Source organism: Streptomyces sp. NPDC087428, from assembly GCF_044744085.1.
In the GTDB taxonomy this organism is placed as follows: Bacteria; Actinomycetota; Actinomycetes; order Streptomycetales; family Streptomycetaceae; genus Streptomyces.
Genome location: NZ_JBIUXR010000005.1, coordinates 1 through 113,405 on the forward strand (window position 1 = coordinate 1; position 113,405 = coordinate 113,405).

The 113,405-nt window shown below is 70.5% G+C and carries 98 protein-coding genes, 1 tRNA gene, 3 pseudogenes and 1 riboswitch (1 of these 103 running past the window's edge); of the genes and pseudogenes, 59 read left to right on the forward strand and 43 right to left on the reverse strand.

Annotated elements, in window-relative coordinates; genetic code table 11:
- The 9 genes and pseudogenes from ACIO3R_RS11650 to ACIO3R_RS11690 form a co-directional block, all read left to right on the forward strand.
- Positions 1-1,339, forward strand: a 1,339-nt coding sequence (locus ACIO3R_RS11650; RefSeq protein WP_402105289.1) for a transposase, incomplete at its 5' end; no start/stop codon positions are given.
- A gap of 81 nt (positions 1,340-1,420) precedes the next feature.
- Positions 1,421-2,296: an IS5 family transposase gene (locus ACIO3R_RS11655; protein WP_402105291.1), complete on the forward strand. Its 876-nt coding sequence runs from the start codon at positions 1,421-1,423 to the stop codon at positions 2,294-2,296.
- Positions 2,297-2,695: 399 nt separating this feature from the next.
- A complete protein-coding gene (locus ACIO3R_RS11660) occupies positions 2,696-4,945 on the forward strand; it encodes an MMPL family transporter (protein WP_402105292.1) in 2,250 nt (749 codons plus the stop codon).
- 105 nt (positions 4,946-5,050) lie between these two features.
- A complete protein-coding gene (locus tag ACIO3R_RS11665) occupies positions 5,051-6,250 on the forward strand; it encodes a sensor histidine kinase (RefSeq protein WP_402105293.1) in 1,200 nt (399 codons plus the stop codon).
- Entirely contained in the window at positions 6,247-6,927 is a 681-nt protein-coding gene (locus tag ACIO3R_RS11670; protein WP_402105295.1) for a response regulator, read from the forward strand. The genes ACIO3R_RS11665 and ACIO3R_RS11670 overlap by 4 nt, the downstream gene beginning before the upstream one ends.
- 461 nt (positions 6,928-7,388) lie before the next feature.
- Complete coding sequence (locus ACIO3R_RS11675) at positions 7,389-7,727, forward strand: hypothetical protein (protein ID WP_402105296.1); 339 nt, start codon at positions 7,389-7,391, stop codon at positions 7,725-7,727.
- A 512-nt stretch (positions 7,728-8,239) separates the two neighbouring features.
- A complete protein-coding gene (locus ACIO3R_RS11680) occupies positions 8,240-9,031 on the forward strand; it encodes a hypothetical protein (RefSeq protein ID WP_402105298.1) in 792 nt (263 codons plus the stop codon).
- Positions 9,032-9,171: 140 nt separating this feature from the next.
- Positions 9,172-10,672: pseudogene (locus ACIO3R_RS11685) on the forward strand (NF041680 family putative transposase).
- 113 nt (positions 10,673-10,785) lie between these two features.
- Positions 10,786-11,424, forward strand: coding sequence for a DUF2625 family protein (locus tag ACIO3R_RS11690; RefSeq protein WP_402105300.1), 639 nt, complete (start codon positions 10,786-10,788; stop codon positions 11,422-11,424).
- Here the strand turns inward: ACIO3R_RS11690 and ACIO3R_RS11695 are convergent.
- A protein-coding gene (locus tag ACIO3R_RS11695; RefSeq protein ID WP_402105645.1) for an IS5 family transposase occupies positions 11,374-12,227 on the reverse strand; the annotation gives its coding sequence in 2 pieces (ribosomal slippage) (positions 11,374-11,882 and positions 11,882-12,227; 855 coding nt in all). The genes ACIO3R_RS11690 and ACIO3R_RS11695 overlap by 51 nt on opposite strands.
- A gap of 47 nt (positions 12,228-12,274) precedes the next feature.
- On the opposite strand from ACIO3R_RS11695, the pseudogene ACIO3R_RS11700 reads away from it, so the two are divergent.
- The 4 genes and pseudogenes from ACIO3R_RS11700 to ACIO3R_RS11715 form a co-directional block, all read left to right on the forward strand.
- Positions 12,275-12,608 (forward strand): annotated as a pseudogene (locus ACIO3R_RS11700) (transposase family protein); the annotation flags it as partial.
- 189 nt (positions 12,609-12,797) lie between these two features.
- Positions 12,798-13,058, forward strand: coding sequence for a helix-turn-helix transcriptional regulator (locus ACIO3R_RS11705; protein WP_402105302.1), 261 nt, complete (start codon positions 12,798-12,800; stop codon positions 13,056-13,058).
- A 139-nt stretch (positions 13,059-13,197) separates the two neighbouring features.
- Entirely contained in the window at positions 13,198-14,130 is a 933-nt protein-coding gene (locus ACIO3R_RS11710) for a hypothetical protein (protein WP_402105304.1), read from the forward strand.
- The gene (locus ACIO3R_RS11715) at positions 14,115-14,471 is read left to right on the forward strand and encodes a hypothetical protein (protein ID WP_402105306.1); all 357 of its coding nucleotides are present in this window, start codon (positions 14,115-14,117) and stop codon (positions 14,469-14,471) included. Before ACIO3R_RS11710 ends, ACIO3R_RS11715 begins: the two co-directional genes overlap by 16 nt.
- A gap of 70 nt (positions 14,472-14,541) precedes the next feature.
- Here the strand turns inward: ACIO3R_RS11715 and ACIO3R_RS11720 are convergent, their stop codons facing one another.
- From ACIO3R_RS11720 to ACIO3R_RS11750, 7 genes are all read right to left on the reverse strand, one after another.
- The gene (locus tag ACIO3R_RS11720) at positions 14,542-15,675 is read right to left on the reverse strand and encodes a beta-galactosidase (protein ID WP_402105307.1); all 1,134 of its coding nucleotides are present in this window, start codon (positions 15,673-15,675) and stop codon (positions 14,542-14,544) included.
- 105 nt (positions 15,676-15,780) lie between these two features.
- A complete protein-coding gene (locus ACIO3R_RS11725) occupies positions 15,781-17,694 on the reverse strand; it encodes a beta-N-acetylglucosaminidase domain-containing protein (RefSeq protein WP_402105647.1) in 1,914 nt (637 codons plus the stop codon).
- A 253-nt stretch (positions 17,695-17,947) separates the two neighbouring features.
- Positions 17,948-20,224, reverse strand: a complete 2,277-nt coding sequence (locus tag ACIO3R_RS11730) for a DUF4838 domain-containing protein (protein ID WP_402105309.1) — start codon at positions 20,222-20,224, stop codon at positions 17,948-17,950.
- Complete coding sequence (locus tag ACIO3R_RS11735; RefSeq protein WP_402105310.1) at positions 20,221-21,249, reverse strand: aliphatic sulfonate ABC transporter substrate-binding protein; 1,029 nt, start codon at positions 21,247-21,249, stop codon at positions 20,221-20,223. The genes ACIO3R_RS11730 and ACIO3R_RS11735 overlap by 4 nt, the downstream gene beginning before the upstream one ends.
- Positions 21,246-22,028 carry an ABC transporter ATP-binding protein gene (locus ACIO3R_RS11740; protein WP_385343929.1) on the reverse strand — a complete coding sequence of 261 codons (783 nt, stop codon included), beginning with the start codon at positions 22,026-22,028 and terminating at the stop codon, positions 21,246-21,248. The genes ACIO3R_RS11735 and ACIO3R_RS11740 overlap by 4 nt, the downstream gene beginning before the upstream one ends.
- A 2-nt stretch (positions 22,029-22,030) precedes the next feature.
- Positions 22,031-22,897, reverse strand: coding sequence for an ABC transporter permease (locus ACIO3R_RS11745; protein WP_385031876.1), 867 nt, complete (start codon positions 22,895-22,897; stop codon positions 22,031-22,033).
- Positions 22,894-24,381, reverse strand: coding sequence for a sulfatase-like hydrolase/transferase (locus tag ACIO3R_RS11750; protein WP_385031874.1), 1,488 nt, complete (start codon positions 24,379-24,381; stop codon positions 22,894-22,896). Before ACIO3R_RS11750 ends, ACIO3R_RS11745 begins: the two co-directional genes overlap by 4 nt.
- 205 nt (positions 24,382-24,586) lie before the next feature.
- Between ACIO3R_RS11750 and ACIO3R_RS11755 the strand changes: the two genes are divergently transcribed.
- The 3 genes from ACIO3R_RS11755 (at position 24,587) to ACIO3R_RS11765 (ending at position 28,289) form a co-directional block, all read left to right on the forward strand.
- Positions 24,587-25,810 (forward strand): ROK family transcriptional regulator, encoded by a 1,224-nt coding sequence (locus ACIO3R_RS11755; RefSeq protein ID WP_402105313.1) that lies wholly within the window; start codon positions 24,587-24,589, stop codon positions 25,808-25,810.
- Positions 25,807-26,775, forward strand: a complete 969-nt coding sequence (locus ACIO3R_RS11760) for a formylglycine-generating enzyme family protein (protein WP_385031868.1) — start codon at positions 25,807-25,809, stop codon at positions 26,773-26,775. The genes ACIO3R_RS11755 and ACIO3R_RS11760 overlap by 4 nt, the downstream gene beginning before the upstream one ends.
- Before the next feature lie 46 nt (positions 26,776-26,821).
- Positions 26,822-26,916, forward strand: a riboswitch (TPP riboswitch).
- Positions 26,907-28,289 (forward strand): purine-cytosine permease family protein, encoded by a 1,383-nt coding sequence (locus ACIO3R_RS11765; RefSeq protein ID WP_402105316.1) that lies wholly within the window; start codon positions 26,907-26,909, stop codon positions 28,287-28,289. (Overlaps the previous riboswitch by 10 nt.)
- A 31-nt stretch (positions 28,290-28,320) precedes the next feature.
- Here the strand turns inward: ACIO3R_RS11765 and ACIO3R_RS11770 are convergent, their stop codons facing one another.
- Together ACIO3R_RS11770 and ACIO3R_RS11775 are read right to left on the reverse strand one after the other, a co-directional pair.
- The gene (locus ACIO3R_RS11770) at positions 28,321-30,036 is read right to left on the reverse strand and encodes an MFS transporter (protein WP_385031862.1); all 1,716 of its coding nucleotides are present in this window, start codon (positions 30,034-30,036) and stop codon (positions 28,321-28,323) included.
- Positions 30,037-30,177: 141 nt separating this feature from the next.
- Positions 30,178-30,831 carry a TMEM175 family protein gene (locus tag ACIO3R_RS11775; protein WP_385031859.1) on the reverse strand — a complete coding sequence of 218 codons (654 nt, stop codon included), beginning with the start codon at positions 30,829-30,831 and terminating at the stop codon, positions 30,178-30,180.
- Positions 30,832-31,172: 341 nt separating this feature from the next.
- On the opposite strand from ACIO3R_RS11775, the gene ACIO3R_RS11780 reads away from it, so the two are divergent.
- From ACIO3R_RS11780 to ACIO3R_RS11860, 17 genes are all read left to right on the forward strand, one after another.
- A complete protein-coding gene (locus tag ACIO3R_RS11780; protein WP_402105319.1) occupies positions 31,173-33,218 on the forward strand; it encodes an FAD-dependent oxidoreductase in 2,046 nt (681 codons plus the stop codon).
- Between the two features lie 371 nt (positions 33,219-33,589).
- Positions 33,590-34,666, forward strand: a complete 1,077-nt coding sequence (locus ACIO3R_RS11785; RefSeq protein ID WP_385031853.1) for a class I SAM-dependent methyltransferase — start codon at positions 33,590-33,592, stop codon at positions 34,664-34,666.
- A gap of 7 nt (positions 34,667-34,673) precedes the next feature.
- Positions 34,674-34,988, forward strand: coding sequence for a hypothetical protein (locus ACIO3R_RS11790; RefSeq protein WP_385031850.1), 315 nt, complete (start codon positions 34,674-34,676; stop codon positions 34,986-34,988).
- Positions 34,985-35,386 carry a nuclear transport factor 2 family protein gene (locus ACIO3R_RS11795; protein WP_385031847.1) on the forward strand — a complete coding sequence of 134 codons (402 nt, stop codon included), beginning with the start codon at positions 34,985-34,987 and terminating at the stop codon, positions 35,384-35,386. Before ACIO3R_RS11790 ends, ACIO3R_RS11795 begins: the two co-directional genes overlap by 4 nt.
- Positions 35,387-35,421: 35 nt before the next feature.
- Positions 35,422-36,549 carry an ABC transporter substrate-binding protein gene (locus tag ACIO3R_RS11800; RefSeq protein WP_402105321.1) on the forward strand — a complete coding sequence of 376 codons (1,128 nt, stop codon included), beginning with the start codon at positions 35,422-35,424 and terminating at the stop codon, positions 36,547-36,549.
- A 40-nt stretch (positions 36,550-36,589) separates the two neighbouring features.
- Positions 36,590-37,420: an ABC transporter ATP-binding protein gene (locus ACIO3R_RS11805; RefSeq protein WP_385031841.1), complete on the forward strand. Its 831-nt coding sequence runs from the start codon at positions 36,590-36,592 to the stop codon at positions 37,418-37,420.
- Between the two features lie 11 nt (positions 37,421-37,431).
- Positions 37,432-38,322, forward strand: coding sequence for an ABC transporter permease (locus ACIO3R_RS11810; RefSeq protein ID WP_385031838.1), 891 nt, complete (start codon positions 37,432-37,434; stop codon positions 38,320-38,322).
- Positions 38,319-39,083, forward strand: coding sequence for an SDR family NAD(P)-dependent oxidoreductase (locus tag ACIO3R_RS11815; RefSeq protein ID WP_385031834.1), 765 nt, complete (start codon positions 38,319-38,321; stop codon positions 39,081-39,083). The genes ACIO3R_RS11810 and ACIO3R_RS11815 overlap by 4 nt, the downstream gene beginning before the upstream one ends.
- 127 nt (positions 39,084-39,210) lie before the next feature.
- Positions 39,211-40,572, forward strand: coding sequence for a M20/M25/M40 family metallo-hydrolase (locus tag ACIO3R_RS11820; protein WP_402105323.1), 1,362 nt, complete (start codon positions 39,211-39,213; stop codon positions 40,570-40,572).
- The gene (locus ACIO3R_RS11825) at positions 40,569-41,828 is read left to right on the forward strand and encodes an Ohr family peroxiredoxin (RefSeq protein WP_385031828.1); all 1,260 of its coding nucleotides are present in this window, start codon (positions 40,569-40,571) and stop codon (positions 41,826-41,828) included. Before ACIO3R_RS11820 ends, ACIO3R_RS11825 begins: the two co-directional genes overlap by 4 nt.
- 76 nt (positions 41,829-41,904) lie before the next feature.
- The gene (locus ACIO3R_RS11830; RefSeq protein WP_385031825.1) at positions 41,905-42,726 is read left to right on the forward strand and encodes an IclR family transcriptional regulator; all 822 of its coding nucleotides are present in this window, start codon (positions 41,905-41,907) and stop codon (positions 42,724-42,726) included.
- A complete protein-coding gene (locus tag ACIO3R_RS11835) occupies positions 42,723-43,970 on the forward strand; it encodes a CaiB/BaiF CoA transferase family protein (protein WP_402105326.1) in 1,248 nt (415 codons plus the stop codon). The genes ACIO3R_RS11830 and ACIO3R_RS11835 overlap by 4 nt, the downstream gene beginning before the upstream one ends.
- Before the next feature lie 72 nt (positions 43,971-44,042).
- Positions 44,043-44,927: a cyclase family protein gene (locus tag ACIO3R_RS11840; RefSeq protein WP_385031820.1), complete on the forward strand. Its 885-nt coding sequence runs from the start codon at positions 44,043-44,045 to the stop codon at positions 44,925-44,927.
- Entirely contained in the window at positions 44,920-46,362 is a 1,443-nt protein-coding gene (locus ACIO3R_RS11845) for an MmgE/PrpD family protein (protein WP_402105328.1), read from the forward strand. The genes ACIO3R_RS11840 and ACIO3R_RS11845 overlap by 8 nt, the downstream gene beginning before the upstream one ends.
- The gene (locus ACIO3R_RS11850; protein WP_402105330.1) at positions 46,355-47,821 is read left to right on the forward strand and encodes a dihydroorotase family protein; all 1,467 of its coding nucleotides are present in this window, start codon (positions 46,355-46,357) and stop codon (positions 47,819-47,821) included. The genes ACIO3R_RS11845 and ACIO3R_RS11850 overlap by 8 nt, the downstream gene beginning before the upstream one ends.
- A gap of 133 nt (positions 47,822-47,954) precedes the next feature.
- Complete coding sequence (locus ACIO3R_RS11855) at positions 47,955-48,788, forward strand: HpcH/HpaI aldolase/citrate lyase family protein (RefSeq protein ID WP_402105331.1); 834 nt, start codon at positions 47,955-47,957, stop codon at positions 48,786-48,788.
- Positions 48,789-48,982: 194 nt separating this feature from the next.
- A complete protein-coding gene (locus tag ACIO3R_RS11860; protein ID WP_402105333.1) occupies positions 48,983-49,417 on the forward strand; it encodes a sec-independent translocase in 435 nt (144 codons plus the stop codon).
- Between the two features lie 45 nt (positions 49,418-49,462).
- On the opposite strand, the gene ACIO3R_RS11865 is transcribed toward ACIO3R_RS11860, so the two are convergent.
- The 3 genes from ACIO3R_RS11865 to tatA all read right to left on the reverse strand — a co-directional run bounded on the left by ACIO3R_RS11865 (position 49,463) and on the right by tatA (position 51,394).
- Positions 49,463-50,248 carry a hypothetical protein gene (locus ACIO3R_RS11865; protein WP_385031805.1) on the reverse strand — a complete coding sequence of 262 codons (786 nt, stop codon included), beginning with the start codon at positions 50,246-50,248 and terminating at the stop codon, positions 49,463-49,465.
- Positions 50,249-50,307: 59 nt separating this feature from the next.
- Entirely contained in the window at positions 50,308-50,886 is a 579-nt protein-coding gene (locus ACIO3R_RS11870) for a TerD family protein (protein ID WP_385031802.1), read from the reverse strand.
- A 226-nt stretch (positions 50,887-51,112) separates the two neighbouring features.
- Complete coding sequence (tatA, locus tag ACIO3R_RS11875; protein WP_385031799.1) at positions 51,113-51,394, reverse strand: Sec-independent protein translocase subunit TatA; 282 nt, start codon at positions 51,392-51,394, stop codon at positions 51,113-51,115.
- Between the two features lie 147 nt (positions 51,395-51,541).
- Between tatA and ACIO3R_RS11880 the strand changes: the two genes are divergently transcribed.
- Positions 51,542-53,053 (forward strand): LCP family protein, encoded by a 1,512-nt coding sequence (locus ACIO3R_RS11880; RefSeq protein WP_402105335.1) that lies wholly within the window; start codon positions 51,542-51,544, stop codon positions 53,051-53,053.
- A 53-nt stretch (positions 53,054-53,106) separates the two neighbouring features.
- The gene (locus ACIO3R_RS11885; RefSeq protein ID WP_402105337.1) at positions 53,107-54,474 is read left to right on the forward strand and encodes a hypothetical protein; all 1,368 of its coding nucleotides are present in this window, start codon (positions 53,107-53,109) and stop codon (positions 54,472-54,474) included.
- A gap of 10 nt (positions 54,475-54,484) precedes the next feature.
- Here ACIO3R_RS11885 and ACIO3R_RS11890 read toward each other — a convergent pair whose 3' ends face one another.
- Both ACIO3R_RS11890 and ACIO3R_RS11895 read right to left on the reverse strand, forming a co-directional pair.
- Positions 54,485-55,150, reverse strand: a complete 666-nt coding sequence (locus ACIO3R_RS11890; RefSeq protein ID WP_385031790.1) for a transglycosylase SLT domain-containing protein — start codon at positions 55,148-55,150, stop codon at positions 54,485-54,487.
- A 192-nt stretch (positions 55,151-55,342) separates the two neighbouring features.
- Positions 55,343-55,699 carry an ArsR/SmtB family transcription factor gene (locus tag ACIO3R_RS11895; protein WP_402105339.1) on the reverse strand — a complete coding sequence of 119 codons (357 nt, stop codon included), beginning with the start codon at positions 55,697-55,699 and terminating at the stop codon, positions 55,343-55,345.
- Here ACIO3R_RS11895 and ACIO3R_RS11900 point away from each other — a divergent pair.
- Positions 55,618-57,069: an SDR family NAD(P)-dependent oxidoreductase gene (locus ACIO3R_RS11900; protein ID WP_402105340.1), complete on the forward strand. Its 1,452-nt coding sequence runs from the start codon at positions 55,618-55,620 to the stop codon at positions 57,067-57,069. The two genes, ACIO3R_RS11895 and ACIO3R_RS11900, sit on opposite strands and share 82 nt — an antisense overlap.
- Positions 57,070-57,114: 45 nt before the next feature.
- Positions 57,115-57,702, forward strand: coding sequence for a histidine phosphatase family protein (locus ACIO3R_RS11905; protein ID WP_385031781.1), 588 nt, complete (start codon positions 57,115-57,117; stop codon positions 57,700-57,702).
- Positions 57,703-57,857: 155 nt separating this feature from the next.
- Here the strand turns inward: ACIO3R_RS11905 and ACIO3R_RS11910 are convergent, their stop codons facing one another.
- The 4 genes from ACIO3R_RS11910 to ACIO3R_RS11925 form a co-directional block, all read right to left on the reverse strand.
- Complete coding sequence (locus tag ACIO3R_RS11910; RefSeq protein WP_385031778.1) at positions 57,858-59,072, reverse strand: SGNH/GDSL hydrolase family protein; 1,215 nt, start codon at positions 59,070-59,072, stop codon at positions 57,858-57,860.
- Between the two features lie 216 nt (positions 59,073-59,288).
- A complete protein-coding gene (locus tag ACIO3R_RS11915) occupies positions 59,289-60,812 on the reverse strand; it encodes an FAD-dependent monooxygenase (protein ID WP_402105342.1) in 1,524 nt (507 codons plus the stop codon).
- 55 nt (positions 60,813-60,867) lie between these two features.
- The gene (locus ACIO3R_RS11920) at positions 60,868-61,566 is read right to left on the reverse strand and encodes a TetR/AcrR family transcriptional regulator (protein ID WP_402105344.1); all 699 of its coding nucleotides are present in this window, start codon (positions 61,564-61,566) and stop codon (positions 60,868-60,870) included.
- Between the two features lie 475 nt (positions 61,567-62,041).
- Positions 62,042-62,647, reverse strand: a complete 606-nt coding sequence (locus ACIO3R_RS11925) for a TetR/AcrR family transcriptional regulator (RefSeq protein ID WP_402105346.1) — start codon at positions 62,645-62,647, stop codon at positions 62,042-62,044.
- A gap of 62 nt (positions 62,648-62,709) precedes the next feature.
- On the opposite strand from ACIO3R_RS11925, the gene ACIO3R_RS11930 reads away from it, so the two are divergent.
- Positions 62,710-63,942, forward strand: a complete 1,233-nt coding sequence (locus ACIO3R_RS11930) for an MFS transporter (RefSeq protein ID WP_402105648.1) — start codon at positions 62,710-62,712, stop codon at positions 63,940-63,942.
- A gap of 1,430 nt (positions 63,943-65,372) precedes the next feature.
- Complete coding sequence (locus ACIO3R_RS11935; RefSeq protein ID WP_402105649.1) at positions 65,373-66,590, forward strand: tyrosine-type recombinase/integrase; 1,218 nt, start codon at positions 65,373-65,375, stop codon at positions 66,588-66,590.
- A gap of 118 nt (positions 66,591-66,708) precedes the next feature.
- Here the strand turns inward: ACIO3R_RS11935 and ACIO3R_RS11940 are convergent.
- Together ACIO3R_RS11940 and ACIO3R_RS11945 are read right to left on the reverse strand one after the other, a co-directional pair.
- Positions 66,709-66,782 (reverse strand) — tRNA-Pro (locus ACIO3R_RS11940).
- 49 nt (positions 66,783-66,831) lie between these two features.
- On the reverse strand, positions 66,832-69,465 hold the full coding sequence (locus ACIO3R_RS11945; protein WP_402105348.1) for an ATP-binding protein: 2,634 nt from the start codon (positions 69,463-69,465) through the stop codon (positions 66,832-66,834).
- Positions 69,466-69,574: 109 nt separating this feature from the next.
- On the opposite strand from ACIO3R_RS11945, the gene ACIO3R_RS11950 reads away from it, so the two are divergent.
- Both ACIO3R_RS11950 and ACIO3R_RS11955 read left to right on the forward strand, forming a co-directional pair.
- Positions 69,575-70,147, forward strand: a complete 573-nt coding sequence (locus tag ACIO3R_RS11950; RefSeq protein WP_385036004.1) for a DUF309 domain-containing protein — start codon at positions 69,575-69,577, stop codon at positions 70,145-70,147.
- Positions 70,110-70,574 (forward strand): hypothetical protein, encoded by a 465-nt coding sequence (locus ACIO3R_RS11955; RefSeq protein ID WP_402105651.1) that lies wholly within the window; start codon positions 70,110-70,112, stop codon positions 70,572-70,574. The genes ACIO3R_RS11950 and ACIO3R_RS11955 overlap by 38 nt, the downstream gene beginning before the upstream one ends.
- A gap of 27 nt (positions 70,575-70,601) precedes the next feature.
- Here ACIO3R_RS11955 and ACIO3R_RS11960 read toward each other — a convergent pair whose 3' ends face one another.
- Genes ACIO3R_RS11960 through ACIO3R_RS11970 form a run of 3 tightly spaced genes read right to left on the reverse strand, consistent with a single transcriptional unit; the run spans position 70,602 to position 74,690 of the window.
- The gene (locus ACIO3R_RS11960) at positions 70,602-71,828 is read right to left on the reverse strand and encodes an NAD(P)/FAD-dependent oxidoreductase (RefSeq protein ID WP_402105350.1); all 1,227 of its coding nucleotides are present in this window, start codon (positions 71,826-71,828) and stop codon (positions 70,602-70,604) included.
- Positions 71,825-73,237, reverse strand: coding sequence for an NAD(P)/FAD-dependent oxidoreductase (locus ACIO3R_RS11965; RefSeq protein ID WP_402105352.1), 1,413 nt, complete (start codon positions 73,235-73,237; stop codon positions 71,825-71,827). Before ACIO3R_RS11965 ends, ACIO3R_RS11960 begins: the two co-directional genes overlap by 4 nt.
- A 19-nt stretch (positions 73,238-73,256) precedes the next feature.
- On the reverse strand, positions 73,257-74,690 hold the full coding sequence (locus ACIO3R_RS11970; RefSeq protein ID WP_402105354.1) for an FGGY family carbohydrate kinase: 1,434 nt from the start codon (positions 74,688-74,690) through the stop codon (positions 73,257-73,259).
- Positions 74,691-75,011: 321 nt separating this feature from the next.
- Here ACIO3R_RS11970 and ACIO3R_RS11975 point away from each other — a divergent pair, with 321 nt between their 5' ends.
- Complete coding sequence (locus ACIO3R_RS11975) at positions 75,012-76,019, forward strand: hypothetical protein (RefSeq protein WP_385036008.1); 1,008 nt, start codon at positions 75,012-75,014, stop codon at positions 76,017-76,019.
- Positions 76,020-76,102: 83 nt separating this feature from the next.
- The gene (locus tag ACIO3R_RS11980; protein ID WP_385036009.1) at positions 76,103-77,632 is read left to right on the forward strand and encodes an amino acid permease; all 1,530 of its coding nucleotides are present in this window, start codon (positions 76,103-76,105) and stop codon (positions 77,630-77,632) included.
- Positions 77,633-77,692: 60 nt separating this feature from the next.
- Here ACIO3R_RS11980 and ACIO3R_RS11985 read toward each other — a convergent pair whose 3' ends face one another.
- Positions 77,693-78,460, reverse strand: a complete 768-nt coding sequence (locus ACIO3R_RS11985) for a sulfite exporter TauE/SafE family protein (protein WP_385033115.1) — start codon at positions 78,458-78,460, stop codon at positions 77,693-77,695.
- Positions 78,461-78,599: 139 nt separating this feature from the next.
- Between ACIO3R_RS11985 and ACIO3R_RS11990 the strand changes: the two genes are divergently transcribed.
- From ACIO3R_RS11990 to ACIO3R_RS12015, 6 genes are all read left to right on the forward strand, one after another.
- On the forward strand, positions 78,600-79,772 hold the full coding sequence (locus ACIO3R_RS11990) for a substrate-binding domain-containing protein (protein ID WP_402105356.1): 1,173 nt from the start codon (positions 78,600-78,602) through the stop codon (positions 79,770-79,772).
- Between the two features lie 102 nt (positions 79,773-79,874).
- A complete protein-coding gene (locus ACIO3R_RS11995; RefSeq protein ID WP_402105357.1) occupies positions 79,875-81,233 on the forward strand; it encodes an ABC transporter substrate-binding protein in 1,359 nt (452 codons plus the stop codon).
- A 47-nt stretch (positions 81,234-81,280) separates the two neighbouring features.
- On the forward strand, positions 81,281-82,276 hold the full coding sequence (locus ACIO3R_RS12000; RefSeq protein WP_402105359.1) for a carbohydrate ABC transporter permease: 996 nt from the start codon (positions 81,281-81,283) through the stop codon (positions 82,274-82,276).
- Complete coding sequence (locus ACIO3R_RS12005; RefSeq protein ID WP_385033127.1) at positions 82,273-83,148, forward strand: carbohydrate ABC transporter permease; 876 nt, start codon at positions 82,273-82,275, stop codon at positions 83,146-83,148. The genes ACIO3R_RS12000 and ACIO3R_RS12005 overlap by 4 nt, the downstream gene beginning before the upstream one ends.
- A gap of 39 nt (positions 83,149-83,187) precedes the next feature.
- A complete protein-coding gene (locus ACIO3R_RS12010; RefSeq protein WP_402105361.1) occupies positions 83,188-84,228 on the forward strand; it encodes a hydroxyacid dehydrogenase in 1,041 nt (346 codons plus the stop codon).
- Entirely contained in the window at positions 84,225-86,126 is a 1,902-nt protein-coding gene (locus ACIO3R_RS12015; protein ID WP_402105363.1) for a DUF2264 domain-containing protein, read from the forward strand. The genes ACIO3R_RS12010 and ACIO3R_RS12015 overlap by 4 nt, the downstream gene beginning before the upstream one ends.
- A gap of 43 nt (positions 86,127-86,169) precedes the next feature.
- Here ACIO3R_RS12015 and ACIO3R_RS12020 read toward each other — a convergent pair whose 3' ends face one another.
- From ACIO3R_RS12020 to ACIO3R_RS12050, 7 genes are all read right to left on the reverse strand, one after another.
- Positions 86,170-86,802, reverse strand: coding sequence for a lactate utilization protein C (locus ACIO3R_RS12020; RefSeq protein ID WP_385033136.1), 633 nt, complete (start codon positions 86,800-86,802; stop codon positions 86,170-86,172).
- The gene (locus ACIO3R_RS12025) at positions 86,799-88,340 is read right to left on the reverse strand and encodes a LutB/LldF family L-lactate oxidation iron-sulfur protein (protein WP_402105364.1); all 1,542 of its coding nucleotides are present in this window, start codon (positions 88,338-88,340) and stop codon (positions 86,799-86,801) included. Before ACIO3R_RS12025 ends, ACIO3R_RS12020 begins: the two co-directional genes overlap by 4 nt.
- Positions 88,337-89,104 (reverse strand): (Fe-S)-binding protein, encoded by a 768-nt coding sequence (locus ACIO3R_RS12030; RefSeq protein ID WP_363026556.1) that lies wholly within the window; start codon positions 89,102-89,104, stop codon positions 88,337-88,339. Before ACIO3R_RS12030 ends, ACIO3R_RS12025 begins: the two co-directional genes overlap by 4 nt.
- A gap of 234 nt (positions 89,105-89,338) precedes the next feature.
- Positions 89,339-90,070 carry a FadR/GntR family transcriptional regulator gene (locus tag ACIO3R_RS12035; RefSeq protein WP_385344064.1) on the reverse strand — a complete coding sequence of 244 codons (732 nt, stop codon included), beginning with the start codon at positions 90,068-90,070 and terminating at the stop codon, positions 89,339-89,341.
- A gap of 122 nt (positions 90,071-90,192) precedes the next feature.
- Positions 90,193-91,236: a S66 peptidase family protein gene (locus ACIO3R_RS12040; protein ID WP_385033145.1), complete on the reverse strand. Its 1,044-nt coding sequence runs from the start codon at positions 91,234-91,236 to the stop codon at positions 90,193-90,195.
- A gap of 52 nt (positions 91,237-91,288) precedes the next feature.
- Complete coding sequence (locus tag ACIO3R_RS12045) at positions 91,289-91,672, reverse strand: DUF4440 domain-containing protein (protein WP_402105366.1); 384 nt, start codon at positions 91,670-91,672, stop codon at positions 91,289-91,291.
- A 61-nt stretch (positions 91,673-91,733) separates the two neighbouring features.
- Positions 91,734-92,474, reverse strand: coding sequence for a class I SAM-dependent methyltransferase (locus tag ACIO3R_RS12050; RefSeq protein ID WP_402105368.1), 741 nt, complete (start codon positions 92,472-92,474; stop codon positions 91,734-91,736).
- A gap of 210 nt (positions 92,475-92,684) precedes the next feature.
- Between ACIO3R_RS12050 and ACIO3R_RS12055 the strand changes: the two genes are divergently transcribed.
- The 3 genes from ACIO3R_RS12055 to fusA all read left to right on the forward strand — a co-directional run bounded on the left by ACIO3R_RS12055 (position 92,685) and on the right by fusA (position 96,496).
- Positions 92,685-93,578 (forward strand): DUF2510 domain-containing protein, encoded by an 894-nt coding sequence (locus tag ACIO3R_RS12055; protein WP_402105370.1) that lies wholly within the window; start codon positions 92,685-92,687, stop codon positions 93,576-93,578.
- Between the two features lie 103 nt (positions 93,579-93,681).
- Positions 93,682-93,987, forward strand: a complete 306-nt coding sequence (locus tag ACIO3R_RS12060) for a hypothetical protein (RefSeq protein WP_402105371.1) — start codon at positions 93,682-93,684, stop codon at positions 93,985-93,987.
- Between the two features lie 421 nt (positions 93,988-94,408).
- Entirely contained in the window at positions 94,409-96,496 is a 2,088-nt protein-coding gene (fusA, locus tag ACIO3R_RS12065) for an elongation factor G (protein ID WP_402105373.1), read from the forward strand.
- 65 nt (positions 96,497-96,561) lie between these two features.
- On the opposite strand, the gene ACIO3R_RS12070 is transcribed toward fusA, so the two are convergent.
- Complete coding sequence (locus ACIO3R_RS12070) at positions 96,562-98,007, reverse strand: glyceraldehyde-3-phosphate dehydrogenase (RefSeq protein ID WP_385344084.1); 1,446 nt, start codon at positions 98,005-98,007, stop codon at positions 96,562-96,564.
- Between the two features lie 182 nt (positions 98,008-98,189).
- On the opposite strand from ACIO3R_RS12070, the gene ACIO3R_RS12075 reads away from it, so the two are divergent.
- Both ACIO3R_RS12075 and ACIO3R_RS12080 read left to right on the forward strand, forming a co-directional pair.
- Positions 98,190-99,113: an LLM class F420-dependent oxidoreductase gene (locus ACIO3R_RS12075; protein ID WP_385033166.1), complete on the forward strand. Its 924-nt coding sequence runs from the start codon at positions 98,190-98,192 to the stop codon at positions 99,111-99,113.
- Positions 99,114-99,246: 133 nt separating this feature from the next.
- A complete protein-coding gene (locus ACIO3R_RS12080) occupies positions 99,247-99,990 on the forward strand; it encodes a GntR family transcriptional regulator (RefSeq protein WP_402105375.1) in 744 nt (247 codons plus the stop codon).
- Between the two features lie 30 nt (positions 99,991-100,020).
- On the opposite strand, the gene ACIO3R_RS12085 is transcribed toward ACIO3R_RS12080, so the two are convergent.
- Together ACIO3R_RS12085 and ACIO3R_RS12090 are read right to left on the reverse strand one after the other, a co-directional pair.
- Positions 100,021-101,169, reverse strand: coding sequence for an RNA polymerase sigma factor (locus ACIO3R_RS12085; RefSeq protein ID WP_402105653.1), 1,149 nt, complete (start codon positions 101,167-101,169; stop codon positions 100,021-100,023).
- Between the two features lie 8 nt (positions 101,170-101,177).
- The gene (locus tag ACIO3R_RS12090; protein WP_385033172.1) at positions 101,178-101,585 is read right to left on the reverse strand and encodes a YciI family protein; all 408 of its coding nucleotides are present in this window, start codon (positions 101,583-101,585) and stop codon (positions 101,178-101,180) included.
- A 318-nt stretch (positions 101,586-101,903) separates the two neighbouring features.
- On the opposite strand from ACIO3R_RS12090, the gene ACIO3R_RS12095 reads away from it, so the two are divergent.
- A complete protein-coding gene (locus tag ACIO3R_RS12095; protein WP_402105377.1) occupies positions 101,904-102,833 on the forward strand; it encodes an adenosine kinase in 930 nt (309 codons plus the stop codon).
- Positions 102,834-103,072: 239 nt separating this feature from the next.
- Here ACIO3R_RS12095 and ACIO3R_RS12100 read toward each other — a convergent pair whose 3' ends face one another.
- Together ACIO3R_RS12100 and ACIO3R_RS12105 are read right to left on the reverse strand one after the other, a co-directional pair.
- Positions 103,073-103,747, reverse strand: coding sequence for a response regulator (locus ACIO3R_RS12100; RefSeq protein ID WP_402105379.1), 675 nt, complete (start codon positions 103,745-103,747; stop codon positions 103,073-103,075).
- The gene (locus tag ACIO3R_RS12105; RefSeq protein ID WP_402105381.1) at positions 103,744-105,387 is read right to left on the reverse strand and encodes an ATP-binding protein; all 1,644 of its coding nucleotides are present in this window, start codon (positions 105,385-105,387) and stop codon (positions 103,744-103,746) included. Before ACIO3R_RS12105 ends, ACIO3R_RS12100 begins: the two co-directional genes overlap by 4 nt.
- A 97-nt stretch (positions 105,388-105,484) precedes the next feature.
- On the opposite strand from ACIO3R_RS12105, the gene ACIO3R_RS12110 reads away from it, so the two are divergent.
- The gene (locus ACIO3R_RS12110) at positions 105,485-106,483 is read left to right on the forward strand and encodes a Bug family tripartite tricarboxylate transporter substrate binding protein (RefSeq protein ID WP_402105383.1); all 999 of its coding nucleotides are present in this window, start codon (positions 105,485-105,487) and stop codon (positions 106,481-106,483) included.
- Positions 106,484-106,534: 51 nt separating this feature from the next.
- Here the strand turns inward: ACIO3R_RS12110 and ACIO3R_RS12115 are convergent, their stop codons facing one another.
- Both ACIO3R_RS12115 and ACIO3R_RS12120 read right to left on the reverse strand, forming a co-directional pair.
- Positions 106,535-106,741: a hypothetical protein gene (locus ACIO3R_RS12115; RefSeq protein ID WP_402105384.1), complete on the reverse strand. Its 207-nt coding sequence runs from the start codon at positions 106,739-106,741 to the stop codon at positions 106,535-106,537.
- A gap of 506 nt (positions 106,742-107,247) precedes the next feature.
- A pseudogene (locus ACIO3R_RS12120) lies at positions 107,248-107,331 on the reverse strand (IS5/IS1182 family transposase); the annotation flags it as partial.
- Positions 107,332-107,379: 48 nt separating this feature from the next.
- Here ACIO3R_RS12120 and ACIO3R_RS12125 point away from each other — a divergent pair.
- Together ACIO3R_RS12125 and ACIO3R_RS12130 are read left to right on the forward strand one after the other, a co-directional pair.
- A complete protein-coding gene (locus ACIO3R_RS12125) occupies positions 107,380-107,628 on the forward strand; it encodes a hypothetical protein (RefSeq protein ID WP_402105386.1) in 249 nt (82 codons plus the stop codon).
- Between the two features lie 134 nt (positions 107,629-107,762).
- Positions 107,763-107,948, forward strand: coding sequence for a hypothetical protein (locus ACIO3R_RS12130; RefSeq protein WP_402105387.1), 186 nt, complete (start codon positions 107,763-107,765; stop codon positions 107,946-107,948).
- Positions 107,949-108,039: 91 nt separating this feature from the next.
- Here the strand turns inward: ACIO3R_RS12130 and ACIO3R_RS12135 are convergent, their stop codons facing one another.
- Together ACIO3R_RS12135 and ACIO3R_RS12140 are read right to left on the reverse strand one after the other, a co-directional pair.
- Positions 108,040-108,480, reverse strand: coding sequence for a VOC family protein (locus ACIO3R_RS12135; RefSeq protein ID WP_402105389.1), 441 nt, complete (start codon positions 108,478-108,480; stop codon positions 108,040-108,042).
- Positions 108,481-108,718: 238 nt separating this feature from the next.
- The gene (locus ACIO3R_RS12140) at positions 108,719-110,839 is read right to left on the reverse strand and encodes a phosphocholine-specific phospholipase C (RefSeq protein ID WP_402105391.1); all 2,121 of its coding nucleotides are present in this window, start codon (positions 110,837-110,839) and stop codon (positions 108,719-108,721) included.
- 449 nt (positions 110,840-111,288) lie between these two features.
- On the opposite strand from ACIO3R_RS12140, the gene ACIO3R_RS12145 reads away from it, so the two are divergent.
- Positions 111,289-111,543 (forward strand): hypothetical protein, encoded by a 255-nt coding sequence (locus tag ACIO3R_RS12145; RefSeq protein WP_385344107.1) that lies wholly within the window; start codon positions 111,289-111,291, stop codon positions 111,541-111,543.
- A 521-nt stretch (positions 111,544-112,064) separates the two neighbouring features.
- On the opposite strand, the gene ACIO3R_RS12150 is transcribed toward ACIO3R_RS12145, so the two are convergent.
- Positions 112,065-112,919, reverse strand: a complete 855-nt coding sequence (locus tag ACIO3R_RS12150; RefSeq protein ID WP_402105393.1) for a phosphatase PAP2 family protein — start codon at positions 112,917-112,919, stop codon at positions 112,065-112,067.
- A protein-coding gene (locus ACIO3R_RS12155) for a YihY/virulence factor BrkB family protein (protein ID WP_385033208.1) crosses the window boundary here: on the reverse strand, positions 112,920-113,405 show its 3' portion. Its footprint extends 468 nt past the window's final position; the window shows 486 of its 954 coding nt (coding positions 469-954); its start codon lies beyond the right edge, outside the window; it ends in the stop codon at positions 112,920-112,922.

Consider the following 113,405-nt stretch of genomic DNA (forward strand, 5'->3'; position numbering starts at 1 on the left):
CCTCGACCTCGTGCTGGCCCGTCTCAAGGAGGCCGGCCTGGTGCGCGAGCGCACCACGCAGCGCACCGACTCCACCCACGTCCTGGCCGCGGTGCGTGACCTGACCCGCCTGGAGCTGGTCACCGAGGCAGTCCGAGCCGCACTCGAAGAAGTCGCCGGTGTATCCCCTCACCTTCTGGACGAGCTGGTCGATGAGGAGTGGGGCCGCCGCTACGGTCGGCCGGTCCGTCTGGGCAAGAATCCCACCAAGCCCACGACCAGGATCCTGACCGCCGGGAACGATGCTGTCCGGCTCCTGGAACACCTCTACCGGCGCGAAACAGGCCGCACGTCCGGCCCTCGCGTCCAGGCCCTGCGCCAGATCATGGTGCAGAACTACCACCGTGACCAGGCAGGCCGACTGCGCTGGCGCACCGCCGAGAAGGAAGGCGGACCCGGGCTGCCGCCCTCGTCCCGGGCAGTCGTCTCGCCGTACGACACCTCGGCCCGCTATGCGAGGCACGGGCACATCATCAGCTGGAAGGGGTTTGCCGCTCATCTGACGGAGACGTGCGCTCCCGGCGGCCCGAATGTGATCACGGATGTGGCCACCACCGCGGCCACCACCCACGACAGTCAGGTTCTGCCCGGCATCCACACTCGTCTGGCGCGTCGTGGGCTGCTGCCCGCCGAGCACCTGGTCGACGCCGGCTACACGTCCCTGACCCACCTGGCACAAGCCACCCGTGAACACCAGGTCACCGTCTCCGGACCGCTGCGGAGCAACCCCACCCGCCAACACCGGCAGAACGAGGGCTTCGCCCGGGACGACTTCCACATCGACTACGACCGTCAGCAGGTCACGTGTCCTCAGGGCCAGGTCAGTGCGGGCTGGCACGGCCCTTACCCGACCTCGTCACCCACCGCGGCCCCGCTGATCGTGGCCAGGTTCACCAAGAGTCAGTGCCGTCCCTGCCCCGCCCGCACTCAGTGCACCTCCACCGCGGACAGTGCCCGAACCGTGGGTTTTCCCCCGCAAGAACTCCATGACCTGCAACTTCGCGTCCGCGCGGAGCAGCAGACGTCCGAGTGGAAGACCCGCTATGCAGTCCGCTCGGGAGTGGAGGGCACGGTCAACGAGTTCGCCCACGGACACGGAATGCGGCGCTGCCGCTACCGAGGACAGGGAAAGGCCCACATCCAGCACGTCCTGACGGCCATTGCCGTCAACATCGAGCGCCTCAGCGGACTGCCACCGGCCGAAGAAGCACCCACGTCCCGCCGACCGACTGCCTTCCAGCACTACCTCGACCAGCGCGAGATACCCCGGCCGAAGTCCTGGCGAACCCTGGGAACCTGACCGGCACCTTCAAGATCCCCGACAGAGTCAAGCTAGGCCGTGTATCGAAAATGGATCTCGGACGGTGAATGATCATGGTTCATGGGGCGGGGAGATCTCACGGACAAGCAGTGGGCGGTGCTGGAGCCGTTGTTACCGAATGGTGCCAGGGTGGGACGGCCGCCCGTCTGGCCTCGGCGGCAGTTGATCGACGGCATACGGTTCCGAGTCCGGACCGGTGTGCCGTGGCGGGACGTACCCGTCGAGTACGGACCGTGGGGCCGGGTCTACGACCTCTTCCGTCGGTGGCAGCGGAACGGCACCTGGCATCAGATCCTCACCCGTCTCCAATCCCTGGCCGACGCGAAGCGGGCGATCGTCTGGGACCTGAGCGTCGACTCCACGGTCTGCCGCGCCCACCAGCACGCGGCCGGGGCCCGCAGGCAGGGTGACTTGCAGAAGGAACCGCCTGGCGGCATCTTCACCGATCCCGCTGATCACGGACTGGGACGATCACGCGACGGGTTCACCACCAAGCTGCACCTTGCCATCGAGCAAGGTCAGAAGCCCATGTCGATGGTAGTGACCGCAGGGCAACGTGGGGACTCGCCGCAGTTCGAAGTCGTATTGGAGAAGGTCCGCGTGCCCCGAGTCGGGCCGGGCAGACCGCGCGTCCGACCGAGCCGGGTGCGGGCCGACAGGGCGTACGCCTCCCGCAGGAACCGTGCCTACCTGCGCCGCCGCGGGATCAGGTGCACCATCCCGGACAAGGCCGATCAGGCACGCAATCGTCGAAAGCTCGGTTCCCATGGCGGTCGGCCTCCGCTTTTCAACCCGGCCGACTACCGTGAGCGTCACGCGGTCGAGTGCGGGATCAATCGCCTCAAGCGGAACCGCGCCGTCGCGACACGGTACGACAAGCTCTCGGTCCGCTACGAGGCAACCGTCCTCATCGCAGCCATCAATGAGTGGCTGTGACCCACTGCTGCCCTCGCCCACCGGGTGCGGGTTCCGAGGTCACGCTGTGGGTTGTGCGGCCGGTAGGGACACGGTCGTCCTCGCGCGGGGGATCGGTGTTCCCGTGCGAGGACGACTCCGGCTTCACCGCTGAGCCCGTGTGGCTGGAGGGCCACTGGGTTCAGACGACCGGGACAGTCCAGTCCTGCTGCGCTGCCCACTGCTCGAAGGTGATGGTGGTCAGACCGTAGCGGGCGGCAGCACCGGTCATGTCTGTGCGGGCGGCGATGGGTGGCGACCGCCCGCAGCAACGCCTACTGCGGACGCAGTAGTGAACTGTCGGCAGCCGCACGAAGACGGGAAATGCCTGGCCGGACAGGGTGGAAGGGTTCCCCGAGTTTCGGATGTGGAGATCCTTCTGTGGCTGCATTTCTTGACCGACTGGGCCGATCGGCCTTCCGACGGCGCTGGCGCGTCCTGGTGCTGTGGGTGCTGGCGCTCGTCGCCGCGGGCGTGGCGTCGGCGCTGGCGCCGGCCGCTCCTGACGGCTCCCACTCGATGCCGGGGACGGAGTCGCAGCGCGCCTTCGACCTCATCGAGGAGCGCTTCCCCGCAGGCAGCACAGGCAGTGCTGCGTCCGAGGGGGCGAGCGCGAAGCTCGTGTTCGTGGCCCCGGAGGGCCAAAAGGTCACCGACCAGGAGAACCGGTCGGCCGTCGAAGAGGTTGTGGACCGGGTCGGCGGTCTCGATCAGGTGGTCCGGGCGGCCGACCCGTACGGCGCGGGCGCGGTGAGCAGGGACGGCACTACGGCGTACGCGTCGGTCACCTTTGAGGTGAAGGCGAAGGACGTCGACGACCAGGTCAAGCAGGGCCTTGAGCAGGCCGTCGAGGACGGCCGGGAGGCCGGACTGACGGTCGAGGTCGGCGGTTCGGTCCTGGCCGCCCAGCCGTCGGGCGGGGCGACCGAACTGGTCGGCGTCGTGGTGGCGGCCGTCGTCCTGCTGATCACGTTCGCCTCGCTGGCCGCGGCGGGGCTGCCGCTGCTGACCGCGCTGGTCGGCGTGGGGATCGGCGCCGCGACGATCATGGCGCTCAGCAGTGCACTGGGCCTGTCCAGTGCCACCAGCACGCTGGCGATGATGCTGGGACTGGCTGTCGGGATCGACTACGCGATGTTCATCGTCTCCCGCTTCCGGGAGGAGCGGGCCCGAGGGCTCGCGCCGCAGGACGCGGCCGGGGTGGCCGTGGGGACGGCCGGGTCGTCGGTGGTGTTCGCGGGCCTGACCGTGGTGATCGGCCTGGCCGGGCTGTCCGTGGTCGGCATCCCCACGCTGACCCAGATGGGGCTGGCCGCGGCCGGCACCGTGGCGCTGTCCGTCCTGGTCGCCGTCACGCTGGTCCCGGCCCTGCTCGGGATCTTCCCCCGCGCCGTTCTGGCACGCTCGACGCGTCGTTCCGCCCGCCGGGGCGGGCGGTCCGCGGGGGCGGGCGGGGGCGAGGGGAAGCCGAATCTGGGCAGTCGCTGGGCCCGCCTGGTGGTGCGCCGGCCCCTGCCGGTACTGCTGGTGGCGGTCGCGGCCCTCGGCGTGATCGCCCTGCCCGCCGCTCAGCTGGAACTGGGCACGTCGGGTGACGGGTCCAAGCCGACCTCGACCACCGAACGCCGCGCCTACGACGCCCTCGCCGACGGCTTCGGCCCGGGCTTCAACGGCCCGCTGACCATCGTCGTGGACGCCAAGGACGCGCAGGACCCCAAGGCCGCCGTGGCCGAGAGCGCCCGCCAGATCGGTGCCGTCGACGGGGTCGTGTCCGTGTCACCGGCGCGCTTCAACACCGCGGGCGACACCGCTGTCCTCTCCGTCACTCCCGCCACCGACCCGCAGGACGAGCGGACCAGCACCCTGATCCATACCCTGCGGAACGACCGCCCGGCGATCGAGGAGACCACCGGCGCCACGTTCATGGTCAGCGGCAGCACCGCCGCGAACATCGACAGCGACCAGAAGGTCCAAGGCGCCCTCGTGCCCTACCTCGCCCTGGTGGTGGGCCTGGCCTTCCTCCTGCTGCTGGTCGTCTTCCGCTCCGTGCTCGTCCCGCTCAAGGCGGCCCTCGGCTTCCTCCTGTCGGTCCTGGCCGCCCTCGGCGCGGTCGTCGCCGTGTTCCAGTGGGGATGGCTCGCCGGCCTGCTCGGCGTGCACCAGACCGGCCCCATCATGAACACCATGCCGATCGTCATGGTCGGCATCGTCTTCGGCCTCGCCATGGACTACGAGGTCTTCCTCGTCACCCGGATCCGCGAAGCCCACCTCAAGGGCGAACGCCCCGGCCAGGCCATCGTCTCCGGCTTCCGGCACAGCGCCCGGGTGGTCGCCGCCGCGGCCGTCATCATGATCTCGGTGTTCTCCGGCTTCATCGGCGTCAGCGAACCCATGATCAAGATGATCGGGTTCGGACTCGCGAGCGCCGTACTGTTCGACGCACTCGTCGTGCGGATGACGATCGTGCCCGCCGTCCTGGCCCTGCTGGGCAAGCACGCCTGGACGATGCCCCGCTGGCTGGAGCGCATCGTGCCCCGCGTCGACGTCGAGGGCCACGCCCTGACCCGCGACGAGGACGCCACACCCGCACGGCACGAGGCCGAGCAGCCGGAACTGCCCGTCCACCAGTGACAACCTGGAGGGGGCCGGCCACCCGGAAACGGGCCGGCCGGCCCCCTCCAGGGCGTTCCGCCGTCCCGCACGCACCACGAACCCCTTTACAAGGTGGAAGGCACGATGATCACGACCTGGCGGAGCTACCTGAGCCGGCACCCCCGCGGCGTCGACACCACGGTGGCCCTGGCACTGTTCCTCGTGGCCTTTCCCGGCAGCTTCGCCGACGTCGATCACCTGGCCGCCCCCGCCCACCGCTGGCTCGGCGTCCTCCTGGCCGGCATCTCCTGCACCGCCCTGCTCTGGCACCGCTCCCGGCCCAGGGCCGTCACCACCCTCGCCGTCCTGTGCGCGACCGCCACGGCCCTGGCCGGCTACGTGATGACGGTCCTGCTGCTCGCCCCGCTGATGGCGGCGCTCTACTCCCTGGCCGAACGCACCGACCGGAAGACGACCCGCAACCTCACGCTCGCCGCCGTCGTCCTGGTCGCCGGAGCCTGCGTGATCGGTGGTCCCGCCGGGGAATCCCTGGCACTCATGGTGATCGGCCCGATCGCCTACCTCCTCCTGCCGTCCGCCCTCGGCTCCACCACCCGCTTCCGCACCGCCTACCTCGACTCGGTACGCGCCCGCGCCGAACACGCCGAACGCACCCGCGAGGAAGAAGCCCGCCACCGCGTCGCCGAAGAACGCATGCGCATCGCCCGCGAACTCCACGACGTCTCCGCACACCACCTCGCCCTGGCCAACGCCCAGGCCACCACCGCAGCCCTCCTCATCCGCAGCCACCCCGAACAGGCCGAGAAGCTGGTCACCGCCCTCGGCGAGACCACCGGCACCGCCCTGCGCGAGATGAAAGCCACCGTCGGACTCCTGCGCCAGCAGGGCGACACGCTCGACGACCCCCTCCAGCCCGCCCCCGGCCTCGCCCGGCTCCCCGCACTCCTCGACACCCACGCCTCCGCAGGACTCACCGTCACGCTCACCACCCATGGAGAATCCCGGCCCCTCACACCCGGAGTGGACCTCACCGCCTACCGCATCGTGCAAGAAGCACTCACCAACATCGCCAAACACGCCCGCACCAGCACCGCCGACGTCACCCTCACCTACACCCACGACCGGCTCACCATCAGCGTCACCGACCACGGGACGGGCACCGGGACCGCCCCGGGCGAGGGCTACGGTCTCATCGGGATGCGCGAACGCGCCCTGTCCCTGGGCGGAACTCTGCACGCCGGACCCCGCCCGACCGGCGGCTTCGAAGTGACCGCCGAACTCCCCCTGCACCCCAGCCCCTCCCGCGAGGAGAGCACCCCATGACCATTCGCGTCCTGCTCGCAGACGACCAGGCCCTGCTACGGGAAACCTTCCGCATCCTCATCGACTCCCGGCCCGACATGGAAGTCGTCGCCGAAGCCGCCGACGGCGACGAGGCCGTCGCGCAGGCCCGCCGGCACCGTCCCGACATCGTCGTCATGGACATCCGCATGCCGGGCACCGACGGCCTCGACGCGACCACCGCCATCAGCGCCGACCCCGACCTCGCCGGCACCCACATCCTCATCCTCACCACCTTTGACACCGAAGAGCACGTCGCCCGCGCCCTGCGTGCCGGAGCCGGCGGCTTCCTCGGCAAGGACGTCGGCGCCGAAGGACTCCTCCACGGCATCCGCACCGTCGTCGCCGGCGAAGCACTCCTCTCCCCCCAAGCGACCCGCAACCTCATCACCCGCTTCCTCGCCGCCCCGCAGCCCGGCACCCACCCCGCAGCCCGAACGAGCCTGGCCACCCTCACCACCCGCGAACGCGAAGCCATGGCACTGGCCGCCGAAGGACTCACCAACACCGAAATCGCAGGTCAACTCCACCTCAGCCCCCTGACCGTGCGCACCCACATCCACCACGCCATGGCAAAACTCCACGCCCGCGACCGAGCCCAGCTCGTCGTCATCGCCTACCAGACCGGCCTCGTCCAGCCTCACCCACCCCGACGCTGAAATGTCGTCCGACGATCATCCGAAGACTGATGGTCGACACGTCCAATGAACCCGTGCGATCCGGGAGTTCGCGGCAGCGCGAACCCGATCAGACCCGATGCCCCTGTAGGCCGAGATCCATTTTCGATACACGCCCCAGCTTGTCTTTTAACCCGCTGCGTGCAGTGGTCCGAGGCCAGAGTGTCAGTGCCCGGTGATACCTGTAGGACGTGGAGGATGCGATTTCGGGTGCGATAACCGTCCTGCGTGGAGCCTTTCCGGCAGAGGTCCGTCACTGCCCTTTGGACAGGGAAGAGCTTCGGGTGTGGGAGCGTAGGCACGGGGTGGTGTTGCCGGAGCCAGATCGCACTTTCGTGACTGAGATCGCGAACGGTACCGACGATGGTCCGCCTGGCGAAGGTGGTCTGCTGCCACTGGGAGAGAAACCGGACAGCTGGGCCGTCTGGGAAGCGGACTGCTGGATGAGCCCGGAGCCGTTCGATGGCGCTGCCGTACGCGTGCCCGGCCAGCCCTTCCCTCTTGAGGAGGAGTGGCAGTGGGAGTACGACTACTACGACCACACCCGCCACTCGTCTCTGTTGCACGAGACCTACCAGCACGGCTCCGTGCTGCTGGGCAGCGACAGACCCGGTGAGTACTGGACGCTAGCGGTGACCAGGCCGCAACGCGGCCGGATGTGGTGGCTCAGAGACGGATGCGCCGCACCCTATGTCGACCGCCCGTCCGATCAGCCGGGGGGCGATTTCCTGCACTGGGTGAGGGACTGGCATGTCGGACAGCGCTGGTGGCGGGCCGAGTAGCGCTTCCACACCCAGGTCGCGGACTCCCGGACTGCGCCCGGTGCGTGCCGGTCACCGGGGGCGTGATGATCTATCTGCCCGGCCAGCGTTCCGCCCCGTAGACCGGTCCGGGCTGGGCGTCAGGGCCGGATGCGGCCGGTGGTGGGTCCGTACTGACCCACCCGGCGTCAGGTCAGCGTTGGGCCCAGTCGAGTCCGAGTGCGGCGAGCGCGAGTTTGGTCCGCCGGCTCTTGCTGACCGCCAGCGGCGTCTTTGGCGGGCGGACCGCGGCCCCGTTCTCCGCCCGCCGGGTTTCACTCGCCGAAGTGGCATCCCACGCAGACGCGGCAGCAGCGGCACGCGGGGCACTCCTGTCGCCGGAGCGTACTCCGGGACCAGACATGTGACCTGTTCGCTGCTTTCCAACTCGGCACGATGCAAGGGGAGACGACCGATACTTGCAGGCCGGAAATCATCTTGCGTGGTAAGGGATGAGAGTCGGAAAATGCAGCTCCGTCTTACGGGGGAGCTTCATGGATATCGGCGAGATTGCGCAGCGTTCCATCGAGATCATCGTCGCTCAGGGAAGCGCGGCGGTAAGCAGTCTGGTGTTCGACACGTTGAGCGCGGGGCCGGAGAGCGAATCAGCGGCCGTGGCACTGCGGGAAAGCCCCGAGGACCCCGCCACCCAGATCACCGCCTCACGCGCTCTGGAACGGATCCTGGAGGACAACCGGGGCCTCGCTCGCATGCTGGAGACAAAGCTGGAACAGCTGCAACCGGAAAACAAGGCGATCAGCTTCGGAGCGGGTCATGCCGGTCTTGTGAGCCAGACGGGCAAAGGCAACAAGAGCCATATCGGCAACAAGACCACGAAGCGAGGTGGGGCGTTCTGGGGCATCGTGGCCGCGGTGGTAGTGATCATCGGGGGCGGATCGACTCTGCTGGTCGTCCAGAACGACTCGGAGCCGACCCTCCAGGAGCAGGCGCAGAAGGCAGCTCTGGACTTCGCCCTCGCTACTTCCCGCGGAGATGTCGTCACCATGTGCGGACTTCGCTCTGAGGGATTCGACCTGAATCCGTGCATGACCGCGGAAGACATGGAGAGCGCACAGGCGGAAGTTGCTGAGGACAAGGGCGGGGACTGGGAGGACACCGAGCGTTCAGGGCTCACGAAGGACTGGGAGATATCGGACTCGAAGTTCCCCAGCGACAACCGCGCGCTCATCAGCCTGGACCACACCAAACCCCCTATGTCCATGGTGGTGGACTTGACACACGAGACCGGCGCCTGGCGGGTCACCAACGTCGACAGAAGCCGCTAGCTTGATCTTTAAGCTGTGGGTCCGAACGGCTTGTCGTACTTGGTCACTCGGACTGGTAACTGCCGTACATGCGGGCAGCCTTCGGCTGAGCATGTGATCCGACCAAGGAACACACATCGCTCAGCACGAAGGCCGTGAGGATGAGTCTGTCGCACGACACAGTCCCGGGGGATCCGTTTGCGGAACTGTCACGCTTCCGGGGTGCGTTCTACTCCTGCCTGACCAGGCGTGCAGATGCCTTGTTCGAACTCGCGGACGCGGTGTTGTGCGCCGATGGTCCGGTCAGGTCGCTGGTGGAACTCTCGCTGGTCGGCGAACACCGACGCGGGCACGGCGGGCTCTACGACGCCCTGTCCGCGGGCCGGGTCGAGGTGGGCCGGCTACGGCGAGCGCTCGCGGCGGTGGAACTCCCGCGGGCGGCGGACGGCCGGCTGGTCCTGGCCGCCGACCTCACCTGCTGGCTGCGGCCCAGCGCGCACACCTCGCCGCAGCGCATCCTGTGCCACACCTACGGGCGGGGCAAGGACCAGCACATCCCGGTGCCCGGCTGGCCCTACTCGGTGATCTGCGCACTCGAAACCGGCCGCACTTCCTGGACCGCACCACTGGACGCAACTCGTCTGGCGCCGGGAGACGACGCCGCCACCGTGACCGCCAGGCAGATGCGCGACCTCGTCGAACGCCTCCAGGAGGCCGGGCAGTGGAACGACGGCGACCCGGACGTCCTGATCGTGGTGGACGCCGGATACGACGTCCCCCGCCTCGCCTTCCTGCTGAAGGACCTGCCGGTGCAGGTGCTGGGCCGGATGCGCTCGGACCGCGTCCTGCGCCGCGCTGTCCGACCTCGTGAGCCCGGCCTGCGGGGCCGGGCGCCCCGCCACGGCGGCGAGTTCGTCTTCGGTGACCCCGCCACCTGGGGCCCACCCCACACAGGATCGGTGACCGAGACCCGCCTCTACGGAACCGCGACCGCCCAAGCCTGGGACCGCTTGCACCCGAGACTGACCCACCGCTCGGCCTGAACCGCACAACTGGGCGCCCTGCCGGTGATCGAGGGCACCGTGGCTGCGGGTCGACCACCTGCCCAGCGGCGCGACACCGAAGCCGGTCTGGCTGTGGTGGTCGGGCACCGACGCCACCGCCACCCAAGTTGATCTGCTCTGGCAGGCTTTCCTCCGGCGCTTCGACATCGAGCACACCTTCCGCCTGTTCAAGCAGACCCTGGGCTGGACCTGCCCGAAGACCCGTACTCCCGAAGCCGCGGACAGGTGGACCTGGCTGATCCTCGCCGTCTTCACCCAGCTCCGGCTCGCCCGCCCACTCGCCGCCGACCTGCGTCGGCCATGGGAGAAACCCAGCCCGCCCGAACGGCTCACTCCCGCCCGGGCCCGACGCGCTTTTCGGCACATCCGCTCCAAAGCGGCCTGCCCGGCCGGAGCACCAAAACCCTCACACCCCGGCCCAGGACGACCACCCGGCATCAAGAACAAGCAGCCGACCACCCGCTACGACGTGCACACCATGGGCAAACCAGACGCCACGAAACGACGGACCAAGAAATCAACAACCCCACGACCACGCCGCACTGGTTATGAGGTCATCTCGATTGGCGGGTGGTTCGTCAAAGTGCCCTGCCGGTGAGGGTGCAAAGTGCGGGTGCGACGATGCGGGCATGCGTGAACTGAGCCAGCTGCTCGACGTTGAGGAACCGGCCTGGCCGGAACTCAGGCAGACACTCGAAGCCGGGCCGGTGTGTGCTTCCGGCCGACAGCGACCTGGGCAGGGCGTCCCTTCTCCAGTTGCAGGTTACGGCCAGGTCATACCTGGGCGCGGTGGTACTGCACTGCGGCGGTCTGCTGGTGGATGACGGATGGCTGCGGGTCTTTGGCAGCCCCGTGGACGGAGCTGCGCATGGGGTGCCGGGTCTGGCTCGGGCCAATCAGTTCCCGGGAGCATTCGACTCCGAGTGGCGAGCGGATACGGGCCTGGTGGTGGCACATGACGTGCTGGGTGGTGTCTTCGCTCTCAACGGCGGAGATCCCGCCAGCGCTGGCCGCCCTGGAACCCCGGGAGAGATGGTCTACTTCGCCCCGGATTCGCTCCGCTGGGAGGCTCTGGGCGTCGGCCACTCGGTGTGGATGGCCTGGCTGGTGTCCGGGGCGCTTGATGAGTTCTACGCGGATCTTCGCTGGGCCAGCTGGCAGGACGACGTCCGGGCGCTGAACAGCGATCAGGGCTTGTCTACATTCCCGCCGTTGTGGTCTGCCGAGGCACGCCAGGATCTCTCCGAGACCAGTCGTCGCGCCGTGCCCATGACGGAGCTGCTCGGCGTCGCCCGGGACTCATGCCGACAGTTCGATGGGGTTGATCCGGGCTTTCTCGGCGCCGTGTGACCTGGTCGGCCGCTCCAGCCGGCGGTAGCAGATCAGGGCGGCGGCGATCCCCGCGAAAGCCAGGAAGTGTTCCGCCTTGCGCTCGTACCGGCGGTGCAGGCGGCGGCATCCGGCGAGCCACGCCACCGTGCGCTCCACCGGCCAACGGTGGCGGCCAAGCTGCTGGGAGGACTCGATGCCCCTGCGGGTGATGCGCGGAGTGATGTTCCGGGCCCGGAGCCACCGGCGCAGGTGATCGTAGTCGTAGCCCTTGTCACCGTGGAGCTTGGCGGGCCGTCGCCGACGAGGTCCGCGCCGGGACCGGATCGGCGGGATACCCCGCACCAGAGCCTCCAGGCCCTGACTGTCGTGGGTGTTCGCGGCGGAGATGCCGATGGACAGGGGCAGACCGGTCCGCTCAGTGATCAAATGGATTTTTGATCCCTTCTTGCCGCGATCTACGGGATTCGGACCCGTGAGGTCCCCCCTTTTGCTGCCCGCATGCTGACCGAGTCGATCGCGCACCGTGACCAGTCCAAGGCGCCGCGGGCGCCGAGTTCGTCCAGGACCAGGCGGTGGAGCTTGCCCCACACCCGGGCCCGGCTCCACTCGGTGAACCGCCGGTGCGCAGTCGGCCCGGAAGGACCGAAACCCTGCGGCAGTTGCCGCCACGTGCAGCCCGTCGTGGCCACGAACACGATGGCCGCCAGCACCTGCCGGTCCCCATACCTGCGTCGGCCGCCACCTTGAGGTCGTACCGGAGCAGCCGGAACCACCCGCTGGAACAACTCCCACAACGCATCCGGCACCAGACGCTCCACCATCGCCATCACGGCCACCAGCCTAGTGATCAAGCCAGTTGAGATGACCTCTAAGGGCATCGCCCGCACTTCCAAGGTCCACACACGACTGACCGCCGCGCGTACTCACGGCATCGTCGAAGCACTCACCGATGCGTGGCTCAAGTGCTGGGTGGACATGGCGCACCACGGAGCCGAAGGACCCGTACGGGTCCCGTTCCGGGGTCGCCGCCTGAAGCGATGGAAGCGCCATCACAACAGCAGCCACGCCAAGATCCGCTGCCTCGGCGAGCAGGCTATGACGACTCTCAAGGGCTGGCGCCTCCTGCGGAACTCCGCTGCGGCACCAACCGGATCACCGTCATCGTGAAGGCCGTCCTCGCCCTTCATCACGCATCAACGTGAGATTGGAAAAGGCTCGCTGCTGAGTTCGCCGGGTCCGAGGCACAACGATGCTAGGCGGGACGTTACTCGGCGCCTGAACGTCATCGAACTAAAAATAGAGACCCCCGCATACCACAAAAGCATGGTACGTCCAAACCGCGACTCGTCAGGGACTCTACAGTCGGTCGATTCGACAGGCAGGAGCGCACCATGGACGAGAGCAAGACCCACGTGCCCGAAATAGCATTCCTCACGTTGCACAAGGCAGCGGTCTATCTCGGTATCTCTCCCAACACCCTTTACGTGTGGCGCCATCGCCGGCAAGGTCCGCCCAGCTTCCAGATGGGCCGACGCGTGATGTACAGGATCTCCGCGCTTGACGAGTGGGTAGCCCGGCAAGAAAGGGCGGACTCTCGATCGAATCCTGCCTTGGATCCGCTGAACCGCAAGCCGCTGCGTCGCACATCGTGACGTCCACGGCAGCACAGAGCATCGACACCAACTCGACATCAATTCCACCTGCCGCAGCGGGATATGACCTGTCCCGAAGAAGCGTTCCCAACACCGTCAAGCACCCGGAACGCATCACTCGCACAGGCAGGAGGCCCCCATGGCGGGCTACATCGAGGATCGTTGGCTCAAGAAGAGGCCGGACAAGGCGACCGGCAAGCGAGAGCGTACTTCCATCTGGGGGAAGGGGAAGCGGTACCGTGTCAAGGGCATTCCTGGTATCCAGGACAGGTCCTTCGACACAAGCGAAGATGCCAAGCGCTGGCTCGCTGAGGCTCAGACGGACTCCAGCAGGGGCGACTTCGTCGACCCGCGGAATGGTGCCATCTTGCTTGCCGATTACATCGCCGACCATTGGTGGCCCAGTCGAACGGATGAGCCGTCAACTGCGGGTCCCATGCGGAGCCGGATCTGGAACCACCTGATTCCCCTGCTGGGCTCGTATCCTCTGCGCGAGATCGACGCCTCGGCCCTTCGCCGGTTCAAGGCCGACTTGCTCTCTCGAGTCGAGGAGTCTTCCGCCGAGATCATATGGATACACCTCACCACCATCCTGAATGCCGCAGTTGATGACAAGCGCCTACTGAAGAGCCCCGTCGCTGTCCACCGATCGATCAAACGGCCCAAGCCGGTCGGCACGAAGGCGAAGGCGTGGTCTCGAACCACAGTCGACGCGGTGCGGAACGCACTACAGGAGCGGTACCGGATCGCCGTGGACCTCGGGCTCGCACTCGGAGTTCGTCAAGGTGAAGTACTCGGGCTCGCAGAAGAGGACTTCGACTTCGGGGCGGAGGTGGTCCACATACGGCGCCAGCTCCGCTGGGACGGGAAAGGACGGCCCTACTTCTGCCTGCCCAAAGGCCGCAAGACCCGTGATGTTCCCCTTCCGCCGAACCTTGGGCGCGCCGCGTTCGGCTCCACTTCCAGCTCTTCCCACCGGTCGAGTGCACCCTGCCGTGGCGGAATCCAGAGAAGCCGACGACCGAGCTGGAGGAGCGCCAACGCAAGCCGATCACGGTGCGGCTTGCGCTGAGCACCTCCCACGGGCTTCGGATCAACCCCCGGACTTGGAACGAGCGCAGATGGAAGCCCGCGCTCGTAGCCGCAGGGGTACTGCGCCAGGTCGGCGAGAAGGCGGCGAGTTACGGTTCGCGCGTCCGCCTCTACCCGGTCTACGAGCGCTCGCGGCCGGACATGTTCCACGTCCTGCGCCACACCTTCGCGAGCGTGCAGTTGGAAGCCGGCGAGTCCATCGTGAGCGTGGCGACCTGGCTGGGGCACTCCTCCCCGAAGGTCACCCTCGACTACTACGCTCACTTCATGCCAGGCGCAGGCAAGCGCAGGTTGGCCGCGATGGATACGTGGCTCATGTGATGCAAGATCGAAAGTCCCCAAGAAGTCCCTGGCGCTGGCAAAGCCGCCACGTAACCGACGAAACAGCAGGTCACAGGGCTACACGTGGCGCCGACCAGTTGTAGGAGTTGGACACGGTGACGCCGTTGGCGACGTTGTTGACGGCGAACTGCCGGGTGAACGCGGTGTCCGCGAACTTCGCGCACTCGTCCGTCTGGCAGTCCCGGCCCCAGGCGGTGAACGCGCCGCCCTGGCCCTCGGCGACGAACACCGGGGTCCGGGGCGAGTAGGCACGGATCCGGGACTCGAAGTCGCTCAGCCGGTCCCGGGCGCCCGTGCAGTCGAAGCCGAGCGGGTAGGTGTCGAAGGCGTAGAGGTCCAGCTCGGAACCGCCCGGTCCGCCGGGCGCGTTCCAGCCGTGGCCGTCGCCGTAGTCGTTGTGGAACAACGGCACGGTGATGCCCTGGTCCACGACAGCGCTCTGCAGCTTCTCGATGTAGTCGATGTGCTTGGCCGAGTTGTCGATCTGCTCATTCTCGACCTGGTACGCGATGACGCTGCCGCCGCCGTCGGTGACCTGGTGCCTGCCGATGATGCCGTTGACGGCCTTCAGCCATTCCAGGTCGGCCGCCAGGTTCTGCGGATCGGCCGTGCGCTGCTCGCCACCGTAGGTGCTCATGTACGGCGGCAGACCGCCCATGCCGGCCTCGGCGTTGATGTACGGGCCCGGCCGGGCGATGACATAGAGGCCCTCGTCCTCGGCCATGGTCAGCAGCCGGTCGATGTCCCGGATGCCGGTGAAGTCGTAGGAGCCGGGTTCGCTGGAGTGGTAGCCCCAGAAGAAGTACAGCGAGACCGCGTTGAAGCCGGAGGCCTTGAGCTTCTGCAGCACGTCGCGCCACTGGTCGGGGCTCGGCAGCCGCCAGTAGTGGAACTCTCCGGACCACACGACCAGCCGCTCGCCGTCGACCTTGAGGGACTTCTCGTCCCAGGTGACGGTGTGGGAACGGTTGTCGTTGCCCGGGAAGCGGTGCGTGGTCGTCACGGCGCGGGAGAGCTGCGGGGCCGGTCCGGCGGGCCTCGCGGAGGCGGGTCCGGCCGTGCTCGCCGAGGACGGCAGCGGGGACAGGAGGGACAGCGCGAGACCGGTGGCCAGGCCGGCGACGACCGCTCTCCCTCGCGCGGCGCGCGGGCGCCTTCGCGGCCCGTGGGGTTGATACGTCATGAACGCCCTTTCGCTGGTGTGCTCATGGTGCGGTTCATCGGTGCGCGGGGCCGGACTCTCCGGCCCCGCGCAGAGGTGGCCCCACGCGCCGGCGGGGCGTCCTGTTCAGCTCATCCGGTCGGCGGCCTGCGCGAGGAAGGTGTCGAGCACGCCGTCACCCACCTTGGGCTGGACACTGCCCCAGGAGTTGCGCGGCGGGTCGACCCGCACCGCGCGTGCCTGCTCCTGCAGTCGCTCCGATTCGGCGAGCAGGCGTGCGGCCGTGTCCTTGTGGTCCGAGCTCCAGGCCTCGAGTGCGTCCAGCATCGTCACCGCGGCGCCGCCCCACAGTGCGGTGGCGTCGAGCCAGGGCCCGGCGTCGGTGACGAACCCGGGCTGGACGGCGCCACCGCGGATGACCGCCGGCGCGTTCCGTACGGCGGTGGCGTACGGGCGCAGCGCCCGGAGCGCGCCGGTGCGGTCGCCGGAGTCCCACGAGGTCCAGAATTCCGCTGCCCGGCGGGCGAGTTCGGGAGCCTGCGGCTGCCACGGGGTGTCCCCGAAGGTGGGCGCCATGTGTTCCAGGTCGCCGAAGACCAGCAGGGCGTCGGTCGCCGCCCGGTCGCCGCCCGCGAGGTAGGCCATGGCGCGCCGTCCGTTGGCGGACGCGTCGTAGGCCGTGTCGTTCCAGGCGAAGTCGGCCGCGCCGAAGACGGCGGCCTTGCTGGCGTAGGGCTGGTTCATGGGATTGGCAACGATGCCGGTGAGGTGCGCGGACAGGCCTGCCTGACGCTTGTCGTACGGGGCGAGGAGCAGCCGTCCGGCGGTGTTCCCGAAGTCGTTGACGGGATAGTTGTCCCAGACGAACACCTTGCGTCCGAACAGCTTCGCCGCACCTTCGGCCTGCTCGTTGGTGATGGTGGGCGGCACGACGTCGGTGCCGGTCCACATCACCTCGATCGCGGGGTCCAGCGTGGCGCGCAGGGTCTGCTTGTAGGCGGTGTCGGTGAGGTCCCCGTACTCGGTCGGGACCATCTGCAGCGGCTGCGCGCCCGGATGGGTGGCGATGAAGGTGTGCTGTACGTCGTTGAGGAGGTCGACCTGTGCCTCGGCGGCCGCCTCGCGGCCCGGTTCGCCGTAAGCCGTCCTGTCGCCCTCGCAGTTCCAGCGGGTGTAGCTGATGTCGTCCAGCGGGATGGAGAACGCCCGTGTGCCGAGGTCGTACATCGCCTGGAGCTTGGCTTCCAGGTCCTTGCGGTGGGCCGGGTCGGAGTAGCAGACCGACTCGCCCGGGGAGACGGCGAAGGTGAACCGGACGTGGTTGGCCGTGGCCCGCTTCACCAGCTCGCCCAGTTCGGAGAGCTTGTCGGCCGGGTAGGGCTCGCGCCACTTGCTGCGGTGGTACGGGTCGTCCTTGGGCGCGTAGATGTAGGTGTTGGCCTTCACGTCACCGTAGAAGTCCATCTGGTCGAGCCGCTCGGCGTGTGTCCACGGCTCTCCGTAGAAGCCCTCGATGGTGCCGCGCAGCGGCATGGAGGGGAAGTCGGCGGCCTGTGCGCCCGCGACCTTCCAGGAGTGGCCGGCGCGCTGGAACAGCTGGCGCAGCGTCTGTACGGCGTAGAACTGGCCGGTCGCGTCGGTACCGCCGAGGGCCACCGACGGACCCGGGCCGTGCGCCGAGACCCGCAGGGCGTATCCCTCCGCGTGGTCGGGGGCGGCCGTGGTGCCGAGTTGGCGGGCGATGTCCGCGCGGCCGGCGGGGCCGAGCCGCACGGTGAGCAGGCCGGCGGCGGCACGGGGCACATCAGGGGGTGCCACGACGTCCACCCGGTGGGCGCCGTGTGCCTTGAGTTCCGCCACGAGACGGGAGAGCGCCGCGGCGTCGGTCCGGTCGTCGGCGACGACGAGGGCGCGGCCGGTGACGGCGGCGTCGGATCCGGCGCGGCTGATGGACTGCGGACGGGGTGAGACCGGCGGGAGGGCGGCCGTGCCGGGCGGAGCGGCCGGCCGGGCGGCGCCGGCGGGCGATGCCAGGCCCATCACGGCGGTCGCCGTGGCCAGCAGGCATGCGAGTGATGTCAGGTCACGACGTCTCACAGATTCTCCAAGTGGTCTAAACCAGCGAAGTGTTCAGGAGAATTGCGCAACGGGGCCGGACAGTCAAGGACTTTCGTTCGATCCTGTTTGGTCTAGACGTTTATAAATGTTGGATACCGGGGTTTCGGCGGTGCAGGTCGAATGACCGGCTCCGTCGGCCGGAGGCCGAGGAGCCGGTCGGGACGTACCGCGCCGGTCAGCGGATGTCGGCCTCCACACGGGAGGGGACCAGCCGGGTCCCGTCGGCCAGCCGGAACTCCAGCGTGATCGGGTGTGCGCCGGCCGCCGCGTCCGCGGTGGCCCGTACGGAAACGCGGGCGGCGGCGCCCCGGGTACCGCGCACCTTCAGCGTGCCCTTCGACGGCTCCAGGACGACTCCGTCGGGCGCGGTGGCCGTCCAGTGGACGGTGTGGCCGGCGAAGTCGACGTCCTGGGCCTCCACGTCGAGCGTGACGGGGTCACCGGCCCGTTCGAGCACCAGGAACCCCGGATCGCCGAACCCGGCCGCCGGGCTCGCGTAGGTGTCGACGACATCCTGGCGGATCCGGGCGTCGTCGTACGGCGCCTGGCCGTCCGGACCGTTCCAGCGCCACCACGCCTGCATGTTGGGCAGGCAGACGCCGTTGAACCGGTTGCGGTGCACGAGCGCCCGGTACTCCCGGCGCGCGGCGTCGAGTTCGGTGCTGCCGGCCGGTGCGAGTCCGATCCTCATGTCGGCCAGCGCGATGTCGGTGTTGCGGGTCAGCCGGTCGAGCAGGGTGCGGGGCGCGGGCTCCTCCGTCCGCCCGGCCACCTCCTGGAGGGCCGCCCGTGCCTGCCCGTAGTGCGTGGTGAGTACGCCGGGACCATGGGTGTCGGGGTCCAGGCCCGTCAGGTCGTAATAACGCCGCATCGCGTCGGCCGCGCCAGCGCCGAAACGGGCCCGCAGGTAGCCGTCGAGAAAGCCGCCCGCGTCCAGAGTGCTGTCCCAGGCCAGCGCGGCGACCAGGCTCTGGACGTGCTCGTACGTGATCCAGTCGCCCGGCTCGCTGTACATGCCGATGCCGTCGAGACCGAGCCCCGACTCGAAGACGGCGTCGCCCGCGATGGTGGTGAGCGGGTGGACCGGAAGGCTGCGCCAGCGGTACCGCCGGTAGTACTCGTACATCGCGAGTGGACCCCGGTGTGTGGACCGCCAGGCCCGCAGCGCTTTCGCCAGGCCGGTGTTGGCGCCCACCGCGGGGTCGCCCAGATGACCGTCGTAGTTCCGGGAGTACGGCGCGAAGTCCACCACGACCTCGGGGTCGCAGGGGTACTCCGGACCGGGCGGCTGCACGGTGGACGCGTACGCGATCCGTTCGACCCGGACCCCGGGCAGCTCCTCGCGCAGCACCCGGGCGAGCTGGTTGACCACCACCGATTCCGCGTTGGACGCGGTGCCGTACCGGTCGAGGACGGGCTTCTGGAAGGCGCCGACGTCCGGTGGCCAGCAGTCGAAGAGCGTGATTTCGGGGCGCTCCCGCAGGAAGTCGACGACCTTGGCCACGTACGCGTCCAGCGCCTGCGGGTTGTAGATGTCGAAGACCGGGCCGCCGGACTCGTAGAACTGCGGGTAGTCGGCCTTCGGCAGGAAGCTGTCGTAGCCGTGGCCGCCGGTCTCGATACGGATGGAGCGCCGGCCGGCCTCGCGGACCAGGACGTCGCGCACCCCGTCGTACGTGGTGACGCCGAGGCCGAGGTAGTCCGTCGGGTAGACGAAGGTGTTGAGCCGGTTCTTGGCCATCCAGTCGAGCAACGGCGGCAGGCTCTCCGCGGTGTGGCTGAACCCCTCCTCCGCGTACTGCCGCCGCAGTTCCGTGGCCGGCCGGTCGGTGAGGCGCACGGGCGGGAGGTCGAGGGTGCGGGTGCTCGGTATGTGCTCGTGGTGGCCCTCGTACGCGGGGAAGGCCGGGGCGAAGAAGCGCACACCGGCACGCTCCAGGAGCGCGTAGACGGCGTACAGCGGGGCCCGATCGCCCTGTCCGGTCAGCAGGAGGCAGGTGTCGTCGCCGAGCAGGGTGAAGGAGTCCTCGGGCGCGCCGTCGAGTTCACGTCCGGCGTCGGCCAGTGCGCTCGTGGGGATCCCGCCCGTTCTTCCGGTGCCCGCGCTCAGCGCCACCAGACCGGTGACGCCCGCGGGCGCCGAGGAGACGGTCACGGCGCGCAGGGGCAGCCGGACACCGGTGATCCTCCGGACGTGGTCGCGCAGTTCGGTGGCGGCGAATTCGGCGCTGCCCGCGCCCCACCAGAGCACGGAGGCACGGGCCCGGCCGCCGGAGACCACCCGGAGCGGGGCGACGGCCGCCCCGGCGGTGTCCGCCGCGGCCTCGGTGGCGGTGAGTGCCGGCAGCAGGGTGGCACCGGCGAGACCGGCCGCCCCCACGAGGAATCCGCGCCGTCTCACGGCGTTCGATGTCATGGCGCCCGGTGCGGTGGTGTCGCTTGAGCCGTTCATGAACGGTCCGCCTTTCCGGCCTCGGCGTACAGGTCACCGAGGTAGTAGTCCTCGGCCTTGCCCGGCTTGGGCAGCTTCCCCATCCGGCCGAACATCGCGGCCAGTTCGTCGAACCAGCCGTCGACCGTGCCGTCCTTGCTGAGCTTCGTCAGCTCGGCGGAGGGAAGGAGCTTCACGTACCTGGTGGAGCCCTTGAGCTGACCGGCCGGCAGCTTGAGGAAGTCGGCGGCGACGCTCTCCGACTCCTCGGGATGCGCCGCGATCCAGTCACCGGCCTGCTTGAGCACCCCGGTCACCTTCTTGACCAGTTCCGAGTTCCCCGAGGCCAGCTTCGGCTGGGTGACGAAGACGTTCGGGAAGGTCAGCTTGGGGTAGTAGTCCTCGGTCCGGCTGATCTCCTTGAGACCGGGGACGTTCTTCCGCATCGTGTCGATCAGCGGGTACCAGGTGGCCGCCGCGTCGACCTTGCCGGACGAGAACGCCGTGACGACGGTCGAGGCGTCCATGGCGACCTTCGTGACGTCGTCCGGCTTCAGACCGGCCTCGCTCAGCGCCAGATCGAGGATCATGTCGCCGGAGGTGCCCTCGGCGACGGCCACCTTCTTGCCCTTGAGATCGGCGGGCTTCTCGATGCCGGATCCGGGCCGGGCGATGACCCGGTCGGCCAGGCCCAGCATGTTGACGGAGACGATGGACGCGCGCCCGGAGGCGGGCAGCCACAGTGCGCCGGGGCCGAGGTAGCCGAAGTCCAGGCTGCCGGATCCGAGCGCCTGGACCTGGAGCGGGCCGTTGGTGAAGACCTTCAGTTCGGGTGTGACACCCGACTTCTTCCACAGCCCCTGCTTCTGGGCGACGGCGAGTGCGACGGAACCGCTGTAGTCGGCGATGTAGCCGAACCTCACCTTCCGAGGTCCGCCGTCCGCGGCGTCGGAGGAGCCGCCCCCGCAGCCGGTGGCGACGGAGACGAGCGACAGGGCCAGGAACAGGCCGGCCGTACGGCGGCCGAGGGCACGGATCGACTTCATGACACCATTCCTTCGAGGGGGGCCGGCTGGTGGTGGACGGCGTGCCACACCTGGGCACGCAGTTCGGCGAACTCGGGCGACAACCGCTGTTCCTCGGTACGCGGATAGGGCAGCGTGACCGGGATGACCGTGTGGACACGGCCGGGGCGGGCCGCCATGACGACGACGCGGTTGGCGAGGAAGACCGCCTCGTCGACGTCGTGGGTGATGAACATGACGGTGCGCCGGTCACGGCCCCAGGTGTCGAGCAGTGACTCCTGCATCCGGACCCGGGTGAGGGAGTCCAGGGCGCCGAAGGGTTCGTCCATGAGGAGCACCTTCGGGTCCACGGCGTAGGCGCGGGCAATGGCGCAGCGCTGCTTCATGCCTCCGGAGAGGGTCTTGGGCAGGGAGTCCGCGAAGTCGGTGAGGCCGACGAGTTCGATGACCTCGCGGGCCCGGCGCCGGCGCTCCGCCTTCCCGACGCCCGCGACCTTGAGTCCGTACTCGACGTTGCCGGCGACCGTCATCCAGGGAAAGAGCGCGTACTGCTGGAAGATGACGCCCCGTTCGGGGGCGGGGCCGCGGACGGGGGTGCCGTCCACGGTCACTTCCCCGCCGGTGGCGTCGAGGAGTCCGGCGGCGATGTTCATCAGGGTGCTCTTGCCGCAGCCGGAGGGGCCTACGACGGTGACGAACTCTCCGTCGTCGATGTCGAGGCTGACCCGGTCCAGGGCCAGGAATTCGCCGTCCTTGACGGCGAAGTCCCGGGTGACGTCACGGAAGTTGATGGTGGGCATGGTTACCGCCGTTCCTGCCAGTGGGTGAGCCTGCGCTCGGCGAGGAGCAGCAGCCGGTCCATGGCGAGGCCGATCGAGCCGATCGCGATGAGCTGGACGAAGATGGTCGGCAGGTCGTAGTAGAGCCCTGCCTGCTGCATCCGGAAGCCCAGTCCGCCCTGGGCCGCGATGAGTTCGGCGGCGACGACGGTCGCCCAGGACGCGCCGAGCCCGATCCGCATGCCGACCAGGATGAACGGGGTGGAGGCGGGCACGACGACGCCGAGGAAGACCTGCGGATCGCGGGCGCCGAGCACCCGGGCGGCGTTGACGAGGGTGACGTCCACGGCGACGACGCCCTGGAAGGTGGAGACGACGGACGACAGGAACGAGGCCAGGAAGATCACGAAGATCTTCGGGGTCTCGTCGATGCCCATCAGGACGATGGCGAGCGGGATGATCGCGAGGGGCGGCACCATCCGGAAGAACTGCAGCCACGGTTCGATCAGCCTGCGGACGACCGGGTACCAGCCCATGAGGAAGCCGACCGGAATCGCCAGGGCGACGCCGAGGACGTAGCCGATGAGGACGCGCTTCAGGCTGGCGCCCGCGTCGGTGAAGAGGGTTCCGTCGGCGATGAGTTCACCCGCGCGGCGGGCCACCGCAAGGGGTCCGGGGAAGCCCTCGATGCCGCTGTTGGCGAGGATCACCCAGGCGAGCAGGCCCAGCGCGGCGGATGCCAGGCCGAGCAGTACGGCGGTGAGCCGGCCGGTCCCGCGCGCCTTCCTCCCCGGGGTCCGCGGGCCCTTCGTGATGGCCGGGCGGGTGGTGCGCTCCGGGTCCGGGTGCCCGGTCCGCTGTTCCGCGGGGGCTTCGGACGGTGTCTTCATGCCACTTCCTCCGCGACTCCGTCGACGTCCGCCGCCCGGTCGCCGCCGATGTCGGCCATGTAGCTCATCCAGGTGTAGGCCGGGTCGCCGCGGCGCAGCAGTTCGCGGTAGAGCCGCACGGTGAGGTCGCGCCGGACCCCGGCGTAGGCGGGCGCCTCGTACACGTTGTGCAGTTCGTGCGGGTCGGTCTCCAGGTCGTACAGCTCGTGCACGCTCTCCGGGTTGTGGACCAGCTTGTGGCGCCGGTCGCGGAGCATGCGCTGCGAGTACGGGAAGTGGTGGCCGTGGAATTCGGCGACGATCTCGTCGCGGGTGTCCCCGGCCCCGGCGCCGTGCAGCAGCGGCAGCAGGCTGGTGCCGTCGCACAGGGCGGGCACGGGTGCTCCGGCGAGTTCGAGGATGGTCGGGTTGAGGTCGATGAGACTGGCGAAGTCGTCGCTGACCTGAGCGGGGGCGCCGGGGACACGGACGATGCCGGGGATGTTGTAGATGTCCTCGTACATCGCCGGGCCCTTGTCGTTGAGCCGGTGCGCGCCGGTGAACTCGCCGTGGTCGGCGGTGAAGACGACCGTCGTGTCGTCCCACAGGCCGTGTCCCTTGAGCGCCTCTATGAGCCGTCCGGCCTGGTGGTCGATCATCGTGACGTAGCCCCAGTAGACGGCGATCAGTTTGCGCCAGGCGGCGGCGTCGAATCCGTCGGACGACCAGTACGCGCTGTACTGGCGCTGCACCTCGGGCTTCCCGGCGAAGGTCTCGGCCATCGAGGCGGGCAGCGGGACGTCGGCGGGGTCGTACAGGTCGTAGTAGTGGTCGGGGATCAGGTACGGCAGATGCGGGCCGTACCAGTGGCAGGACAGCATGAACGGCGTGCCGTTCGCCTTCCACTCACCGGCGTAGCGGTCCAGCAGGCCGAGCGTGCGGTCGGTGAGGAAGGCCTCGATGGTGGCCTCGGCGGGCTGCTGGAGCCGGCCCGCGATGAGGTGCCCGCGGCCCGTGCCGTTGGCGGCGGTCCCGAAGACGGGTTCGCGTACCGAGAAGGGCGGGAAGCCGTTGTCCTCCAGCCACTTCTCGTACGAGGGGTGGTGCACGGGGTTGAGGGCGCCGGGCAGGTGCTCGCCGTCCAGGCCGTAGAACTCGGGGCCGCGCTCGCGGCCGATGTGCCACTTGCCGACATGGCCCACCGCGTAGCCCTGGTCCATCAACTGGCCCCAGAGCGTGGGGCTGTCGTCGGACAGCTCGTCCTTGCTCCCGCCGTTGCGCTCGGGGTTGTTCAGCATCCCGTGGCGGAACGGGTGGAGACCGGTGGCCAGCGAGGCGCGGGCCGGGGTGCAGATCGCGGTCGGGGTGTAGAAGCGGTCGAAGCGGGTCCCCCCGGCCGCCAGGGCGTCGAGGGCGGGGGTGTCGACGAGCGGGTTGCCGTAACAGCCCAGGGTGTCGACCCGGTGCTGGTCGGTCATCAGGAACAGGACGTTGCGCGGAGCCACTCGGGCCGCCCTTTCGAAAGGTCGCTCACTGTGCTGCGGGACCCGGCCGATGCCCGGTCCGGTGGTGCTTCGGCGCGTGCCGGAGCAGCCGAATGACCGGAACTGTAGGGACGCCGACTTTTTTACGTCAACCCTTGGGAATAAACATTGTGTGAATTCGTCCCGCGCATTGACAGAAACACCTTGACCGATCGACCATGCGTCCATGACGGAACGCACCGATGCCCTGCAACGCCTGCGCAGGGCCAATGAAGCCGCCGTACTCGGTGAACTGCGCAGGTCGGGCGCGCTGAGCCGCGGCGAGCTGAAGGAGCGGGTCGGGCTCTCCCGTACCACCCTGTTCGCGATCGTGTCCGATCTGCTGGAGCGCAAGGCCGTCATCGAACAGCCGGCCCCCGATCCGGAGCAGCCGCGCGGCCGCGGCAGGCCGGCCCTGGAGATCTCCCTCAACTCCCGCGGGGCCGAGCTGATCGGCATCGACCTCCAGCGCCACCGGATCCATGTGGTCGTGGCCAACTGCGCCCATGAGATCGTCGGCCGCTCCAGCGCCCCCGTACCGGCGGAGAGCGGCGCCGCCGAACGGGCCGCGCAGGCGATCCGCGCCGTCGAGGACCTGGTGCGGCGCGAGAACATCAGCCTCGCGCCCGTCGAGGGCATCGGCCTCGGTCTCCCCGGCTTCGTGCAGAACCCGGCCTCCGGCGACCCGCGCACGATGACGCCGTTCGCCGGCCACGTCGCCGCCGAGCTGGGCAGGCACTTCGACGCCCCCGTGCTCACGGACAACAACTCCCGGCTCGCCGCACTCGCCGAGGTGACCTGGGGCGCCGCCCGCGGATTCGACAACGCTGTCTATCTGCGCTGGTCACAAGGGGTCGGTGGCGGACTCGTCGTCAACGGCGCACTGGTGCACGGCGCCCATGGCGCGGCCGGCGAGATCGGCCACACCAGCTGCGATCCCGAGGGCAAGCCCTGCCACTGCGGTGGCCGAGGCTGTCTGGAGGGGCTCATCTCCGTCCCCGCCCTGCTCGCCGCCTGCGCCGACCGCGGGGTCACCGCCCGCGACGCCGCGGAGCTGATCGCCCTCGCCGCCGAGGGCCAGCCGGACGCCGCCGACGTGGTCCGGACCGCGGCCGTCCTCGCGGGCCGGGTCCTCGCCGCCCTCGCCGCACAGGTCGACCCCGAGTGCATCGTCGTCTACGGCGAACCGGCGGCCCTGGACGGCCTCGTCCTCACCCCCATCCGGGAGCAGCTCGCCGCGCTCTCCCTGCCCTCCGCCCCCCGCACCATCGAGGTGCGCGGCTCCACCCTCGGCGGTGAGGCGGCCGCGCTCGGCGGCGTCGCCCTGCTGCTGCGCACCACCGGCCAGGATCTGGCGGAACTGCTCGACCGGCCGGCACCCGGCGCGCCCGGCGGGGAGGCCGCCCGGTGAACGCCTGCTGCGGGCCCGCCCGCGAGAGTGCGCCGACGGCGACCGCCGCTCCCCCGGCGGAGTTCGCCGTGCCCGTACGCGGCACGGCCGAACTCCTGCGCGGCATGGTCGCCGTACCGGGCGGACCGTTCCTGATGGGCGGCGAGGACGAGGACGCGTTCCCGGACGACGGCGAGGGACCGGTACGTGAGGTCACGACCGGGCCGTTCCACATCGACGCGGCCTGCGTCAGCAACGCCCGGTTCGCCGTCTTCACCAAGGCCACCGGCTACCGCACCGAGGCCGAACTGATCGGCTGGTCCTACGTGTTCGGCGCCTTCGTGCCCCCGGCGGCCCGCCATGCCGTACTGCCCGGAACGGTACCCGGCGCCCCCTGGTGGCGTGCGGTGACCGGGGCGCACTGGCGGGCGCCGGAGGGACCGGGCACCTCGATCGGCGACCGCCGGGACCACCCGGTGGTCCACATGTCGTGGAACGACGCGACGGCCTACGCCCGATGGGCCGGCAAGCGGCTGCCCACCGAGGCCGAGTGGGAGAAGGCGGCCCGCGGCGGACTCGTCCGGGCGCGGTTCCCCTGGGGCGACGACCTCACCCCGAACGGCCGGCACCGCTGCAACATCTGGCAGGGCGACTTCCCGGTACGCAACACGCGCGAGGACGGCTACGCGGGCACCGCGCCCGTCAAGGCGTACGCCCCCAACGGCTTCGGCCTGTACAACGCCTCGGGCAACGTCTGGGAATGGTGCGCCGACCGCTTCAGCGCCGACTGGCACCGCGCGGACCGCCCCGAGACCCGCACCGACCCCGCCGGACCGCCGCACGGCGAGAACCGGGTGCTGCGCGGCGGCTCGTATCTCTGCCACCGCTCCTACTGCAACCGCTACCGGATCGCCGCCCGCACCTCCAACACCCCCGACAGCACGACGGGCCACGGCGGCTTCCGCTGCGCGCTCCAGGTGTACTGACCCCCGCATCGCGTCGCGATCCGCGCACCCGGCTATCCTGACCGCCGCACCGGACACGGGGTGCCCCGCACGAGGGCTGAGAACACACCCGTCGAACCTGAACCAGTTAGCACTGGCGGAGGGATGTCTTCATGTCATTGCCGTATGCCCGCGACCCGCGGCCCGCGTTCGACGGGCGGATGCCCAGCGCCCCCGGCGACCTGCGCGTCGAGGCGCACGGGATAGCCCCGGTTCCCGAGGACCGCCGCTACGGCGGGCCCGGCCGGCTGTTCACCGTCTGGTTCGCCCCCAACCTGACCATGACCGGCGTCTTCACCGGTACCGTCGGCATCGCGCTGGGCCTGGACTTCGCCACGGCGCTCACCGCCGTCGTGCTCGGCACACTCGTGGGCGCCGCGCCCACCGCGTATCTGGGGACCTGGGGCAGCCAGACCGGCGCCGGGCAACTCCCGCTCGCGCGGCTGGCGTTCGGCCGCGGTGTGGTACTGCCGGGCGCGCTCCAGTGGCTGTCGTCCATCGCCTGGGACGCGCTGATCGGCCTGTTCGGCGGGGAGGCGCTGGCCCAGTTGTGCGGCTGGCCGTTCTGGCTGGGGGTGCTGGTCATGATGGCCGCCCAGGGCGCGCTCGGCGTACTGGGGTACGAGGTGATCCACCGGCTCCAGACCGTGATGACCTTCGTCCTCGCGGCCGCCTTCGCGGTGCTCGCCGCCAGGCTCCTGCACGGCGTCCACCCGGCCGCCACCGGCTCGGTGCACGGCGCCGACCGGGCGGGCGCGTCCGTCCTGACCTGCGCCATCGCCCTGAGCCTGGCGCTGTCGTGGGCGCCGTACGCCAGTGACTTCAGCCGCTATCTGCCGCGCACCACGTCCCGGCCGCGCATGTTCTGGTGCACACTGCTCGGCATCAGCGGCTCGTTCGTGGCGGTCCAGACCCTCGGCCTGTGGGGCGCCGCCGTCTTCACCGACCAGACCGCACGCGGCATCGACACCCTGCTGGGCGGGGGCGCTCTCGGAGCGTTCGGGCTGCTCGCCGTGGCACTCGCCGCACTGTGCAGCAACGCCATGAACGACTACAGCGGATCGCTGGCCCTGCAGACCATGGGGGTCCGCCTGCCGCGCCCCGTCGCCGCGGCACTCGCCGCCGCGCTCGGATTCCCGCTCGTGCTGTGGATGCACGCGGCCGACACCACGGCCCGCTTCCAGAACGTGCTGCTTCTCGTCGGCTACTGGATCCCCGGGTTCGTCGCGATCGTGGGCGTCGACTGGCTCGTCCGGGCGAGAGCCCGCGGCGGCTCCCCCGTCGACCTGGCCGCCGAGAGCTCCCGGCGTCAGCCGTGGTGGCCGGCGGTCACCGCCTTCGCCGTCGCCTTCGCCGCGGCGGTGCCGTTCATGAGCACCGGCCTGTACGTGGGCCCGGTGGCGAAGGCGCTGCACGGGGCGGACCTCGCCTACGGGGTGGCGTTCCTCGCCGCCCTGGCCGTCTACGCCCCGCTACGGCTGCGCCGGCGCGGGTGACGGTCCCCGGCAGGCCGTGAGCCGCGCGGGGTCATGCCTTCGTGGTCGCCGTCTCGCCGTGGATGTAGCGGCCGCCTCGGAGCAGCGAGACGACCGCGGCCACCAGGCACGCCGCGACGGCGAAGTCGAAGGCGACGGAGAGGCCCCGCTCGAACGGTTCGGAGATCAGCGTCGGGAAGAACGCCCGTCCGGTGAGGTAGTCGGCGTGGCTGACGGGCAGATGCTCCAGTGTCTCCGGGCCGAGCAGGCTGCGGACGGGGTTGTATCCCAGGAGGGCCGCGAACAGCACGCCGACGGGCGGCAGGGCCGCGACGCGTGCCGCGTCGGCGGACGGCACGCCCTGCGCGGTGAGTCCGTGGGCGAGCGTGTCCGGCAGTGAACTCGCCAGCCCGGCGATCATCAGCGAGAAGAAGATGCCGATCGACAGCACCGTGGCCGAGTTCTGGAAGGTGGTGCTGATTCCCGCGCCCACGCCGCGCTGGTCGGGCGGCAGACTGTTCATGATCGCCGCCCGGTTGGGCGAGGCGAACAGCCCCATGGCCAGCCCGTTGACGAGCAGGATCAGGGCGAAGACGGGGTAGTCGAAGTCGACGGGCAGTTCTTTGAGCGCCACGAAGGTGGCGGCGGCCAGGAGCATCCCGCCGGTGGTGAAGAGCCGGGCGCCGAAGCGGTCGGAGGCCCATCCGGAGAAGGGGCCCGCGATCAGGAATCCGACCGTCAGGGGCAGCATGTAGATGCCGGCCCACAGCGGGGTCCGCTCGAAGTCGTAGCCGTGCCGGGGCAGCCAGATTCCCTGGAGCCAGATGATCAGGATGAACATCAGACCGCCACGGCCCAGGGATGCCAGGAGGCTCGCCACGTTGCCCGCCGTGAAGGCCCGGATCCGGAACAGTCCCAGATGGAACATCGGCTGGGCGACCCGGGTCTCGATCAGGCAGAAGAGACCCAGCACGGCCACCCCGCCGGCGATCGCGGTGATCACCCAGGGATTGGTCCACCCCATCGTGTTGCCGCCGTAGGGCTGGATGCCGTACGTGATGCCGGACAGCACGGCGATCAGACCGACCGCGAAGGTCAGGTTGCCCCACCGGTCGATCCGGGCCGGGGTGCGGACCCCGGTGTCGTGCAGCTTCAGATAGGCCCAGATCGTGCCGAACAGCCCGATCGGGACGGACACCAGGAACACCAGGTGCCAGTCGAAGGGACCGAGCAGCCCGCCGAGCACGAGTCCCATGAACGACCCCGCGATGGCCGCGACCTGGTTGAGCCCCAGAGCGAGACCGCGCTGCCGGGCCGGGAAGGCGTCGGTGAGGATGGCGTTCGAGTTCGCCATCAGCATCGCTCCGCCCACGCCCTGGAGCACCCGCATCCCGATCAGCCACAGGGCGGCGGCGGTGCCGTGCATCCAGGTCGCCGCGAGCAGTACGGAGAACACCGTGAAGACCGCGAACCCCAGGTTGTACATCCGGACCCGGCCGTACATGTCGCCCAGCCGGCCGAAGCTCACCACCAGGACCGCGGTGACGACCATGTAGCTCATGATCAGCCAGAGCAGCAGACTCGTGTTGCCCGGTCGCAGGGGGTCCACTCCGATGCCGCGGAAGATGTCCGGCAGCGCGATCAGGATGATCGACAGGTTGATCGTCGCGATCAGCACACCGAGCGTGGTGTTGGACAGGGCGATCCACTTGTAGCCCGGCCCCAGTGGGTCGTCGGCGCCGCCGAGGCGTACGGCTGTGCTCTGCATGGGACCGTCCCGCCCGTCGGAGGTACCTCGGCCGCGTACGGGTGCCAAGCTATGGCCGGACCCCCATGACGGCCAGTCCGGATGCTCCGGTGAGGCGGCCGTTCGCCCGCTTGAGGCACGGGTCGCGTATCCCGGAAGCGGTCAGGGGCCGTTTCTGATCACTGGTACACCGTGGCGGTGGCGGCCGAGGATGTAGTGGGCGGGGATCAGCGTGAGCCAGAACAGCATGGCTGCTTCCGTGCTGACGTAGGCCAAGGGGATGGAGAGGCAGAAGATCAGCACTCTGGAACCGAGTTGGGCGGTGAAGGAGCGGCGGCCCGTGGCGGCGGATGATGATGCGGGCGACGGGCGCGCCTGGCGTTGCGTGATCAGCAGCAGGATCGTGTGCACCGCGTGGGTCGCGGCCACGGCACCCGCGTACAGGGCGACCGCTTCGGGTTGAGAGGCGTACTCGGCCAGGAGCCCGGTGGGAAAGGGCAGCAGGGCGACCAGGCCGAGGCCGAGAAAGATCAGGCGGGTGACCACGGCGGTCTCGGTGGGCAGTGTGGTCAGGATACGGCGGTGGTCACGCCAGAATCCGGCGATGAGGGTGAAGCTGAGGGCGAAGGCGCCGACGTCGGGAAGCGCGTCGCTCAGGGCTCTGTGGAATGCGGCATCTCCCAGGTCCGTGGGGATCGCCACGTTGATGACGAGCAGTGTCATCGCGATGGCGTAGATGCCGTCGGACAGAAAGACCAAGCGTGCCATGCCCGGGTCGTCGTCGTGGGGGCGCGCCTCTGCCACTGGCTCCGTCATATCGACGACAGTAGGGCGCTCTGCCCTGACCGCGACGCATTGAGCACGACTTGTACTGCTTCGTCCGTGGACGGCGGATGAACACCGGACACCGGCCTCCCCCGGGACGCGGATCGAGGGTGGGCCACACCTCGGCGCCCACGGTTTCCCGCCTTCCCCTGGCCGACGCCAGGGCCGCGAGGGAGAAACGGCCGAAATTGATCGAAAATCAACAACACAAGTTACCCGTAGGTACTCATTGACTCGACCATCCGGGGGTTCTTATTGTTCCGTTCAATCGAACGGCGTACCTGTGAACGGAACGGTCCCGGTCGCCACCCCCCGTTTGGGAGGGAGTAATAGTGACAAGATCTGACGTCAGTACCCTTCTGTCCCCCTTCGAGCTCGGTCAAGTCCACTTGCGCAACCGGGTGTTCGTTCCCGGGCACACGACGAATTTCGGCCACGCCAACCACCCCACCGAGCGTCATGCCGCGTACCACGGGGAACGGGCTCGCGGGGGTGTCGGGCTCATCATCACCGAGGGCATCCGGGTCCACCCGACCAGCGCCGGCCGCCACATCAGCCTCGGCAGCTTCGACGACTCCTCCATTCCGCACTACGCGGGCGTCGCCGAGTCCGTACAGGTCCACGGCACGCGGCTGTTCGCCCAGCTGCTCCACACCGGCCGCCAGGCCGCGGGGGACGCCACCCGCACCGCCGCCTGGTCACCGGGGACCACCCCCTGGGCGGCCGGGAGCCACATACCGCACGCCATGGGCCGCGACGACATCTCCACCGTCGTGACCGCCTTCGGCGCCGCCGCCCGGCGGATGCGGCAGGCCGGCTACGACGGTGTCGAGATCCACCTCGGGCACGGCCATCTGATCGAGCAGTTCCTCTCCCCCTTCACCAACACCCGCGCCGACGGTTACGGCGGCGGCCCGGACGGGCGGCTCCGGTTCACCCGCGAGGTGCTCGCCGAGGTGCTCGCCTGCGCGCCCGATCTGCCGATGGGCATCCGCGTCAGCGCGGACGAGTTCCTCCCCGGCGGGCTCACGCCCCCCGACATGGTCGACATCGTCGGCCGGCTGCGGCGGGAGTTCCCGCTGCTGTACGTCCACGTGAGCCACGCCGCCTATCACGGCAGCTACTCGCTGGGCACGCAGATGGCGGACATGAGCTTCCGGCACGCCCCGTTCCGGCACCACGCGGCCCTGTTCAAGGCGGAGTTCCCCGATCTCCCGGTGCTGGCGGTCTGCCGTCTGGACAGCCTTCCGGAGGCGGCCGACCTCGTCGCGGCGGGAGAGGCGGACCTCGTCGGGCTGGCCCGCCCGCACATCGCCGACCCGTATCTGGTCCGCCGGGCCGAGGAGGGCCGTCCGGACGACGTCCGCTCCTGCGTCGCCTGCAACCAGGGCTGCGTCGGCAGACTGGAGGCGAGCCTGCCGATCGCCTGCGTCGTCAATCCGGAGGTCGGCGCCGAACGCGAGTGGGCGCGGGTACGGGAGGCCCTGCCCGCGCCGCTCGGCCACGCGCCCGCCCGGCGCGTGCTGGTCGTCGGCGGGGGTCCGGCCGGGATGGAGGCCGCTCTGGCCGCGGACCGCGCCGGGTACGAGGTCACCCTCGCGGAGGCCGGCCCGGCGCTGGGCGGCCTCGTCTCCGTCGCGGCCACGGTGCCCGGACGGGAGCGGCTCGGCCTGCTGGTCACCGACCTCGTCCGCGAACTCGCCGCTTCCGCCGTCGATGTGCGACTGACCGAGCGGGTGACCGTTGACGAGCTGCTGCCCGGCGGGCGGCTGGACGGCTTCGACGACGTCGTGGTGGCTACCGGCGCCCGCCCAGGAAAGCGTGAACTGCCCGACGGGCCACCCGTGTTCGACATCCTGGAGACGGTCGCCGGACTCGGGGACCCGGACTCACCGCTCCGCGGCACGGTCCTGGTCCGCGACGACCAGGGCACCTGGGCGGCGTCCTCCGTCGCCGAGAGCCTCGCCCGCCAGGGGGCCATGGTGCACGTGCTGTCGCCCACCGCGTCCTTCGCGTCGAGGATCACCACGTACTCCCGGCTCGCGCTGACCAGCCGGATGGGCGAACTGGGAATCAGGTCGCACCTCATGCGGGACGTGGCGGCGGCGCGTGCCGACACGGTCGTCCTGCGTGACACGCTCTGCGGCCACACCGAGGAACTCACCGGCGTCACGGCCGTCGTGGACGTGGGACTGCCGGTGGCCGACGACGGGCTGTACCGGGCGCTCGACGCCCGGGACGGCGCGCCACGCGTCCATGTCGTCGGCGACGCCAACGCCCCGCGCACCGCGCTGGAGGCCGTGTACGAGGGCCGGCTCGCCGGAACCTTCCTGACCGACGCCGTCACCGGCGCCGGACTCCTCGCCCAGGCCCACTGACCCGAAGAGAAACGTTTCTTCGCACTACAACCGCACCACAACCGCACCCCCGTCCCCCGCTCCGCCCTCACCGCGGACACCCCGTCCCGGCCGGCCCACCGGTCAGCCGGACGACCGGCCCCTCCGCGGGGCCACCCTCTCCCCACCGGCGATCCCTCGGCACACCCCGTCGTATCAGGACCGCTCCCGCCGCCCGGCGTTCCCGCACCACCGCGCGGGCGCGGACCCCGAGTCCCCGGCCGGCCCCTCCCGGTCACACCCGTATCGCTGTCACGTTCCCGGACGGCCACCGCGCACGACCGCCGCCGCGGCTCCCCCCGCCGCTGCCCGGACCGCGCGGCCCGCCGTCCCCGCCCGAACAGGAGAGATACATGATCGACATCGAGGATCAGCTCACCCTCGACGAACGCTCGTCCATCGACTTCATCCTGACGTTGCGCAAGCGCTGGTCCGACACCGTCTATCCGGCCCTCGCCGAGGAGTACGCGGCGACCGGTCCGGCCGCCGGCACCGTGGAAGCCGCCACCGGGCGACTGCGCGAACTCAGCCTGTACCCCTGGTACAGCCACCTCGAGCGCGTCCAGCAGAAGATGCTGTGGAAGACCGTCGGCGAGGCCGTCGTCAACCGGGCCGAGGAACTGCGCGGACAGCTCGACGGCGTCCGGGGCGCCCCCAGGGGCCGCCTCGAACTCGACCCCGGCGTCGAACTGCCCGGCTGGTACACGGACTACGACATCCACATCCAGCCCGGCGGCTTCCACTCCGACGACCTCAGCGCCTACGTCTACGAGCTCGGCGCGCGGATCGTGATGCTGCGCGACAACGACGGATACAAGTTCCACCGGCTGTTCACCGAGACGGCGCTGCCCGAGGTGCCCCGCGCCACCCGCGTCCTGGACATCGGCTGCGGCTTCGGCAAGAGCACCCGCCCGCTGACCGAGCGGTACCCCGGTGCCGAGGTGATCGGCATCGACTTCGCCGCCCCCGGCCTGCGCCTCGCGCACGCCGAGGCCGAGGCGGACGGAGCCGCCATCACCTACCGCCAGGGCGACGGCCGGGCCTCCGGTGTCGAGGACGCCTCCTGCGATGTCGTCACCGGCACCATGGTGCTGCACGAGATGCCCGCGGAGGCGGTCCGGGAGACCGTCGTCGAGGCGGCCAGGCTCCTCAAGCCCGGCGGCACCATGAGCTTCCTGGAGTTCAGCCCCACCGGCGACCCGTTCCGCGACGCCACGATCCACGAGCACGCCGAGCGCAACAACGAGCCCTTCTTCCGCGACCTGTTCGCCACCGACCTCGTCGGCGTCTGCGCTCGGGCCGGCCTCACGGGCGCCCACTGGACACCGTTCGACGAACGCCGTGCCGGCAGGAGCCCCGAGGGCTGGGGAGAGCGCCGCGAGTGGCACTTCCCCTGGGCCGTCCTGACCGCGACCAAGCCGGAGAACTGAGGCCGCCATGACCGAGGAATTCGACTACTTCCACGACCGCGACACCGGCAAGCTGTTCGACCTCGTGCTCCAGCTCGGTACCGAGCTGCACGTCACCGACCAGCGTCTGCACGCCATGGAGGCCCTGCTGGTCCGGCACGGGGTGCTCGGCGCCGGCGCACTCGACGCGCTGCGGCCCACCGAGGACGAGCAACGCCTGCTCGACACCCGGCGCGAGGCGGCCGTCGCACGGCTGATGCGGATCATCACCGAGTCCGGTCCCGCCGAGCACCCGCTGCGCGACCAGTGGGAAGCGGCTCTGGAGAAGCGGGCCGGCTCATGACCACCAGCGCGCTCGCCCCCGCCCGGACCATCGACCGCTACCTCCAGTTCTGCGAGGACCGCGACCTGGAGGCGGCCGGGGAGCTGCTCGCCCAGGAACCACGCCTGGTCTTCCCGGGCGGCGCGGTGTACGGGTCCCTGCCGGAGATGGCCGCCGCCCAGCGCGGCCGCTACCGGTGGGTGCGCAAGCACCGCGGCCCGTACTTCGAGGGAAGGACCCCGGACGGTCTGGTGACCGTCACCTCGCTCGGCACGCTCTACGGCGAGGACATGGACGGCGAGCCCTTCGAGGGCGTGCGGTACGCCGACGTGTTCGTCCTGCGCGACGGGCTGATCGCCGAACAGCACGTCTACAACGACCTCAGCGAGACCGGGACCAGCACCCCGGTACACGGCTGACAGCCCCCTTCTCCCGAACAGAAGTGGTAACGACCATGAAGCACTCCACGAGACTCGGCGCGGCCGCCGTGACACTCTCCGCCATGACCGTCCTCGCCGCCTGCGGCGGCGGAGCCTCCTCGGACTCGTCCGCGGGATCCGGCTCGGGGAAGAAGACCTCGACCCTCCAGCTCGCCATCGCCTCCGCCGTCATCGGGCCGAAGGAGGAGGTCGCCACCTACTCGGTCGCCGAGAAGCAGGGCTTCCTGGCCGAGGAGAACCTCGACGTCAAGACGATCAACACGGACGGCTCGGTGGCCGCTGTCCAGGCGGTCGCCTCCGGCAGCGCGGACATCACGCCCGCCGACGCGAGCGCCATCCTGGCCGCCCGGGAGAAGGGCGTCCCCGTCGTCGCGATCGGCGGGCTCGTGCAGAACTGGCCGTGGCGCGTCGCCACCCTCCCGGACAGCGAGATCAAGAGCGCGCAGGACCTCAAGGGCAAGAAGATCGGCGTCATCAGCCTCGCGTCCGGCTCCGCCCCGTACGCCCGTGCCTTCGCCGAGGACGCCGGCCTGGACGCGGAGAAGGACGTCGACCTGCTCCCCGTCGGTGTCGGGAGCCAGGCGCTCTCCGCGCTGGAGAGCGGCAAGGTGGACGCGCTGGCCCTGTACACGCAGGCGTACACCACCCTGGAACTGGGCGGCAAGCAGTTCGACTACCTGGAGAACGGCGAACGGTTCGACGGAATCCGCTCGCTGACCTACGTGGTGCGCCAGGACACCCTGAAGAGCAAGAAGGACGAACTCACCCGCTTCCTGCGGGCCTCGTACAAGGGGATGCTCTTCTCCGCCGCCAACCCCGAGGCCGCGATGCGGGACGGCTACAGCGTCTTCCCCGCGATCCTCTCCGGGAAGCGGGCCGACGACCGGATCAAGAACGACACCCGGATCCTGGAGGCCTGGGTGAAGACCGCCGTGCCGGCCGAGGGACAGCCGGAGTCCTTCAAGGACTGGGGCGCGATCAGCGACGAGGCCTGGACCAGGACGGCCGACTACATGAAGGCCTCCGGGACCATCACCAAGGACCCCGACATCAAGGCCCTGTGGGACAGCAGCCTCCTCAAGGGCGCCAACGACTTCGACGCCGCAGCCGTACTCAGCAAGGCCAAGAGCGCCACCAAGTAGCCGGCGGCGACGCCAGGAGCAGGAAAGCAAGGAGGCCACCATGGCTGTGAAGACCCTCGGGCGCCGCCGGAACCCGGCAGCCGTCGCGGAAGCGGACGAGAGCAGCTGGATCGAACTGGGCGGTCTGAACAAGGTCTACCGCCCCCGCAAGTCCGAGCCCACCCACGCACTGTCCGACATCGACCTCAAGGTCAGGCGCGGTGAGTTCATCTCCGTGGTCGGCCCCTCGGGCTGCGGCAAGACGACCCTGCTGAAGATCCTCGCCGGGCTCATCCCCCGGACCGGGGGCACCGTCCGGGTGGCCGGACGCGATGTCGACGGTCCACTGCCCGAGGTCGGCATGGTCTTCCAGGCGGCCACCCTCCTGCCCTGGCGCACCATCCTGCAGAACGTGATGGTCCCGGTCGAGATCCAGCGCCTCGACCGGGCCGCCTACCGCGAACGGGCCGGACAGCTGCTGGAGATGGTCGGGCTCAGCGGATTCGAGGACAAGTACCCCGACGAGCTCAGCGGCGGCATGCAGCAACGGGCCGGTATCTGCCGGGCCCTGGTCCACGATCCGGCGGTCCTGCTGATGGACGAGCCGTTCGGCGCGCTCGACGCCATGACACGCGAGTACATGAACGTCGAACTCCTGCGGATCTGGCGGGAGAGCGGCAAGACGGTCGTGCTCGTCACCCACTCCATTCCCGAGGCGGTGTTCCTCTCCGACCGGGTGGTGGTCCTCAGCCCCCGGCCCGGCCGGATCGCGGAGGTCATCGACATCGACATCGAACGCCCGCGCGACCTCGGCGTCATGGCCTCCGACCGGGCCGGCGTCTACGTCGAGCGGATCCGCCACTACTTCAACGCCCAAGGCGTGATCGACTGATGAGGCCGCTCATGACGAAGACCCAGGAAGGCCCGGACAACGGCGACGCCGGGACGGAACCCGCCGGGCAGAACGGCGCCGCGACCGCCCCGGTGCCGCCGCCCGGCAAGCCCCGTCGGCGGAGGGATCTGCGGGACCATCCCGAGTGGATCCTGGTCCCCGGAGTCTTCGTGGCCGTCGTGCTCCTGTGGGAGTACCTGATCCCGGCGCTCGGGGTCGACGAGTACGTGCTGCCGCGGCCCAGCCAGATCGCCGAGGCGCTGGTCACCCAGTTGTCCGACGCGATGTTCTGGACGCATGTGAAGGTCACCATGATGGAGTCGCTGTTCGGCTTCGTGCTGGGAGTCTGTGCCGCGCTCGTGCTCGGCACGGCCATCTCCCAGGTCAGGCTGGTCGAGAAGACCCTGATGCCGTACATCGTGGCCTTCCAGACCGTGCCGAAGGTGGCGCTCGCGCCGCTGTTCGTGGTCTGGTTCGGCTTCGACATGACCAGCAAGGTCGTGATGGCCGCGGTCATCTCGTTCTTCCCCGTGCTGGTCAACGTGGTCGAGGGGCTGCGCTCCGCGGATGCGGACCGGGTGCAGATGATGACCGTCTTCGGGGCGAGCAAGTTCGACGTGTTCCGGAAGGTGCGGCTGCCCAGCGCCCTGCCGTTCATCTTCGCCGGCCTCGACATCGGCATCGTGTTCGCGATCCTCGGGGCGGTCGTCGGCGAGTTCATCGGGGCCAAGGAGGGCCTGGGGTACCTGCTGCTCCAGACCAACTACAACTTCGACATCGCCGGGATGTTCGCGGTCCTGGTCGTCCTGTCGGTGCTCGGCCTGATCGCGCACTTCATCATCCGGCTCGCCCAGAAGAGGTTCGCGTTCTGGGCCGAGGACAACACGGTGATCGGCGCATGAGCGCCCCGGAGACCGACCCCGTGCGCTTCGACGGCAGGGTGGCCCTGGTGACCGGGGCCGCCCGCGGGATCGGCGCCGCCATCGCCGCCCGCCTGGCCGCGCTCGGCGCCACGGTCGCGGCCGCCGACATCATCCCCGAGCAGGAGTGGGAGGACGCCCTGCCCGCCGGTGACGGGCACACCCGCCATCATCTCGACATCACCTCCGCGCGGTCCTGCCGGAACACGGTCGAGGAGGCCCTCGCGGCCCACGGGCGCCTGGACCACCTCGTCAACAACGCCGGGATCGTCAGCAGGGGACCCGCCGCCACCATGCGGGAGGAGGACTTCGTCCGGGTCATCGACGTCAACCTCACCGGCACCTTCCGGATGTCGCAGGCCGCCTACCCCGCGCTGCGCGCCGCCGGTGCGGCCAGCATCGTCAACATCGGCTCCACCAACGGCCACATCGCGGTGCTCGACACCCTCGGCTACTGCGTCAGCAAGGCCGGAGTCATGCACATGGCCCGGGTCCTGGCCCTGGAGTGGGCCCGCGACAACATCCGGGTGAACGCCGTCGGCCCCACCATCGTCCCGACCGCCATGACCGAGGACGTACGGGCGAACGGCGACTACATGGCGGACAAGCTGGCGAGCATCCCGCTCGGCCGGATGGCCGGACCGCTCGACGTCGCCCTCACCGTCACCCATCTCCTCAGTCCCGCAGCCGCCATGACGACCGGTCAGACGGTCTTCGTGGACGGCGGAGTCGTCATCAACTGACCCGGCGGCCCGCCGACCGCCCTCCCGCGACCGGACCACCGGCCCGTCCGCGCCGCGGGAGCGCGGAACCCCCGGCAGCCCCGCGTCCCCGCCGGCCGCACGCATCCCCGGAATTGGAGCATCGCCCATGCCCGAGTTCGACCTCGACGCCGCCCTCAGAGCCGTCGACGAGCACTTCGACACCTTCGTCACCGAACTCCAAGAGCTCAGCCGTCTGCGCAGCAGGCGCCAGGAACCCGAACAGATGGCCGCCACCGCGGATTTCCTCAAGAGTTCCGTGGAACGCTGGGGAGGCACCGCCGAGGTCGTCCCCTGGGAGAAGTCGCACCCCTACGTCATCGCCGAGATCGGCGGCGGCGAGCAGCGCCTCCTGCACTTCAACCACTACGACGTCGAGGTGGAGCCCACCGGCGACGCGTCCGAGTGGATCAGTCCGCCGTACGCGGCCGAGATCCACGACGGCCGGCTCTACGCCCGGGGCGTCGCCGACGACAAGGGCGCCCTCCTGTCACGGGTGCACGCCGCGGCCGCCTGGCGGCTCTCCGGCCAGGAGCCCCCGGTCACCAGCCGGTACATCATGGAGGGCAAGCAGTGGCTGCACAGTCCCGGTCTCGGCTCCTTCGTCGGGGCGTACGCGGACCGGCTCGCCGCCGACGCCGCGCTGTGGGAGAACTCCTGGTGCGACGGTGAGGGCAGGCCGCTGCTGAAGCTCGGCGAGAAGGGCATCCTCTACCTGCGGCTCACCTCCACCACGCTCAGCCGTGAGCTGACCAGCCAGAACACCGCGCTGCTGCCGTCCGCCACCGCTCGGCTCGTCGGCGCGCTGGCCGCACTCGTCAACCCCGACGGCACCGCCGCCGTCAAGGGCTTCACGGACGACGCCCGGGTACCCACCGAGGCCGAGCTCGCCCTGCTGGGGGCGATGCCGTTCGACGGCCCGTTCCTGAAGGGCCGGGCCGGCGTCAGCGCCTTCCGGGGCGGCCTGAGCGACTCCGAGGCCGCCGTCGCCATCCGTACCGTCCCGACCCTCACCATCGCCGGTGTCGAGGGCGGCGACAACGCCGACGACGTCACTCTCGGCATCCCCGCCACCGCCACCGCCAAGGTCGAGATCCGGCTCGTCCCCGGCCAGGACCCCGAGCGGGTCCTGGAAGCCGTCCGCGCCCACCTCGCCGCGGCGGGTTTCCAGGACGTGGCCCTTGAGGTGATGGCCTCCAGCGCCCCGCACCGCACCGACCACACCGATCCGTTCGTGGGCCTCGTCGCCGACACCGCCCGCGCCGTCTACGACGCCGAGCCCCTGATCGAGCCGTACACCCAGTGGATCGGCAACCAGGGCGTCCTGGCCCACCTGCCCATCGTCGGCGTGGGCGTCTCCAGGGCCGACGCAGGTATCGACGGCCCCAACGAGCACATCCGCCTGGAGGACTACCGCAGGGGCATCAAGCACGTGGTCGCGATCATGGCCGCGATGGCGGTGGCGGCATGAGCGCCCACGCCACCCATCTGAGGGGCACCGCCCACCGCGGATACCTCGAACTGCCCTGGGGCCAGGTCCACTACCGCCGCTCCGGCGACACCGCAGGACCCGCGCTGGTCATCGTCCACCAGTCGCCCCTCTCCTCAGCCACCTACGAACCGGCCATGGCGGCGCTCGGCGCGCACGGCCTGAACGCCGTCGCCATCGACATCCCCGGCTTCGGGATGTCGGACGCCCCACCGGCCCCGTGGTCCGTCCCCGAGTACGCCACGGCCCTGTGGCAGATCGCCGACGCCCTCGGGCTCGACCGGATCCACCTCCTCGGCCAGCACACCGGCGCGATCATCTCCGCCGAGGCCACGCGCCTGCGGCGCGACCGGGTACGGAGCCTGGTCTTCCAGGGCATCCCGCTCTACAGCGACGAGGAACGGGCCGAGAAGGCCGCCGGCTACGCGCCCGGCTACCTCCCCGCCCTCGACGGCAGCCATCTCCAGGTCGCGTGGAACCGGGTCCGGTGGCTCTACCCGACCATCTCCGCCGAGTCGTGCAGCCGCCAGATCGCCGAATACCTCAGCGTCGGCCCGGACTACGGCGTCGCCTACCGCGCCGTCTTCGCCCACCGGACCGACACCGACGCTCTCAAGGGCGTACCGACCCTGCTGCTGCACGGCAGCGAGGACGTCCTCGACCGGATGAACGACGTCGTCACGGCGGCGTTCCCGGACGCCCCGCTGGTCCGGGTCGAGGGCGGCACCGACTTCGTCGCCGAGGAGCGGCCGCAGGAGTTCGCGGACGCCGTGGCCGCCCACGTACTGGCCCACGCGGCCGCCGCAGAGCCGTCGTTCAGGCCCGTCCTCACGGCCGTCGTCGACGTGTCCGGCGGGCGCGCCGGGCGGGCACGCTCCCGTACCGGTTCGCTGGACGTGGCCCTGACCCGGCCGGCCGAGCGCGCCGAGGGCGACACCGGCACCGACCCGGAGGAGCTGTTCGCCGCGGGGTACGCGGCCTGCTTCGGCGGTGCGTTGGGCGTGGCCGAACGCCGTCGACGCGTCACCGCCGGACCGGTCACCGTCACCGCGTCCGTCACCCTCGGCACCGTCGCGGCGGGGGCGTACGCGATCGCGGTCCGGCTGACCGTCACGGCGCCCGAGTGCCCGCAGGAGACGTTGGAGGAGCTGGTCGCCCTCACCCACACCATCTGCCCCTACTCCAACGCCGTTCGAGGCAATATCGAGGTCATCACGGAGGTCGCCGGCGGTTCCTGACACCGCCGGGCTCTCCACCCGCCGTGACCACCCACGCCGGCCCCGCAGACGGGGCGGCCGACCGACCGAGGATCCCATGACCGTCATCGACGACACCGAAGAGCACAACAGCCGCAGCCGTTCCGGGATCGCCCGAGCGCTCGCGGTGATCGACGCCGTGGCACGTGCCCCGCACGCACAGGGTGTCTCGGTGATCGCACGGGAGACAGAGCTTCCGAAGGCGGTGGCCCACCGCATCCTGCGCGAACTCGTGGCCGGGAACTTCCTCGCCTTCGAGGAGGACACCAAGGCCTACCGGCTGGGCCCCGGCGCCCTCACCATCGGGCTCGCCGCGATGCGTGAACTCGACATCGCCTCCGTCGCCCACCGCCATCTCGTGGCCCTGTCCGAGCGCACCGGCCAGACCACGACCCTCTCGCTGCGCCAGGGCTGGTCCCGGGTGTACGTCGACCAGGTCCTCTCCCGCCAGGAGATCCGGATGTCGGTGGCGCTCGGCACCAGCCACCCGCTGCACGCCGGTTCGTCCTCGAAGGCCATCCTCGCCGCGCTCCCCGACTCCGAGGTGGAGGACTACATCGACCACCACCGTCTGGACAGCGTCACCGACGCCACCATCACCTCCGCCGCGACGCTGCGCGAGGAGATCGCGGTCATCCGCGCCACCGGCTACGCGGTCAGCGTGGGGGAACGGCAGGTGGAGGCCGCCAGTGTCGCCGCCGCCCTGCACGGGCCGATCGGCCAGGTCGTCGGCTCGGTCTCGGTGTGCGGGACGAAGGCCATGTTCAGCGAGGCCAGCAGCCGCCGGCTCGGCGAATGGGTCACCTCGGCCGCCGACAGCATCTCCGCCGACCTCGGATCCGTCCGGGACACCGCCGGGGAACGAAAGGACGCACCATGACGACTTCGGCAGAGGCCGGCCCCGCGCGGGAGGCCCCGGACTCCGGACAGGGCCCCCTGCGGGGCATCCGTGTCATCGACGCCTCCACCATCCTGGCCGGGCCGCTCTGCGCCCAGCTGCTCGGCGACTTCGGCGCCGACGTGATCAAGATCGAGCACCCGGTCGCCGGGGACGGGATGCGCGGTCACGGCGAGTCCAAGAACGGCATACCGCTGTGGTGGAAGGAGATCTCGCGCAACAAGCGCACGGTCGGCCTCAGCCTCTCCGATCCGGACGGGGCCGCCCTCTTCCGCCGTCTGGTGGCGGACGCCGATGTCGTCGTGGAGAACTTCCGCCCCGGCACCCTGGAGCGGTGGGGACTCGGCCCCGAGGTCCTGCACGGGATCAACCCGGGTCTGGTGCTCGTCCGCGTGACGGGCTTCGGGCAGACCGGTCCCTACGCCTCCCGGGCCGGGTTCGGCACCCTCGCCGAGGCGATGAGCGGCTTCGCCCATCTGACCGGCGAACCCGACGGCCCGCCCACGCTCCCGGCGTTCGGCCTCGCCGACACCATCTGCGGGATCGCCGCCTCGTCCGCCGTCACCATGGCCCTCTACCACCGGGAACGGGACCCGGACCACCGCGGCCAGGTCATCGACATGAACCTGATCGAGCCCATCATGGCCGCCGTCGGGCCGTCCCCGACGGTCTACGACCAGCTCGGCGTCGTGGCGCAACGGCACGGCAACCGCTCCACCAACAACGCCCCGCGCAACACCTACCGCACCAGCGACGGCCACTGGGTGGCCGTCTCCACCAGCGCCCAGCGGATCGCCGAACGCGTCCTGGAACTCGTCGGCCATCCGGAGGTCGTCCGGGAGGAGTGGTTCGCCACCGGGGGCGGCCGGGCCGCCCACGCCGATCTGCTCGACGGCCTCGTCGGCGGCTGGATCGCCGAACGCACCCGGGAGAAGGTCATCGCCGAGTTCACCGCGGCCGGCGCCGCGGTGGCACCCGTCTACGACGCGCGGGACCTCGTCGAGGACCCCCACATCCGGGCCACCGAGATGCTCACCACCGTGGAGGACGAGGACTTCGGCCCACTCCTCATGCACAACGTCATGTGGCGGATGTCCGGCACCCCGGGAGCGATCCGCTTCACCGGACGCGGGCACGGCGCCGACACCGAAGACGTGCTCACCGGGGAACTGGGCGTCGGTCCCGAGGAACTGACGGCCCTGCGGGAACGCAAGGTCGTCTCCTGACCGAGGCGGCGGCCACGGCCACGCCGGGCCGAAGCAGCACACAGCACGACAGAGACAGAGACGGGACGCACCATGAACAAGACTGCATCGATCATCCAGCCCGCGCCCGCCGGAAGGCGGGATCCGCTCCTGGCAGCGGTACGCGAGGGAGTGCGCGTCCTCGACCTCGGCCGCCGGCTCCACATCGGTATGCCCCAGTCGCCCAACCACCCCGCCTACTGGCACACCCTGCCGCGCCGCCACGGCGACCGGGTGCGCGCGGACGGCGGTTCGGCCGCCAACGACATGCTCGTCATGGGCACCCATGTCGGCACCCACATCGACGCCCTGGCCCATGTCTCCCACAACGGGAAGCTGTACGGCGGAGCCGACGCCCGGACCGCCGGGATCGGCGGCGTCTACCCCGACCACGGGGTGCACACCATCGCCCCGATGGTGCGCCGGGGCGTCCTGCTCGATGTGCCCGCGGCGCTCGGCGCAGAGGTCTGCGAGCCCGGCCACGAGATCACGGTCGCCGAACTGGAGGCCGCCGAACGCCTTCAGGGCACCCCCGTGGAGCGCGGTGACGTCGTGCTCGTCCGCAGCGGCTGGGGTCGCCGGTTCGACGGCCCGGACCGCGAGGGCTTCATAGGCAACGACTCCGGCGTCCCCGGCGTCGGCGAGGCCGGGGCGCAGTGGCTCGCCGCACGCGGGGTGCACGCGGCGGGCGCCGACTCCATCGCCTTCGAACGGCTGGCGCCGGGAGCCGGTCACGCCAGCCTGCCCGCGCACCGGGTCCTCCTGGTGGAGTCCGGCATCTACATCATCGAGACGCTCGACCTGGAGGAGATCGCGGCCCGGCAGGTCCACGAGTTCACCTTCGTCCTGTCGCCGCTGCCGTTGTTCGGTGCCACCGGGTCCCCCGTGCGCCCGCTCGCCGTGGTGAGCGACCCGTCGGCGGGAGACGGCCGTGGCTGAGCCCACTCTCGCCCGGCACCTCGCCGAGTTCGCCGCGGAGACCTCGTACGAGGCCCTTCCGCGCGAGGTCGACGACAGCGTCCGCAAACGGGTCGTCGACGTGCTCGGCCTCTGTGTGGCCGCCCACCGGCTGCCCACCTCGGCCGCGATCGTCGAGCACGTCCGCGAACAGGGCGGACGGCCGACGGCGACGGTCGTGGGCGGCGGCGGCACACGCGTGCCGGCCCCGCTCGCCGCCCTCGCCAACGGCGTGCTCGCGCACTCCCTCGACTACGACGACACCCATCTGCCGTCCGTCCTGCACCCCAGCGCCTCCGTCGTCCCCGCCGCGCTCGCCGCCGCCGAGGCCACCGGGGCGGACGGCCGCCACACCGTTCGGGCCATCGCGGTGGGCCTGGAGGTGTGCGTACGGCTCGGCATGGCCGGCTACGACCGCGACTCCGGGAACTCCACCTTCTTCGAGCACGGGCAGCACGCCACCTCGATCTGCGGCGCGCTCGGCGGTGCCGTCGCCGCCGGACTGCTCCTCGGCCTCACCACGGACGGCCTCGTGGACGTGCTCGGCATCACGGCCTCCATGGCGGGCGGCATCATCGAGGCGAACCGCACCGGCGGCACGGTGAAGCGGCTGCACTGCGGTCTGGCCGCGCAGTCCGCCGTCACCGCCGCCCAGCTGGTGCGCCGCGGCTTCACCGGTCCGCCCACCGTCCTGGAGGGACGCTTCGGGTTCTTCGAGGCGTTCCTGCACGGCGTCTACGACCCCGCGGCCATCACCGACGGCCTCCGCACCGAGTGGGCCGTACCCGGCATCTTCTTCAAGCCGTACCCGGCCAACCACTTCACCCACACCGCGGCCGACGCCGCCATGGCGCTGCGCGAACAGGGCCTGGACCCGGCGCGCGTGGCGCGGCTGGTGCTCGGCGTACCGGCGCCGGTGGTCCGTACGATCGGCCAGCCGATCGACCGCAAGCGCGCCCCTGAGACGGGCTACCAGGCCCAGTTCTCCGGCCCCTACATGGTGGCCGCCGGACTTCTCGGCGGAGGGCACGGGCTCGGCCTGGGGCTGGACGACTTCACCGACGAACTCGCCCGCGACCCCGTACGCCGGGAGCTGATGGCCAAGGTCGAGGTCGTCGCCGACGACATGGCCACCGCCATCTTCCCCGAGCAGTTCCCCGCGGTGCTCACCGCCCATGACACCGACGGCCGCGTCTGGCGGCAGGAGGTGCTCAGCAACCGGGGCGGCCCCGACCGCCCGCTGTCGGACGCCGAACTCGCCCTGAAGTTCCGCGACAACACCGCCGGCCGGCTGTCCGGCTCCGCCGTCGCTCTCGTGATGGACCGGGGCATGGACCTCGCCGGACTCGACCGTATCCAAGATCTGCTCAGCCCCCTGGCCGAGCTGAAGACAGTGGCAGGAGGCCATCATGACTGACTACGACCTCGTGGTGAGGAACGTCCGGGTCGTCACCGACGAACAGGACGAGCCGCGGGCGGCGGACATCGCCGTCCTGGACGGGAAGATCGCCGAAGTCGCCCCCGGAATCGACGTCACCGGCGCCGCCGAGGTGGTCGACGGCGGGGGGAAGCTGGCCTTCCCCGGTGTCGTCGACGCCCACCAGCACTGGGGCATCTACCACCCGCTCGACCAGGACGCCGCGAGCGAGAGCCGCGCCTGCGCCCAGGGCGGTGTCACCTCGGCACTGAGCTACATGCGCACCGGGCAGTACTACCTCAACAAGGGCGGCACGTACGCCGACTTCTTCCCCGAGGTGCTGGAACTGACCGAGGGCCGCGCCCATGTGGACTACGCCTACCACCTCGCCCCGATGTCCAAGGGTCACATCGCGGAGATCCCGGCCCTGGTCCGTGACCACGGCGTCACCTCGTTCAAGGTGTTCATGTTCTACGGCAGCCACGGGCTGCACGGGCGCTCGGCCGACCAGAGCTCCTTCCTCATGACGCCCGAGGGCGAGCGCTACGACTACGCCCACTTCGAGTTCGTGATGCGCGGTATCCAGGCCGCCCGTGAGCGGTTCCCCGAGATCGCCGACCAGATCTCGCTGTCCCTGCACTGCGAGACCGCCGAGATCATGACGGCGTACACCAAGCTGGTGGAGGAGGCCGGCGAGCTGACCGGTCTGGCCGCCTACAGCGCCTCCCGCCCGCAGCACTCCGAGGGGCTGGCCGTCTCCATCGCGTCCTACCTCGCCCACGAGACCGGCCTGCCCACCATCAACCTGCTGCACCTGTCCTCCCGCAAGGCGGTCGACGCGGCGGTACGCATGAGCAGGGCGTTCCCTCACATCGACTTCCGCCGCGAGGTCACCGTCGGACACCTGCTGGCCGACATCGACACCGCACACGGTCTCGGCGGCAAGGTGAACCCGCCGCTGCGTCCCCGCGAGGACGTCGAGGCCCTGTGGGAGTACGTCCTGGACGGCACGGTGGACTGGGTCGTCTCCGACCACGCCTGCTGCCGCGAGGAGTTGAAGTTCGGCGAGCCCGCGGACGACGTGTTCCTGGCCAAGTCCGGCTTCGGGGGCGCCGAGTACCTCCTGCCCGGCATGATCACCGAGGGCACCCGACGCGGCCTGCCACTGGGCCGGATCGCCGCCCTCACGGCCTGGAACCCGGCCCAGCGCTACGGCCTCCCCACCAAGGGCCGGATCGCCGTCGGCCTCGACGCCGACATCGCGCTGGTCGACCCGGACGGCAGCTGGACGGTCCGTGCGGCCGACTCGGAGTCCGCCCAGGAGTACACCCCCTTCGAGGGCTTCGAGCTGACGGCCCGGGTCACCGACACCTTCCTGCGCGGGAACCGGATCATGGCCGACGGCAAGGTCGGCGGCAAGGCGGTCGGCTCCTATCTGCACCGGCCGACCGGCAGCTGAGCGACGCGGCACGGCCGCCCGCGCACCGCGGTGGGGGGCGGGACCCCTCCCCCACCGCGTGCCGCTCCGGGCGGCCGCGCCGGTCGGGCCCGGCGGCCGATTCCATTCGAGCGGGACAGAGAGGCAGCGGCGCATGAGATCCGCCCTGTACGTACCGGGCGACCGCCCGGACATGCTGGCGAAGGCCCTCGACAGGGGGGCCGACGCGGTGATCGTGGACCTGGAGGACGGCGTCTCCCCCGGCTCCAAGGAGTACGCGCGGGCCACCGCCTCGGCCTGGCTGGAGGGCATCGCCCCGGCCGTCCGGCGTGCGGGCCCGGAGATCTGGGTGCGGGTCAACCCCGGCCCGGAGGCGGTCACCGACGCCCGCCGGGTGGCTCTGCCGGCCGTCAACGGTCTGATGGTGGCGAAGACCGAAGGGGTCGGTGACCTGGTCGCCGTGGCCGACGCGCTGTCCGCGGCCCCGTGGATCGCGCTGTGCCCGCTCCTGGAGAGCGCGGCCGCCCTGCTGTCCGCCCCGCTGATCGCGCGCGGGCCGCGGGTGTCCCGCATGCAGCTGGGCGAGGCCGATCTGTGCGCCGACACGGGGATCGAACCCGGTCCGGACCAGCGGGAGTTGCTGTGGCCCAGGGCGCAGCTCGTCCTGGCCTGCGCGGCCGCCCGGCTGTCCCCGCCGCTCGGCCCGGTCAGCACCGACTTCCGCGACCTCGACGCCCTGCTCCGGTCCACCACCGCGCTCAAACGCCTTGGATTCGGCGGCCGGAGCTGCATTCATCCCGGGCAGGTCCCGGTCGTCAACGATGTGTTCACCCCGGCCGCCGTCGAACTGGAGCGGGCCCGCGCGCTGATCGAACGGTTCGAGAGGGCCGACTCGGGGGTGGCCGTGGACGACTCGGGCCGCATGATCGACGAGGCGGTGGTACGCGGCGCCCGCCGCGTCCTGGCCGCGGGGCCTGACAGCAGGTAGCCGTCGGCCCCGGATGCGCGGTGCGGCTTCCGGACTCGTGACCGGCCGGAAGGCTCGCCGCCCACCACACGGCCCGGCGCGAACGAACCCTAAATACTCCTTCACTTGCGCAACCTATAGAGTATTGGAGACCGAAGCGAGATGCCCGACGGTGCGCAGGGCGCCGGGGCAGTGAGGGTCCGAGGAGTGGCACCGTGTTCCCTGATGTGGGCCCGCTGGAAGTCGTGACACTGGTCATCCTCGCGGTACTCCTGTTCGGACCGGACAAACTGCCGGGGCTCATTCAGAACGTGTCGGCGTTCATCCGGAAGTACCGGGAGTTCTCCGAGAACGCACAACAGGAGATCCGTTCCGAACTCGGCCAGGAGTTCAAGGACTTCGACTTCGAGGACCTGAATCCCAGGACGTTCGTGCGCAAACACGTCCTGGACGGCGACGGTCTGGGGCTCGACGGAATCCGCGATGCCCTTGACCCGAGGCAGGAACTGACGGAGGTCGCGAACGCGGTACGCGGCGCGGCCGACGACACGGCGGAGCCCGCCGCGCACCCGGCGGCGAACACCGTCTCCCTCGGGAAGGACACCCCGGCGCCCGCGGAGCGGCCGCCCTTCGATCACGACGCCACCTGAGTCCCAGTCGCGGGAGGTGACGCCGCGTCCACAAGGGGGGCCGGGCTACTCGGCCCCGGAGGAGCCGGGGCCGGCGAAGTCCGGGCTGCTGAAGTCCGGGCTCGCGTAGCCGGGGGCGGTGAAGCCCCGGTCCGACGGGCGAGCCGAGCGGTCACGCCCCGCGCCGGCCGGTCCGGACGGCGCGGGGCGTTCGGACGGGCGACCGCCTTGCCCGGTCAGTGATTCGCGCACCCCACGGTGCAGAAACGGCACCATCCCCCGCTCCAGCAGAGCCCGTTGCCATCGCTCGCGTTCCCGCTCCACCTCGGGGCGCTCGTCACCGGAGTGGGCGTCGTAGGAGGTGGAGCGGTTGCGCGAAGCCGCCACGATCATCGCGATGATGCCGGCCAGCGCGGCCGCCGCCGCCACGAGCGCGGCCGTCCACCCCGCGGTCACCAGCCCGTCCGCGAGGTGGGGCTGCGCGCCGCTCAGGCGCAGGCCGTACCCGAGCAGCAGGAAGAGGGCGGCGGCCACGGCCACCACGCTGGGCGTGAGCACCACCAGCGCGGTCATCAGCCCGCCCCGGAAGCCCGACGAGCTCCCGGCGCTCGGCGATACGCCGGCGGAGGTGTCCGTCCGGCCGCGGATCCGCAGGAGGCCGTGGTACTCGGCGTCCGCGGCGGCGGCGATCTCGGCGCTCGCCGCGAGCGCGCGGGTGCGCAGCTGTTCGGCGTTGACGGCCCCGTCGGCGCGGCTCAGCGCCTCGCGGACCGACGGGGAGTTCAGCGCCTGATCCAGCACGCGCTCGAAGTGGATCCGGTCGTGTGGCTGCACCTGGCCAGGCCCGTTCATGCGTGTCCCCCGGTGAGATTGATGCCCAGGACTGTCGTCCGCCTTGCCGTGCAAGGGAGTCAGCCGATGTTCACGCCGTAGTCGGTGGCGATCCCGGCCAGGCCCGACGCGTACCCCTGGCCGATGGCGCGGAACTTCCACTCACCGCCCCTTCGGTAGAGGGCGCCGAACACCATGGCGGTCTCCCCGGCGGCGTCGTAGGAGAGTTCGTAGCGGCACATCTCACGGCCGGTCAGGTTGTCCACGACCCGGATGAACGCGTCGCTGACCTGGCCGAAGTTCTGACCGCGCGTCTCCGCGTCGTGAATGGACACGGCGAAGACGACCTGGACGGCCTTCTCTTCGAGGCCGTCCAGGTCGATGAGGATCTGCTCGTCGTCGCCGTCACCGTCGCCGGTGAGGTTGTCCCCGGTGTGCCGCACCGCGCCGTCGGGGCTGGTGAGGTTGTTGTAGAAGACGAAGTGCTCGTCGGAGACGACCTTCAGGTCCGGCCCGCAGACGATCGCGGACGCGTCGAGGTCGAAGTCCGCGCCACCGACCGGCCGGGCGTCCCAGCCCAGGCCGATGGCGACATCCGCGAGCGGGGTGCCGTCCTGGTTGAGGACGACGTTCTGACCCTTGGCAAGGCTGACGCCCATGTGCGCTGCTTCTCCTGAGGCGAGGTGGGGCCGAGCCTGCCGTGGCCGCTCCGGCGTGACGCGCTCCATTATAGTTCAGAGCTTGCGCAACCATTGAAGTGTTGTCATGGACGCACATCACGCACCGGACCCCGCGCCCGCGACTCCCCGCACACCGGCCACCGTATCCGCCGGGTACGGGGTGAGCCGCCACCGGAGGGCTCCCGCACCGACCCTCGACGCAGACTCAGCGGGGGGTGGCCTCACCCTCCGGAACGAGGCGCGCCGAGGCCGCGTCGCCAGGGGCCGCCCGGATCGTCCGCGCCTGCGCCTCTTCGGCCGGAGCGGGCTCCGCGGCAGCCGCCGGCCCCGGGGATTCCTCCCTCATCGCCTTCGCCTCGCTCTTGAGGATGCGCATCGACTTCCCCAGCCCGCGGGCGGCGTCCGGCAGTTTCTTCGACCCGAACAGCACGATGATGACGATCGCCACGACCAGCAGATGCCAGGGTTCCAGTCCATTGCGGAGCATGCGTCAACTCACCCTTCCTCTCGCTCATTCCGGTGCGCGCCTCGGTGACCGCACTCGCCCTTAAGGTTGCTAGATTGCGCAACTGTACAACCTTGGGGCGGGGGCAGTCGTCTCCTCTGGATGAACCGGATGAATGAGAGCGCACACATGACAGGCAGCCACAAGACGGCACCGGACCGCCGCGGCGGCGCTCGGGCGACCGCCCGCGGCCGGCGGCGCAAGCGCGGCCGGATACGCCTCGTGCTCGGGATATTCCTGTCGCTGCTGGTGCTTGTGACTGCGGGGGCCGGCTGGGCCTATTTCAAGCTCAGCGGCAACATCGACACCTTCGGTGCCGACGGGATCTCCGACAACCGGCCCGCCGCCGCCTCGAAGGGCCAGAATGTCCTGGTCATCGGTTCGGACGCGCGGACCGACGGCAACAGCGAACTGGGCGGCGGGGACAAGGGCGACATCGGCCGCTCCGACACCGCGTTCGTGCTGCACGTGTACGCCGACGGCAAGCACGCCGTCGGCGTGTCCATTCCCCGTGACACCCTCGTCGACATCCCCCGCTGCAAACTGCCCGACGGCAGCTGGAGCCGGCCCGAATCCCATGTCATGTTCAACTCGGCCTACTCCGTGGGCCAGACCGCCAAGGGCAATCCCGCCTGCACCCAGAACACCGTGGAGGCGCTCACCGGTCTGCGCGTCGACCACACCGTCGTCGTCGACTTCAAGGGCTTCTCCGAGCTGACGGAGGTGGTCGACGGCGTCCAGGTGTGCCTGCCGCAGGACGTGTACGAGAAGGACATCAACCCCAACCGGGCCACCCGCGGCAAACGCGTCCTCGCCAAGGGGGAACAGACCGTCTCCGGCCGGGCGGCCCTGGACTACGTACGGCTCCGGCACGGGATCGGGGACGGCTCCGACATAGGCCGCATCAAGCGCCAGCAGGCCTTCGTCGCCAGCCTGCTGAAGAAGGTCAAGAGTGACGGGCTGACCCCGGCCAAGCTGCTTCCGCTCGCGAACGCCGCCACCAAGTCCATGACCGTGGACCCCGGCCTCGGGTCGGCCGAGAAACTGATCGCCTTCGCCATGTCCCTGAAGAACATCGACCTGCACAACACCAAGTTCATCACCATCCCCTGGCGGTACGAGGGCGCGCGCGTCGCGATCGTCGAGCCGGACGCCGACGCCCTGTGGGCGGCGCTGAAGGCCGACCGCACCCTCGACGGTCAGGACGCCAGCGGCGAGAAGTCCTCCGGCCCGCCCTCCCCGTCACCCAGCGCCGACGAGCCGCCTTCCGGCGCGGGCATCGCCGTCGCCGTCTACAACGGCACCTCCCACACCGGCCTGGCCTCCCGGGCGGCGGCGGGACTGAAGGCAGCGGACTTCACCGTGACCGGCACCGCGACGGCGAGCACGCAGGACTACCGCACCACCGTCATCGAGTACGGGCCGGGCCAGAAGGAGGGGGCCAAGACCGTCGCCCGGCTCTTCGCCGCCGCGGAACTCCGCTCCGGCACGGCCGCGGGAATCAGCGTGATCCTCGGGCAGTCGTACGCGGACGACCCCACCGCCAGCGCCTCCGCCGCACCGACCGCGCTGCCCTCCAAGGTCGCCGACGACGCCCGCTCCGCCGACGACGACCTCTGCGCCAAGCTCTCGTACGGCTGATCCCAGCGCCGCACCCACCCCATCACCCCCTTCGCCCCCTCAGGAGAACTCCCATGCCTGTCATCACCGGAGTCCGGTCAGGGCTCCGCCCGGCCACGGCCCTGGCCGCTGTGTTCCTGGCCCTCGCCGCGGTGTCGGCCCACGGACCGGCCCACGCCGCCGACGGGACCGGCGCGGTGGCCGAGGCGCTGAGGAAGAGTCCCGTCTATGTCGACCCACGGGCCGAGAAGCAGCTCCCGAAGGCCGACGCCGACGCGCTGGCGAGGAAGATCGAGGACGCGGACCGGCCGGTGTTCGTCGCCGTGCTGCCCGAGTCCGCCGAGTTCCCGCAGGCGACCCTGCTGAAGGATCTGCGGGCGCTCACCGGTGTCACCGGGGTGTACGCGGTCCGTCTTGGTGACGGCTTCAACGCGGCCGCCGACGCGCAGGTCATGTCCCGCGAGGCCGTCGCCAACCTCAAGGGGGCTGCCGGACGCTCCTCACCCGAGGACGCCGGGGCGCAGCTGAACAGCTTCGTCGAACAGGCACTCCAGCAGGCCGGCGGCAGCGCGCCGTCCTCCTGGGGGGCGGACGGCGGGGACGACTCGGGCACCGGGCTGCTGGTCGCCGCCGGCGTGGTCGTCGCCGTGGGCGCGGGCGCGTACGCCCTCCACCGCCGGTCGAGGAAGAAGAAGGAGGAGCGCGAGCGCACCGAGCTGGAGGCCCTGCGTGTCGTGGTGGACGAGGACATCACGGCCTTCGGCGAGGAGCTGGACCGCCTCGGCTTCTCGCCGTCGGAGCCGGGCGCGACGGACGACATGCGGCAGGACTACGCCCACGCGCTGGACGCGTACGACCGGGCCAAGACGCAGATGGCCGGGGCGACCCGGCCCCACGACGTCCAGCAGGTGACCGGCACCCTGGAACAGGGGCGGTTCACCCTGGCCACCCTGGCCGCCCGGCGCGACGGTGACCCGCTGCCCGAACACCGGCTCCCCTGCTTCTTCGATCCCCGGCACGGCCCGTCGGCCACCGATGTGCGGTGGGCCCCGCAGGGAGGCACGCCGCGGCCCGTTCCCGCGTGTGCCGCGGATGCCGCGCGCATGGCCGACGGCGGGGAACCGCAGTCCCGGATGGTCGACACCGGCCACGGCAGGCAGCCCTACTGGAACGCGGGCCCCGCCTACACGCCCTGGGCAGGGGGGTACTTCGGCGGCGGGGGCGGGGGCGGCATGCTCGGCGGCCTGCTCGTGGGCACCATGCTCGGCGGTCTGATCAGCGCGCCCTCGGCATTCGCCGGCACCGGCGCCCCGGCCGAGGACCTCCCGGACGGCGGAGACTTCTCGGGTGCCGATTTCAACGCGGCGGACTTCGGATCGGGCTTCGGGGGCGGGGACTCCGGCAGCGGCTTCGGGGGTGACTTCGGCGGCGGGGACTGGTGACCGGCGCCGGTCATGCCCGTAGCGCTGCCGCGGCCTTGGCCCAGTTGGCGTGCAACCGGTCCAGGTAGGAGCGGGCCTGGCTGCCCGGTGCCACGCCGCGGGCGAACGCGCTCATGTTGCCCGCCCCGGCGTTGTAGCCGAGGGCCGACAGTTCGTCCCTGGTGTACGGACCGGCCCAGCGGGCGGGCAACTGGGCGGCGAGGTCGTGCAGGTGCCAGGCAGCCGCTTCGATGGCCAGTTCCCGGTCGTCGGGCAGCTCCTCCCACCTCCGGTCGGCGAAGCCGTGTGCGCGCTTCGTCTCGTCGAAGGCCGCCCGGTGCATGTTCGCGATGCCGAACGAGGCCTCCGGCTTGGTGCGCTGCCAGGCCCGTTCCAGTTCGGGGTCGTGCGGTTTGTACGACTCGTTGCAGAGGATGGCCATCAGCAGCGTGGGGTTGATGCCGGCCTGCCGGGAGGCGGAACGGACCGGCGCGGCGAAGTCCGCCGGATCGTAGCCAACGCCGCGTGCCGGTGCGCTCGGGCTGCTCGCACTGTGCGACGGGGAGGAGGACGGGCCGGACGCGGGGCGCGACGGGGCATCAGGCGTGGAGGGGTGGCCGCCGCACGCGACGCCCCAGACAGCCAGGGCGGCCACCGGTACGACCAGCCAGCGCCAACGCGCCCCGGAATCCGTCATGTTCAGGCTCTCCCTGGGCGGTGCCGGTGTACGTCCGGCGCCCGGAACGGACTCGGCGGCCATCGCCGACGACGCCGGTGCTCACCGGCGGTCATGTGCGGCGCGGCCATCGGCAGCGCAGTCCGACCGCTGTGTATTCCATGTCCGTTGTTCCGGGTGGCCGACGGGATCGGTGACGGAGCCACGGCGGCCTCAGGCGAACAGGTCACGGATCCGGCGGGACGGAGCCTGCGCGGCGCGGTCGGCCAGCTGTCCGACCATCAGCCGCACCACCGTCACCACGTCGGTGTCGTCGACGAAGTAGACCTGCCGTCGGCCCTCCCGCCGGGAGCGCACGAGGCCGGCCAGCTTCAGCTTCGTCAGGTGCTGGCTCACCGCGGGCAGCGCACCGCCCACACGCTCCGCCAGCCCCGTCACGTCACTCTCGCCCTGCGCGAGCGTCCAGACGATGTGCAGCCGCGCGGGTGATGCCAGCAGTCCGAACGCGGCGGCCGCCTCCGCCAGCACCTCGGCAGGCGGGTCCCCGAAGTCGACTGCACCTGCCGCCATCGCCGCTCTCCCGTCCCGTCTGTGCCGCGCTCCCGAACCCGAAGCCGAGCAACCCAAGTGTAGGGCGCGCTGTCGCCGTGGCCCCGCGCCGAGGGGACCAAGGCGGGCGGGACGGGGCCTTCCGCTCAGCCGGGAATGGCATCGCGGTCGGCGACGGGTCTCCGGCGACCGACCGTACGAACCCGGGAGTGGTGCACCATCAGTCTCGCCAGCGCGAGCGCGCGACCGTGCCCGTTACAGCATCGCCACCCGCCGTCTCGGCCATCAGTCCCGTGATCAACGCCGTCACCACCGATGTCACCGTGGCAGATAATCCACCGCGGCATGGGAGAGGCGAGGGTCCGTCGCGTACAGGCGGGACAGGGCCTCGCCGGGGTGGGAATACTGCCAGAACGCCGCGGCCAGGGCGGCGGGCGACAGCGCGCCGCCCGGTCGAGACGGCGGAGGACGTCCTCGGACCACTCCGTCCAGGCGGTCGTGGCGAGGCGGACCAGGATCTCCTCGCGCGACTCGAAGTACCGCCGCACCCCGGAGGGGTGGAAGCTCCCGCGGCCTCGGCCGTTCCGTCGTCGAGGAGGTGCTGGCCGCCGGGCACAAGGCGGTCGCCAGCGCGCCGCACCAGTTCGCTGGACGACCTCGCCGCACGGTACAGAGACCGGCTGCTGGCCGTGCCACTGAACGTCACCGACCCTGCCCAGGCGGAGGCCGCCGTCGCGGCGGCCGTGGACGCGTTCGGACGTATCGACGTCGTGGTCAACAACGCCGGCTACGCCGACATCGCCCCCGTCGAGGAGGTCTCCCTGGACTCCTTCCGCGCCCAGATCGACGCCGTCTTCCTCGGCACGGTCCATGTGACCAAGGCGGCCCTCCCGGTCTTCCGCCGACAGGGCAACGGCTACTTCATCCAGGTCACCTCGGTCGGTGGCCGCGGGACAGCGCCCGGCCTTTCCGCCTATCAGTCGGGCAAGTTCGCCGTAGAGGGTTTCTCGGGCGTGCTGCAGAAGGAGGTGGGCCCGCTGGGCATCCGCGTCACGCTGGCCGAGCCGGGCGCCATGCGCACCGACTGGGCCGGGTCGTCCATGGAGGTCCCGGCCTACGACTCCGCCTACGAACCCACGGTCGGCGCACTCGCCGCGCACCTGCGGGAGACCACCGGCAAAGAGCCGATCGACCCCGCCAAGGCCGCCCGCTTCTTCCTCGACCTCGCCGAGGACCACACGTGGGCCGACGTCGGTCGCTCGGTCGACTTCGACTGGGCAGTGCGGGCAGTGCGGGCAGTGCGGGCAGTGCCGCACAGGCGCCCGCGGTCGTCTCATCTGGCGGCTCCATGGCCACGGATGGTGAGGGGAAGGCGACACCGGCGAAGGTGAGGAACGCGCCTCGGAGCGCCGCCAGAGCAGCTAGCGTGCGCCGCTATGGGTGAGCTGATAGTGATCAGGCACGGCCAGACCGAGTGGAGCCTTTCGGGCCGGCACGCCGGGCGGACCGACGTGGGGCTGACCGGCGCGGGCGAGTACACGGCCAGGACTCTGGCCCCGAGGCTGGCCGGTCGGCGTCTGGCCGCTGTGTTCAGCAGCCCGCTGAGCCGGGCCACGCGGACAGCAGAGTTGGCCGGCCTGACCGACGCCGAGCCCGATCCCGACCTGTTGGAATGGGACTACGGCGGCTACGAGGGCCTGACGGCCGAGCAGATCCGGGAGTCCAGGCCGGGCTGGGACCTGTGGCGGGACGGCGTCATCCCTGGTGACGCCGATCATCCCGGCGAGCAGCTCCAGCAGGTGGCCGCACGCGCGGATGCGGCACTGGACCGTATCCGTCCGTTGCTGAGCGACGGCGATGTCGCCGTTGTCGCGCACGGCCATCTGGCCCGCGTGCTCGCTGTGCGCTGGCTCGGCCTCGACGCTTCCGCGAGCCGACTGCTCGGACACCCGCATCCAGGCACTCTCGGTTTCCTGGCCACCGAGGACGGTCAGCCGTCCATTTCCGCCTGGAACATCCCGTAGCGCGAGCCCGGTGCGTCACGGCTGACGCGGGAGGCGCCGGAAACAGAAGAGCGAGGATCCGGCGCCCTCGCCTGAGTGCGGGAACAGCAGTTGGCAGCTCAGCCAGGTCGGCGTGGTAGAGCAGGCCCCGGAACGGGAGCCGCCTCGGTCAGGGATCAGTCGAAGAGGGAGAGGTCGATGGATTCCGCGAGGGCGGCATAGCCCGCGTCACTGCCGTGGAGGTTGTCACCCATGTGCAGGTCGCTGCGGATGCGGCTGGGACGGGCGGGGTCGCGCCAGACGGCGTCGAAGTCGAGTACGCCGTCGAAGGCGCCGCTCGTACGGATCCAGGAGTTGACCTGCTCGCGCGCCTTGTCGCCCTCTGGCGTGTACATTTCCGAGCCACCGTAGGGAGCAATGGTCGCGGCATACGCCTTCACACCGTGCGCACGGGCTCGTGCCGCCAGCTGGAGGTGGGCGGCGATGACGTCGTCCACGCCGACAGATGTACCGGGGAACATCGAAAGGAATCCGGCGGTCTCCTCGGTGTCCGGGGCGAAGGAGAAGATGAGGTCATTGCCCACGGCGATCACCACGTGGCCGAGGCCCGGCGTGGCGAGAACGTCACGGTCGAAACGGGAGAGCGCCGCGGTGCCGATGCCGTCGTTGAGCATGCGGTTGCCGCTGATGCCCTGGCTGACCACGCTGCGCGCCGGTCCGCCGCGCGCGTCCAGGCGCTCGGCCAGAAGGTCGGTCCAGCGCCGGTCCGTGCCGGGGGTGGAGCCGAAGCCGTCGACACGGGAGTCACCGATCACCGTGATCGCCTTGGCCGGCGTGTCGGGCTGGACCTCCACAGCCGTGATCAGGGCTTGCGCCGGCAGGGGGGTGGCGTCCATGGGCAGCGACGCGAGGTCGGTCGCGTCCCCGGGGATGAGCCAGCCGAGCGCGTGGAAGGTCCCGTGGCAGGTGACGGTGTCGACCCTGCCGGGCAGGTAGAGGCTGATCGTCAGCCGCGACAGCGCGGGGGTCCGCAGATCGACGGGGTCACTGAGCATCGGCGCGCCCGCCGGCACCGTGACGGTCGGCCGGCCGCCGAAGGTCACCGCAAGGGGGCTTCCGTCCTGGCACCCGCCGTCGGTGTCCGCGATGCCTGCACGGGCGGCGCCGATGGTCAGCGGTGCGGTTCCGTACTCGTTGCTGATGCGGATGCGGATGCGGTGTCCGCCGCCAGTGATACGGACTATTTGCCGCAGCGTCGCGTTCTCGAAGGGCTCGATGCAGCTGACGGAGCTGTCCGGTGGCTGCGGGGACGCGCCCCAGGTGCGAACCCATTCACACGTGCGAGGGGGCGAACCCTCGCGGCTGGAAGCGTTGTTGATGACACTGTTCACGGTCGTTGTCCTTCGGCTGTCGGTATGACGACGGTGCTTGAGGGGGTTGGTGCTCGACGCGTTCGATGCCCGGCGGCCTCGCCGGGCGCGGCGGAGGAGTCCGGGCCTCGTTCGCGGTCTCGCGCCTGCGGACCGATACTCCGGCGCGGCGGAGGTCGATCCACAGCGGGTGAACGGCACGGCGTCCGGAACGGGGCCGGGGAGCCGCCGTTCGTTCTAGCTCCGCGGCGCGCCGAACCACTGGACGGCCGCCCGCTCGAACGCGTCGCGCTCCGGGGCGGGCTCGCCCGCCCAGGCCACGACGCCGTCGGGCCGAATCAGCGCGGCACCCAGCCCGAGATCGTTGCGCGCCGGGCCGGCCGCGTAGCGGATCCGGCCTCCCCACCCCTTGGCCGCGGCCCGCAGCGCACGGTCGGTGCTGAAGTCGAGCACAACTCCTTGCCCCTGGCACAGCAGTTCGCCGAGGCGAGTGCCGTCCTCGAAGCGGAAGTCCGGGGCGGTGCGGCCGATGAAGGGGTGTTCGCTGCCCAGGTCGTAGCGGTTGAACAGCCCCGACGTCTTTCGGTACACGTGGGTCGTTCCGTCGGTGGTGCACATCAGGTCGTGGACGAGTTGACGCAGCGCGGGGGCGTTGGGGCCCGGCTTCATGGTCGCGACCTGGGCGCGGGACCAGTCCAGCACGGCGGCGCCGACGGGGTGCCGCTCGGTGGTGTAGGTGTCGAGCAGGCCCTCGGGAGCGGAGCCGCGCACGGTGGCGGCGAGCTTCCAGCCGAGGTTGAAGGCGTCGCCGATGCCGAGGTTGAGTCCTTGGCCGCCCAGAGGCGAGTGGATGTGTGCCGCATCGCCGGCGAGCAGCACCCGGCCCTCACGGTACGTCGTCGTCTGCATCGCGCGGTCGGTGAAGCTGGAGGCGAGATGGACCTCACTCAGCGTCACGTCGGCTCCGCAGATGCGGCGAAGGACCGTCTGGAGGTGCTCGCGGGTCAGCGGCCGGGAGCGGTCGAAGGTGCCGCCGTCGAAGTCCATCATGCCCAGATGTCCTTCGAGGGGCGTACGCAGATACATGCCGTTCGGCGTCAGGTTGAACCCGAGCGGCAGTTGCTCAGGGGCGGCGAAGGTGACCTTGGCGACGTAGCCGGTGAACAGCGGCTCGGTGCCCACGAAGTCGAAGCCGGCAAGCTGACGTACGGCGCTGCGCCCGCCGTCGCAGCCCACCAGCCATCGTCCCTGGTGCTCCTGTCCACCTGCCGTGACGAGGACGGATTCGCTGTCCTGCGTCACGGCCGTGACGGGAGCGTTCCGGATGATCTCGACTCCGAGCGTGGTGGCTCGCTCGGACAGCACCGATCCGGCCGCTTCCAGGCTCGTCATGAACCCCTCCATCGCCGGGCCGGGCAACCGAGGCGGCAGGGTGGCCGTGTCGATGTCGGCCGCGTCGAGCGTCATGCCCGCGAAGTGGCTCAGTTCACGAGGGGCGGGCGCCTCGATGGCTTCGGGATCGGCGCCCACCTTGTCCGGGTTGACTCCCGAAGCCCGCGCTATCGCCTCCAGGAGGCCGCGGCGGTAGAACGTCTCGGCCGACCCTGCGTTCAGGCCCCGCAGCCCGAGCGGGAACGCCTTCAGGGGCGAGGTGAGTTCCGGGTCCCGCTCAAGGACCAGAACCGAGCAGCCGGACAGGGCCAGCTCGCCGGCCAGGAACAGACCGACCGGGCCGCCGCCCGCGATCACGATGTCATGCATGAGCGATGTCCTTTCGAGAGGCGAACGGTGGGGTCGACCGGCCAGATCTGCCGGGTCAGCGCAGATGGGTGAGACCGACCAGGATGACGGCAATGCCGGTGAGGAACTGCTCGCGGTCGTCGTGCTCTCTCATCTGGCCGACGATGGCGTGCATGAACGGGTAGGCCTGCGGGTCGAGCCCCTGCCATGCCGTCGACGCCGCGTCGAAGAACTCGTCGCGATCCCCGTCGGGGTCGATCCCTGAGGTGTCCCCCTCGATGCGGGCGTTCTGGCTGACAGCTCCGAGGATGTAGTGCACGAGCGTCGAGGCCGCGTCGAACCATGAGGCTCGCGGCACGCCCAGGGCGCTCACCTGCTCCCCGATCCGCTCGAAGATCCCCAACGTCACCGGACCGACCGGATTCCGGATGATCTGGAGGGTCAGTCGCGTGGCGAGCCACTGATGTGCGTCGATCGCGTCGAACAGGGCCAGCGCGACGACACGGATCTCGTCCCCGGGCGTGGCCGCGGCCCCGGCGGGGCGGGTCGCCAGCGCCGCGCCGATCACGGTTTCCGTCGCCGTGTCGAGCAGCTCGTCGCGGGTGCCCACGTGGTAGTAGATCGCCCCGGAACCGGTCGACAGCCGCTCGGTCAGCGCCCGGATGGTCAGCGCACTCTCGCCTCCCGCATCGAGCACCTCGACCGCGATGTCGATGATCTGCTCCCGGGAGAGCACCTGGTTGCGCCGCTGTGGTCGGCGTCCTCGCGTCGTCATACCTCGATGATGCCACTTTTGGTGCAGCGATCCAAATTTAGTACACCGCTCCAAAGTTCCAAAGTGGCGCACGGTCTCAGTTTGGAACAGCGCACCAACGCGCTCGGCCCGGTGGAGGGACGGCGAGCCGGCCGGCATGGCGGGCACAGGCCCCAGGGGGTCGGGCCGTTCAGGGTGTACAGCGTCGGACAGTGGTTCGCCGGACTCGTATTGCCCCCACTCGTTCCGCCTGGGGGGCTCCTGCGTCCGAGCACAGCGCGGCTTACATGGCGGTGAACACCGCGTCCTGGCCAGGAAGACCGTGCCTCGTGGTCGGCGGTGGCGAGGAGGGCCGCCGGTCCCATCGACGGTATCGGCGGCAGTAGCGGCTCCAGATGCCCCCACTGCTGGTCTGTCAGGTCTCCACGGTTCACCGGGAGATGACGCACCGGAGGTGATCAACGCCCCGAACCGGCCCTCGCATCTCCCGCCGGAGTCAGACGGGTTGCTCGGGTGCGGCCCCCAGGGCCCGGATCGCGAGATCGATCGCGGTGGTCATGCCCTTCAGATCGTGTCCTGCGCGCTCCCGCACCCGTAGGCCGAGCACCGTCGTGAACAGCAATTCCACGGCGCCTTCGATGTCGAGATCGGTGGTCAGCTCGCCTCGCCCCCGCCCCTCGGCCAGAACCGTATGCAGGGCCTGCCGGGTGACCGCGAACGCAGCCTCGGTCCGCTCCTGGACCTGGGCGTCAGTGGTGCCGAGTTCGGTGGTGGTGTTGACCACGAAGCAGCCGCGGCCTGGCTTGCCGTCGGCCGGGCAAGTCACCAGCCACAGCATCCATTCCCGCAGCACCTCACGAACTGGGCGGTCACTCGCGTCCAGACGCTGGCGGGCCTGCGTCGACTCGGTGGCCCGGTAGTGGTCGAGCGCGCGCAGGAAGAGCGTGTGCTTGTCTGTGAATGTCCGGTACAGGCTGCTGGGCGTGAGCTTCAGCTCGTCGCCCAGGTCGCGCACCGAAGTGGCGTGGTAACCGCGCCGCCAGAACAGCTCGGTCGCCGAGGTGACCGCGTTCTTCTCGTCGAACTGTCGAGGGCGTGCCATGAGTTCACCTTACCCAACTTGTGGAGCGTTCGCTCCCATACTAGGGTCCCAATTCGGGAGTGATCGCTCCCGAATTGTTGGAGGAGGATCCGTTGACGACCGCAGAACAGACCCCCACCCAGACACAGGAACCAGGGGCCCCGGACAGGAGCCGCTGGATGGCGGTTTCCGCGGTGGCTCTGGGCACCTTCTTGTTGGTGACCGCCGAGCAATTACCGATCGGCCTGCTGACCTCCGTGGGGTCCGCGCTGTCGGTCTCCGAGGGGACGGCAGGACTGATGGTGACGGTGCCCAGCATCGTCGCCGGGTTCGCGGCACCGCTGGTCCCGATGATCGTCGGGTCGCTGGACCGCCGCATCCTGCTGCTCGGATTGATGGCCCTGATGACCGTAGCGAACCTGGGGTCCGCCCTGGCGCCGAACTTCACGCTCCTTGTGGGATCCCGGGTGCTGGTCGGCATCGCGGTCGGCGGCTTCTGGGCGGTCGCCGCCGGCCTGGCGGTCCGGCTCGCTGTCCCCGCGGACGTGCCTCGCGCCACCGCGGTCATCTTCGGCGGCGTCGGAGCCGCGAACGTGTTCGGTGTCCCGCTCGGCACCCTGGTCGGCGACCTGACCGGCTGGCGCACCGCCTTCTCCTCGCTCAGCGCCCTGGCGCTCGTGACCCTGATCGCCCTGCTGGCCGTACTGCCGAAGCTGGTCGCCTCCCAGACCATCCGGCCCAGGCTACTGATGGAGCAGTTCCGCAACCCGGGCGTGCGCGTCGGCATCATGGCGACGGCGCTCCTCGTGTTCGGGCACTTCTCCGCTTACACGTTCGTGAGCCCGGCACTGCAGAAGCTGTCGGGGATCGACGAGCGCTATGTCGGGCCGCTGCTGTTCGGCTTCGGTGCGGCCGGCATGATCGGCAACTTCGTCGCCGGTGCGGCGCTCTCTCGCCGCGTGCACCGCAGCGTGCTGACCATCGCCGTAGCCATGACGGCCGCCATGCCCCTCTTCCAACTACTGGGCCAGACCGCGATCGGCGGCGCCATCCTGTTGACCATCTGGGGTCTGGCCTTCGGCGGTGTGTCCGTGGGCCTCCAGACCTGGATGATCAAGGCCGCTCCGCAGGCCGTGGAAGCTGCCTCCTCTCTGTGGGTGGCGGTGTTCAACCTGTCCATCGGCTTCGGCGCACTGGCCGGCGGCATCATCGTCGACACACTCACGCTTCAAGGCGTGCTCTGGCTCGGCGGCGCCTGCGCCTTGCTCGCCGCCGTGGCGATCTGGACCGCCCGAACCAACGACGCCGTGATCTGACCGAGATCCACTCGGGCTGCCTGGGCACCGGAGAGGGACTTCCGGTGCCCAGGCAGCCCGCACTTCCAAAATCAACATTCCAAACAGGCCCTAGCACTTCGGATTTCCTCCGCAGCGTCACCGCGGCACCCCAGGCGGACAGCGACCGACTGGCCCGGCCTGCCAACACTCCGGATCACGTCCGGAGCTCCACTTGCGGCGGCGCGACCGTCGGAGTCCTGGAAACGGATTTTGCGGCCGCCACTTCGGATTCCGTCCGGAGCACCACTGCGACATCGCGAACGCCTGAGGGATGACGTCTGCGCTGGGCCGACACTCCGGATCCTAGTCGTATCCCTTGTCCGCGTGCAGCTTCGCCAGTCTTCGGGTCCGAGGACCGTGGCGGGACCGGATGAGCGGGTGGCTGTTCGACGGCCCGTATGCCTGTACGGAGTCGAAAGACACCCATCAACCGTTGGAGCCCCCTGGGACTTTTCTGGGACTTCCGGCCCCATCAAGCGGCACGAGCGTAAAACAGCCGAAAGGTCATTTGCGCAGGTCATCGACCACAAGCCACTCATCACGGCAGGTCACCGTGTTCCCTGGTCTCTTCCGGGACAACCGCCCACACCAGAACCCACGCATGGTGCGCGACTATTTTCCTCAGCAGTGCACCATCACAACCACTCAGCACCGACCTCTGACCTGCCCACACCGCGGACTGACACCCCATGAGAACGAGCGTCACGAGCGTCGTTTCAGCGTCAAGATATCGCCCGTAACGCCCACACCGCACATAATGTGCACGCAAGAAACCGCAGGTCAGGCACCCTTTGCGGTAGGTTCGAGGATCGCCACGCACTCCACGTGGTGCGTCATCGAGAAACGTTAATCGACACAGTACGTGATGCTCGCCTCGTCGCAAATAAGGGCAAGACAGCCGAACATCGCCGGTTAGCCAAACCGGCGCTTCTGCAGACGATTGTTGTCCACCGTTTGCCCAGGGCACCACTGCGGATCAGTTCCAACAGAAGAGACTCACCGCTTCTGTGCATGCAGAACCCCACGGTTCTCCACCTGCGGGCCGCGCCGCTTGTCGCCGACCGCCTTCTGTATCCCTTGGTGCTCCGTACCCCCGGAGATCCACCGCCTTTGTCCACCGAACCGATAGCAGATTACACAGGCCGTCAGACACACACGAAGGACGAGGGCGGTGCCCCTTTCGCCCGAGATGACAACCAGCCATTTCTCCTGGCCAGTGCCTGGTATTCGACGCGCGACCTCGCCGCTTGCCTGCGTGTAAACACCTCGACTCTGCGCCGTTGGCGCACCACTCGGCCACCCCAGGGCCCGCCGTTCGTCTCCGTTTCGGAACGCGTCATCATGTACAGCGCGGTCGACGTCGAGGAATGGCTGCACCACCACCGGACCGTCCCGCGACGAGACACATGATCGCCGACAAGGCCATTGTGCCGGTCGGTTACCGACTCACTAGCGACATCGAGTACCGGCCTAATCGCCTCAACCCGTACCGCGCCCGAGTCCGCTGGTTCGACCCGGCTACGAAGCGGCGTCTGTCCCTGTCGGAGGGGAAGGCTGACGAGGACGAAGCGCAGGAGTGGCTCCAGTCCATCATCGAAGCGGCTGAAGCAGGGCTGTCCCCGTCGCTCGCCACCATGAAGCTCGCCGAATACGGCAACGCGAACATGGACCTCGCCCTGCGCGGCCTGGAGTTGAAAACACTCGATCCCTACCTGTCAGGCTGGCGGACGCGCGTCGTGCCCGCCCTGGGCCACCTCGCGGTCCGCATGATCACCAACGGCGCTGTCGACCGCACCGTGCAGAACTGGATCGCCGACGAGCACAGCCGTTCAACGGTCAAGAACACCATCGCCGTCCTGGTCCGCGTCATGGAGCAGGCAGTCCGCGACGGCATCATCAAGGTGAACCCCGCCCGGGTGACCGGCTGGCAGAAGCTCTACAAGCAGGCCGAGGACGAACTCCTCGACCCGCGCGCTCTCGCCCTGCCCGACTGGGAAACACTCGTCACACTGGCCGACGCACTCGTGGCCGCCTCCCACGACGAGTACCGCGGCTGGGGAGAGGTGGTCATCTTCGCCGCGTGCACCGCCGCACGGATCGGCGAGATCTCCGGCTGCCGCGTCGGAGACATCGACACCACCCAGTGGATCTGGACCGTGCGGCGTCAGACCACACCCGCGCCCGGCGGACTGACCGACAAGGGCACCAAGGGCAAGCGGGCCCGCAAGGTTCCCATCGTCGAGGAGATCCGCCCCCTCGTCGCCCAGCGCATCCTGTCCGCCGGCCCCAATCCGGACGCCCGCCTGTTCACGGGCCCGCGAGGCGGACGCATCTCCACCGCCGTACTGCGCGACGCCACACACTGGGACGACGTGGTCACCAAGCTCGGCTACGAGCATCTGCGCCGCCACGACCTCCGGCACACCGCACTCACCTGGTTCGCCGACGCCGTGGTCCAAGTACACGTCCTCCGCAGGATCGCCGGCCACGGTTCGCTGACCACCACGCAGCGCTACCTTCACCCGGACGTCCACAAGATCACGGCCGCCGGAGCGGCGCTCTCGGCCCACTTCAACGTGCTGCGCGCACCGCGCTCACTGCCGAGCCCGATCGTCATGACCCGCTGACCCGCAGACCCGGTCAAGGACGCCGGACCTCCAGCTGGTCCCCAACCGGTCCCCAGAAATGATCAAGGGCCGGTTCGGATTTCTCCGAAACCGGCCCTTGATCGACGACTGTCTCCAGTCGGGACGACAGGATTTGAACCTGCGACCCCTTGACCCCCAGTCAAGTGCGCTACCAAGCTGCGCCACGTCCCGCTGCGACTCCCCCGGTGTCACCGGGGTGCTGCGCAGGACAAACATTACCTCACTCGGTGGACCTGATCGACGCCCGTGCCTGCTGGGCGCGGGTCGCCAGGGATTCCGCGCCGCAGGCCGTGGCCAGCTTGTGCGCCCGCGCGAGTTCTCGCGGGGAGCGGGTCGCGATGCCGTGCTCGACGAGGGCGACCGCGAACTCGTAGCCGGACGGGGACGCCTCCAGATGGCGGACCGCCTCACCGAGCAGTCGTTCGGCCTCCTCCGGAGGGGCGAAGAGCGAGACGCAGCGCAGTGCCTCACCGATCGCGGTATCCGTTCCGAAGCGCTCGGCGTGTATCCGGGCCGAGTTGGCGATCCGGGCGGCGCGGGCCGGGTCCTCGTCGGCGAGCGCGCGTGCCAGGTCGCCGACCCAGGGGCCCCAGATGCCGTTGAACCTGCCCCGTGGTTCGAGGGCCTGGCCGGCGGCTTCCAGCTCGGTGACGGCTTCCTTGAGACGGCCTTCGGCGAGCAGTAGGCGGCCCCGTACGCATGGCGCGTCGGGGAGGACCATGGCGCTGGGATAGGGCAGGCCGAAGTCGTACTGGTCCGCGATCTTGCGGGCCTCCGGGACGCGGCCGCGGGCCAGCAGTGTGTCGATGAGCAGGCAGGCGGCGTCCCAGTGGACGGGCAGTCCGCTGCCGACCCGGTCGGCGAGGCGCAGACCCTCGCGCAGGAAGCCCTCCGCCTCCGCGAGGCGGCCGCGACGACGGTTGACCAGGCCGAGGAGCGTATGGGCGAAGGCCAGGTGGGCGCCGCTCCAGCCGGAGATCTCGAAGGCGCGCACCGCTTCGCCGAAGAGCTCCTCCGCGCGGTCGAGCCGGTCGGTGAAGGCGTAGGTGATGCCGAGCAGCGTGGGGAGCTCGAAGCCCCATTCCGTATCGGTCCAGCCGAGACCGCGGGCGGGACGGCCGTTGACCAGTGCGCGTTCGCAGAGGTCGACGATGAGCTGGGAGTTCTCGCCGCGCAGCATGGCGTCGAAGGCACGCAGGGTGAGCAGGGCCCGTTCGGCGTTGTCCCGGCCGGCGAGGTGGTCGGCGTTCGCGGCGAGCCGGCGGGAGCGGCCCGGACCGTCCTCCTCGGTCGCCTGCATGCCCTCCCAGAGGAAGTGCGCGGCCTGCAGCCGCATCAGGCCGGGGCCGGGCGCGGTGCGCTCGGCCTCCGCCGCGAGGGCGAGCGCCGCCTCCTTGAGCTGGTTGTTGTGGGACAGCGCGGCGGCGAGCCGGAAGGTGGCGTCGACCCGCAGGTCGTCGGCGAGACCGGGCAGGTCGAGCGCGGCCCGCAGATGCTGCACCGTGGTGGGCGGCGAGCTGAGGAGCGTGGCGCAGCCCAGTTCGTAGAGCAGGGTGGCGCGCACATCCTGGCGCGGCGGTTCCTGAAGGGCCCGTTCCAGACAGCGGCGGGCCGCCTCGGGAGCACCGACCGCGAGGTGCTGGTTGGCCGCCGCCCGGAGCTGCTCGACCAGCTCGTGGTCGTCGTCCGGATGGACTTCGAGCAGGTGCCGGGAGGCCGCGGCGGGGCCGAGACCGGCCCGGGTGATCGCCCAGGCGGCCCTGCCGTGCATGGCGGTGCGGGTGGCCGGCGGAATCGAGCGGTACACGGCGGTGGCGATCAGCGGGTGCACGAACTCCAGCGGGTCGAAGCCGCTGACGATACGGGCCTCGCGCAGCCTGGCCGTGCAGTCCGCCGCCTCCGCGGGACTCATTCCGGCCAGGGTGGCGGCGAGGTCCTGGGAGATGTCGGTGCCGAGCACCGCGGCGGCCCAGGCGAACCGGTTGGCATTGGTGCCGAGCCGTTCGAGCCGGGCGACGAGTCCGCTGCCGCGGGCCGACGCACCGAGTTCGCGCAGCAGCCCGGCGGACTCCTCCAACGGGGCGAGCTCGCGGTCCTGGACCTTGGCGACGAGTTCGACCGCCTCGTACGGGTTGCCGCCGGTGACGGCCCAGACCTCACGGCAGAACGGGTCGTCGGCATGTTCGCCGAGGCCCGCGCGGACCAGTTCCGCGGTGGCGTCCGGGGTGAGGGCCCGCAGGGCGACCCGAACCTGTGCCGGATGACCGCCCGCGGCGGTGCGCGCCGCTTCCCTGGCGGCGAGCTCCTCCGGGCGGTGCGCCTGGACGACCAGGACCCGCAGCTCACCGAGTCGGGCGGTGAACGAGGCCAGCCAGGCGAGGGATTCGCCGTCGGCCCAGTGCGCGTCGTCGATGAGGAGCAGCAGCGGTCGGTGGCTCAGCCGGGAGGCGAGCCGTGCGACGACCCAGTCGAGACCGTCGCGCACACCCTGCGGATCGGGCTGCGGGCCGGTCGGTTCGACGAGTCCCAGGGCGGGTGCGGCGATCTCGTACCAGGAGCCGAACAGGGCACGGACGTCGTCGGTGGGGAGTTGTTCCAGTGCGGGCTGCAGCAGTTGGCGTACGACGTGGAACGGTACGGAGGTGACGGTCTCGCCGCCCCGTGCGGACCAGACGGTGCACCGGTCGATCGCCATGGCCTGGATCTCGGCCAGCAGTGCTGTCTTGCCGATGCCTGCTTCACCGCTGAAGATCAGTAACCCGCCGGACGCCTGCGCGCCGCAGAGTGCGTCGACGGCTTGCGCGGCGGCGGCCAGTTCCGGTTCGCGCTCGTACAGCGGCCGGGACGGTTTCATGCCTACCCTCCCCCAAAGTGGTACGGACAACTGTCGAGAATAGTCGTGCGCGGGGGCCCGCCAACAGTGGTTCGGGGAGTTCACCGCAGGTGCGGGGCACAATCGAGGGGTGGACGAGACTCGCAGGGACCGCGACACCGAAGGCCGGGCGCACAACGCGCGCCCCCGTGACGGGCTGGGACGCCCTCTGCCGTACGGCTCGCCGGGAGTGGAGCGGCAGCCCGAGGGTGTGGTCCGTGCCCCGGAGGAGACCGTCCGGGAGGCGCAGCGGCTGCTGGACGCCGGGATGCCGTTCCACGCCCATGAGGTTTTCGAGGACGCGTGGAAGTCGGGCCCCCCGGCGGAACGGGAGTTGTGGCGCGGGCTGGCCCAGCTGGCTGTCGGTCTGACCCATGCCGCCCGGGGCAATGTGACGGGCGGTGCGCGGCTGCTGCGGCGGGGCGCGGCGGCGCTCGCGGAGTTCACCGAGCACGGTGATGCCGGCACTTCCGGGGGCGCGCGCCCGTCCGACGCCGTCCCGTCGGAGGACTCCGGCGGCTCCTGCGGCCCCCCGGCGCACGGGATCGGTGTCCGTGCGCTCGTCGGCTGGGCGCGGGAGCTGGCCGGGCGGGTGGAGGAGCCGGGCGCGGAGCCCGTCGACGCCGCTGCCGAGGCGCCGCGGCTGCGGGCCGGGCGCCGGTAGCCCGGACGGTGGCGGGCGGCGGACACGCGTCCTTTCCCTTCCCTTGACCGAGAGCTTGGCCGAGAGCGGTGAACAGGGCCGCGCGAAGCTATTACCATCCCGCGTCATGAGCACTTCTGACCAGGACCAGGCCGTGGACACCCCGATATCCGCACCCGACGCCGAGGAGCGGCGGCTGACGCCGCGCCAGGCGAGACGGCTGCGCATCGTCCTGTCCTCCGTCGGCATGGCCGCGATGGCGGTCGTCCTGGGGCTGCGGATCGCGAGCCGGTCCTCGGTGCTGGTGGTCGGGGTGTACGGGCTGGCGCTGATCCTGTGCGGGATCGTGATCGAGCTGAGCAGGAACGGCCGTACCCGGCTGGGAAGTTGGCTGCTGGGCATCGGACTGGTGGCGGCGATCGGTTCGGACTGGCTGCTGATTCCCTGACGTGAGCGGCGCGGGCCCCTCGCGAGGTCAGCCCACGGAGATCCGCACGGTGTCGCCGTGCGGATCGGCCCGGTCCAGCCAGTCGGCGGACAGTGGGAGGGGGACGCCGGGCCGGGCGGGCAGCAGCAGCCGTTGCCGGTGCAGGAGCCGCCCGCCCTGGCGGACCATCAGCAGTGGGGCGGTCAGCCGCCGTTCGGTGCGCAGGACGAAGCGGTTGTTCAGGGGGCGGTCGCCGTCGGGGCCGATGAGGTTGGGCGCGATCCACGTCAGCGGGGCCTCGACCGTGAGCGCCGCACGGCCGGCGGGCCAGGACCCGGTGGCGAGGTGGCGCAGTACGGGGGCGGCGACGGCCCGCCCCTCGGCCGCCGCGGTGCCCGCGCGCTCCACGGCGTGCAGCAGATTGCCGATGGCGAAGACGCCCTCCTCGCCGGTGCGGTACGCGGCGTCGTGGGCGGGGCCGCGGGTGCCGGGGTCCAGGGCGACCGCGCCGCGCCGGGCCAGTTCGTGGTCGGGGATCCAGTCGCCCGTGAAGACCACGGTGTCGCAGCGGAGCGTGGTGGTGCGGCCGTCGTGGTGGCGGACCGTGACGCCGGTGAGCCGCCCGCGCCCGGTCAGCCCGGTCACGGTGGTGCGGCTGAGCACCGGGGCGCCGGGTCCCCGGCGCAGCGCGGCGAGGGGTACGGGCGGGTGGCCGGTCACCAGGGCGGCCACCTCGACTCCGGCGGCGCGCAGGGTGTCGGCCGCCGCGTGGGCGACGGGTTCGGTGCCGACGACGACCGCCCGTGTACCGATGTGCTGGTGGTGGAGGTGGACGGCCTGCTGAAGTTCCCCGGTGGTGTAGACGCCCGCGGGGCGGGTGCCGGGGACGAGCCGGGCGCTGCGGGGGCGTTCCCTGGCGCCGGTGGCGAGGAGGACGGCACGGGCGGTGATCCGTTCCAGTCCGCCCGGTCCGGTGGCGTCGAGGGTGCGCGGTCCGGCCCAGCCCGTGACGGTGATGCCGGTGCGCAGGGTGGCGCCGGCCCGTTCCGCGGCGGCGGTGCACCGCAGGGCGTACTCGGGCCCGCTCGTGCCGCCGGTGTCGCGCCGGCTGCCGAAGCCGCCGTGGTGGCAGTGGCGTGGGATGCCGCCGGTGCGCTGCTCGCGCTCCAGGACCTCCACCCGCGCCCCGGAGGAGCCGAGTTCGGCCGCCGCGCCGAGGCCGGCGGGGCCCGCGCCGACGATCAGCACGTCGACCGTACGCTCGCGGCGGGTCATGTCCGCGTCCCCTCGATCAGTGCGCGGAGCCCGGCCCCGCAGTGGAAGCCCTGGCAGCGGCCGTTGCCGGCCCGCGTCCTGCGCGCCAGTGCTTCGGCCGAGCGCGGCGGGAGCACGGAGTCCAGTGCGTCGCGGATCTCGCCCTCGGTGACGCGTTCGCAGTGGCAGACCACGGTGCCGTAGGCGGGGTCGCGGGCGATGAGTCCGGCGTTCAGGTAGGGGCGGTCGCTCGTCTCGCCGAGGCCCGGCATGGTGACGGGCGGCAGTTCGGCCGGGTCGCCCAGGTCGAGACCGGTGCGGGCGAGAAGGGCGGTGACGTGTGCGGCGATGGCCATGGAGGCGGTCAGGCCGGTGGACCGGATGCCGCCCACGGCGATGTAGCGACGGTCCGGGTACTCCTTGATCCGGTAGTCCTCGTGTCCGGTGGCCGCCCGCAGCCCCGCGTAGACGGCGGTGACCTCCTCGTCGATCAGCCGCGGCAGGATTCTGCGGCCCTTCTCCCGCAGCAGCGCGATTCCGTCCTCGGTCGACTCGGTGGCGTCCTTGTCGTCGAGGTCCTCCGCGGTCGGGCCGAGCAGCACGTTGCCGAAGACGGTGGGTGCCACCAGGACGCCCTTGCCCGCCGCGGTGGGGACGGGGAGCAGGATGTGGCGGACGAGGTCGCGGGCGAGTTTGTCGTACACGATGAGCTGTCCGCGGCGCGGTGTGACGGTGAAGGCGTCGTGACCGAGCAGCCGGTCGATCTCGTCGGCGTGGAGTCCGGCGGCGTTGATCAGCCGGCGGGTACGGAGCGATCCGCGGGTGGTCGTCAGTGTGTGGATGCCGGTGCCGGGGTCGACGCCCGTGACGCGGCAGTCCAGGTGCAGATGGACGCCGGCCAGGACCGCCTGGGTGGCGAAGGCGAGCGGGGTGGTCCAGGGACAGATGACGGACTCGTCGGGAATCTCCAGTGCGCCGAGGGCGCCCGGCCCCAGGTGGGGTTCGAGTCCGGCGAGGCGGTCCGCGTCCAGGAGCCGCGCCGCCTGGTAGCCGTTGGCCTCGGCCTTCGCCAACAGGGCTGGTAGCACGTCGAGTTGTTCGCTGTCCCAGGCCACGAGGAGGGCGCCGACGCGCTCGACGGGGATGCCCGTCTCTGCGGCGTACCCGGCGAGTCTGCGCTGCCCCTCGCGTACCAGCCGGGCCTCCAGCGAACCGGGCACGGCGTCGAACCCGGTGTGCAGGATGGCGGTGTTGGCCTTGGAGGTGCCGTTGCCGATGTCGTCCGAGGCCTCGACGAGGGCGGTGCGGACACGGTAGCGGGCCAGCTCGCGGGCGATCGCGGCGCCGACGACTCCGGCGCCGATGACCGTGACGTCGTAGGGCGGTCCGTCGGGCAGCGGCTGTCCGGCCGTCGTGACGGTGCGGTTCACCGGCGGGCCCCGGCAGTGGTCACGACCGCTCCAGGAGGGTGTCGACGGCCGCGCGGAAGCCGGCGAGGCGCTCGGCCGCCTCGTCGGGGCCGATCCTCGGCTCGTACACCGCGGCCGGTTCCCAGTCGGGCACGGCCTGGCGGAGCGTGAGCCCCGGGTCGAGGCCGATCCGGGCCACGGCGCCCACGCCGAGCGCGGTGACGTCGGGCAGCGCGGAGACCTCGACGGGCCGTTGCAGCAGGTCGGCCTGGGTCTGCATGAGCAGCGCGGAGCGGGTCAGCCCGCCGTCGACGCGCAGCACGCCGGGCCGCGCTCCCAGATCGGCCGCGACCGCTTCGGCCAGCTCGACGACCTGTGCGGCGATGCCCTCGCACAGGGCCCGCACCAGATGGCCCGCGGTGGTGTCCAGGCTCAGCCCGGTCACCGATCCGCGCAGGTCGCCGCGCCACCAGGGGGCGGCGAGTCCGGCGAGTGCCGGTACGAAGGTGACGCCCCCGGAGTCGGGGACGGAGCCGCCGACCGGGTCGAGGTCGGCGGCTCCTGAGATCACCTTGAGATCGGTGAGCCAGCGCACCGCGGAGGCCGCCGTGTAGACCTGTCCGTCCAGGCAGTAGCTGGTCTGTCCGCCGAGCCGCCAGGCCACGCAGCTGACGAGTCCGGTGGTGCTGCGGCGCGGCGCCGGGCCGGTCTGGGCCAGGAGGAACGCGCCGGTGCCGTACGTGCACTTGGCGGTGCCCGGCTCCAGGGCGCTCTGTGCCAGCAGGGCGGCCTGCTGGTCGACGAGGAGGCCGGTCAGGGGGAGCTCGCCCCCGAACGCGGTCGTCGTTCCGAACACTCCGGCGGCGTCGACCACCGACGGCAGGCGTTCGCCGCCCAGGCCGAAGACGTCCAGGGCGGCGGGTGACCAGCCGACCCGGTCGAGATCGAGCAGCTGGGTGCGCCCGGCCGTCGCCGCGTCCGTGACGAACGCTCCGGTGAGCCGGTGGACCAGCCAGGAATCGCTGGTGGTGACGACTCCCTCGCGGGTCAGTTCACGGCGGATCCAGGCCATCTTCGGGGCGGCGAAATAGGGGTCCATGGGCAGCCCGGTGAGTTGTTTCAGCTCTTCTTCGTGCATGGCGAGTTCGGCACACAAGCCGGCGGCCCGCCGGTCCTGCCAGACGATCGCGTCGGTGAGCGGCCCTCCGGTGTCCGGATCCCAGGCGAGCACGGTCTCGCCCTGATTGGCGAGGCCGACGGCTGCCACCGGTTCACCCGCTTGGGCCAGAGCCCGCTTTCCGGCCTCGACGACCGAACCGTACAGCTCGGCGGGGTCGGCCTCGACCACTCCGCCGGGGCCGAACCGGGGGCGTACCGGAGCAGAACCGGAACCGATCACGCCGCGCTCCGGGCAGATCACCAGCGCCTTCGTGCCGGAGGTCCCCTGGTCCACGGCGAGTACCGGACCTGTCATCGGCTCCCCAGTCGTACGCAAGCTCCGGCGCTTGAACGGAATCGTGATCTTCGGTTGCGGGAACCCAGGGTGGTGCAGCCCAGCGGTTACGTCAAGCACCCGCAAAGGCTATGTCCGGAACCCCCCTTTGACGCTCAACCTCCCGTTTCCTCAAGAGACTTGAATAAGATCCACGAATCATTCGGGAGTTCGACGCGACGGGCTCTACACTCACCGCCGAGCAACAACCGGACGCTTTACAGCAGTTCATATTTCAACAGCTACTTCACCCCCCACGTCCTTGAGGATCGATGCGACCGACACCATGCCCAGAGGGCATCCATGGCCAACAGTGATTTTCGGCCGGTTTATCATCCGGCCGGCCATGACAACGAACTCCGTTCCGCGTTACAGGACTTACGGACGGGCCGCTGGCTCTCCATGCGCAATCTGCTGGAGAGCACCCCGGACTGGGCCCGGTGGACCCAGCGCACCCAGGTGCTCGGGGCGGTCGCCGCGGGTTCGGACGCGGTACAGGCCTGGCTGACCGAGGAGCCCCGGAGCGTCGCGGCCGCCGTGATGCACGCCCGCGTCGTCGTGGAGCGGGCCGTCCGCGCCCACCGCGAGGGGCACCGCCGGGCGCAGGAGCTGTGGCAGCAGGCCTGGGAGGCGTGCCGCTCGGCCGCCCACGCCTCGCCCGCGGACCCGGTGCCCTGGGTGTGTCTGCTGGCCCTCTCCCAGCTGGACGAACGCCAGCGCCTGGAGGAGCACCGGCTGCATCCGCCGGGGCCCATGCTCTTTCCCGGGCCGTGGGGTCTGCTGGCGGAGGCGGACAAGCGCGATCCGTTCAACCGCGAGGCCTACCACCGGATGCTGCAGTTCGTCTATGCCCGCAAGGCCGGGGGCGCCCTCTCGGAAGCGGTCAACTTCGTTCAGTGGGCGGCCTCCTCGGCGCCCGACGGTTCCGCTCTGCACGTGCTTCCGCTGTACGTACGGGTCGAGCGCTACCGCCGCGAACGCGGCCATGAGAAGGCTCTGGACCTGCACTGGGTCACCGAGGACGCAGAGCGCGACGCCGTCCGCGCTCTGAACATCTGGTTCCTTCGCACGTCCGCGCCCACCCACACCCTGCTCGACCTCAACTATCTGGCGCACGCATTGTGGGGCGCGCTCCAGTTCGCCGACGCGGCACCCGTGTTCAAGGAGCTCGGCCCCTATTTCACCTCGCTGCCCTGGGCGTACCGCACCCGTACGCCCAAGGACCCCGGCGGCGCGGAGGAAGTGTTCCTGCGCGCCCGCAGCCGCGCCCTGGCCGCGGCCCGCGACCCCGGCAGGGGACCGCACGGCTGAGCCGGAACCCGCACCGCCCTCTCCCAGTGCCCCGCACCGCCCTCTTCTGTCCCCAGCAAGATCACCGCTCACGGAGGTCCTCCATGTCCATATCCACCTCGACCCATACGGGTTCCGAGGCCAACGCACCGAGGGACGAGGAGCAGCGGCTGCGCGAACTCGGTTACCAGCCGGTGCTCGCACGGCGGATGGGCGGCTTCGGCAACTTCGCCATCAGCTTCTCCGTCATCTCGATCCTCTCCGGCTGCATGACCCTGTACGGCTTCGGCATGTCGACCGGCGGGCCCGCGGTGATGCTGTGGGGCTGGGCCGGGGTCGGCCTGTTCGTGCTCTGTGTGGGCATGGCGCTCGCCGAGGTCACCAGCGCGTACCCGACGTCCGGGGCGCTCTACTACATGGCGGACCGGCTCGGCGGCCGCAAGTGGGGCTGGTACACCGGCTGGCTGAATCTGCTCGGGCTGCTCGGCGCGATCGCCGGTATTGACTACGGCGCCGCGCTGTTCACCGGTGCACTGATGAATCTGCAGTGGGGATTCACCCCCACCCCGGGCAAGACCATGGTCATTTTCCTCTGCATCCTGCTGCTGCACGCGGTGCTGAACCTCTTCGGTGTCCGGCTCGTCAGCGTGCTCAACTCGATCAGCGTGTGGTGGCACCTGGCCGGCGTCGCGGTGATCGTCTCCGTGCTGGCCGTCGTCCCCGCGCACCACCAGTCGCCGTCGTTCGTCTTCACCGAATTCGTCAATGACACCGGCTGGGAGAACCCGCTCTACGTGGCCGCGATCGGTCTGCTGCTGGCCCAGTACACGTTCTGCGGCTACGACGCCTCCGCCCACCTGTCGGAGGAGACCTCGGACGCCTCGGTCTCGGCGCCCCGCGGCATCGTCCGTTCGATCTGGGTCTCGTGGCTGGCCGGCTTCGTGCTGCTCGCCGGGCTGACGTTCGCGATCCAGGACTACGCGGGCACCCAGGAAAGCGCCACCGGAGTGCCGCCGGCCCAGATCCTGATCGACGCGCTGGGCACCTCTGGCGCCACGGCCATGCTGCTCATCGTGATCGCGGCGCAGCTGTTCTGCGGCAACGCCGAGGTCGCCGCCGCCAGCCGGATGGTGTTCGCCTTCAGCCGGGACAACGCGCTGCCGGGCTCTTCGCTGTGGCGCAAGGTGAGCGCCCGTACGCAGACGCCGGTCAACGCGGTGTGGCTGTCGGTCGTCGTCGCAGGACTGCTCGCCGTTCCGTCGCTGTACTCCGCGACCGCGTACGGCGCGGTGACCGCGATCAACGTCATCGGCATCACGCCCGCCTACGCGATCCCGATCTTCCTGAAGCTGCGTGCCGGTGACCGTTTCGAGCGCGGGCCCTGGCACCTGGGCCGCTGGTCGAAGCCGGTCGGCTGGATAGCCGTGGTGTGGGTCGCCATCGTGACCGTGCTGTTCCTGCTGCCGCAGTCGTCGCCGGTGACGATCGACTCGATGAACTACGCGTCGATCGCGCTCGTCGCCGTGCTGGTGCTGGCCACCGTGTGGTGGTTCGTCGCGCGGCGTTCGTACAGCACGCCGTCGGCGTACGGCAACGCCCGTGAGCAGGCGGAGATCGAGGAAGGGATCATCTGATCCACCGGCCGCCGCCGGATCGCGGCCCTCCCGGATCGCCGCGATCCGGGAGGGCCGCCCTCAGTTCAGCAGCAGTTGGAGACCGCCCAGCACCGTCGCCCCGATGACGAGGCGTTCGAAGAGCGTCTGGTTGATGCGGTCCACGCACTTCCGGCCGATCCAGGCGCCGGGCAGCACGAACAGCAGCATGCAGGCGTCGAGCAGCAGCGACTGCGCGTCGATCAGTCCGAGGCCCACACTGAACGGCACCTTGGACGTGTTGACGATCAGGAAGAACCACGCCGAGGTGCCGAGGAAGCCGAGCTTGCGGAACCCGGCGGAGAGCAGATAGAGCGACATGACGGGGCCGCCCGCGTTGGCGACCATGGTGGTGAAGCCGCCGAGCACCCCGTACGAACGGGCCTTGAGCCGTTCGGCCGCGGCCGGCGGGCCCGCGTCCGCCGACGGCTCCGCGCTCCCGGCCGCGGTGCGGCGCCGCCAGACCGTGACGCCCGCCATGAAGAGGAGGATCGCGCCGATCGAGGTCCGTACGGCGGCGTCGCCGGCCCACATCATGAACAGCGTGCCCGCCACCACGCCGACGGCGACGGCGGGAAAGAGCCGCAGCAGCGTCGGCCAGTGCGCGTGGCGGCGGTAGGTGAGCACGGCGAGCACATCACCGGCGATGAGGATCGGGAGCAGCACTCCGGTGGACTCGCGGGCGGGGAGCACCGCCGCGAAGACCGCGAGACTGATCGTATTGGCACCGCTGACGGCCGTCTTGGAGAAGCCGACGAGTGCGGATGCCGCGGCCAGCGCCGCCAGTTGCCAGAGGGTGAGAGTGTCCATGCCAGGAACAGATCGTAATGTGCCATGATTTTCGGCCTGCACCCAGCCGGGGAACCCGCATGACTATGCTGCGCTCCAAGCGCTCACACGAAGCGTTCAAACGCACAACGCGCAGCGGTACGGCGAGGGGGCCAGCAGCATGCGGGAGCCGGTTGAACTCAGGCGTCAGCGGATCATGGCGGTGGTGGAGTCGCGGGGCGCGGTCAAGGTCAGCGTGCTCGCCGCCGAACTGGACGTCTCGGTGGTCACGGTGCGGCGCGATGTCGAGGAGCTGACCCGGGCCGGGCGGCTGCGGCGCGGTCACGGCGTGGCCAGGCCGTTGCGGGAGCCGGCCGCGGCCGCCGCCGTTCCGGCCCCGCGGGGAGGTGAGCCGGCCGGGGAGGGCGGCGCGGTCGCCCTGGTCGTGCCGGAGCGGCACTCGTACCTGTACGAGACGCTGCACGGCGCCCGGAGCGTACTGGAGGAGGCCGGGATCCGTATCGCGCTGCACATCGCACCGCAGTCGGCCGGTGCCGAGCGGCCGCTGGTGGAGCGGGCCCTGGCGGACGGGGCGCGCGGGCTGCTGATCGCCCCGCGCTGGCGCAACGAGCGCTCCGAGGAACTGGACTACGGCTGGCTGGCGGACGTGGGGGTGCCGACCGTGCTGATGGAGCGGCGTCCCCGGCCGGGCAGCGCCCTGCACGCGCTGGACTCCGTCTGCTCGGACCACTGGTACGGGACGCACCTGGCCGTGGAGCACCTGGTGGCGCTGGGCCACCGCCGCATCGTGCTGGCCGCCCGTGACGACAGCCCGACGGCACGCAGCGTACGTGCCGCGTTCGCCGGGATCGCGGCCGGCCGGCCCGAGGTGGAGGACTGGACGGTGGTGCTGAGTTCGCCGGACGCGGTGCCGGGACCGGGCCCGGACGAGCCGGGGCCGGCGCCTGATGCCCCGCCCGTGAGCAGCGCTCACGCGCCGGATCTCGACCTCGCCGCGCTGCTGCGCGAGCGCGGCGCCACGGCGGCGGTGCTGCACGGCGACGTGGACGCGCTGATGCTGGTGCAACGGCTGGCCGAGAGCGGGGTGCAGGTGCCCCGGGACTGCTCGGTGGTGGCGTACGACGATGTGGTCGCGGCCCTGGGCAGCACCCCGTTGACCGCGGTGGCGCCGCCGAAGGCGGAGATCGGCAGGGCGGCCGCAGAACTGCTGCTCCACCGGCTCTCCGGAGCGGCCGGGGCGACCGGGGCGGCCGGCCCGGTGCGCCGGACGCAGCTGCTGCCCGAGTTGAAGGTGCGGGGATCGGCGCGGGCGATCACCCCCACCACCGACTGATCGTTTGACCGCTTCAATTTTCTTCTGAGCGATCTATTGACCGCCTCCGATCAGCCGATCAGGATTCCCCGTGTCTTCATTCAGGAGCCGCGGGAGGCACCCATGCCCGGTCGACACAGCCGTCGATCCGTGCTCGCCACGATCGCCGCACTGCCACTGACGGGCGCACTGAGCGCCTGCGGCGGCGGGACATCGGGATCGGGGAGCACGAGCAGGACCAGCACCGTCAGCAACAAGGGCCGCAACGCCACACACCTCACCTTCTGGTCCGCCCTGCGCGGGAGCCAGGAAGTGGTGGACGCGTTCAACCGGACACACAGCACCGTCCAGGTCGACTTCCAGCAGATCCCCTCCGGGGGCCAGGGCGGATACGCGAAACTCAGCAACGCCTCCCGGGCCGACAACGCCCCCGACGTCGCGACGATCGAGTACCCCCAGCTCCCCGGCTTCGCCATCGACGGGGTCACCCTGGAGCTGACGGACCTGATGAGCGACGGCCTGCGGGACAAACTGCTGCCGCAGGCCCTGGGGCTGACCACCTTCGAGAAGCGCGTCTTCAGCGTTCCGCTCGACGTCGAACCGATGGTGATGCACTACCGCACCGACCTCTTCGACGAGTACGGCATCGAAGTCCCGCGCACCTGGGACGAGTTCGAGGAGACGGCCCGTACCGTGCGCGGCAAGGCACCGGGCCGGCGGCTGGCGGCCTTCGCCACGGACGGCGCGCCGCAGTTCGCCGGGTTCGCCTGGCAGGCCGGTGGCCAGTGGTTCGACACCGGTGACGGCGCCTGGAACGTCTCGCTCACCGACGGGCCGAGCCGCCGCGTGGCGGCGTACTGGCAGCGGCTGATCGACCAGGACCTGGTCTTCATGACGCCCGTGGACAGCAGGCAGTACGACGCCCAGCTCAGCAACGGCCAGGTGCTGGTCCGGCTCAGCGGCGCCTGGGACGCCGGGGCGCAGATGAACGCCCGGCCCGGCCAGAAGGGCAAGTGGGCCATCGCGCCGCTCCCCCAGTGGGACGCGGCCGACGCGGCGCTGGGCACCCACGGCGGATCGACCTTCGCGGTCACCAGGAGCAGCAGGCACCCGGAGGCCGCGCTGGAGTTCATCGAGTGGCAGGTCTCGCACCCCGACGCGCTGCGCGCCAGGCTCTCCAGCGGGGCCAGCAGCCAGTACCCGGCCGTCCCCGGACTCGTCGACGTCTACCGCGAGGCCTTCGACCGCAGCTACTACAGCGGCCAGGACATCTACACCCTCTTCGAGCAGGAGGCGCACAAGATCCGGGACGGCTGGACCTGGGGGCCCCGGATGACCGCCACGCTGAAAGTCATGCAGGACGGCTTCGCCCGGGTCAGCGGCGGCCAGGGCTCGTTGCTCGAATCCGTGCGCGCGGCCCAGCAGGGCACCATGCCCGACCTCAGGGCGCTGGGCCTGGCCACCACCGACCACAGCAGCTGAGCCGCAGTCCGTCCCCCTTCCCCGCAGCAGAGAGGCAGGTGACACCGATGACCAGCCCAGTCACCACGCCGGCTTCCGCCCCCGCGAGCGTCCCCGCGACGGCGCCGGCACCCACCCCGTCCCCGCGTACGCCCCGGAAGTCGGCCCGCAGCCGTGAACTCGGCGCGGCCGGCGCCCTGATGACCCCCTTCTTCATCCTCCTGGTGACGGTCTTCCTGATCCCGGTCGCCACCGCCGTCTGGCTCAGCTTCTTCAGCGACGACCAGCCGGGGCTCGGCTTCGGCCCGGAGCGCACGGTCTTCGTCGGACTGCGCAGCTACACCGCCGTACTGACCGACCCGACCTTCCTCAGCGGCCTGGGCACCGTCGTCCTGTACTGCGTGATCTACATACCGCTGATGGTGATCGGCGCGCTCGCGCTGGCCCTGCTGCTGGACTCCGGAGTGGTGCGGCTGCGCTCCTGGGCCCAGCTCGGGCTGTTCCTGCCGCACGCCGTGCCCGGCATCATCGCCGCCGTCATCTGGCTGTACCTCTACACACCGGGGCTGAGCCCGGTGATCGACCTGCTCGGCAAGGCGGACATCACGATCAACTTCCTCGGGGTGCACACGGTGGTGCCCTCGATCGTGAACATCGCGCTGTGGAGCAACCTCGGCTACAACATGGTGGTCTTCTACGCCGCTCTGCAGGCCGTGCCGCGCGAGGTCATCGAGGCATCCGTCGTCGACGGCGCCGGACCGGTCCGCACCGCCCTCCAGATCAAGACGCCCCTGGTGCGTTCCTCGGTCGTGATGGTCGCGATGTTCACCCTGATCTTCGCGTTGCAGCTGTTCACCGAGCCGATGCTGCTCAGCCAGGCGACACCGATGATCAGCTCGCGCTTCTCGCCCAGCATGTACATCTACGACGCCGCGTTCACCCGTAACAACTACGGACTGGCCGCCGCGGCCTCCGTCGTCCTGCTGGTCTGCACGATCGCGCTCTCCTACGGCGTGACCCGCTGGACCAACCGTGCCAACGCCCCCGAGGAGGAGGCCCGATGAGCGCGACGAGTCCCACCCGCACCGCCGCCACCCTGCGGCCCCGGCTCCTGGGGCGCTCCGTCGTCAACCTGGTCGTCGGCATCTCCGTGCTCTACACGCTGCTGCCGGTGCTGTGGCTGGTGCTCGCCGCGTCGAAGGACCGGGACGCGCTGTTCGGCAGCAATGTGCTCTCGCTCGACCACTTCTCCTTCGCGCAGAACCTCAAGGACCTGTTCGCGATGGACGGCGGGCTGTACACCCGGTGGTACGGCAACAGCCTGCTGTACGCGGTCCTCGGCGCGGCGCTCGGGGCGCTGATCAGCATCGCCTGCGGGTACGCCTTCGACAAGTACCGCTTCGCCCACAAGGAGAAGCTGTTCGGCCTGGTCCTCGCGGCGGTGATGGTGCCGCAGACCGTACTGGCCCTTCCGCTCTATCTGATGGCCTCCGGCACCGGTCTGGTGAACACCTTCTGGTCGGTCTTCATCCCGGTGCTCTTCAACCCGTTCGGCGTGTACCTCGGACGGATATTCAGCCAGGGCTACGTACCGAACGAGGTGCTCGAAGCGGCCCGGGTGGACGGGGCCGGCGAGCTGACCACGTACTTCCGGGTCGCGCTGCGGATGCTCGGGCCGGGTCTGGTCACCGTGTTCCTCTTCCAGCTCACGGCCATCTGGAACAACTTCTTCCTGCCCATGGTCATGCTCTCCGACCAGGATCTGTATCCGGTCAGCCTCGGTCTGTACACCTGGAACAGCTCCGCCACCGTCTCGCCCGAGTACTACCCCGTGGTGATCATGGGTTCGCTGCTCGCGGTCCTGCCGTTGATCCTCGCCTTCGCGCTGCTCCAGCGCTTCTGGAAGTCGGGGCTCACCGCGGGCGCCGTCAAGTAGCCGGACCACCCGCAACACCGTCCCCGTACCAGGAGAAAGATGCCCAGCACCACCCCCACCACCCCTGCCGCGCGGCGCCGCCCTCGCGCCGCCGTCGCGATGAAGCCGGATGCCGCCGCCGCCCTGCTGGACGCCCCGTCCCTGGAGGCCCTCTCGCGGGTGTGCGACCTCGCACCGCTGCCCGTGCTCGACGACTTCACCACCGACCGGGCCCGCGCCGTGCTCGCGGACACGGAGCTGCTGGTCACCGGCTGGGGCTGCCCGCCCCTGGACGGAGCGGCACTGGCAGCGGCGCCCCGGCTGCGCGCCGTCGTGCACACGGCCGGAAGCGTCCGCGGGCACGTCACGGAGGCCTGCTGGGAGCGCGGCATCGAGGTGTCGTCGGCCGCCGCCGCCAACGCCCTGCCGGTCGCCGAGTACACCGTCGCGATGATCCTGCTCTCCGGGAAACGGGCCCTGGAACGGGCCCGCGACTACCGGGCAGAACGCCACCGCGGCAACTGGCTGGCCACCTCCCCCGAAGTGGGCAACTACGGCCGGACCGTGGGCATCCTGTCCGCCTCGCTCATCGGCCGGCGGGTCATCGAGCTGCTGCGCCCCTACGACCTCCGGGTGCTGCTGCACGACCCGTACGTGTCCGACGCGGAGGCGGAGGCGCTCGGTGTCCGGCCGGTGGGGCTCGGCGAACTGTTCGCGCGGAGCGACGTGGTGAGCGTCCACACCCCGCTGCTGCCCGCCACCCACGGACTCGTCAGCCGTGAACTGCTGATGTCCATGCGCCCGGACGGCGTGCTCCTCAACACCTCGCGCGGCGCCGTCGTCGACCAGGACGCGCTGACCGACGTACTGCTGCAGCACCGCATCCGGGCGGTCCTCGACGTCACCGACCCCGACACACTGCCGGCCGGCCACCCCCTGTGGGAGTGCGAGAACGCCCTGATCACCCCGCATCTCGCGGGTTCCCAGGGCAACGAGTGGCGGCGGCTCGTCGATCTGGCCGTGGGCGAGACCGAACGCTGGGCCGCGGGCGACGGATTCGCCCATCCCGTACGACGCGAAAGGCTGGCATTCCTCGCATGAACCGACCGCACACGGACTCCCCCCTGGAGCTCCCCGCCGACGACCGGTCGACGAGCCCGGTCACCGGATACACCCGCGCGCACTGGGAGGCGGCGGCGGACGGACTGCTGAAGGCCGCCTGGCAGTGGGCCACCCCCGGCAGCGCGCTGCTCGACCTGCCGGGACGCCCCTCCGCGTCCGGGGTCCGCTCCGACGGCCTGGAGGGGTACGCGCGCACCTTCCTCGCCGCCGCGTTCCGGGTCGCGGGCGCGGACGGCGAGGACCCGCACGGCTGGCTCGACCGGTACGCGGACGGGCTCGCGGCCGGTACCCGTACGCCGGGCCGGGACGACGCCGAGTCCTGGCCGCTGATCCGCGACCACTCCGTGTTCGGCCAGCCCATGGTGGAGTCCGCCTCGGTCGCCATCGGACTGCGGCTCACCCGGCCTTGGCTCTGGGACCGGCTGGACCCGGCGGTGCAGGACCGTGCGGAGGAGTGGCTGCGCGGCTCCCTGCGGCACACCCCCGCACCCAACAACTGGTACCTGTTCCCCTACTCGGTGGCCGGTTTCCTGGAGTCGGTGGGGCGCGGCGACGCGGCGACGGCCCTCGCCCGGGAGCGGGCACTCGACCTGCTGGAGGGCTGGTACCGGGGGCAGGGCTGGTACGCGGACGGCGACGGACGGGCCTTCGACCACTACAACGGCTGGGCGCTGCACCTCTACCCGGTGCTGGACGCCCATCTGTCCGGTGACCCGGAGCTTTCCGCGCACTACGGGGCGCGGCTGGGCGAGCACCTGGAGAGCCTCTCGCTGCTGTTCGGCGGGGACGGGGCGCCGATTCACTTCGGCCGTTCGCTGTCCTACCGGTTCGCGGCCGGTTCCGCGGTCGGGCTCGGCGCGCTGACCGGGCACACCCCGCTCACGCCGGGCGCGTCCCGGCGGGTGATCAGCGGGGCGCTGCGCTACTTCCTGGACCGCGGCGCGACCGGCACCGACGGGCTGTTGAGCCTGGGGTGGCACGGGCCGCACGACGCGACCCTCCAGCCGTACTCGGGCCCGGCCTCCCCCTACTGGGCGTCCAAGGCCTTCGTCTCGCTGCTCGCCCCGGCGGACCATCCGCTGTGGACGGCCACCGAGGAGCCCGCCCCGAGCGAGGGGCCCGACCGGGTCCTCGCGCTGCCCGCGCCGGGACTGCTCGTCCAGTCCACCCGGGCGGACGGCATCGTCCGGCTGCACAACCACGGCAGCGACCATGTCCGGCCGCACGAGGGCGAGTCGGCGGTGCGGGACGATCCGCTGTACAGCCGTCAGTCGTACTCCACGGTCACCGGGCCGACCGCGCGAGGGAACGCCGGCGACAACCATCTCGGCGTCGTGGTCGACGGGGTCCGCAGCGGCCGCCGTGCCATCCGTCCGCTCGGCGCGGGCGGCGGCGACGGCTGGGGCTGGGCCGCGTCCTGGCACCGGCCGGTGTTCGCCGGCGGCGCGCCGATGGTGCCGGGGCTGCGGGTGGAGAGCGTGACCGTGGTCCGCGGCCGGTACGAACTGCGGGTGCACCGGGTGCTGGGCGCTCCGTCCGGCGCCCGGGTGGAGCAGACGGGCTGGGCGACCGGCCCCGGGGACGCGGTCGCGTCGGCCCTGCACGGTCTGCACGGCTGGGAGTCGCGGGACGAGGTACGGGCCCCGCAGGGCACGGCCTACACGTCCTGGGCGGTGCTCCCCCGGCTGGGCGCGGACGCGGAGGGCACGGTGGTGCTGGTGGCGCTCGCCTCGCTCACCGCGGAGCCCGGCGCGGCCGCGCTCGACGCGGTGGTCAGCGGGGTGAACGTCGACGGGGACACGGTCGAGGTCGGCTGGGCCGAGGACGCGGCGACGACCCGTATCGGATTCGGGCCGGTGACCGTCGAGCACGGCTGAGGCCGAACCGGGCGGGGATGCGCGGCGGCGCACCCCCGCCTCGTCATACGTCCGTGCGGATGACGACGGCCAGGGTGCGGGGGCCGTGTACACCCTCGACCCGTTCCAGCTCGATGTCAGAGGTGGCCGACGGTCCGCTGATCAGCGTCGTCGGCCGCTCGGGCACCAGCCGGGCCACCGCCTCCGGGACGCCCACCTGCACGGTCGACAGATCGACGACGCAGACGTGGAGATCGGGCACCAGGGACAGTGCCCGGCGCCCCTGGTCGGGCGATCCGTCCAGGAAGATCGTGCCGGTCTCCGCGCAGCTGACGGCCGAGGCCGTGACGACACCGTCGAGGGCGTCGAGGCGCGGCGCCGGAATATCGGCGGAGTCCTGCTGGACCTCGCCGTCGTAGGTGGTCAGCCACCGCGGGTCGAGTCCGGCGGGCACCCCGATCCGGCGGGCGCCCCGCTCCCGCAGCACCTCGGCGACGACCTCGGCGGTCCGTTCCGCCGTGCAGGGGTGGACCTGGGCCTTGTAGTCGACGAGCCGGTCGGTGAACAGGGCCAGGCGCTCCGCGTCGGGGAGGGTCCGGCCGGTGCGGTAGGCGCGCGGGACCGGGGTCTCTGCGGCGGGCGCGAGGGCCAGGGCGTCCCGGACGCGGCCGAGCACCGTTTCGCGAGCGGTCGTCACTTCTCCTCCTCCTGCTGGTTGCGCGTGTGTGCGTCGGCGGCCGCCGCCCGCATCGTCGCCGTGCCCTCGGCCGAGGCCAGCCAGGAACGGAAGGTCTGCTTGGGCGGGGCCGGGGTGTCCCGGCTGTCGCTCCACCCGTTGAACGGTGGCGGCAGGTGGGAGATCTTCTTGTCCCGCCCGGCGATGACCCGGCCGAGCCCCGACGCCTTCTGCGCCGCGGTGAAGAGCTTCGGCTTGCCCATCACACCGGCCGCCGCCCTCATGGCGAGCTTCTCGGCCGTGATGCCGGACTGCTCGGTGTGCTGGTGGCGCAGCTCGACCAGCAGCGACGGGATGTCGATCTTGACCGGGCAGGCGTCGAAACAGGCCCCACAGAGGCTGGAGGCGTACGGCAGCGAGCTGTTGGGGTCGTCCTTGGCGGCGTGCATACCGGCGAGCTGCGGCGTGAGGACGGCGCCGATCGGCCCGGGGTACGTCGAGCCGTAGGCGTGGCCGCCGGCGCGTTCGTACACCGGGCACACGTTGAGACAGGCCGAGCAGCGGATGCAGTTGAGCGCCTCGCGGCCGATCCGGTCCGCGAGGGCGGCAGTGCGGCCGTTGTCGAGGAGCACCAGGTGGAAGGTCTGCGGCCCGTCGCCGGGGGTGACTCCGGTCCACATCGAGGTGTACGGGTTCATCCGCTCGCCGGTGGAGGAGCGCGGCAGCAGTTGCAGGAAGACTTCCAGGTCCTGGTAGCGCGGCAGCACCTTCTCGATGCCCATGACGGTGATCAGGGTGTCGGGCAGGGTCAGGCACATCCGCCCGTTGCCCTCCGACTCGACGACGGACAGGGTGCCGGTCTCGGCGACGGCGAAGTTGGCTCCCGAGACGGCCACCTTCGTCGTCATGAACTTCTCGCGCAGATAGGCGCGGGCCGCGGCGGCGAGATGCGCGGGGACGTTGTCCAGGGAGGGGTCGACGCCCGGGATCTCCTTGAGGAAGATCTCCCGGATCTCGTCCCGGTTGCGGTGGATCGCGGGCACCAGGATGTGCGACGGCTTGTCGTGGGCGAGCTGCACGATGAGCTCGGCGAGGTCCGTCTCGTACGGGGTGATGCCGATGGATTCGAGGTGCTCGTTGAGACCGATCTCCTGGGTGGCCATCGACTTGACCTTGATGACCTCCTCGCTCCCGGTCTCCTTGACCAGCCGCGCGACGATCTCGTTGGCCTCGGCGCCGTCCCGTGCCCAGTGGACGGTGCCGCCGCGTGCGGTGACCTTGCGCTCCAGCTCCTCAAGGAGTTCGGGGAGCCGGTTCATGGTGTCGGTCTTGATGGCGGAACCCGCGTCGCGCAGCTCCTCCCAGTCGGGCAGCTCGCCGGTGACGTTGAGGCGTTTGGTGCGGATGGTGTGGGTGGCGCGGCCGAGGTTGCGGCGGAGCTGTTCGTTGCCCAGGTCTTCGTGGGCCGCCGCGGGGAACGTACGGTCGCCGCGCAGATTGCCCGTCCCGTACGGGGAGCGGGGCGGTGTCGCGGGCATGCCGAGAAAGGTGCTGCTCATCGGGCGGCCTCCATCGGGAGATGCGGCGAGGTGCGGGTGGCGGAGAGGATCTGTGCCAGGTGCAGGGTGCGGGTGCCGGAGCTGATCCGGGAGAGGCCGCCGCCGATGTGCATCAGACAGGACGAGTCGCCGGCGGTGCACACATCGGCCCCGGTGGTGGCGATGTTGCGCATCTTGTCCTGGAGCATCGCGGTCGACGTGTCGGCGTTCTTCAGGGCGAAGGTGCCGCCGAAGCCGCAGCAGGCGTCGGCCTCTGGCAGCTCGACCAGGTCGATGGAGTCGACGGCCCGCAGCAGCCGCAGCGGCTTCTCCCCGACCCTGAGCATGCGCAGGGAGTGACAGGTGGGGTGGTAGGTGACCCGGTGCGGGAAGTACGCGCCGACGTCGGTGGCGTCCAGTACGTCGACGAGGAACTCCGACAGCTCGTACGTCTTCGCCTTGACGGTGGCGACACCCGCGCGCAGCGCCGCGTCGCCGTACCGTTCGGCGATGATCTCGTGCTGGTGGCGGACCGAGCCGGCACACGATCCGGACGGCATGACGACGGCCTCGATGGAGGCGTCACCGAACTGCTCGGCGAAGTTGCGTACCAGCGGGACGGGTTCGCGCTGGTAGCCGGTGTTGACGTGCATCTGGCCGCAGCAGGTCTGGCCCGGCGGGAACACCACGTCGTGCCCCAGGCGGGCCAGCAGCACCGCGGTGGATTTCACCGCCTCGGGGAAGAGCGTGTCTCCCAGACAGGTGGCGAAGAGTCCGATGCGCATGGGTCTCCCCGATCGTTTCTCGGCTTGGTGTGCGGTGCGTGGTGCTCGGTGCGCGGCGTCTGCATGACGTGGTGCATGAGCTCGTTTTATGGTCCGACCATACTATCCTCAAGCCGGAACGGCGAAGAGGTCAACCCGCGCGTACGGCTGATCCCCGCTTGTACCGGCCCACGCAGAAGCCGCCGCGGCGCCCCCCAGGGGGCATCGCGACGGCTCGGGCCGGACAGTCAGGGGTCAGTCGGTGGGCTTCTCGTCGACCAGCGTGCCGTGCAGCCCGCGGATGTGCGCCTCGACGACATCGGCCGCCCGCGCTCCCTCGCCCGCGCGCACCAGGCGCAGCAGCTCGATGTGGTCGGCGTTGAGCGCGGCGGCCGTGGCCGGCCAGTCCCGCGCCCCCTCCAGGGCGCGCAGGATCAGCGGCCGGACCGACTCCCGCACCGCGGAGGTGAGGGTGGAGGTCAGCTCGTTGCCGGAGCTGCGGGCGATCCTGACATGGAACCGGGTGTCCAGGTCGTTGAACTCCGGCACCTCGACATCCGGCTCCCCCATCCGTACGACCAGCGCCTCGGCCTCGTCCAGGTCGGCCGCGGAGGCGTGCCGCGCGGCGGCCTCGAAGCTGGACCGCTCCAGGACCACGCGCGCCTCCAGCACGTCCTCCAGGCTGTAGCTGCCGAGGGCGAAGTGGAGCCGGAGCAGCCGGCCGAGGGCGCCTTCGGGGTTACGGACGATCCGCGCCCCGGCGTCCGGGCCCCGGCCCGGCTGGGCCACCAGGACGCCGATGGTCTCCAGCACCCGCAGCGCCTCGCGCAGCGCGGACCGGCTCACGCCGAGGACCGGGGCGAGCTCCCGCTCGGGCGGCAGCCGGTCGCCGGCCTTGAGCTCGCCGGCGAACACCCGCTGCTCGATGCTCTGAAGCACCAGCTCATGCGTGCGCGACTGCCGTACGGGCTGCCATTCGACGGGCATCCGTCACCCCCTGCCGTGGCCGGAGCCGTTCTCCGGGCCGGCCGCTCTTGTCCGAATCTCCCACTATGTCACACAGGACATGTGGTCGGACCAGAACGGGCGCCACCCCCTCCGCGCGCTCCTCAGTACGTCACGACGATGCGGCGGGCCACGCCGTCCACCCGCACCCGGCCGCCGTAGGGGATGATCAGCTGAGGGTCCGTGTGACCCAGGTCGACATCGAGGACGGCCATGGTCTCGGGGGCGTACTCCGCCAACGCCCGCAGAACCGCCTGCCGTTGCAGCGCGCGGTACTCCTCCCCCTCCTCGGCCCCCAGCGGACTCTCGAAGGACCAGTTCTTGGCCCGCGCCATCAGCAGCGCGGGGAACTGCTTCAGGAGTCCCCGCTCCCCCATGTTCCGCAGGATCTGGTACACCGCGTCGGCACCGGGCATCTCCTCGGACGTCTCGAGGAACAGCACCCGGCCCGCGTACTCGGCCGCGGGCCGGATCTCCCGGTCCGCCATCAGCAGCCAGGAAAGGATCTCCAGATTGCCGCCCCAGCTCGTCCCCTGGACCACCCGGTCGGCGTTGTGCCAGATCCAGTCGTCGGCGGGCAGCATGCCGGGTTCGCGGTCGAAGGTCCGCGGGTTCTCCCAGCGGCCGTTGACACTGCCGGTCTCCTTCGCCGGGGTGAGCTCGCGGTCCTCGTGGGTGAAGAGCGCCGCACGCAGCGAGTCGGCCGTCAGCGGGTGCATCGCGCCGGGGCGTCCCAGCTCGACCATCACCGATCCGCCGTGGTAGCCGACGATGCCCAGGTTCTCCAGGAACACCAGCAGATTGGTGCAGTCGCTGTAGCCGAAGAACGGCTTGGGGTTGGCCCGCAGCAGTTCCCGGTCCAGGTACGGCAGCACGGTGATCTGGTCGTCTCCGCCGATGCTGGAGATGACAGCCTTGATCCCGGGGTCGGCGAAGGCCGCGTGGATGTCGGCGGCCCGCTCCTGGGGCGAGGAGCCCATCTTCCGGGTGCACGGGTACTCCACCGGTTCCAGCCCGAATTCCTCGCGGAGTCTGCGCAGTCCCAGCTCGTGCGGGAGCGGGAGGATGCCGGGAAGCCCGGACGAGGGGGACAGCACGGCGACGCGGTCACCGGGCCGGGGCTTGGCGGGATAGTTGGGGGTCGTCATTCGAGGAGCCTAGACGGCGCGCCGTCGGCCGTCCGCCGAATACCCGTGTGGGCTACGGGGAGTTGACCGGCGTGCCCTGGTGGAAGTAGAGCCGCCAGCGCGACTCCGTCCGCCGCCAGATCGAATTGCGCCGCACCCTGCGGCCGTCGCGCTCCGTCGTGAACGTCAGGTGGACGAGGCCGGGGGCCAGCAGTGTGCCGGACATGCTTGTGGCGACCGGGGCGGGCGCGTCCTCGCCGTCGGCGGAGGTGACGGCGAGGATCGACACCCTGTCGTAGCGCCGCCCGGACGCGCCGAACTCGGTGAACTCGGTGAACTCAGGGTCCAGTAGTTCCGTCACCGCGTCGGGCAGGGCCCGCACGCGTGGATCGAGCAGCCGCAGTTCCCCCTCGATCGCGGCCCGCACGGACCGCTCCTGCTCATCGTTTCCGCTCATACGGAAACCCTAGGGCCTCGCGTCCGGATCCCCTGGGCCCGCACGGCCGATTCCCCCGCGGTCAGGCCAGCACGAGCAGGTCCATCCAGCTGACGGCCGGCCGGTCCGGTTCCTGCGCCGCGGCCCGTCTCAGCCGCCGCATCCCGCACTCGAACTCCTCGTCCGTGAGGGCCCGGAGTTTCGCGTCGGTGCCGCGCCGGATCCGGTCCGCGAAGACGGACAGGCTCGGCGCGCTCTCCTGCGGCACCGCGTGCAGCGCGACCCGGCCGAAGCCGGCGGCGGCGAACGCCGCGCAGGTCTGCTCGACGGTCGGATAGCCGTCGACGATGCGCGCGGTCCCGGGGAAGAACCGCACCCGCAGGTCCCGCGTGCACCGGCCGGGGAACGAGTTGCGGATCAGCACCGGCGCCCCCGGCTTCAGCGCCCTGCGTATCTCCCGTGCCGCGGCGGGCAGATCGTCGATGTGGTGGACGACCGACCCGAGCCAGGCCGCGTCCGCGCATCCGTCCGGCACCGGCAGCGCCTCCGCCCGGCCGTCCAGCACCTCGATGTCCGCGGTCCGCGGGATCAGCGCGCGCATGGCGTCGGCCGGTTCCACCGCCAGCACCCGTACCCCGAACCAGTCGGCGAACGCGGCCGAGAAGGCCCCCGTACCGGCCCCGACATCCAGGACGACCGCCCCCGGCGCCAGCGGCACCTCGGTCGCGACGGCCGCGCGCCATGCGGTGAGTCCGTCGCGCGGGATCTCCCTGGCGATCCGGTACTCCTCGGCGAACCGGCGGTCTGGAGCAGTCGCTTCCATGTGCCCTCAATCCTGCCGTGGCCGACGGACCGGGCGAATCGCCGCCCGAGGACCACCGCGCTCCGTCGCGGATGCTAGCGAGCTGGGCCATCAATTGTCTAGACCATAATGAGCTCCGGAGCACGGCCGGACACGACCGGAACCGGTCATCCCCTTCATCCGGTCATCCGGCTCATCGGATTCTCACGCAACCCGGCTACGGTGGCTGCCGTGACGCAGACGAGCCCGCCCGGCTGGCATCCAGACCCCGGGTACACAGGATTTGGCCCCATCCAGGAACGCTGGTGGGACGGCAGCCAGTGGACGGATCACCTCCGCGTGCCACCGGCGACCGTCCGCAGCCGCCGAATACGCATCATCGCCGGCATCACCGCCGGTGTGGTGGTACTCGCCGCCATCGGCGGTGGTGTGTACCTGCTGGCCGACGGTTCCGGCAAGAAGACGGAGAGCACGGCCACCGCGCCGTCCCCCTCGTCCTCCCCCGCGCCCAGCCGTCAGCCCGGCGCACCGGGCGGCAGCGGCGGCGGCAACGGCGGCGGGAACGAGAACCCCGAGCAGCCGCAGACCGAGGACGGCTACGCGACGGACCTGGCGAGCGGAATCAGCATCCCGGTCCCTGACGGCTGGAAGGGCGAGTCGGGCATGGGCGCGGGAGTGACCACCGGTTCGTACGCCTGCCCCGGGGACACCAAGCAGACGTGCGTCCGCGGCGGAGTGTTCTCCGTACCGGCCGAGGCGCTGAAGCTGAGCACCAAGACCGCGAAGGCGACGGCCGAGAAGGACATCGCCACCAACGCGAAGGAATCGTACGGCGAGAAGATCTACGGCGGCATCACCTCGCACCAGGAACTGAAGTCCGAGGCGGTCACGGTGGCCGGCCAGCAGGGCTACCGGGTGCGCTGGAAGGTCGTGACGAAGGACGGCGACGACGGGTACGTCGAGTCGCTGGCCTTCCCCTCCCCCCATGCCGAGAACATGCTCATCGTCGTCCGTTCGGGCTTCGACATCAACACCAAGGCACCCGCCCTGTCCGTCCTGGACGACATCACCAAGGGCATCAAGGCCGCCTCGGGCACGGGTTCCGGCCCCGGCACCACGGCTTAGCCGCTCCCGCGGGGGCGCCGCACGGCCCGGGTGAGTACCCGGGCCGCCGGGGCTGAGTACGCCGACCGATCCGGCACCGGTCCGTCGCTGCTCGAATGGGAGCATGGCTCCCGACGCACCGCGCCCCCGCATCCAGCACGTCACCCGTGCCGGCACCACGCTGGCCGTCACCCTGGCTCCGTTGGTGATCGGTGTCCTGCTGGCCCGGACGATGGCCCTGGACCCCCATACGCCCGTGAACGCGCTGATCACCCGGGGCGGCCGGGGCGCCGGCGTCTCGCCCGCCGAGTGGCGCGGCTGCGGCCGGAGCGCGCTACGGCGGTGCCGCAGGACCTGGAAGCCCCGACCGTCTCACGGTGCCCTTCGCCGTGACACCGCCGGGGATGTCTCTCGGTCCCCCTCGCCGTGACACGGACCTGTCGCCGGACGGCCACCGCCCGGCGACAGCATCGGTCTCCCGCGGAAAACCGGTTCCCCCGCCCGTACCGGTTTCCCTAGACTCGACACGAAATCGCGCGCCGCCCAGCACGTTCCGGCGCGCACCGTGACCAGTGGGGGGAGGCCTGCCGTGCGCTACCGCACCGCTGTCGTCGTCCCCCTGTCGCGGTACGAGGTGATCCTGGTGTCCACCCCGGCCCGGCGCCGGCTGCGCGGCCGGCCCCGGACACCCGTGACGAACATCTGAGCCCTGTCCGTTCCTTGACGGACCGTCATCGCGGCGACGCCCTGTGCGGCGTGCCGCGGTCAAGGGTTCCGCGGGCCTGGACACAGGCCTCGCCGTCCGGGGATCGCGCCGTCTTCTTCCGGATCACCCCGAAGGGCCACGGACCGTGCGTACCGAACCGAACCGTCAACTCACCAGCGCGCTGAACGGCGTTCGCAATCTGGGCATCCTCGCCCACGTCGACGCCGGCAAGACGACCGTCACCGAACGGATCCTCTACGCCACCGGCACCACCCACAAGCGCGGCGAGGTCCATGACGGAACGACCGTCACCGACTTCGACCCGCAGGAACGCGACCGGGGCATCACCATCTTCGCCGCCGCGGTGAGTTGTACATGGGCGGGCCACCGGATCAATCTGATCGACACCCCGGGGCACGTCGACTTCGCCGACGAGGTCGAGCGTTCGCTGCGGGTGCTCGACGGTGCGATCGCCGTGTTCGACGCGGTCGCGGGTGTGGAGCCGCAGAGCGAGTCGGTGTGGCGCCAGGCCGACCGGCACGCGGTGCCGCGTATCGCGTTCGTCAACAAGCTCGACCGCGTGGGCGCCGACCTCGACGCGGCGGTCGCGTCGATCCGGGAGCGGCTGCACACGGTCCCGTTGGTGGTCCAGCTTCCGGTCGGGGGCGAGGAGCGGTTCAACGGCGTGGTGGACCTGGTGCGCATGCGGGCCCTGGTGTGGGCCGACGGCTGTGACACGTACGAGGAGGGGGAGGTGCCCGATGCGCTGCGGGAGGAAGCACACCGGCGCCGACGGATGCTGGAGGAGACGGTGGCGGAGCTCCATCCGGTCGCCCTGGAGGAGTTCTGCGCGCGGTCCACGCTCTCCGAACGGACGCTGACCGCGGCGTTGCGGGATCTGACCCGCGGCGGTGAGGGTGTCGTCGTGCTGTGCGGCTCGGCCTACCGCAACCGCGGTATCGAACCGCTGTTGGAGGCGGTCGTGGCCTATCTGCCCTCTCCGCTGGACGTGCCGCCGGTACGCGGCACTCTCGGCGACACGGTGCAGGAGCGGGCCGCAGATCCGGCGGCTCCGTTCGCCGCGCTGGCGTTCAAGGTGACCGCGACCGCTACGGGACGGCTGACCAGTCTGCGGGTGTATTCGGGCACGCTCAGGAAGGGGGACACCGTGCTGGACGCGGGTGCGCGGCGCAGCGAGCGCGTCGGCCGGATCCTGCGGGTCCGGGCGGACCGGCACGTCGATGTGGACGAGGCGGTGGCCGGGGACATCGTCGCGGTGATCGGCCTCAAGGCCGCCCGCGCCGGCGCCACCCTGTGCGCGCCGGGTGCCCCGCTGGTCCTCGAACCGCCCACGGTGGCCGATCCGGTCGTGTCGGTGGCGGTCGAGGCCGCCCGGAGCACCGACACGGAGCGGCTGATGTCGGCACTGGCGCGGCTGGCCGAGGAGGACCCGTCGCTGGCGGTGCGGACGGACGCCGAGACGGGGCAGACGGTGCTCTCGGGCATGGGTGAACTCCATCTGGAGGTGGCGGCGGAGAAGATCCGCCGTGCCCACGGGCTGGAGGTCCGGGTCGGGCGGCCGCAGGTCGCCTTCCGGGAGACGGTCGTGCGCGGTGTGTCGGGTCTGGTGTACCGGCACGTCAAGCAGGACGGCGGGGCCGGTCAGTTCGCCCATGTCGTCCTCGACGTCGAGCCGTTGGGGCCCGGCATGGGTCAAGGCGGTGAGGGCGGGGCGGAGTTCGTGTTCCGCTCGGCCGTCGTCGGCGGCCGGGTGCCGCAGGAGTACGTCCGGGCGGTGGCGGCCGGCTGCAGGGACGCCCTGGTCGAGGGTCCCGTGGGCGGGCATCCGGTGACCGGGGTGCGGGTGACGCTGACCGATGGCGCCACCCATCCCAAGGACTCCTCGGAACTGGCCTTCCGCACCGCCGGGCGGTTCGCGCTCCGGGAGGCGCTGCGCGGCTGTGCGATGGTGCTGCTGGAACCGGTGGCCGAGGTCACGGTCACCGTGCCCGACGACGCCGTCGGCGGGGTGCTCGGCGACCTGGCCGCACGGCGTGGCCAGGTGTCCGGCTCCACCGCGCGGCCCGGTACGGCAGTGATCACGGCGACCGTGCCGCTGGCCGAACTGTTCGGTTACGCGACCCGGCTGCGCGGCCGGACCCAGGGACGGGGGACGTTCACCACCCGGGCCACGGGCTACGCCCCGGCGCCGGACACGGCACCGGCCCGGTAGTCCGCGCGACCGGTCCCGTGTGCGGGCAGCTCCGGGGCTGCCCGCACACGGGTGGGGCGGCGGGGTCAGAGCACGGGGACGGGGAAGGTCGGGTACTCCACCCCGGAGACGTGCTGGACGACCCGGACGACCTGGCAGGAGTAGCCGAACTCGTTGTCGTACCAGAGGTAGAGGATCGCGTTGTCGCCGTCGACCTGGGTGGGGCCGGCGTCGACGATCGAGGCGTGGCGCGAGCCGATGAAGTCGCTGGAGACCGCGTCCGGGGCGGTGGTGAAGTCGATCTGGCGCTTGAGCGTCGACGTGAGCGACACCTCGCGGAGGTGGTCGAGGACCTCGGCGCGGGTGGTCTCGCGCCCCAGTTTCAGGCTGAGGATCGCGATCGAGACGTCCGGCACCGGGACCCGGATCGAGCTTCCGGTGATCGTCGCGTCGAGGTCGGGCAGCGCCTTGGCCACGGCGGACGCCGCGCCGGTCTCGGTGATGACCATGTTGAGCGGCGCCGAGCGGCCGCGGCGGTCGGAGCTGTGGTAATTGTCCAGCAGGTTCTGGTCGTTGGTGAACGAGTGGATCGTCTCGACGTGACCGCGCAGGACGCCGTACTCGTCCGCCATCGCCTTCAGCGGCGGGACGATCGCGTTGGTGGTGCAGGAGGCGCAGGAGATGATCTGCTCGTCCGGCTTGATCATGTCGTGGTTGACGCCATGGACGACATTGGGGACGTCGCCCTTGCCCGGCGCGGTGAGGACGACCTTGGCGACGCCGGGGCGCAGGTGCTGCGACAGTCCCTCGCGGTCGCGCCACCTGCCGGTGTTGTCGATGAGGACGGCGTCCTTGATCCCGTACGCGGTGTAGTCCACCGTCGTCGGGTCGTCGGAGTAGATGACCTTGATCTCGTTGCCGTTGGCGATGATCTTGTTGTTCGCCTCGTCGACGGTGATCGTGCCCTGGAACTGGCCGTGGATCGAGTCGCGGCGCAGCAGTGAGGCGCGCTTGACGATGTCCTGGCCGGCCGCCTTGCGGACGACGACGGCGCGCAGCCGCAGGCCGTTGCCGGAGCCGGCCTTCTCGATGAGCAGCCGGGCGAGGAGGCGGCCGATGCGGCCGAATCCGTAGAGGACGACGTCCCGCGGCTCGCGGCGCTCGATCCTGTCGTCCCCCGTGGCACCGGCGACGGCCCCGGCGGTGAACTCCGCCTCGGAGAGACCTCGGTCGTCGGTCCGGTACATCGCGGCGAGCATCCCGATGTCGATCTGGGAAGGGCCGAGGTCGAGGGCGGCGAGCGCCTCCAGGAAGGGCAGCGTCTCGGTGACCGAGAGTTCCTCGCCGGCGATCTGCCGGGCGAACCGGTGGGTCTTGAGGATGCTGACCACCGACTTGTTCACCAGGGAGCGGCTGTGCAGCAGGACGGTGACGTCCCGCTCCCGGTGCAGCTTCCCGATGATCGGGATCATCGACTCCGCGATCTCCTCGCGGTTCTTCCAGTTGGTGAACGAGTCGTCATTGACAGTCACAGGTTTATCTTTCGAGCTAGGAGGCGCTCATATGGTAACCCGCCGTTGTTTTGATCATCCAGATGGTGCCTCTCCGAGGCTCCTCACCTGGACCGTCCGGCTCGGGCGCGTACACACGGCAGACATGAACTCGTCACACACCAGACGGAATGCGCGCCCAACTCGCCCGGTTCTGAAGTGACATGACTGTGGGAGTAGCAATCAGCGCCACCGGCGCCGACAACCAGATCGATGCGACCGTGCGGCTCGCCAGGGAGGCCGCGGCCGCGGGGCTGCGGTCCGCCTGGTTCGGGCAGACCTTCGGGGCGGACTCGCCTCAGCTCGCCGCGATCGTCGGGCGGGAAGTGCCGGGCATCGACGTGGGGACGTCTGCGATCCCCGTCTTCGGCCGCCATCCCCTGCTCGTCTCCAGCCAGGCCCAGACCGCGCAGGCGGCCACGCACGGCCGGTACCACCTCGGGCTCGCGCTCGGCACCAAGCTGCTGACCGAGGCGGGCTTCGGCATTCCCTTCGAGCGGCCCATCGCCCGGCTGCGGGAGTTCCTCACCGCGCTGCGGCAGCTCACCGAGACCGGCAGCGCCGACTTCCACGGCGAGCTGCTCACCGCGACCACGCCGGTTCCCGCCCGTGTGGCCGGAGCGGAGGCGGGCGTGCCCCTGCTCGTCGCCGCGATGGGCCCGCAGGCGCTGCGCGTCAGCGGCGAACTGGCCGACGGGATCCTGCCGTATCTCGCCGGTCCCCGCGCCCTGTCCGAGCACATCGTCCCGGCGGTCACCGCGGCCGCGCGGGAGGCGGGCCGCCCCGCGCCCCGGATCGTGGCGCTCGTGCACGGCGTGGTCACCGGCGACCCCGACGCCGCACGAGAGACGGCGACCGAACAGCTCGCGTTCTACGAGCAGATCCCGTCCTACGCACGGGTCGTGGAACTGTCCGGGGGCCGACGCGCCGCCGACGTGGCCGTGATCGGCGACGAGCGGACGGTCGCCGCCGAGGTACAGCGCTACCGGGACGCCGGGGCCACGGAAGTGGTGTTCTCGGGAACGGACCTGGCCGGCGACGCCGACCGGCGCCGGACCTGGGAGCTGCTGGGCGAGCTGGCCGGCTGACGGCAACCACCGAGTGGGCGCGAGGTGGGTGGGTGCGGTTCCTCCCCGTATTTGTTCTGACATAAATACGTACAGAGCTTGAGTCGAATGTGCGGCATACTGAACGCGTGGCACAACGTCTTGAGGAGCCCGCATGGAGTCGATCACCAGGCTGATCACCATCGACCGAAGCAGCCCGGTGCCGCTGTACTTTCAGGTCGCGCAGCAGCTTCAACAACTCATCGAGTCCGGCACGCTGGCACCGGGGACGCGGCTGGAGAACGAGATCGCTCTCGCGGACCAGTTCGGGCTCTCCCGCCCGACCATGCGCCAGGCCATGCAGCACCTGGTCGACAAGGGGCTGCTGGCGCGCAAGCGGGGGGTGGGCACCCAGGTCGTCAACAACCGGGTGCGCAGGCAGATCGAGCTGACCAGCCTGTTCGAGGACCTCAAGCGCGACGGCCGGCGGCCGCGCACCGAATTGCTGTCGATGCGAACCGTGCCCGCCGCCGCCAAGGTCGCGGCCGCCCTCAAGCTCGAACCCGGCGCGGACACCGTGGCGCTGCGCAGACTGCGTTACGCGGACGACGAGCCCATAGCGGTCATGGAGAACCACCTGCCGGCGGACCTCCTGGGGCTGACCGAGGAGGACCTCACCGGTCGCGGCCTGTACGAACTGCTCAAGCGGGCCGGCATCGCCCTGCGGACCGCCGACCAGACCATCGGGGCACGCCGGGCCACCGCGGCGGAGTCCCGGCTGCTGGACGAGTCCCGCGGCGGCACCCTGCTCACCATGGAGCGCACGGTCCTCGGGGACGCGGGGCGGCCGGTGGAGTTCGGCTCGCACCTCTACCGGGCGTCCCGGTACTCGTTCGAGATGACGCTGACCGCGCACTGAACCGCGTTGCCGGGCGTCGGCCGCCCGTGCTCAGCAGCCGGGTCGGCGGGTGTTGAGCCGGGCCGCTTGGAACGTCAGGTGGTCGCGCTCGGCGAGATTGGCTGCCTTCCGGGCAGCCTCCGCGTACAGCCGCGCCGCCGTCGCGTGGTCGCCGTCGCGCTCATGGAGGTACGCGGCCACCGCGTCGTACCGGGGCAGTGCGTCGTCCAGCTCCGCGAGCGCCGCCAGGCCGGCGCGGGGCCCGTCGGCGTGGCCGACGGCCACGGCGCGGTTGAGCCGGGCGACCGGGCTGCCGGTCAGCCGGACGAGTTCGTCGTACCACTCGACGATCTGCACCCAGTCGGTCTCCTCGGCGGTGGGCGCGTCGGCGTGGAGTGCCGCGACGGCTGCCTGGGCCTGGAACTCACCCAACCGGTCGCGGGCCAGGGCCGTCTGGAGGATCACGACTCCCTCGGCGATCGACTCGGTGTCCCACCGGCCGCGATCCTGCTCGGCCAGCGGCACCAGGCTGCCGTCGGACGTGGTCCGGGCGGCGCGCCGGGCCTGGTGGAGCAGCATGAGCGCGAGCAGCCCCGCCACTTCGGGGTGGTCGATCGCGGCCGCGAGCTGCCGGGTGAGCCGGATGGCCTCTGCGGCGAGGTCGACGTCACCGGAGTAGCCCTCGTTGAAGACCAGGTAGAGGACGCGCAGCACGGTGGCGACATCGCCGGGCCGGTCGAACGACACACCGGAGACGGTGCGCTTGGCCCGGCTGATGCGCTGCGCCATGGTCGCCTCGGGCACCAGGTAGGCCTGGGCGATCTGGCGGGTGGTCAGCCCTCCGACGGCACGCAGTGTGAGCGCGACGGCGGACGACGGCGTCAGCGACGGGTGGGCGCACAGGAAGTAGAGCTGGAGCGTGTCATCCACCGCGGACGCGGGTCCGGGCACCGGCTCCTCGTCGACGAGATCCTCACGCCGACGGCGGGCGGTGTCCGCCCGTACCGCGTCGAGGAACCGGCGCCAGGCCACGGTGACCAGCCAGCCCTTCGGGTCCCGCGGCGGGTCGGCCGGCCAGACGCGGACGGCCTCGGCCAGCGCGTCCTGCACGGCGTCCTCGGCCGCCGCGAAGTCGGCTCCGCGGCGGACGAGGATACCGAGCACGCTCGGCGTGAGGCTCCGGAGCAGGGCCCCGTCCATCGACGAGGTCACTCCGTGATGGTGGGCGGCGCGGACAGGAACGGGCGCAGCTCAAGCCACTCGTGGATCGGCTTCCCGCCCGCCCCGGGGGCGGCCGACAGTTCCCCGGCCAGCTCGACGGCACGCTCGTAGCTGTCGACGTCGATCACCATCCAGCCGGCGATGAGGTCCTTGGTCTCGGCGAACGGCCCGTCGGTGACCGGCGGGCGGCCCTCGCCGTCGTACCGGACGAACGTCCCCTCGGGGGCGAGCGCCTGGCCGTCGACGAACTCGCCGGTCCTCTCCAGCCGGGCCGCGAAGTCGTTCATGTACTGCATGTGGGCCGAGACCTCCTCCGGCGTCCACCGGTCCATGGGCACGTCGTTGACTGCGGCCGGGGCGCCGCGGTAGTGCTTCAGAAGCAGGTACTTGGCCATGGTGTTCTCCTCGGCGCTGGTGCGAACCGTTCTTTCGGTCGCGTTCACTGCGGGGACGGAGCCGGTCACGGGTTCTCGACATCGCGGGCCGATTTCTTTTGGCGATGGATCGAGATCAGCGGCTGCGGGCCAACTGAATCATGAGAAGGCCTCGCACGCGGGGTACCGGAGAGCTGGAACGACGGCTGTGTCCCGGTCGGATCGCAAGACCTTGCCGAAAAGTTCTGCAATTTCTTGCCCGGATCGGCGTCGGCTGGTTGACTCACCTGCGATCAGCGGAAGTTACCGGCCCGCCCCTCGTGTGCGAGAGGAAAAGTGATGAGCAGCGAGTACGACGTCCTCGTCCTGGGAGGGTCGGGCGTCGACACGATCGTGTACGTCCCCGAACTGCCGCTCCCGTACGCGGACAGCTACATGATCCGGCCGGGCATCGAGACCCGCGCCGGACAGACCGGGGACTTCGTGGCCCTGGGCCTGAGCGCGCTGGGGCTGCGCACGCATCACCTCGACATGATCGGGGACGACCCCAGCGGCGACCTCGTCCGGGCGTTCCACCGTGACCACGGCATCGGGTTCACCGAAGTGCCCCTGCCCGGCGGGACGAAGCGGGCCGTCAACCTCGTCGGCCCCGACGGGCGGCGGCTCTCCCTCTACGACGACAGCCGCTCCCGGGAGGCCGACCGCCTGCCCGAGGAGCTGGTCCGTTCCCTGGCGTCGGTGAGCCGCCACGCACACGTCAGCATCACGTATCCGTGCGCCTTCGCCCTCCCCCAACTGCGCGAAGCGGGCCTCACCGTCTCCACCGACCTCCACGACTGGGACGGCGAGAACCCCTACCACGAGCCGTTCGCCTACGGCGCTGACATCGTCTTCGTGTCCACGGCCGCCCTGGCCGACAAGGAGAAGACGATGCGCAAGGTCCTGGAGCGGGGGCGGGCCGAGGCGGTGATCGCCACCGCGGGGGCCGAGGGCGCGTACCTGCTGACCGCCGACGGACTGACTCACGTTCCGGTGGTCGAGCCGCGAAGGCCGGTGGTCGACACCAACGGGGCGGGCGACGCCTTCGCCGCCGGCTTCCTCTTCGGCCGGCTGACGGGCGAGGACCCGGGCCGCTGCGCTCTCTACGGCTCGGTGGCAGGCGCGTACGCCTGCACCGTCCCGGCCACCGGGAGTGACGCCATCGACCGCACGGGGCTGATCGGGGAGATCGCACGGCTGACGGGGTCCCGGGCGGCCGCGGGCGGCTGAGGCGGAGAGGGGGCGGCGTTCACGATGGTCGAGTCGATGCCGACCATCGAATTGCGGGTAGCGATCACCGCCGGGGGATGCCGGATTCCCGCGGAGAACCAAACCGAGCCGTCCACCCCGCACGGCTTCAGCGCTCAGGGACTTACTGCGGGGCAACCCCGTTGCCGCGCCGGGTCGTTGTGGCTCCGGGCAGCACATACCGGGCTGCTGCGACCGGGAGCCGTACGGCGCGAGCGCACTCAGGCGAGCCAGCCGTAGCGGCGCTCGGGTCGGCCGACGGCTCCGTACCGCAGGGACAGTTCGGCGCGGCCGGTGTCGTGGAAGTATTCGAGGTAACGACGGGCGCTGACCCGCGAGACGCCGGTCCGGGCCGCGCACTCGGTGGCGGACAGCGTTCCGTCGGCATCGCACAGCGTGCGTTCGATCAGCTTCGAGGTCTCCACGCTCAGACCCTTCGGCAGCGTGACGCTCAAGACCGGCGAGTGGCCCCCGGTCAGGGCCCGGTCCACGTCGGCCTGGCCTCTGACGACCGCGGTGAGCAGGCTGTTGCGCCGGGTGGCGTACTGCAGGAGGCGAGGGTGCAGGTCGTCGAAGTCGAACGGCTTCAGCAGGTAGTTGACCACGCCCTGGCGGACGGAGCGGCGGACCGCGTCGGCCTCGCGCGAGGCGCTGATCACCATGAAGTCGCAGTCGTGCCCGTCGGCCCGCAGGCGGGGAATGACGTCCAGGCCGAACATGTCCGGAAGATGGAGATCGAGCAGGACCAGGTCGGGCCGCAGTTCGCCGACGGCCTTGATCGTCTGCTCGCCGGTGTTCGCCGTCCCGACGACCCGGAAGGAATCGACGCGGTCGACGTACGCCTGGTGGATGCTTGCCACCATGAAGTCGTCGTCGACGACCAGTACGTCGATCATCGGGAAGCTCCTTCCGGTACCGCGGCGGACCGGTGGTCGACGGACATTCTCGCGGTGAACATGGCGCCGTCGGGCGTGTTGGTCACCGCCACCTCGCCGCTCCGGCGTTCGCAGACCAGCCGGGTGAGCGCCAGCCCGATGCCGCGCTCCCCCTCCTGGGCGGCCTTCGTGGTGAAACCGTGCAGGAAGACCTCCTGGGCGAGTTCGGGCGTCACGCCCGGACCCGAATCGCGTACCACGATCTCCACGCTGGATGTGTCCTGCCGCAGTTCGACCTCCACCCAGGCATCGCGATGGCCGGCGCCCGCCGCCGCGGCGTCGACGGCGTTGTCGACGAGGTTGCCGATCACCGTCACCACGTCCACCGAGTCCTCCGGCGCCAGCCGGTCGAGCGCCGTGTGCTCCGAGACGCGCAGCACGACCTTCCGTTCGGCCGCGAGCGAGGACTTCGCCATCAGCAGGGCGCCGACGGCCATGTCACGGACCCGTGTGGTCAGGGTCGTGTCCAGCGACTGGCGGTGGCGGCTCAGCGCGCGGACGTACCGCACCACATCGTCGTGCCTGCCGATCTGGATCAGTCCGGAGATCGTGTGCAACTGGTTGGCGAACTCGTGGGCCTGCGCGCGCAGCAGCTCGGCGGAGCTGCGGAGCGAGCCGATCTCGCGTTCCAGCCGCGCCAGTTCGGTGCGGTCCCGCAAGGTCGTGACCGAGCCGAGCCGGCGGCCGTCCTTGGTGACGGTCTTCCGGTTCATCACCAGCACTCGGCTCCGGTGTATGACGACTTCGTCGCGCTGCTCGGTCTCACCGGGCGATCCGGCGAGTACCTCGTGCAGCCGGCCCTCGATCCGGAGATCGGCCAGGCTCATCCCCACGCAGTGTTCGGGCAGATCGAGCAGTTCCCTGCCGACCGCGTTCACGAGGGTGAGCCGCGACCGCGGGTCGAGGGCGATCACGCCTTCCGCGATCCCGGACAGCATGGCCTCGCGGTACTCGGCGAGCCCCGCGATCTCCCGCGGCTCCAGACCGAGGGTCTGGCGTGTGGTACGCCGGGCCAGCAGCCACGATCCGATCAGGCCGAGCCCACTCGCGATGCAGAGACAGACGAGCAGATCCGACGACGCGCCACTCAGCCGCTGCCATACCGTCGGTGATGCCTCACCGATCATCACGGTGCCGAGATGCCGGCCGAGGTGGGGCTGAGCCGTTTCGAGCACCGGCACCTGGGCCACCGGTTCGCGGTCACCGTCCACGCCCAGCTCACCGGACCAGCCGCGGGCGTCAGCGACGCCGGGGCCGAGCGGCGGTCTCGTACCGATCAGTGGGGGGTTCGTCGAGCCGGCGATGCGGCCCCTGCCGTCGGCGATCGTGACGGAGGTGGCTCCCGACCGGGTCAGCGTGGTCCGGACGAGGGGAGCGAGCGTCTCCCCCGGCGCCGACCGGCCGAACTGACCGGACACCATGGGGTGGCCAGCCAGTTGCTCGGCGAGCGCGGTGACCCGACGCCCCTCGACCCGGTCGAAGGTCGCTTCCGACTGGGTCAGCGAGACGGCGGCGACCGCCATCGGCACCACCACGACGCGGGAGAGCTGGAGCACCAGCAGCTCTCCCGCGAGGGTATGACGGCGAAAAGTTGTGACCACAATCAACTCAATCTTCAATGCCGACACAACGCAGACGCGGTGTCTCAAACGTCACATAATCATGGCGCCCGAATGTCCGAAGTGGAAGGGACAAACCATGAGAACTCGTAGAGTCGCTGTCGTCAGCGCCCTGACCGCCGTGTCCATGCTGGTGATATGCGCCTGCGGTGCCACCGGCGAGAACGAGACAGGCAAGAGCGGTGCGACCGTGACGGGTCTGCGGATCATGGTCCCCAACACTCCGGGCGGCGGGTACGACACCGCGGCGCGTGCGGCGGCCAAGGTACTGGAGGACACCAAGATCGCGCCCGGCGTCGAAGTGTTCAACCTTCCGGGCGCCGGCGGCACGGTCGGTCTGCAGCGCACCGTGAGCGAACGGGGCAACGGCAACCTCGCCATGCAGATGGGACTGGGAGTCGTCGGTGCCTCGTACACCTCGAAGTCGAACGCGACGCTCGCCGACACCACACCGATCGCCAGGATGATGGAGGAGGCGGGCGCGATCGTCGTGCCCAAGGACTCCCCGTACAAGTCGATCACCGATCTCGTCACCGCCTGGAAGGCAAACCCCAAGGCAGTCGCTGTCGGGGGCGGCTCCTCGGTCGGCGGACCGGACCACCTCCTTTCGATGCAGCTCGCCAAGACGGTCGGCATCAACCCGAAGAAGGTCAAATACATCAGCTACGACGGCGGTGGTGAGCTGCTCCCGTCGATCCTCCACAACAAGATCGCCTTCGGTGCCAGCGGTTTCGGTGAGTTCATCGATCAGATCGAGGCGGGCCAGGTGCGGGTACTCGCGGTGACCAGCGAGAAGCCGATCGACGTCCTCAAGGGCACGCCGACGCTGAAGTCCTCGGGTATCAACCTGGTCTTCACCAACTGGCGCGGAATCGTCGCACCCCCCGGCATCAGCGGCGCCGAGCGGAAGGTCTGGATCGACTCGCTGACCGCGATGCACGACTCCGCGGAGTGGAAGGCCGAACTGACCAAGCACGGCTGGACCGACGCGTTCATGACGGGCTTCGAGTTCTCCAGCTATCTGACGGAGCAGGACAGGGATGTCGCCGACATCCTCACGGAGCTCGGCGTGGCGTGAACTCGTGGGCGACGGGCCGCGTGTCCGTCCCGGGCGTTACAGACCGAGGCTTCAGGAGTCCTCGTTTGCGGCGAACACGTTTTCCGCCACCGTCTCGAGGCGCGTGTCCATTGAGGCCTGTCCGCACGCCTCGGTTATCCCATCCATGAACTGCTCGACGGTCATCGAATCGGAGCCTCCGTCCCCCTCGGTACCGTCTGCGGGCATCACCTTGCGCAATAACCACTCGGCGCCGACGAATCGGCCCTCGTCGCCCATATATGTGAACCAGGTGGCGCAGGAACGCGCCCCGTAAGCCGCGTAATCAGCGGTCTCGGGGTTCGGGGAATCGTCCTCGCCACATCCCACGGCGAGAGCCAGGAGAAGTGCCCCAACTGCCGTACTGACAACCTTCACCCGTACCCCCTTTTCAGCAGCACCTGATGCGGTGCAATCCCACGCGGGAAGTCCCCCAACGTTAACTCTCTGCCCTGACAACAGGTCAGGCTCGACGCAGACTCCTGCTGTCGTATCGGCTCCGCCAGGGGCGGCGTGCAGGCACGCACGGACCGGAGCTTGTCCGATGGGTCATGTCGCAGTAGGAATGAGCCTGTTCGCGGAGATGGTTGAAGATGGTAGCTACCCTCGCGGTAGGCTCGGCGCGAATCAGGCCGACAGTGTTCTGATCGGTCCGCTGCTCCACTTCATGCGCGTCGCGCGAGTGCGGCGCGCCACCGCGGGGAGAGGGTTTTCGGCGGCCGCTGCTTCGTGTTTCTTCTTCATGGTCGCTGATAGACCGATTTCCACGTGCCGAAGCGGAATGGCAGGTCCCGCCACGGCGGGCCAGTCCGTTGCCGGAACAGCGCTCCGTAGTCTGCTCCGGCACAGGACGACATGATCTTTGGCGGGAGACTCTGATGGCAGGCGGCAGCAGATACAGCACGGACATCGGCGGCAGTCATATCGGACTGGTCGTCGCGATCATTGCGCTGGTCGTCATTGCCCGTTTCTCCGGACCTCGCTGGACTCTGACCGTGGCGGGGTGCTTCACCGCCTGGTTCATCCTCGCGCTGACCATCATCCGCATCAGGGGTGGCCGAGGCGGAGAAGCGGTTCGGAGGGCTTATGCCGCCACTTTCGGCTGGGGGGACGCGGTCACCCCCTGACAGGGGGCCGGAGTGTCGCATAGCTGCCCGACGGGCAGCAGCCGTAGCGCACGGGCCCGGCAGGTGCCGTCGCCCGTCCGGCCCACGCCCCGCCCGAGTCGCGAGAGCGGGCAGAGCGACGTACACCGGAAGGTATGAGCGACGCGCGGACGACATGGCACCCGGGCGAGATCGTGCCGGAGAGCGGGATCCACGCCTGTGACTGCGGCGCGGCCCACCACTGGAGCACCGATGTGAAGGGCCACCGCTTCCCTCCGTTCCCGGCAGGCTGCTCAGGGAGTGCGTGGGCGCTGAAGACAGATGCCCACCCGGACACCTGACCAGCCCTGACCAGCCCTGACCGGCCCTGACCGGCCACGGAAATCGGAACCTCGAAGATCGCGTCCGGCTGCGGGATCCGGTCTCTTCTCCTCAGGACAGTTGCTCGGCCAGTCCGACGATGATGCCCTCGGGACCGCGGATGTAGCAGAGCCGATAGCTGTCCTCGAACCGGGCGATCCTGCCGACCAGTTCGGCGCCGTGAGGCCGCAGGCGGGCAACGGTGTCGTCGATGTCGTCGACGGCGAACATCACGCGGTGCGTGCCCAGAATGTTGTGCGGCCGGTTGCGCGGCCCGGCGTCGATCGCCTCGGGGCTGCGGTACTTCGCCAGCTCGAGCCGGCTGTGGCCGTCCGGGGTCCGGACCATCGCGATGTCGCAGCGGACGCCGTCGAGTCCGGTGCACTGGTCGGCGAAGAGGCCCGCGACCTCCGCCCTGCCCTCCAGCTCCATACCGAGCTCCACGAAGAACGCGATGGCGGCGTCCAGGTCCTCGACGACGATGCCGACGTTGTCCATCCGCTGAATCGCCATGACGGATTCTCCTTCTGCCTCGTGCGGCCGGTGGTGGCCTCTGATGCCCCTGGGACGGAGCCGGTGGCACGTTCTCGACCTTCCCCGGCCGCCGAACTCCGAAAGATCTGGATCGTGCCCCACCATCTCCACAGCAGACCCGCGAGCCACGGCACCACCAGCGAGGGATCCCCCGGAATGACCAAAGGCCGGTTTCGGATTTTCCCGAAACCGGCCCTTCCCCGCCGTCCGGACCCGGTCAGCCCGAGACGCTCGCCCGGCCGTTCTCGATGTGCCCCATCAGCCGGCGCCGGAAGGCGCCGTCCCCGTCGACGGTGACGTCCAGGTCGTACCAGCCGTGCGCGTCGGCCGCCGAGTGCACCACGGTGCGGCTGCGTCCGGGCTTGACCTTGACGGTCCTGGTCCAGTCGCGCAGGTCCGCCTCGTCGACGTATCCCCGTGGCCGCACGGTGAACGTGAGCGTCGTCCGCCCCGTGTTGCGCAGCGTGAGATGCAGATCGCGCTCACGGGCATCGATCCGTGACGCAACCTCGGCCGGTGCACCGTCATGCGTGGCCCCGGTGAACTCGCGGCGGAAGCCGTTCGGCCCTGTCACCGTGAACCGGTACGCCGCGTTGGTGACGGGCACCGTCCACTGCGTCGTGCCCTTCACGTCCCGGTGCTGCGGTACGGGGAACTCGCCCGCGTACGGATACAGCGCGAAGTGCGCCGACGAGCGCCCCTTGTTGCTGAGGGACACCCGCACCGCGCCGTCCACCACCTTCGCCTGCGCGTCCGGCTGGTACGGCAGTGCACGGGCCGGACGCGCGCCCGGCTCCTGAACGGGCATGTGCTGCACGAGGGGCGGCCTCGGCGACCAGCGGCCGCTGAACGGCGGAATGGCGGTCGGCTGCTGCGCCTCGGGGCGGCGACGCGCTCGTGAGAAGTCGAAAGCGGAGGTCAGGTCGCCGGTGACGGTGCGCCGCCAGTCGCCGATGTTCGGTTCCTTCACCCCGGTCCAGCGCTCCAGGAAGCGGATCACGGAGGTGTGGTCGAAGACCTCGGAACAGACGTAGCCGCCGATGGTCCATGGCGACACGACGAGCATCGGCACTCGCATGCCGAGGCCGGTGGGCTGGCCCTCCCACTGCTCCTCGGTCACCTCGGGCGAGGCGACCGGCGGCGGCACGTGGTCGAAGAAGCCGTCGTTCTCGTCGTAGTTGATGAGGACGGCGGTGTGCCGCCACACGTCGGGGTGCTTGCCCAGCGCGTCCAGGACCTTGTAGACGATCGTCGCGCTGTGGATCGGCGAGGAGACGCTCGGATGTTCCGAGTCGACGGCGGAGGGCACCAGGTAGGAGACCTCAGGCAGCGTTCCCGCCGCCACGTCCTTGGCGAACTCGTCGGCCAGCGTTCCGGTCTCCACCCGGCGCAACGCCCGCTCGAAGAGGCGGCGTTCGGCCTTGTCCAGGGTGGTGACGCCCTCCTCCAGCAGGCCGAACAGGCGCTCCCGCCCGGTTGCGTCCGCGTCACGCACGGCGGAGTAGAACGACTCCATGTACGTGTGTCCGCCGGTCTTCGCCAGCGCCTTGCGGGCGATGGCCTTGAAGGTGGCGAAGAACTCGATCTGGTTGTCGGTGAAATTCTCCCACTCGGTGTACGTGCGCCAGCTGCGCCCGGCCTTCTCCAGCCGCTCCGCGTAGGTGCCCCAGTCGTATCCGGGGTGGGTGCCCTCGTCGTAGGCGTCGTTGCCCACGGCACGCCTGCCGTTCGGCTCGTTGCCCGTCTTCCCGCTCCACAGGTGGTTGCGGTTGGGGCTGGTCGAGGAGTGGATGGAGGAGTGGTAGGCGTCGCAGACCGTGAACGTGTCGGCCAGCTCGTAGTGCAGCGGGATGTCACGACGGTCGTAGTACGCCATCGTGGCCGCCGTCTTCACGGATACCCAGCCGTTCATCCACCCGCCGGCCCACGCCTTGCCGCCGCCGTTCCAGGAGTGGTCGAGCGCTCCGATGTACTGGAGGTCCTTCTTCTGCGTCTCGGCGGCGCCGCGCACCGGGAACGGCAGAACGGAGGTACCCAGCGGTGCGGGCTGCTCGAAGACCGGCTTGCCCGAGGGCAGCTCGACGGCGTTGCGGTCACCGAAGCCGCGCACGCCCCGGAGCGTCCCGAAGTAGTGGTCGAAGGAACGGTTCTCCTGCATCAGGATCACCACGTGCTTGATGGCTCCGAGCCCGTCACGGCCTCCGGACCCCGCCGAGTGTGCCGGCTGCGCGGCTATCGCGGCCTGCAGCGAAGGCGGCAGCAGCGACCCAGCCGCCGCAGCGCCGAGCGCACCGCCGCCGAGCGCGAAGAGCCGTCGCCGTGAAATGTCCGTGGTCAAGTTGAGCCTCCCGAGTCCTGTCGTACAACCGGGAAGCTAATCAAGCCGGGTGGCGCGGGGAAGGATTCCGTACGGCTTCACGGTGAACCTCCAACAGGTCGTACGGGAAAGTCCAACCGCCCAGGACTCACCTCAGCAAACCTCGTCCTTCCGCATCGCTCACCGACAAGCCTGGCCATGGAGACGCCAAGGGAGGCGCTGCAGGTGTGGTCGGCTCGCGGCGGCCGCTGCTCCCAAGGTCGGATAGACGTGCTCAGCTGGAGCTCACCCATGGCGGCGTTCAGTACACGTGCGTCGAATGCCGGCCATCCTGGAGTTCGGCCGGCCTTGTCTCTGACTTCCTGGAGGAAGCCGCCGCCTGAGCCGGCCTACAAGGCGGCAGACCCGGTCGAAATTCCCGGCGAGGGCATTGACCGTGCCCATAGAGTCCTGCCTTGATGAAGAGACAAGTGCAGTTCACCGAGCGGGTTGCGCGGTTCCGTGACTACATGCCGGCCGAAGATCGAAAAACGTTCCTGCGTCTGGTCGGCAGGATCGCAGCCGAGCCAGAGGGCGCCGGCAGTTATCTCGCCTATACGACCGATACAGTGACCCGCTCGGTCTGGGAGGACCACGTCATGGTCGAGTACGTCGTAACGCGCTTCTTCGTGGTCTTCATCGACCTCGACATCTACGACGCGTCGCGTGGCTTCAACGAGGTGTAGCCGGCCACGCGACGGTACCGATCACCGCTCGGTGCCGTCGCGTGGGTCCGGTGCCGCCGGGGGCACTGGCCTCAGCACATCACCGGCTGAGCACGTTCGTCCGTACACAGTTGGGTACGCTCCCGTGTACGCGGACAACACTGACCGAAGTCGCATATCCCCCGTGTCCAGCATGGGTCCGCCCTGAGCGCTGTGGCGGCGACCGGGCTGCTGCATCTGCTGATCCTGGCCACGCCCAGACCGGCCACCTTCTTCGCCGGGGTCGTCACTCTCGCCACCGCCGTCATGGTGCTGCTGCCGTTCACCACGTCGGCGACGCCGGCCGCCCGGCAGGCTCGGCGGCGCTGTACCTCGCCGTCGGCGTCACGATCGGGTGCCTGCTGTCCTCGGCGGGCCGCAGCTCCATGGGCCAGGCGTACTGACCCGGCCCGGCCCAGACGGAAGGCTCCAGGTGAATTGATCACGCCCGCGATCCGACAGCGCTCGTGATTGATCATCACATGTGTGCTGTTCGGCCACGATCAGTCCGAGCGCCGGCCATGGTTCGGCCGGTCCCCGGAGCCGGGCCCCCGCGCTTCGGGGCGGGAGCGGCCGCCGGCCACGGCGTCGGGTTCGGGGTGGGGGCCGGTGAGTTCGGGCGCCAGTCCCTCTCTGACGGGAGCGTGGGCCCGGCCGGCGTCGGTGCGCCAGGTTTCGAACGCCCAGGACGTGGCTGCCACCACGGCCAGGCCGAGGAGCCAGCCTCCGGCCACGTCGCTGAACCAGTGAACGCCGAGCGCGACACGGGTGAAGCCGACACCGATCACCGACACGACGGCCAGGCCCCAGCACACGGTCCGCCAGGCGCGCGGCACCATCGGCAGCAGGGCCAGCAGCAGCACGGCACACGAGGTGGTCGCGGTCATCGCGTGCCCCGAGGGGAACGAGAAGCCCGGGGCGTGCGCGACCGGGTTCTCCAACGACGGCCTGGCCCGCTCGACGACGGTCTTGACGAGCAGTCCGATCAGTCCTCCGGCGACGGCCGTCACCGCGGACCAGGCTGCGAGCCGCCAGGCGCGGCGGTAGAGCAGCCATCCGGTGAGCAGCGCGACGGCGGCCCGCAGCGTGAAGGGGTCCCACACGCGGTCGGACAGGAACTGCAGGACGTCCGTCCAGCCGGGGTGCTCCAGGGCGGTGCGGTGGAGGCTGTCGGCCGCGCCCTCGTCGATCCGGCGCAGAGGCCCCCACCGGCCCTTGACCAGGACCAGCAGCAGCCCGAAGGGGACCGCGGTGGCGGCGGCCACGGCGATCGCGCCCAGCAGGTGGACGCCGAAGCGGCGGTCGGCCGCGCGGCGACGGCTCTCGCGGATACGTCGGGCGGTGGTGCGCACGGGCATTCAGACTCCCGGGTCGGCGTGGATCGGGCCGGGTACCCGGGCTCGTGACGCCTCCAGCTGGGCGGCGAAGGACAGGCCCAGGAACAGGGCGATGGACGTGAGATAGGCCCACAGCAGCAGGGACATGAAGGCGCTGAGCGGCCCGTACACCGTGTCGAAGGAGTGGCTCACCTGGAGGTAGAGGCTCAGCAGCCAGGTGAGCAGCGTCCACAGCACCAGGTAGACGGCCGAGCCGAACGCCAGCCAGGTGTAGCCGGGCTGGGCGCGGCGGGGCGAGCGCCGGAAGATCGCGCTCGCCGAGATGAGGGCGAGGAGCAGCCCGAAGGGCCAGCGCAGGATGTTCCAGGCCGTCTGGGCATCACCGTCGAGGTGGTAGACGCTGACCGCGGCGGTGGCCAGGTCGCGGCCGGCGACCATGACGACGAACCCGAGCCCCAGGGGCAGTCCGGCGCTCAGCGACATCACCAGTCCTCGCAGGTACTTGCG

Excerpts from the sequence above, each read along its gene's own strand:
- ACIO3R_RS11655 (WP_402105291.1), top strand. The coding sequence starts at position 1,421 with ATGGGGCGGGGAGATCTCACGGACAAGCAGTGGGCGGTGCTGGAGCCG.
- ACIO3R_RS11665 (WP_402105293.1), top strand. The coding sequence starts at position 5,051 with ATGATCACGACCTGGCGGAGCTACCTGAGCCGGCACCCCCGCGGCGTC.
- ACIO3R_RS11670 (WP_402105295.1), top strand. The coding sequence starts at position 6,247 with ATGACCATTCGCGTCCTGCTCGCAGACGACCAGGCCCTGCTACGGGAA.
- ACIO3R_RS11675 (WP_402105296.1), top strand. The coding sequence starts at position 7,389 with ATGAGCCCGGAGCCGTTCGATGGCGCTGCCGTACGCGTGCCCGGCCAG.
- ACIO3R_RS11680 (WP_402105298.1), top strand. The coding sequence starts at position 8,240 with ATGGATATCGGCGAGATTGCGCAGCGTTCCATCGAGATCATCGTCGCT.
- ACIO3R_RS11705 (WP_402105302.1), top strand. The coding sequence starts at position 12,798 with ATGGACGAGAGCAAGACCCACGTGCCCGAAATAGCATTCCTCACGTTG.
- ACIO3R_RS11710 (WP_402105304.1), top strand. The coding sequence starts at position 13,198 with ATGGCGGGCTACATCGAGGATCGTTGGCTCAAGAAGAGGCCGGACAAG.
- ACIO3R_RS11720 (WP_402105307.1), bottom strand. The coding sequence starts at position 15,675 with ATGACGTATCAACCCCACGGGCCGCGAAGGCGCCCGCGCGCCGCGCGA.
- ACIO3R_RS11725 (WP_402105647.1), bottom strand. The coding sequence starts at position 17,694 with ATGGGCCTGGCATCGCCCGCCGGCGCCGCCCGGCCGGCCGCTCCGCCC.
- ACIO3R_RS11730 (WP_402105309.1), bottom strand. The coding sequence starts at position 20,224 with ATGAACGGCTCAAGCGACACCACCGCACCGGGCGCCATGACATCGAAC.
- ACIO3R_RS11735 (WP_402105310.1), bottom strand. The coding sequence starts at position 21,249 with ATGAAGTCGATCCGTGCCCTCGGCCGCCGTACGGCCGGCCTGTTCCTG.
- ACIO3R_RS11740 (WP_385343929.1), bottom strand. The coding sequence starts at position 22,028 with ATGCCCACCATCAACTTCCGTGACGTCACCCGGGACTTCGCCGTCAAG.
- ACIO3R_RS11745 (WP_385031876.1), bottom strand. The coding sequence starts at position 22,897 with ATGAAGACACCGTCCGAAGCCCCCGCGGAACAGCGGACCGGGCACCCG.
- ACIO3R_RS11755 (WP_402105313.1), top strand. The coding sequence starts at position 24,587 with ATGACGGAACGCACCGATGCCCTGCAACGCCTGCGCAGGGCCAATGAA.
- ACIO3R_RS11765 (WP_402105316.1), top strand. The coding sequence starts at position 26,907 with ATGTCATTGCCGTATGCCCGCGACCCGCGGCCCGCGTTCGACGGGCGG.
- ACIO3R_RS11770 (WP_385031862.1), bottom strand. The coding sequence starts at position 30,036 with ATGCAGAGCACAGCCGTACGCCTCGGCGGCGCCGACGACCCACTGGGG.
- ACIO3R_RS11775 (WP_385031859.1), bottom strand. The coding sequence starts at position 30,831 with ATGACGGAGCCAGTGGCAGAGGCGCGCCCCCACGACGACGACCCGGGC.
- ACIO3R_RS11785 (WP_385031853.1), top strand. The coding sequence starts at position 33,590 with ATGATCGACATCGAGGATCAGCTCACCCTCGACGAACGCTCGTCCATC.
- ACIO3R_RS11790 (WP_385031850.1), top strand. The coding sequence starts at position 34,674 with ATGACCGAGGAATTCGACTACTTCCACGACCGCGACACCGGCAAGCTG.
- ACIO3R_RS11795 (WP_385031847.1), top strand. The coding sequence starts at position 34,985 with ATGACCACCAGCGCGCTCGCCCCCGCCCGGACCATCGACCGCTACCTC.
- ACIO3R_RS11800 (WP_402105321.1), top strand. The coding sequence starts at position 35,422 with ATGAAGCACTCCACGAGACTCGGCGCGGCCGCCGTGACACTCTCCGCC.
- ACIO3R_RS11805 (WP_385031841.1), top strand. The coding sequence starts at position 36,590 with ATGGCTGTGAAGACCCTCGGGCGCCGCCGGAACCCGGCAGCCGTCGCG.
- ACIO3R_RS11810 (WP_385031838.1), top strand. The coding sequence starts at position 37,432 with ATGACGAAGACCCAGGAAGGCCCGGACAACGGCGACGCCGGGACGGAA.
- ACIO3R_RS11815 (WP_385031834.1), top strand. The coding sequence starts at position 38,319 with ATGAGCGCCCCGGAGACCGACCCCGTGCGCTTCGACGGCAGGGTGGCC.
- ACIO3R_RS11820 (WP_402105323.1), top strand. The coding sequence starts at position 39,211 with ATGCCCGAGTTCGACCTCGACGCCGCCCTCAGAGCCGTCGACGAGCAC.
- ACIO3R_RS11825 (WP_385031828.1), top strand. The coding sequence starts at position 40,569 with ATGAGCGCCCACGCCACCCATCTGAGGGGCACCGCCCACCGCGGATAC.
- ACIO3R_RS11830 (WP_385031825.1), top strand. The coding sequence starts at position 41,905 with ATGACCGTCATCGACGACACCGAAGAGCACAACAGCCGCAGCCGTTCC.
- ACIO3R_RS11835 (WP_402105326.1), top strand. The coding sequence starts at position 42,723 with ATGACGACTTCGGCAGAGGCCGGCCCCGCGCGGGAGGCCCCGGACTCC.
- ACIO3R_RS11840 (WP_385031820.1), top strand. The coding sequence starts at position 44,043 with ATGAACAAGACTGCATCGATCATCCAGCCCGCGCCCGCCGGAAGGCGG.
- ACIO3R_RS11850 (WP_402105330.1), top strand. The coding sequence starts at position 46,355 with ATGACTGACTACGACCTCGTGGTGAGGAACGTCCGGGTCGTCACCGAC.
- ACIO3R_RS11855 (WP_402105331.1), top strand. The coding sequence starts at position 47,955 with ATGAGATCCGCCCTGTACGTACCGGGCGACCGCCCGGACATGCTGGCG.
- ACIO3R_RS11865 (WP_385031805.1), bottom strand. The coding sequence starts at position 50,248 with ATGAACGGGCCTGGCCAGGTGCAGCCACACGACCGGATCCACTTCGAG.
- ACIO3R_RS11870 (WP_385031802.1), bottom strand. The coding sequence starts at position 50,886 with ATGGGCGTCAGCCTTGCCAAGGGTCAGAACGTCGTCCTCAACCAGGAC.
- tatA (WP_385031799.1), bottom strand. The coding sequence starts at position 51,394 with ATGCTCCGCAATGGACTGGAACCCTGGCATCTGCTGGTCGTGGCGATC.
- ACIO3R_RS11880 (WP_402105335.1), top strand. The coding sequence starts at position 51,542 with ATGACAGGCAGCCACAAGACGGCACCGGACCGCCGCGGCGGCGCTCGG.
- ACIO3R_RS11885 (WP_402105337.1), top strand. The coding sequence starts at position 53,107 with ATGCCTGTCATCACCGGAGTCCGGTCAGGGCTCCGCCCGGCCACGGCC.
- ACIO3R_RS11890 (WP_385031790.1), bottom strand. The coding sequence starts at position 55,150 with ATGACGGATTCCGGGGCGCGTTGGCGCTGGCTGGTCGTACCGGTGGCC.
- ACIO3R_RS11900 (WP_402105340.1), top strand. The coding sequence starts at position 55,618 with ATGCCAGCAGTCCGAACGCGGCGGCCGCCTCCGCCAGCACCTCGGCAG.
- ACIO3R_RS11895 (WP_402105339.1), bottom strand. The coding sequence starts at position 55,699 with ATGGCGGCAGGTGCAGTCGACTTCGGGGACCCGCCTGCCGAGGTGCTG.
- ACIO3R_RS11905 (WP_385031781.1), top strand. The coding sequence starts at position 57,115 with ATGGGTGAGCTGATAGTGATCAGGCACGGCCAGACCGAGTGGAGCCTT.
- ACIO3R_RS11915 (WP_402105342.1), bottom strand. The coding sequence starts at position 60,812 with ATGCATGACATCGTGATCGCGGGCGGCGGCCCGGTCGGTCTGTTCCTG.
- ACIO3R_RS11920 (WP_402105344.1), bottom strand. The coding sequence starts at position 61,566 with ATGACGACGCGAGGACGCCGACCACAGCGGCGCAACCAGGTGCTCTCC.
- ACIO3R_RS11925 (WP_402105346.1), bottom strand. The coding sequence starts at position 62,647 with ATGGCACGCCCTCGACAGTTCGACGAGAAGAACGCGGTCACCTCGGCG.
- ACIO3R_RS11945 (WP_402105348.1), bottom strand. The coding sequence starts at position 69,465 with ATGAAACCGTCCCGGCCGCTGTACGAGCGCGAACCGGAACTGGCCGCC.
- ACIO3R_RS11960 (WP_402105350.1), bottom strand. The coding sequence starts at position 71,828 with ATGACCCGCCGCGAGCGTACGGTCGACGTGCTGATCGTCGGCGCGGGC.
- ACIO3R_RS11970 (WP_402105354.1), bottom strand. The coding sequence starts at position 74,690 with ATGACAGGTCCGGTACTCGCCGTGGACCAGGGGACCTCCGGCACGAAG.
- ACIO3R_RS11975 (WP_385036008.1), top strand. The coding sequence starts at position 75,012 with ATGGCCAACAGTGATTTTCGGCCGGTTTATCATCCGGCCGGCCATGAC.
- ACIO3R_RS11980 (WP_385036009.1), top strand. The coding sequence starts at position 76,103 with ATGTCCATATCCACCTCGACCCATACGGGTTCCGAGGCCAACGCACCG.
- ACIO3R_RS11985 (WP_385033115.1), bottom strand. The coding sequence starts at position 78,460 with ATGGACACTCTCACCCTCTGGCAACTGGCGGCGCTGGCCGCGGCATCC.
- ACIO3R_RS11990 (WP_402105356.1), top strand. The coding sequence starts at position 78,600 with ATGCGGGAGCCGGTTGAACTCAGGCGTCAGCGGATCATGGCGGTGGTG.
- ACIO3R_RS11995 (WP_402105357.1), top strand. The coding sequence starts at position 79,875 with ATGCCCGGTCGACACAGCCGTCGATCCGTGCTCGCCACGATCGCCGCA.
- ACIO3R_RS12000 (WP_402105359.1), top strand. The coding sequence starts at position 81,281 with ATGACCAGCCCAGTCACCACGCCGGCTTCCGCCCCCGCGAGCGTCCCC.
- ACIO3R_RS12005 (WP_385033127.1), top strand. The coding sequence starts at position 82,273 with ATGAGCGCGACGAGTCCCACCCGCACCGCCGCCACCCTGCGGCCCCGG.
- ACIO3R_RS12010 (WP_402105361.1), top strand. The coding sequence starts at position 83,188 with ATGCCCAGCACCACCCCCACCACCCCTGCCGCGCGGCGCCGCCCTCGC.
- ACIO3R_RS12015 (WP_402105363.1), top strand. The coding sequence starts at position 84,225 with ATGAACCGACCGCACACGGACTCCCCCCTGGAGCTCCCCGCCGACGAC.
- ACIO3R_RS12025 (WP_402105364.1), bottom strand. The coding sequence starts at position 88,340 with ATGAGCAGCACCTTTCTCGGCATGCCCGCGACACCGCCCCGCTCCCCG.
- ACIO3R_RS12030 (WP_363026556.1), bottom strand. The coding sequence starts at position 89,104 with ATGCGCATCGGACTCTTCGCCACCTGTCTGGGAGACACGCTCTTCCCC.
- ACIO3R_RS12035 (WP_385344064.1), bottom strand. The coding sequence starts at position 90,070 with ATGCCCGTCGAATGGCAGCCCGTACGGCAGTCGCGCACGCATGAGCTG.
- ACIO3R_RS12040 (WP_385033145.1), bottom strand. The coding sequence starts at position 91,236 with ATGACGACCCCCAACTATCCCGCCAAGCCCCGGCCCGGTGACCGCGTC.
- ACIO3R_RS12045 (WP_402105366.1), bottom strand. The coding sequence starts at position 91,672 with ATGAGCGGAAACGATGAGCAGGAGCGGTCCGTGCGGGCCGCGATCGAG.
- ACIO3R_RS12050 (WP_402105368.1), bottom strand. The coding sequence starts at position 92,474 with ATGGAAGCGACTGCTCCAGACCGCCGGTTCGCCGAGGAGTACCGGATC.
- ACIO3R_RS12060 (WP_402105371.1), top strand. The coding sequence starts at position 93,682 with ATGGCTCCCGACGCACCGCGCCCCCGCATCCAGCACGTCACCCGTGCC.
- ACIO3R_RS12075 (WP_385033166.1), top strand. The coding sequence starts at position 98,190 with ATGACTGTGGGAGTAGCAATCAGCGCCACCGGCGCCGACAACCAGATC.
- ACIO3R_RS12080 (WP_402105375.1), top strand. The coding sequence starts at position 99,247 with ATGGAGTCGATCACCAGGCTGATCACCATCGACCGAAGCAGCCCGGTG.
- ACIO3R_RS12085 (WP_402105653.1), bottom strand. The coding sequence starts at position 101,169 with ATGGACGGGGCCCTGCTCCGGAGCCTCACGCCGAGCGTGCTCGGTATC.
- ACIO3R_RS12090 (WP_385033172.1), bottom strand. The coding sequence starts at position 101,585 with ATGGCCAAGTACCTGCTTCTGAAGCACTACCGCGGCGCCCCGGCCGCA.
- ACIO3R_RS12095 (WP_402105377.1), top strand. The coding sequence starts at position 101,904 with ATGAGCAGCGAGTACGACGTCCTCGTCCTGGGAGGGTCGGGCGTCGAC.
- ACIO3R_RS12100 (WP_402105379.1), bottom strand. The coding sequence starts at position 103,747 with ATGATCGACGTACTGGTCGTCGACGACGACTTCATGGTGGCAAGCATC.
- ACIO3R_RS12110 (WP_402105383.1), top strand. The coding sequence starts at position 105,485 with ATGAGAACTCGTAGAGTCGCTGTCGTCAGCGCCCTGACCGCCGTGTCC.
- ACIO3R_RS12115 (WP_402105384.1), bottom strand. The coding sequence starts at position 106,741 with ATGGGCGACGAGGGCCGATTCGTCGGCGCCGAGTGGTTATTGCGCAAG.
- ACIO3R_RS12125 (WP_402105386.1), top strand. The coding sequence starts at position 107,380 with ATGGCAGGCGGCAGCAGATACAGCACGGACATCGGCGGCAGTCATATC.
- ACIO3R_RS12130 (WP_402105387.1), top strand. The coding sequence starts at position 107,763 with ATGAGCGACGCGCGGACGACATGGCACCCGGGCGAGATCGTGCCGGAG.
- ACIO3R_RS12135 (WP_402105389.1), bottom strand. The coding sequence starts at position 108,480 with ATGGCGATTCAGCGGATGGACAACGTCGGCATCGTCGTCGAGGACCTG.
- ACIO3R_RS12150 (WP_402105393.1), bottom strand. The coding sequence starts at position 112,919 with ATGCCCGTGCGCACCACCGCCCGACGTATCCGCGAGAGCCGTCGCCGC.